This is a genomic window from Rhizobium indigoferae, assembly GCF_034554815.1.
Lineage (GTDB): Bacteria > Pseudomonadota > Alphaproteobacteria > Rhizobiales > Rhizobiaceae > Rhizobium > Rhizobium leguminosarum.
The window spans coordinates 1,401,552-1,513,085 of the sequence record NZ_CP140635.1 but is presented as its reverse complement, the minus strand read 5'-3'; the positions used below and the strand labels follow the sequence as shown (position 1 = coordinate 1,513,085).

112 protein-coding genes, 4 tRNA genes and 1 pseudogene (1 of these 117 cut by a window edge) are annotated in these 111,534 nt (G+C 60.7%); 38 read left to right on the top strand and 79 right to left on the bottom strand.

Going from position 1 to position 111,534, the window contains the following annotated elements; genetic code table 11:
- Positions 1-107: 107 nt before the first annotated feature.
- Positions 108-899: a phenylalanine 4-monooxygenase gene (locus U5G49_RS07745; RefSeq protein ID WP_193444203.1), complete on the top strand. Its 792-nt coding sequence runs from the start codon at positions 108-110 to the stop codon at positions 897-899.
- 65 nt (positions 900-964) lie between these two features.
- Here the strand turns inward: U5G49_RS07745 and U5G49_RS07740 are convergent, their stop codons facing one another.
- The 6 genes from U5G49_RS07740 to U5G49_RS07715 all read right to left on the bottom strand — a co-directional run bounded on the left by U5G49_RS07740 (position 965) and on the right by U5G49_RS07715 (position 4,817).
- The gene (locus U5G49_RS07740) at positions 965-1,966 is read right to left on the bottom strand and encodes a L,D-transpeptidase family protein (protein WP_193444201.1); all 1,002 of its coding nucleotides are present in this window, start codon (positions 1,964-1,966) and stop codon (positions 965-967) included.
- 164 nt (positions 1,967-2,130) lie between these two features.
- A complete protein-coding gene (locus U5G49_RS07735; RefSeq protein ID WP_193444199.1) occupies positions 2,131-3,015 on the bottom strand; it encodes a hypothetical protein in 885 nt (294 codons plus the stop codon).
- Between the two features lie 61 nt (positions 3,016-3,076).
- Complete coding sequence (locus U5G49_RS07730) at positions 3,077-3,391, bottom strand: hypothetical protein (RefSeq protein ID WP_018241698.1); 315 nt, start codon at positions 3,389-3,391, stop codon at positions 3,077-3,079.
- A 120-nt stretch (positions 3,392-3,511) separates the two neighbouring features.
- Complete coding sequence (locus tag U5G49_RS07725; RefSeq protein ID WP_193444196.1) at positions 3,512-4,093, bottom strand: BA14K family protein; 582 nt, start codon at positions 4,091-4,093, stop codon at positions 3,512-3,514.
- Entirely contained in the window at positions 4,090-4,257 is a 168-nt protein-coding gene (locus U5G49_RS07720) for a hypothetical protein (RefSeq protein WP_018241696.1), read from the bottom strand. The genes U5G49_RS07725 and U5G49_RS07720 overlap by 4 nt, the downstream gene beginning before the upstream one ends.
- A 161-nt stretch (positions 4,258-4,418) precedes the next feature.
- Positions 4,419-4,817, bottom strand: coding sequence for a DUF1236 domain-containing protein (locus U5G49_RS07715; RefSeq protein WP_026230571.1), 399 nt, complete (start codon positions 4,815-4,817; stop codon positions 4,419-4,421).
- A gap of 199 nt (positions 4,818-5,016) precedes the next feature.
- Here U5G49_RS07715 and U5G49_RS07710 point away from each other — a divergent pair, with 199 nt between their 5' ends.
- Entirely contained in the window at positions 5,017-5,310 is a 294-nt protein-coding gene (locus U5G49_RS07710; protein WP_193444194.1) for a hypothetical protein, read from the top strand.
- A gap of 52 nt (positions 5,311-5,362) precedes the next feature.
- On the opposite strand, the pseudogene U5G49_RS07705 reads toward U5G49_RS07710, so the two are convergent.
- Positions 5,363-6,213, bottom strand: a pseudogene (locus U5G49_RS07705) (class I SAM-dependent methyltransferase).
- A gap of 166 nt (positions 6,214-6,379) precedes the next feature.
- Between U5G49_RS07705 and U5G49_RS07700 the strand changes: the two are divergent.
- The 3 genes from U5G49_RS07700 to U5G49_RS07690 all read left to right on the top strand — a co-directional run bounded on the left by U5G49_RS07700 (position 6,380) and on the right by U5G49_RS07690 (position 8,633).
- Complete coding sequence (locus U5G49_RS07700; RefSeq protein ID WP_018241692.1) at positions 6,380-6,556, top strand: hypothetical protein; 177 nt, start codon at positions 6,380-6,382, stop codon at positions 6,554-6,556.
- A gap of 62 nt (positions 6,557-6,618) precedes the next feature.
- Entirely contained in the window at positions 6,619-8,007 is a 1,389-nt protein-coding gene (locus U5G49_RS07695; RefSeq protein WP_018241691.1) for a sensor histidine kinase, read from the top strand.
- Between the two features lie 2 nt (positions 8,008-8,009).
- The gene (locus U5G49_RS07690; protein ID WP_047622355.1) at positions 8,010-8,633 is read left to right on the top strand and encodes a response regulator; all 624 of its coding nucleotides are present in this window, start codon (positions 8,010-8,012) and stop codon (positions 8,631-8,633) included.
- 27 nt (positions 8,634-8,660) lie between these two features.
- Here the strand turns inward: U5G49_RS07690 and U5G49_RS07685 are convergent, their stop codons facing one another.
- Positions 8,661-9,182: a hypothetical protein gene (locus U5G49_RS07685; protein WP_028732259.1), complete on the bottom strand. Its 522-nt coding sequence runs from the start codon at positions 9,180-9,182 to the stop codon at positions 8,661-8,663.
- Between the two features lie 291 nt (positions 9,183-9,473).
- Between U5G49_RS07685 and U5G49_RS07680 the strand changes: the two genes are divergently transcribed.
- The 3 genes from U5G49_RS07680 (at position 9,474) to U5G49_RS07670 (ending at position 11,208) form a co-directional block, all read left to right on the top strand.
- Positions 9,474-9,962: a hypothetical protein gene (locus tag U5G49_RS07680; RefSeq protein ID WP_193444192.1), complete on the top strand. Its 489-nt coding sequence runs from the start codon at positions 9,474-9,476 to the stop codon at positions 9,960-9,962.
- A gap of 170 nt (positions 9,963-10,132) precedes the next feature.
- Positions 10,133-10,927, top strand: coding sequence for an exodeoxyribonuclease III (gene xth, locus U5G49_RS07675; protein ID WP_193444189.1), 795 nt, complete (start codon positions 10,133-10,135; stop codon positions 10,925-10,927).
- Between the two features lie 98 nt (positions 10,928-11,025).
- Complete coding sequence (locus U5G49_RS07670; protein ID WP_026230575.1) at positions 11,026-11,208, top strand: hypothetical protein; 183 nt, start codon at positions 11,026-11,028, stop codon at positions 11,206-11,208.
- A 47-nt stretch (positions 11,209-11,255) separates the two neighbouring features.
- Here the strand turns inward: U5G49_RS07670 and U5G49_RS07665 are convergent, their stop codons facing one another.
- From U5G49_RS07665 to U5G49_RS07610, 12 genes are all read right to left on the bottom strand, one after another.
- Positions 11,256-13,340: an FAD-dependent oxidoreductase gene (locus U5G49_RS07665; RefSeq protein ID WP_193444187.1), complete on the bottom strand. Its 2,085-nt coding sequence runs from the start codon at positions 13,338-13,340 to the stop codon at positions 11,256-11,258.
- Positions 13,337-14,515, bottom strand: a complete 1,179-nt coding sequence (locus U5G49_RS07660; RefSeq protein WP_193444185.1) for a Gfo/Idh/MocA family protein — start codon at positions 14,513-14,515, stop codon at positions 13,337-13,339. The genes U5G49_RS07665 and U5G49_RS07660 overlap by 4 nt, the downstream gene beginning before the upstream one ends.
- 24 nt (positions 14,516-14,539) lie before the next feature.
- The gene (locus tag U5G49_RS07655) at positions 14,540-16,195 is read right to left on the bottom strand and encodes a GMC family oxidoreductase (RefSeq protein WP_193444183.1); all 1,656 of its coding nucleotides are present in this window, start codon (positions 16,193-16,195) and stop codon (positions 14,540-14,542) included.
- 1 nt (position 16,196) lies between these two features.
- Entirely contained in the window at positions 16,197-17,747 is a 1,551-nt protein-coding gene (locus U5G49_RS07650; RefSeq protein WP_193444180.1) for a GMC oxidoreductase, read from the bottom strand.
- Positions 17,748-17,762: 15 nt separating this feature from the next.
- Complete coding sequence (locus tag U5G49_RS07645) at positions 17,763-18,878, bottom strand: ABC transporter ATP-binding protein (RefSeq protein WP_130716178.1); 1,116 nt, start codon at positions 18,876-18,878, stop codon at positions 17,763-17,765.
- 3 nt (positions 18,879-18,881) lie between these two features.
- Positions 18,882-19,868 carry a carbohydrate ABC transporter permease gene (locus tag U5G49_RS07640; RefSeq protein WP_193446915.1) on the bottom strand — a complete coding sequence of 329 codons (987 nt, stop codon included), beginning with the start codon at positions 19,866-19,868 and terminating at the stop codon, positions 18,882-18,884.
- Positions 19,865-20,818, bottom strand: a complete 954-nt coding sequence (locus U5G49_RS07635; protein ID WP_105005730.1) for a carbohydrate ABC transporter permease — start codon at positions 20,816-20,818, stop codon at positions 19,865-19,867. The genes U5G49_RS07640 and U5G49_RS07635 overlap by 4 nt, the downstream gene beginning before the upstream one ends.
- Positions 20,819-20,932: 114 nt before the next feature.
- A complete protein-coding gene (locus U5G49_RS07630) occupies positions 20,933-22,195 on the bottom strand; it encodes an ABC transporter substrate-binding protein (protein WP_047622624.1) in 1,263 nt (420 codons plus the stop codon).
- Between the two features lie 88 nt (positions 22,196-22,283).
- The gene (locus tag U5G49_RS07625; RefSeq protein WP_193445467.1) at positions 22,284-23,804 is read right to left on the bottom strand and encodes an aldehyde dehydrogenase family protein; all 1,521 of its coding nucleotides are present in this window, start codon (positions 23,802-23,804) and stop codon (positions 22,284-22,286) included.
- Positions 23,804-24,583 (bottom strand): enoyl-CoA hydratase/isomerase family protein, encoded by a 780-nt coding sequence (locus U5G49_RS07620; protein ID WP_047622622.1) that lies wholly within the window; start codon positions 24,581-24,583, stop codon positions 23,804-23,806. Before U5G49_RS07620 ends, U5G49_RS07625 begins: the two co-directional genes overlap by 1 nt.
- Positions 24,576-26,189: an acyl CoA:acetate/3-ketoacid CoA transferase gene (locus tag U5G49_RS07615; RefSeq protein WP_193445466.1), complete on the bottom strand. Its 1,614-nt coding sequence runs from the start codon at positions 26,187-26,189 to the stop codon at positions 24,576-24,578. Before U5G49_RS07615 ends, U5G49_RS07620 begins: the two co-directional genes overlap by 8 nt.
- A 9-nt stretch (positions 26,190-26,198) precedes the next feature.
- Positions 26,199-27,245: a LacI family DNA-binding transcriptional regulator gene (locus tag U5G49_RS07610; protein ID WP_047622620.1), complete on the bottom strand. Its 1,047-nt coding sequence runs from the start codon at positions 27,243-27,245 to the stop codon at positions 26,199-26,201.
- 393 nt (positions 27,246-27,638) lie between these two features.
- Between U5G49_RS07610 and U5G49_RS07605 the strand changes: the two genes are divergently transcribed.
- Positions 27,639-28,043, top strand: a complete 405-nt coding sequence (locus U5G49_RS07605) for an Imm6 family immunity protein (protein ID WP_193445465.1) — start codon at positions 27,639-27,641, stop codon at positions 28,041-28,043.
- Positions 28,044-28,107: 64 nt separating this feature from the next.
- On the opposite strand, the gene U5G49_RS07600 is transcribed toward U5G49_RS07605, so the two are convergent.
- Together U5G49_RS07600 and U5G49_RS07595 are read right to left on the bottom strand one after the other, a co-directional pair.
- Entirely contained in the window at positions 28,108-29,496 is a 1,389-nt protein-coding gene (locus U5G49_RS07600; RefSeq protein ID WP_193445464.1) for an amidohydrolase, read from the bottom strand.
- Entirely contained in the window at positions 29,429-30,019 is a 591-nt protein-coding gene (locus U5G49_RS07595) for an MFS transporter (RefSeq protein ID WP_246289253.1), read from the bottom strand. The genes U5G49_RS07600 and U5G49_RS07595 overlap by 68 nt, the downstream gene beginning before the upstream one ends.
- Positions 30,020-30,103: 84 nt before the next feature.
- On the opposite strand from U5G49_RS07595, the gene U5G49_RS07590 reads away from it, so the two are divergent.
- From U5G49_RS07590 to U5G49_RS07580, 3 genes are all read left to right on the top strand, one after another.
- Positions 30,104-32,071 carry a helix-turn-helix domain-containing protein gene (locus U5G49_RS07590; protein WP_193445463.1) on the top strand — a complete coding sequence of 656 codons (1,968 nt, stop codon included), beginning with the start codon at positions 30,104-30,106 and terminating at the stop codon, positions 32,069-32,071.
- Positions 32,072-32,229: 158 nt separating this feature from the next.
- Positions 32,230-33,765, top strand: coding sequence for a sensor histidine kinase (locus U5G49_RS07585; RefSeq protein ID WP_168300207.1), 1,536 nt, complete (start codon positions 32,230-32,232; stop codon positions 33,763-33,765).
- Between the two features lie 63 nt (positions 33,766-33,828).
- The gene (locus tag U5G49_RS07580) at positions 33,829-34,452 is read left to right on the top strand and encodes a carboxymuconolactone decarboxylase family protein (RefSeq protein ID WP_018241667.1); all 624 of its coding nucleotides are present in this window, start codon (positions 33,829-33,831) and stop codon (positions 34,450-34,452) included.
- Positions 34,453-34,522: 70 nt separating this feature from the next.
- Here U5G49_RS07580 and U5G49_RS07575 read toward each other — a convergent pair whose 3' ends face one another.
- Entirely contained in the window at positions 34,523-35,497 is a 975-nt protein-coding gene (locus U5G49_RS07575; RefSeq protein WP_018241666.1) for an alpha/beta hydrolase, read from the bottom strand.
- Between the two features lie 169 nt (positions 35,498-35,666).
- Positions 35,667-36,554 (bottom strand): LysR family transcriptional regulator, encoded by an 888-nt coding sequence (locus U5G49_RS07570; protein ID WP_193445462.1) that lies wholly within the window; start codon positions 36,552-36,554, stop codon positions 35,667-35,669.
- A gap of 125 nt (positions 36,555-36,679) precedes the next feature.
- Between U5G49_RS07570 and U5G49_RS07565 the strand changes: the two genes are divergently transcribed.
- A complete protein-coding gene (locus U5G49_RS07565) occupies positions 36,680-37,531 on the top strand; it encodes an oxidoreductase (RefSeq protein ID WP_168332187.1) in 852 nt (283 codons plus the stop codon).
- A 149-nt stretch (positions 37,532-37,680) separates the two neighbouring features.
- On the top strand, positions 37,681-38,685 hold the full coding sequence (locus tag U5G49_RS07560; RefSeq protein ID WP_168300203.1) for a ketopantoate reductase family protein: 1,005 nt from the start codon (positions 37,681-37,683) through the stop codon (positions 38,683-38,685).
- Between the two features lie 41 nt (positions 38,686-38,726).
- Here U5G49_RS07560 and U5G49_RS07555 read toward each other — a convergent pair whose 3' ends face one another.
- The gene (locus tag U5G49_RS07555) at positions 38,727-39,722 is read right to left on the bottom strand and encodes an alpha/beta fold hydrolase (RefSeq protein ID WP_193445461.1); all 996 of its coding nucleotides are present in this window, start codon (positions 39,720-39,722) and stop codon (positions 38,727-38,729) included.
- A 146-nt stretch (positions 39,723-39,868) separates the two neighbouring features.
- On the opposite strand from U5G49_RS07555, the gene U5G49_RS07550 reads away from it, so the two are divergent.
- From U5G49_RS07550 to U5G49_RS07525, 6 genes are all read left to right on the top strand, one after another.
- Positions 39,869-40,018 (top strand): hypothetical protein, encoded by a 150-nt coding sequence (locus U5G49_RS07550; RefSeq protein WP_155256902.1) that lies wholly within the window; start codon positions 39,869-39,871, stop codon positions 40,016-40,018.
- 9 nt (positions 40,019-40,027) lie between these two features.
- Positions 40,028-40,948: a 4-hydroxy-tetrahydrodipicolinate synthase gene (dapA, locus tag U5G49_RS07545; RefSeq protein ID WP_193445460.1), complete on the top strand. Its 921-nt coding sequence runs from the start codon at positions 40,028-40,030 to the stop codon at positions 40,946-40,948.
- 122 nt (positions 40,949-41,070) lie between these two features.
- On the top strand, positions 41,071-41,253 hold the full coding sequence (locus U5G49_RS07540; protein ID WP_210262324.1) for a hypothetical protein: 183 nt from the start codon (positions 41,071-41,073) through the stop codon (positions 41,251-41,253).
- 26 nt (positions 41,254-41,279) lie between these two features.
- Positions 41,280-41,543, top strand: coding sequence for a hypothetical protein (locus U5G49_RS07535; protein ID WP_193445458.1), 264 nt, complete (start codon positions 41,280-41,282; stop codon positions 41,541-41,543).
- Between the two features lie 131 nt (positions 41,544-41,674).
- Positions 41,675-41,986 carry a DUF1883 domain-containing protein gene (locus tag U5G49_RS07530; RefSeq protein ID WP_018447014.1) on the top strand — a complete coding sequence of 104 codons (312 nt, stop codon included), beginning with the start codon at positions 41,675-41,677 and terminating at the stop codon, positions 41,984-41,986.
- Between the two features lie 280 nt (positions 41,987-42,266).
- Positions 42,267-42,941, top strand: a complete 675-nt coding sequence (locus U5G49_RS07525; protein ID WP_193445457.1) for a VIT1/CCC1 transporter family protein — start codon at positions 42,267-42,269, stop codon at positions 42,939-42,941.
- A 31-nt stretch (positions 42,942-42,972) separates the two neighbouring features.
- Here U5G49_RS07525 and U5G49_RS07520 read toward each other — a convergent pair whose 3' ends face one another.
- Positions 42,973-44,289, bottom strand: a complete 1,317-nt coding sequence (locus U5G49_RS07520) for a replication-associated recombination protein A (RefSeq protein WP_193445456.1) — start codon at positions 44,287-44,289, stop codon at positions 42,973-42,975.
- Positions 44,286-45,689: a DegQ family serine endoprotease gene (locus U5G49_RS07515; RefSeq protein WP_018447016.1), complete on the bottom strand. Its 1,404-nt coding sequence runs from the start codon at positions 45,687-45,689 to the stop codon at positions 44,286-44,288. Before U5G49_RS07515 ends, U5G49_RS07520 begins: the two co-directional genes overlap by 4 nt.
- 256 nt (positions 45,690-45,945) lie before the next feature.
- Between U5G49_RS07515 and U5G49_RS07510 the strand changes: the two genes are divergently transcribed.
- Together U5G49_RS07510 and U5G49_RS07505 are read left to right on the top strand one after the other, a co-directional pair.
- Positions 45,946-46,326, top strand: coding sequence for a YkvA family protein (locus U5G49_RS07510; RefSeq protein WP_193445455.1), 381 nt, complete (start codon positions 45,946-45,948; stop codon positions 46,324-46,326).
- A 23-nt stretch (positions 46,327-46,349) separates the two neighbouring features.
- Positions 46,350-46,703: a lysozyme inhibitor LprI family protein gene (locus tag U5G49_RS07505; RefSeq protein WP_193445454.1), complete on the top strand. Its 354-nt coding sequence runs from the start codon at positions 46,350-46,352 to the stop codon at positions 46,701-46,703.
- Positions 46,704-46,815: 112 nt separating this feature from the next.
- On the opposite strand, the gene ilvD is transcribed toward U5G49_RS07505, so the two are convergent.
- Positions 46,816-48,654 carry a dihydroxy-acid dehydratase gene (ilvD, locus tag U5G49_RS07500; protein ID WP_193445453.1) on the bottom strand — a complete coding sequence of 613 codons (1,839 nt, stop codon included), beginning with the start codon at positions 48,652-48,654 and terminating at the stop codon, positions 46,816-46,818.
- A gap of 336 nt (positions 48,655-48,990) precedes the next feature.
- On the opposite strand from ilvD, the gene msrP reads away from it, so the two are divergent.
- Both msrP and msrQ read left to right on the top strand, forming a co-directional pair.
- Positions 48,991-49,938, top strand: a complete 948-nt coding sequence (msrP, locus tag U5G49_RS07495; RefSeq protein ID WP_018447019.1) for a protein-methionine-sulfoxide reductase catalytic subunit MsrP — start codon at positions 48,991-48,993, stop codon at positions 49,936-49,938.
- The gene (gene msrQ / locus U5G49_RS07490; RefSeq protein ID WP_193445452.1) at positions 49,938-50,594 is read left to right on the top strand and encodes a protein-methionine-sulfoxide reductase heme-binding subunit MsrQ; all 657 of its coding nucleotides are present in this window, start codon (positions 49,938-49,940) and stop codon (positions 50,592-50,594) included. The genes msrP and msrQ overlap by 1 nt, the downstream gene beginning before the upstream one ends.
- A 10-nt stretch (positions 50,595-50,604) precedes the next feature.
- Here the strand turns inward: msrQ and U5G49_RS07485 are convergent, their stop codons facing one another.
- The 32 genes from U5G49_RS07485 to rpsL form a co-directional block, all read right to left on the bottom strand.
- On the bottom strand, positions 50,605-51,024 hold the full coding sequence (locus tag U5G49_RS07485) for a ribosomal maturation YjgA family protein (RefSeq protein ID WP_193445451.1): 420 nt from the start codon (positions 51,022-51,024) through the stop codon (positions 50,605-50,607).
- Between the two features lie 83 nt (positions 51,025-51,107).
- Positions 51,108-51,530: a 50S ribosomal protein L17 gene (gene rplQ / locus U5G49_RS07480; RefSeq protein WP_003558556.1), complete on the bottom strand. Its 423-nt coding sequence runs from the start codon at positions 51,528-51,530 to the stop codon at positions 51,108-51,110.
- A gap of 123 nt (positions 51,531-51,653) precedes the next feature.
- Positions 51,654-52,664, bottom strand: coding sequence for a DNA-directed RNA polymerase subunit alpha (locus U5G49_RS07475; protein WP_003547579.1), 1,011 nt, complete (start codon positions 52,662-52,664; stop codon positions 51,654-51,656).
- A gap of 97 nt (positions 52,665-52,761) precedes the next feature.
- Positions 52,762-53,151, bottom strand: a complete 390-nt coding sequence (gene rpsK, locus U5G49_RS07470) for a 30S ribosomal protein S11 (protein WP_003547577.1) — start codon at positions 53,149-53,151, stop codon at positions 52,762-52,764.
- A gap of 133 nt (positions 53,152-53,284) precedes the next feature.
- On the bottom strand, positions 53,285-53,653 hold the full coding sequence (gene rpsM / locus U5G49_RS07465) for a 30S ribosomal protein S13 (RefSeq protein WP_003573772.1): 369 nt from the start codon (positions 53,651-53,653) through the stop codon (positions 53,285-53,287).
- A gap of 222 nt (positions 53,654-53,875) precedes the next feature.
- Positions 53,876-54,526: an adenylate kinase gene (locus U5G49_RS07460; RefSeq protein ID WP_193445450.1), complete on the bottom strand. Its 651-nt coding sequence runs from the start codon at positions 54,524-54,526 to the stop codon at positions 53,876-53,878.
- A complete protein-coding gene (secY, locus tag U5G49_RS07455; protein ID WP_018241644.1) occupies positions 54,523-55,863 on the bottom strand; it encodes a preprotein translocase subunit SecY in 1,341 nt (446 codons plus the stop codon). The genes U5G49_RS07460 and secY overlap by 4 nt, the downstream gene beginning before the upstream one ends.
- 235 nt (positions 55,864-56,098) lie before the next feature.
- Positions 56,099-56,575 (bottom strand): 50S ribosomal protein L15, encoded by a 477-nt coding sequence (rplO, locus tag U5G49_RS07450; protein WP_193445449.1) that lies wholly within the window; start codon positions 56,573-56,575, stop codon positions 56,099-56,101.
- Between the two features lie 16 nt (positions 56,576-56,591).
- Positions 56,592-56,801: a 50S ribosomal protein L30 gene (rpmD, locus tag U5G49_RS07445; RefSeq protein ID WP_003547566.1), complete on the bottom strand. Its 210-nt coding sequence runs from the start codon at positions 56,799-56,801 to the stop codon at positions 56,592-56,594.
- 14 nt (positions 56,802-56,815) lie between these two features.
- Positions 56,816-57,385 carry a 30S ribosomal protein S5 gene (rpsE, locus tag U5G49_RS07440; RefSeq protein ID WP_017963908.1) on the bottom strand — a complete coding sequence of 190 codons (570 nt, stop codon included), beginning with the start codon at positions 57,383-57,385 and terminating at the stop codon, positions 56,816-56,818.
- A gap of 130 nt (positions 57,386-57,515) precedes the next feature.
- Entirely contained in the window at positions 57,516-57,878 is a 363-nt protein-coding gene (rplR, locus tag U5G49_RS07435) for a 50S ribosomal protein L18 (RefSeq protein WP_018241643.1), read from the bottom strand.
- Between the two features lie 12 nt (positions 57,879-57,890).
- Positions 57,891-58,424: a 50S ribosomal protein L6 gene (gene rplF / locus U5G49_RS07430; protein ID WP_017963907.1), complete on the bottom strand. Its 534-nt coding sequence runs from the start codon at positions 58,422-58,424 to the stop codon at positions 57,891-57,893.
- A 42-nt stretch (positions 58,425-58,466) separates the two neighbouring features.
- On the bottom strand, positions 58,467-58,865 hold the full coding sequence (rpsH, locus tag U5G49_RS07425) for a 30S ribosomal protein S8 (RefSeq protein ID WP_003547562.1): 399 nt from the start codon (positions 58,863-58,865) through the stop codon (positions 58,467-58,469).
- A gap of 12 nt (positions 58,866-58,877) precedes the next feature.
- Positions 58,878-59,183, bottom strand: coding sequence for a 30S ribosomal protein S14 (rpsN, locus tag U5G49_RS07420; protein ID WP_003547561.1), 306 nt, complete (start codon positions 59,181-59,183; stop codon positions 58,878-58,880).
- Positions 59,184-59,215: 32 nt separating this feature from the next.
- Entirely contained in the window at positions 59,216-59,773 is a 558-nt protein-coding gene (gene rplE / locus U5G49_RS07415; RefSeq protein WP_003573788.1) for a 50S ribosomal protein L5, read from the bottom strand.
- Positions 59,766-60,074: a 50S ribosomal protein L24 gene (gene rplX / locus U5G49_RS07410; protein ID WP_003547559.1), complete on the bottom strand. Its 309-nt coding sequence runs from the start codon at positions 60,072-60,074 to the stop codon at positions 59,766-59,768. The genes rplE and rplX overlap by 8 nt, the downstream gene beginning before the upstream one ends.
- Before the next feature lie 11 nt (positions 60,075-60,085).
- Positions 60,086-60,454 carry a 50S ribosomal protein L14 gene (gene rplN, locus U5G49_RS07405; protein ID WP_003573790.1) on the bottom strand — a complete coding sequence of 123 codons (369 nt, stop codon included), beginning with the start codon at positions 60,452-60,454 and terminating at the stop codon, positions 60,086-60,088.
- Between the two features lie 258 nt (positions 60,455-60,712).
- Positions 60,713-60,952, bottom strand: coding sequence for a 30S ribosomal protein S17 (rpsQ, locus tag U5G49_RS07400; protein ID WP_003547557.1), 240 nt, complete (start codon positions 60,950-60,952; stop codon positions 60,713-60,715).
- A gap of 12 nt (positions 60,953-60,964) precedes the next feature.
- A complete protein-coding gene (gene rpmC / locus U5G49_RS07395; RefSeq protein WP_018241642.1) occupies positions 60,965-61,165 on the bottom strand; it encodes a 50S ribosomal protein L29 in 201 nt (66 codons plus the stop codon).
- Between the two features lie 12 nt (positions 61,166-61,177).
- On the bottom strand, positions 61,178-61,591 hold the full coding sequence (rplP, locus tag U5G49_RS07390; RefSeq protein ID WP_003573792.1) for a 50S ribosomal protein L16: 414 nt from the start codon (positions 61,589-61,591) through the stop codon (positions 61,178-61,180).
- 36 nt (positions 61,592-61,627) lie between these two features.
- Positions 61,628-62,359, bottom strand: a complete 732-nt coding sequence (gene rpsC / locus U5G49_RS07385) for a 30S ribosomal protein S3 (protein WP_003547554.1) — start codon at positions 62,357-62,359, stop codon at positions 61,628-61,630.
- Positions 62,359-62,748 carry a 50S ribosomal protein L22 gene (gene rplV / locus U5G49_RS07380; protein ID WP_003547553.1) on the bottom strand — a complete coding sequence of 130 codons (390 nt, stop codon included), beginning with the start codon at positions 62,746-62,748 and terminating at the stop codon, positions 62,359-62,361. Before rplV ends, rpsC begins: the two co-directional genes overlap by 1 nt.
- Positions 62,749-62,750: 2 nt before the next feature.
- Positions 62,751-63,029, bottom strand: coding sequence for a 30S ribosomal protein S19 (gene rpsS, locus U5G49_RS07375; protein ID WP_003547552.1), 279 nt, complete (start codon positions 63,027-63,029; stop codon positions 62,751-62,753).
- 15 nt (positions 63,030-63,044) lie between these two features.
- Positions 63,045-63,881 (bottom strand): 50S ribosomal protein L2, encoded by an 837-nt coding sequence (rplB, locus tag U5G49_RS07370; RefSeq protein ID WP_018241641.1) that lies wholly within the window; start codon positions 63,879-63,881, stop codon positions 63,045-63,047.
- A gap of 11 nt (positions 63,882-63,892) precedes the next feature.
- The gene (locus U5G49_RS07365; protein WP_003547550.1) at positions 63,893-64,186 is read right to left on the bottom strand and encodes a 50S ribosomal protein L23; all 294 of its coding nucleotides are present in this window, start codon (positions 64,184-64,186) and stop codon (positions 63,893-63,895) included.
- On the bottom strand, positions 64,183-64,803 hold the full coding sequence (rplD, locus tag U5G49_RS07360; RefSeq protein ID WP_003573800.1) for a 50S ribosomal protein L4: 621 nt from the start codon (positions 64,801-64,803) through the stop codon (positions 64,183-64,185). The genes U5G49_RS07365 and rplD overlap by 4 nt, the downstream gene beginning before the upstream one ends.
- 13 nt (positions 64,804-64,816) lie before the next feature.
- The gene (rplC, locus tag U5G49_RS07355) at positions 64,817-65,458 is read right to left on the bottom strand and encodes a 50S ribosomal protein L3 (RefSeq protein ID WP_018067989.1); all 642 of its coding nucleotides are present in this window, start codon (positions 65,456-65,458) and stop codon (positions 64,817-64,819) included.
- Between the two features lie 39 nt (positions 65,459-65,497).
- Complete coding sequence (gene rpsJ, locus U5G49_RS07350) at positions 65,498-65,806, bottom strand: 30S ribosomal protein S10 (protein ID WP_003547547.1); 309 nt, start codon at positions 65,804-65,806, stop codon at positions 65,498-65,500.
- 154 nt (positions 65,807-65,960) lie between these two features.
- Positions 65,961-67,136, bottom strand: coding sequence for an elongation factor Tu (tuf, locus tag U5G49_RS07345; protein ID WP_018241634.1), 1,176 nt, complete (start codon positions 67,134-67,136; stop codon positions 65,961-65,963).
- 68 nt (positions 67,137-67,204) lie between these two features.
- Positions 67,205-69,304: an elongation factor G gene (fusA, locus tag U5G49_RS07340; RefSeq protein ID WP_018241640.1), complete on the bottom strand. Its 2,100-nt coding sequence runs from the start codon at positions 69,302-69,304 to the stop codon at positions 67,205-67,207.
- Between the two features lie 29 nt (positions 69,305-69,333).
- The gene (gene rpsG, locus U5G49_RS07335; protein WP_003547538.1) at positions 69,334-69,804 is read right to left on the bottom strand and encodes a 30S ribosomal protein S7; all 471 of its coding nucleotides are present in this window, start codon (positions 69,802-69,804) and stop codon (positions 69,334-69,336) included.
- Positions 69,805-69,881: 77 nt separating this feature from the next.
- The gene (gene rpsL, locus U5G49_RS07330; RefSeq protein ID WP_003547537.1) at positions 69,882-70,253 is read right to left on the bottom strand and encodes a 30S ribosomal protein S12; all 372 of its coding nucleotides are present in this window, start codon (positions 70,251-70,253) and stop codon (positions 69,882-69,884) included.
- A gap of 495 nt (positions 70,254-70,748) precedes the next feature.
- Between rpsL and U5G49_RS07325 the strand changes: the two genes are divergently transcribed.
- Positions 70,749-71,042, top strand: coding sequence for a hypothetical protein (locus U5G49_RS07325; protein ID WP_003547528.1), 294 nt, complete (start codon positions 70,749-70,751; stop codon positions 71,040-71,042).
- A 139-nt stretch (positions 71,043-71,181) separates the two neighbouring features.
- On the opposite strand, the gene rpoC is transcribed toward U5G49_RS07325, so the two are convergent.
- From rpoC to U5G49_RS07260, 13 genes are all read right to left on the bottom strand, one after another.
- Entirely contained in the window at positions 71,182-75,390 is a 4,209-nt protein-coding gene (gene rpoC, locus U5G49_RS07320; protein WP_018241638.1) for a DNA-directed RNA polymerase subunit beta', read from the bottom strand.
- 190 nt (positions 75,391-75,580) lie between these two features.
- On the bottom strand, positions 75,581-79,720 hold the full coding sequence (gene rpoB / locus U5G49_RS07315; protein ID WP_018241637.1) for a DNA-directed RNA polymerase subunit beta: 4,140 nt from the start codon (positions 79,718-79,720) through the stop codon (positions 75,581-75,583).
- Positions 79,721-79,982: 262 nt separating this feature from the next.
- The gene (gene rplL, locus U5G49_RS07310; RefSeq protein ID WP_018241636.1) at positions 79,983-80,363 is read right to left on the bottom strand and encodes a 50S ribosomal protein L7/L12; all 381 of its coding nucleotides are present in this window, start codon (positions 80,361-80,363) and stop codon (positions 79,983-79,985) included.
- Positions 80,364-80,421: 58 nt separating this feature from the next.
- A complete protein-coding gene (gene rplJ, locus U5G49_RS07305) occupies positions 80,422-80,940 on the bottom strand; it encodes a 50S ribosomal protein L10 (protein WP_003547522.1) in 519 nt (172 codons plus the stop codon).
- A 329-nt stretch (positions 80,941-81,269) separates the two neighbouring features.
- Positions 81,270-81,971, bottom strand: a complete 702-nt coding sequence (gene rplA, locus U5G49_RS07300) for a 50S ribosomal protein L1 (RefSeq protein WP_012757015.1) — start codon at positions 81,969-81,971, stop codon at positions 81,270-81,272.
- Positions 81,972-81,975: 4 nt separating this feature from the next.
- The gene (rplK, locus tag U5G49_RS07295) at positions 81,976-82,407 is read right to left on the bottom strand and encodes a 50S ribosomal protein L11 (protein WP_003547518.1); all 432 of its coding nucleotides are present in this window, start codon (positions 82,405-82,407) and stop codon (positions 81,976-81,978) included.
- Between the two features lie 177 nt (positions 82,408-82,584).
- On the bottom strand, positions 82,585-83,115 hold the full coding sequence (nusG, locus tag U5G49_RS07290; protein WP_003547516.1) for a transcription termination/antitermination protein NusG: 531 nt from the start codon (positions 83,113-83,115) through the stop codon (positions 82,585-82,587).
- Between the two features lie 17 nt (positions 83,116-83,132).
- The gene (secE, locus tag U5G49_RS07285) at positions 83,133-83,333 is read right to left on the bottom strand and encodes a preprotein translocase subunit SecE (RefSeq protein WP_003547514.1); all 201 of its coding nucleotides are present in this window, start codon (positions 83,331-83,333) and stop codon (positions 83,133-83,135) included.
- 195 nt (positions 83,334-83,528) lie between these two features.
- Positions 83,529-83,604: transfer RNA gene (locus tag U5G49_RS07280), tRNA-Trp, on the bottom strand.
- Between the two features lie 167 nt (positions 83,605-83,771).
- Positions 83,772-84,665, bottom strand: coding sequence for an NAD-dependent epimerase/dehydratase family protein (locus U5G49_RS07275; RefSeq protein ID WP_018241635.1), 894 nt, complete (start codon positions 84,663-84,665; stop codon positions 83,772-83,774).
- A 508-nt stretch (positions 84,666-85,173) separates the two neighbouring features.
- Positions 85,174-86,349, bottom strand: a complete 1,176-nt coding sequence (tuf, locus tag U5G49_RS07270; protein ID WP_018241634.1) for an elongation factor Tu — start codon at positions 86,347-86,349, stop codon at positions 85,174-85,176.
- Between the two features lie 348 nt (positions 86,350-86,697).
- Positions 86,698-86,771, bottom strand: a tRNA-Gly gene (locus U5G49_RS07265).
- Positions 86,772-86,795: 24 nt separating this feature from the next.
- Positions 86,796-86,880 (bottom strand) — tRNA-Tyr (locus tag U5G49_RS07260).
- A gap of 202 nt (positions 86,881-87,082) precedes the next feature.
- Here U5G49_RS07260 and rlmB point away from each other — a divergent pair.
- From rlmB to U5G49_RS07245, 3 genes are all read left to right on the top strand, one after another.
- Entirely contained in the window at positions 87,083-87,973 is an 891-nt protein-coding gene (rlmB, locus tag U5G49_RS07255; protein WP_193444416.1) for a 23S rRNA (guanosine(2251)-2'-O)-methyltransferase RlmB, read from the top strand.
- Positions 87,974-88,300: 327 nt separating this feature from the next.
- Positions 88,301-88,459: a hypothetical protein gene (locus tag U5G49_RS07250; protein WP_003558513.1), complete on the top strand. Its 159-nt coding sequence runs from the start codon at positions 88,301-88,303 to the stop codon at positions 88,457-88,459.
- A 64-nt stretch (positions 88,460-88,523) separates the two neighbouring features.
- Positions 88,524-88,661, top strand: a complete 138-nt coding sequence (locus U5G49_RS07245) for a hypothetical protein (RefSeq protein ID WP_003547501.1) — start codon at positions 88,524-88,526, stop codon at positions 88,659-88,661.
- A gap of 32 nt (positions 88,662-88,693) precedes the next feature.
- On the opposite strand, the gene U5G49_RS07240 is transcribed toward U5G49_RS07245, so the two are convergent.
- Both U5G49_RS07240 and U5G49_RS07235 read right to left on the bottom strand, forming a co-directional pair.
- On the bottom strand, positions 88,694-89,113 hold the full coding sequence (locus U5G49_RS07240) for a hypothetical protein (protein ID WP_172643992.1): 420 nt from the start codon (positions 89,111-89,113) through the stop codon (positions 88,694-88,696).
- A gap of 195 nt (positions 89,114-89,308) precedes the next feature.
- Positions 89,309-89,384, bottom strand: a tRNA-Thr gene (locus U5G49_RS07235).
- A 158-nt stretch (positions 89,385-89,542) separates the two neighbouring features.
- On the opposite strand from U5G49_RS07235, the gene U5G49_RS07230 reads away from it, so the two are divergent.
- Genes U5G49_RS07230 through U5G49_RS07220 form a run of 3 tightly spaced genes read left to right on the top strand, consistent with a single transcriptional unit; the run spans position 89,543 to position 91,886 of the window.
- Complete coding sequence (locus tag U5G49_RS07230) at positions 89,543-90,316, top strand: NAD kinase (RefSeq protein WP_168298171.1); 774 nt, start codon at positions 89,543-89,545, stop codon at positions 90,314-90,316.
- A 4-nt stretch (positions 90,317-90,320) separates the two neighbouring features.
- Positions 90,321-90,836 carry a hypothetical protein gene (locus tag U5G49_RS07225; RefSeq protein WP_047622607.1) on the top strand — a complete coding sequence of 172 codons (516 nt, stop codon included), beginning with the start codon at positions 90,321-90,323 and terminating at the stop codon, positions 90,834-90,836.
- Between the two features lie 33 nt (positions 90,837-90,869).
- A complete protein-coding gene (locus U5G49_RS07220; protein ID WP_193444415.1) occupies positions 90,870-91,886 on the top strand; it encodes an alpha/beta hydrolase family protein in 1,017 nt (338 codons plus the stop codon).
- Between the two features lie 57 nt (positions 91,887-91,943).
- Here U5G49_RS07220 and prfB read toward each other — a convergent pair.
- From prfB to U5G49_RS07205, 3 genes are all read right to left on the bottom strand, one after another.
- Positions 91,944-93,075, bottom strand: a protein-coding gene (prfB, locus tag U5G49_RS07215; protein ID WP_112902571.1) for a peptide chain release factor 2 whose coding sequence is annotated in 2 segments (ribosomal slippage) — positions 91,944-93,005 and positions 93,007-93,075 — 1,131 coding nt in all. Because the reading frame shifts where the segments join, the coding sequence is not laid out codon by codon here.
- A 100-nt stretch (positions 93,076-93,175) separates the two neighbouring features.
- Positions 93,176-95,635 (bottom strand): penicillin-binding protein 1A, encoded by a 2,460-nt coding sequence (locus U5G49_RS07210; RefSeq protein WP_018241626.1) that lies wholly within the window; start codon positions 95,633-95,635, stop codon positions 93,176-93,178.
- Between the two features lie 376 nt (positions 95,636-96,011).
- Complete coding sequence (locus U5G49_RS07205) at positions 96,012-97,268, bottom strand: N-acetylmuramoyl-L-alanine amidase (RefSeq protein ID WP_193444414.1); 1,257 nt, start codon at positions 97,266-97,268, stop codon at positions 96,012-96,014.
- Positions 97,269-97,892: 624 nt separating this feature from the next.
- Here U5G49_RS07205 and U5G49_RS07200 point away from each other — a divergent pair.
- Positions 97,893-100,766 (top strand): Rne/Rng family ribonuclease, encoded by a 2,874-nt coding sequence (locus U5G49_RS07200; protein WP_193444413.1) that lies wholly within the window; start codon positions 97,893-97,895, stop codon positions 100,764-100,766.
- 409 nt (positions 100,767-101,175) lie between these two features.
- On the opposite strand, the gene U5G49_RS07195 is transcribed toward U5G49_RS07200, so the two are convergent.
- On the bottom strand, positions 101,176-102,834 hold the full coding sequence (locus U5G49_RS07195) for an acyl-CoA dehydrogenase family protein (RefSeq protein WP_028733677.1): 1,659 nt from the start codon (positions 102,832-102,834) through the stop codon (positions 101,176-101,178).
- A 179-nt stretch (positions 102,835-103,013) separates the two neighbouring features.
- Between U5G49_RS07195 and U5G49_RS07190 the strand changes: the two genes are divergently transcribed.
- From U5G49_RS07190 to rnr, 6 genes are all read left to right on the top strand, one after another.
- On the top strand, positions 103,014-103,970 hold the full coding sequence (locus U5G49_RS07190; RefSeq protein WP_129418771.1) for an aspartate carbamoyltransferase catalytic subunit: 957 nt from the start codon (positions 103,014-103,016) through the stop codon (positions 103,968-103,970).
- Positions 103,967-105,256 carry a dihydroorotase gene (locus U5G49_RS07185; RefSeq protein WP_193444412.1) on the top strand — a complete coding sequence of 430 codons (1,290 nt, stop codon included), beginning with the start codon at positions 103,967-103,969 and terminating at the stop codon, positions 105,254-105,256. The genes U5G49_RS07190 and U5G49_RS07185 overlap by 4 nt, the downstream gene beginning before the upstream one ends.
- A 293-nt stretch (positions 105,257-105,549) precedes the next feature.
- Positions 105,550-106,170, top strand: a complete 621-nt coding sequence (gene plsY, locus U5G49_RS07180) for a glycerol-3-phosphate 1-O-acyltransferase PlsY (RefSeq protein WP_193444411.1) — start codon at positions 105,550-105,552, stop codon at positions 106,168-106,170.
- Entirely contained in the window at positions 106,170-107,312 is a 1,143-nt protein-coding gene (dprA, locus tag U5G49_RS07175) for a DNA-processing protein DprA (RefSeq protein ID WP_193444410.1), read from the top strand. Before plsY ends, dprA begins: the two co-directional genes overlap by 1 nt.
- 249 nt (positions 107,313-107,561) lie before the next feature.
- Complete coding sequence (gene topA, locus U5G49_RS07170; RefSeq protein WP_047622599.1) at positions 107,562-110,216, top strand: type I DNA topoisomerase; 2,655 nt, start codon at positions 107,562-107,564, stop codon at positions 110,214-110,216.
- A 1-nt stretch (position 110,217) separates the two neighbouring features.
- Positions 110,218-111,534, top strand: the 5' portion of a protein-coding gene (gene rnr / locus U5G49_RS07165) for a ribonuclease R (RefSeq protein WP_193444409.1). It continues 1,056 nt past the right edge of the window; only the first 1,317 of its 2,373 coding nucleotides appear in the window; its start codon is at positions 110,218-110,220; its stop codon lies off the right edge, out of view.

The following is a 111,534-nucleotide window of genomic DNA, read 5'->3' as shown; positions in this document are numbered from 1 at the left end:
GGAAGATTTGCCATCACTATGGCAATAGCCAGCATGAAAGAAAAGAAAATCCTCCAAACCCGGATCATAATGGCAGGAATAGAGCCGTTGCCTGGGAGGATCAGCCTATGACCAAGGAAAGCAGCTACACCGCCAAACTGCCCGGCCCGGACGGTTTGTATGACTACACCCCGGATGAAGATGCGATATGGGGCGAACTCTACCGGCGTCAGATGAAGTTGCTGGCCGATACGGCCTCCCGCGAATATCTGGACGGCGTCAAAATGCTGGGGCTGAAGCCAGACAAGGTGCCTCAGCTTCTCGACGTCAACAGACGCCTGAACGAGACCACCGGCTTCGGCGTGGAAGGCGTGCCGGCGCTCATTCCGCCGTCGCGCTTTTATGAGCTTCTGTCGCAAGGCAAATTCCCGCTCGCAACCTTCCTGCGCCGTCGCGAGCATATCGACTATATCGAGGAACCGGACCTGTTCCACGAGGTTTTCGGCCACTGCCCCATGCTCACCAACCAGAGCTACGCCAATTTCGTCCGGCATTTCGGCGAGACGGCCGTCCGCCTCGGCAAGGGCTATTCATGGCATCTGTTCCGCATCTTCTGGTTCACCGTCGAATTCGGCCTGATCAACACCCCGCAGGGCCGGCGCTGCTTCGGCGCGGGCATAGTCTCATCGCCAAGCGAAGCGAAGGCGGCAATGGAAGGCAAGGCGTGCGAGTTCCGGCCGTTCGATCTGCTCAGCGTGCTGAGGACGCCCTACCGGATCGATATCCTCCAGCCGATCTACTATGTCATCGACAGCTTCGCCGATCTTGAAGCGATCGTGGAGCAGGATATCGAGGCCACGATCCTGAAGGCAAAATCACTGGGTGATTTCGCCCCCGCTTTCGAAGCCAAAGCTTCGTGAATCGCCGCAGGCAATACCTCGCGAGCGACAAGCCGGAGAAGAGTGGGATCGCGACGGATTCCCCCTCACTTCGGCGTGTCTGAACTTCGATTGACGAAATCCACCAGCACACCGGGCTTGACCATGCCGGCTAGCTCTTCGGCGTCCCAGTTCGTCAGCCGCACGCAACCGTGCGATCCCACCTTGTCGATGAGCTTCGGCTCCGGCGTCCCATGTATTCCATAGGTCGGCTCGGTCAGATCGATCCAGACCGTGCCGACCGGACCGTTCGGCCCTTTCGGGATCGTCAGGACATTGTCGTTCTTGCCCTGCTTGAAGTTTCGCTTCGGGTCGTATCGGTAGACCGGCATCCTGGCGACGCCCTTGACCTTATGCTTGCCCGACGGCGCCGGATTGTCTTCGCTTCCGATCGTCGCGGGATAGACGGCAAGCAGTGATCCGTCCCCGGCAAAGGCCAGCACCTGTCCCGTTTTCTTGTTGGCTTCGATCCTCTTGACCTTTCCTTCCGTCGGCGGGCCGGGGGTCACGACCCACACCGTATCGCCGGGCGCAAACTGCGAAGCGGGATTGAGCGCGTTTACCAGATCGATCCCCATGTGAAACCGCTCGGATAGCTTCTCGGCAACGCTCGTATATCCCAGGCTCTGCATCTTTGCCTTCTCGCCATAGTCTTCGGGGATCTTGTCAACGAGACCCTTGGCATCGTCGGCCGAGACGACGTAGCTCTCGACGATGGGGGCATTGCCTTCCAGCCGGGAGACGACTTCCGCATCCAGCCTGCCGTCGACGGGAAGATCGTTCATAGCCTCGAAACCGGCCACGGCCTTGTTGACGTTCTCGCCGGAGAGGCCATCGATCACGCCGGGAGACGCGCCCGCTCGGTCGAGCAAAACTTGAAGGCGGACGATCGCCGGGTCTGGATCTGCTGGAGCCGGCTTCTCCGCGCCAATGGAAGCAATCGAAGCGGTATTGATGGCTTCGGGTCGAAGTTCCCGCGCGGCGGCGCCGCCAACGGAAATGGCCAGGGCGAGCAGCGAGATCGGCAGGGCTGTTTTCATGGACGACAAATGGCTGGAGCCGGAACTTGTTCCACTGCGCGAGAGCGGCCGGAGAATTTTGGCGACAGCTACGTCTTCAGCGGAAGACGCCGGCTTCTGTTCACGATGATTTCAACGTCCAGCCTCAGTAAATTCAGCACAACCATCAGTTGATCCGAAGGAGCAAGCAGCGGTCACGGCGTCTTCCCTTGTTTCCTGGCTTCACGCGACCTTGCCGTGCGACGGGTCGGCCTCAGTTCCTCGATCGTCGGCAGCCACCACGCGGCGTTCTGAACCGGAAGCATTTTCGCGGGCCAGGTGCGGATGAGTTCTTCGAGTGTGGGCACCCGCCAATATCCCCAGACGTGATCCTCGGTCACGCCGGGATAAAAGTCCGCAACGACACTCGGGTCGACCAGTTCGCCTGAGATTTCGCTAAAGACGACGATTCCATAGGCGGTGACCACAGGACGTCCTATTGGCGGCAGGTCGTCGCTCTGAAGCGGGTAACGGTGGCGCTTTCGTTCCGCAGAGCGGAGTTTGCTGCGCATCTCCTGTTCGGTCCCCTTCCGCTCCTCGGCTCGACGTCGTCTCTCTTCCGGCTCGTTTCTGCGAGCCGCCGCCTCGATCTCGGGCCATCTGCGCCGGAGTTCCTCATAGGACCGGAAGGGAACGTGCCAAATCCTGAGATCGCCGTCCCACCGTGAGAATGGCACCTCGCGCAATTCGTCGACGACGGTCTTCGAATACGGCGTGCGGATTCGGAAGCCTGCCTTGCCGAGTTCGAGATATGGACTGTCGATGGGATCGAAGACGAAGGCGTCGCGTCCCTTTGCGTCCGCATAGGCGTCGGCTTCGGACTCGATCTCGGCAAGCCATCGTCCGATGCGGCGGGACGCCGTCCGCCCGGGAACGAACCAGGCCTGGCGGGCATCGCTCCAGCGGGCACGGGGGAAGCGTCTTCGGAATTGCTCGACGGTCATCCTGTCGTAAGGGAAAGAAATGTCCGCGCCGGGCTTCGCACCGTCTTCGCCGGACGGAGCCTTGTCGTGATCAGCGGCGGATTTGGATTCGGTCATGGAAGGAGAACGCTAACGCGCAGCGATCGGTTTCCGATAAGGCGCTCGCTTGGCTGCCCTCTCAGTGAATTGTCTTCGACCGTTTCTCGGTATGCGAGATGTCATCGAGCGTCGCGATAAGCTTTTCGAACTCGCTCAAGACACGATTGAACTCGGCGTCCAGCATGTTGACGATTTCCGGTATCGTCGAGGACACGGACGCAATCAGCCTGTCGATCCATACGCAGCGCTCGGCTGGCACATTTGCGAGAACCTCCCGCCGATGCGTCTTCAGCTCGCGGAGGATGCGAACGATAAGGGCTGCTCGATCCGCTCGGCTCAAGAGCGGAAGCCTTGTCTGCGCCTGCTGGATTTCTGTTATCAGCGCCGTTGCCATCCCCTGATCTCCAACACTCCAATACAACCGGGTATCACAACCGTAGCGTTTGCAACACGGACTTTAGTCCGATTCCAGCTTGGTGCAGCGTGATCCGCACCGCGCGACCACCGCCGATAATCAATTGCTCGTCGCAAAGAGATCCGACATGTCGCAACTGCGCCGCGGTCCTTCCCATGGTTGATACGTATTGTCTTCCGGTCGATACGACTTGTAGCGAGCGGCGCACCGCGCTGCCGCCTGTGCATTCACTTTCGTGTCGACGCCTTCATCGGCCTCGGCGACAGTCCGCTGGAACGGCGAAGCGCATTCGCGGGTCTCACCGCTATAAGATCGATAGCTGTTGGTCGTGGGATCGAAAGAGCGATAACGTTCCCCACACCAGGCAAGATGCGCGGCCGAAAGTCTGGGCTGCGGTGTCTGAAGTTCGGCTGGCGGGCGAGCCGAATCGGGCCTTGCCGCTGACGCCATGCTCGCCGACGCCTCGGTCACATAGCTGGAATAGAGAGGCGGAATTCGTTCATAGGGCTGCTGCCGAGGATCGACTTTTACCGGCGTCGTCGTCCATAGATCGCGCGCTGCGAGCTCCTTGAAGGCGTGAGGTTCGGAATCCGCCACGACATAGGATGCGACAGATGCGGCAGCGACGCAGGCCCCGACCGAGCTTAAGATGCCAAAGGCAACGGATGCGATGGCTTTCATTGTCCCGACCCCTGCTGTTGAACCTGTGGAACCCAGACACGGCCGGCGGCACTGCTATGTCGCCCGCCGGTGGCGACAAGCACGGCGAGAATGCCGGCGATTGCCAGCAGGATGGCGATCAGCGGCACGGCCAGACCACCGGATTTCTCTTCGGAATAGATCATGTTCCTCTCCTCGCTGGCGCTCCGGCGGCGGGGGTCGCCGCCGGGGGCATCGGCTGTTTTTGGCCGCACGACGACGCTGCCGTCGGTCGTGCGGCGGTTCCCGGACTTTGAGCGATGATTTCCGGATGGAGGACGCGGCAGAGGCCGCGTGTAGGATCAGATCACTTGATGACCTGGATCACCTTGCGGGACGACGGTTCGACGATGACACGTTCATCATTGACCACCGCATAAGCATAGGTCGGGTCATCCGGAATAGGCGTTACGACAACCGTCTCCGGCAGGGGCTGACCGACGACAACCTTCTCCTTCACGACCACGCGCGCCGATGGTGCCGGAGCCTCGCGGACATAGGTGACGACCTTTTGCGGCGGCGGATCGATCACGGTTCCAACGACTGCGCCGGCAACGCCGCCGACGGCGGCGCCAACGGGGCCGCCGACGATCGCCCCAGTAACCGCGCCACCGGCGGCACCGTTGACGGTCGAGGACTGGGCGAATGCGACGCCCGACATGAGGGTCGCGGCAGTTGCCGCACCGACGATAAGCTTGGAGATCATTTTCTCCTCCTTCTGTTTTCGAGGCGGCCTTCGCGACCGCTGCCAACCAACTAGCTGGACGCAGGGTCGTTCCACGCCTCAGACCTCAGTCTGATCGACCCCGGCCTTTGGTCCCAAACCCATTCCAAGGCCCGTTGCCGACGCTACTTCAAGATCGAGAACCCGCATAATCGCGGGCATAAGCAGGAGATCGAAGGAGATGGCGCGATCCAACCGCCGGGAAGCCGGACGCAGGCGCCTGGCGATGCGTCTGCCGCATATGCGGAAGTTGATCATGGAAGCGCGCGACCCGTGGCAGCTGGAGCTCTTCGAAGCCTATCAGATGGCAGTCGAAGCCCGCGACTCCGTTCGAAGGCGACGGTTCAATCCGAACATGGTGCTAGAGTACGACGAAACCTGTTTGGTGATCGAGCGGCACGTCATCTGCGCGATAGAGGAAGCCTCCTACGCGCAGCAGTTGAAGTCCGACGAGCCGTCATACCCGGGCGGATAGATCTCTTGCGACGGTATCGCCTGATTGAGACGACGGCCTGCGCCAGGGAATCTTATGGTGCGCGGCAGGCGACGATGAGCGCGCTCATGCCGCCGCAAGGACGGGCTCCGTAGCGCGATTCCACGCGCTCGGCCACTTGAGCGACGATTTCCGGCATACGCTCCTCCGGCACCCGCCGTTCGACCTCTCCCCTGAGCGGAGTGCCTTGGCAGAACGCCGCAGCCACGTCGCGCGCGGTGGCCGCGACTGACGTCAATTCGACCCGATCGCAGGATACCGCGTCAACCCCGCCGAAGTCAGCTGCGCCTTGATCGGATCGGGGTCGAAGTAGGAATATTGCAAGCGCCTGAAAAAATCCGGCGGATCCGACGGGAAGAGGCTTTCCAGGCATTCGTCCACACATCTTGCGAAGTCGTTGGCCTCGATTGAATCCCACGTCGAGAACAGGAAACCACCTCCGTTCCGCAACACTCTTTTGGCCTCGCCATAAGCCTTCAGCTTATCCGGAAAGAACATTACGCCGAACTGGCAGACGACGAGATCGAACATCGAAGACGCGAACGGGAGATCTTGCGCATCGGCGTGCATCCAGTGGGTCCGCGACATCGTCAGCGATGGTGCGCCAACGTCGATCATCGCCTGGCTGAGATCGGTGGCAACGATCTCCGTTGCCGGATCAAGCGTCGCCCGCAGAGCACGAGTCAAGGCGCCTGTCCCTGCAGCGACTTCGAGAACGCTGCCCGGCTTCAATCGCTCGGCGACGATCGCCATCTCCGAGGCATAGGGCTCGAAGAGAATCGGCACGAGATGGCTGTCGTAAAATTCGGCGACGCCTTCCTCGTACGGCTGGAGAGAAGCGATAGATGCGGCGCGGGCGCTGCCTTCGAAGTCCATGGAAATCATCACTCACAAGCCTCCAAACCCAAGTCGGTCGGCCAGGAAGTATGCCTGAATCTGCTGATGTCTACGGGGGTCAGACCTTGGTCCCAACCTCCTCCGACCGAAGTCCCGGAGGTGGAACGCGCATCGGACTCGCGCCGTTTCGAACGATACTGAAGGAGATCCGAACATGAACCAGAGTCATAGATCCAGAGTGAATGACGCCTGTAACGCGTCCGTCTTCGCCCTTGTTATCGTTCTGGCCGCCCTTCTCTACGTGTTCGGCGCAGCCATGTCGGGCGATACCGTCGGGTTGACCCAGAGCATAAGAGGCGCCGAGGTCTTCGACACCAGGAATGTGCCCTGACGCTGTTTGGAAAACTCTAAAGACGCGGTAGGTTAATAGGGCAGTCTCTTACCGGTATCAAAATGAATTGGCTTCGTCGCTGGAATGCCCGCTCACTCGCCTCCCAGTTCTTTATCGCGGGTGGGCTCATATCGATCGCCGCCATGTTCGTGGTGGGCTTTTTTGTAAGCCACCTGATAGAGGAGGCCGTCATCCACAATTCAGGCGCGGCGACGGCGCTTTATGTGGACAGCGTGATCGCGCCACTACTTCCCGATATGCAAACAGAGTCATTGCTTGATGAAGCGAGTGCTCAGGCTCTGGACGAGACACTCGGTCAAGGTGCGCTCGGCAAGCGCCTTGTTTCGTTCAAGCTGTGGCGAAGCGACGGCACCATCCTCTATTCGAACGAAAAGGAGCTGGTGGGCAGGAAGTTTGCGGTAAGCGACAAGCTGCAGAGGGCATTCGCAGGATCTCTCGTCGCGCGCTACGAAATCGCCAGCGATCCGGAAAGCGACAAGGAGCGCGCGCTCGGCAAACCGCTCATGGAGATCTATAACCCTGTGCTACAGCCGTGGTCCGGACAAGCGGTCGCCGTCCTTGAGTTCTACGAGACAGCACAAGGACTGGGCGATAGTCTGGCGCATGCCAGGCTCCGGAGCTGGGGCGCCGTCACCGCTCTCACGGCGACCTTTTTCCTTGTTCTCTCCGTTCTGGTGTTCCGGGGTAGCCGCACGATCGAGACGCAACGCAAGGATCTCAAAGAACGGGTCGATGAACTGTCTGCACTGCTGGCGGAAAACCGCGGACTCCAACGACGACTGCAGCGCGCCTCCCAGCGGGCGGCAGCGCTGAACGAAACTTATTTGCGCAGCATCGGTGCAGATCTGCACGACGGTCCAGCCCAGCACATTGCCTATGCCTCACTGCGCCTCGACAGCGACATGTTGATCAATGCGTCCACCCAGCCCGAAGCGCGTGAAAAAGAGCTTGCCTGGATACGCTCGAGCCTTGCCGAGGCGATGACGGAGATCCGCAATATCTGCAGCGGACTGGTGCTTCCGCAGATCGAGAAGTCCTCAATCACCGAGATCGTCACGCGGGTCGTCGAGGCGCATCAACACAAGACCGAGACCCATGTCGAAACGATTATCAACGAAGATGGACCGGACCTTCCTCCTGCCGTGAAGATCTGTATCTATCGCTTCATTCAGGAGGCCCTGAACAATGCCTATCGCCACGGTGGCGGCGTTCAGCAGGCTGTCAGGGCTGTCTCGCGCAAGGGTCATGTTCGTGTCGAAGTCAGCGATCACGGCGACGGCTTCAATCCGAGCGAGGTGAGACCAACGAGCCTCGGCCTCGTGGGGTTGCGGGAGCGCGTCGACAGCCTGGGGGGATCCTTCGACATCAAGACAGGCGAAGAAGGAACGACCGTGACCATGATCTTCGAGCCAATGGAAGTGGGAGAGTAGCGATGACATCAATCACCATCGGCGTCGTGGACGATCATCCGCTTTTTCGAGAGGGTGTAACGCGTAGCCTGTCGGAGATCAGCGGCTTTGTCGTCGTTGGTGAGGGAGCCAGCAGCGACGACGCGGCGATGATCGCCTCAGACAACCACCCCGACATCATGCTTCTCGACGTCTCGATGCCCGGCGGCGGGCTGTCTGCGGTCAGTGACGTCCTGGCGCGGAGTCCGACAACGAAAGTGCTGATGTTGACGGTATCCGAGGAGGTGGACACCTTACTGGGAGCTCTGCAACGGGGTGCGATGGGTTATGTTCTGAAAGGTGTCGGTTCGCGAGGCCTCGCCGAAGCAATCCAAACCGTCCTGCGTGGCTCGCGATATATCTCGCCGACGATGTCGGCAAAGGTCATGGAGAATTCGCTGAATGGCGGAACCTCCGACAAGAGCAGTCTGACGCCACGGGAACGCGAGGTGATGGATCTTGTCGCCCAAGGCATGTCAAACAAGCATATCGGCTTGCGTCTCAGCCTGCAGGAAAAGACTGTAAAGCACCATATGACCCAGATTCTGAGCAAGCTTGGTGCCTCGAACAGGACGGAAGCGGCTCTGCAATGGCGCGAACGGCGCTGAAAGAAGTTATTGCCCCGCTATCACGCTTCAGCGAAGAAAGCGGCTCAGCCGGCGGGCATCGCTGGCCGTCGCCTGTCGATTTATGATCGTCCGGCCCTTCGAGTCCTTCATAATGTAGCGACCGCGCTGCAGGACTTCAGTGATACCGTTCGAATGACGGACGTCGATCGAGCCATCGGACGCTGCCGTCGCTCTCGTTCCTGATCCTACTGACGCCCCTGAAGAAGAGGAAGAGGATCCCGTGCTGCCGGTGGAACTCCCACCATTGCTATTGCCATTCCCTGAGCCATTGCTGTTGCCACCACCACTGCTATTGCCATTCCCTCCCCCGTTGCCGTTACCGCCGCTGTTGCCATTCCCTCCCCCATTACCGTTGCCGTTCCCACCGCCGTTGCCATTCCCATTGTTGCCGTCTTTTGCCTGCGCGCGTTCCACCGCCAGAACAGGAAGGAAACCGCCGAGATTCAATGTGGCTGGTGATGCGGCAGCGACGAGAGCAACGGCCGCGCTGCCGCCCAATCGCAGAAAATCGCGTTTCCGGATACTCATGCCATAGCCTCGTTCGTCCGTTCTTCGCCGTTTTCCCATGCAAAATATGACGCGTAAGATTTCTCGCTGTTCCGCAGTCAAATTGCAACCGACCTAGGTAGTAGGCGCCGGCAAGACTTTGGTCCGGCTCAATTGATTGCCATACTCGGCGTCCAGAAAAGTCCGAGCGATCGCAAGCCCAGAGTCACTCGCTTCTCCATCTCTGTTATTCTGTGAGGTCAGGAAGCATTTCTATGGAACTTCTCCCCTCGTCGTCGCTTTGTTTGTCGAAGTGCAACAGAGGAAACCCCGATGGCAAACCCGAACGAATCCCCCGCAGTCCAGTCCATGCGAAAAGAGCAGGCAGAGCAGCGGAAGCAGACCCGAAAAGGCGAACTCGACAAAGCAATCGAGGACACCTTTCCGGCGTCCGATCCGGTGTCAGCCACCCACACCTCAATTCCCGCCGGCCGCAGCGACGTCGAGGCGGCCGAGCGTGTGAAGCGGGAGCCCGATCCCACCAAGCTGGAGGACGAGTTTCCGCTCGTGGATCAAGCCCTGCACTCGACCGGTGAAGCTGCCCGCTCCTCCGATATCGATCGCGAAAAAATGCGCGCTCTTCAGAAAGAAGCCGGTCGGATGGCCGAATCCGCTTCAAATCTGGCTTCTGGAACAGCCCGACTGGCAAAGGCGGAGGCTCGCACATTCGTCCACGACCTCGAGGATCGCATACGCCGGCAGCCGCTGACAGCGGTCGCAATCGTCGCCGGCATCGCCTTCGTCTTTGGTGCGACGCGTTGAGGAGCCAAGTGGCAGTCGGCTCGCTCGATCACCCCGAGAGGGTTCGGCCGGCGGAACATTACCGTGTGGAGAGCCGCCTCCATTGGGACGATTGCGGGCGGGGATTTCCTGAGGCGAAAACTCAGGAGCGTTTCTAGCGCCTGTCCGTGCTTCGACTTCCGGGGGGCATCGTGAAAATTGCAACCTATAACGTCAACGGCATCAATGGACGGCTGCAGATCCTACTGCGCTGGCTCAAGGAGGACGCCCCTGATGTGGTCTGCCTCCAGGAATTGAAGACAGACGACACCGGGTTTCCACGAAAGGAGATCGAACGGGCCGGCTACGGCGCCGTCTGGCATGGACAGAGATCCTGGAACGGGGTGGCCATCCTGGCGAAGGGCAAGACCCCTATCCTGACGCGGCGCGGTCTTCCCGGCGATCCGGACGATACCCACAGCCGGTATATCGAAGCTGTCGTCGACGGTATCCTGATTGGATGCCTCTATCTTCCGAACGGAAATCCGTTCCCAGGAGCAAAATTCGATTACAAGCTTCGCTGGTTCCGTCGCCTACACGACTATGCCATCGAACTCCTCGATATCGGGCTGCCTTCGATCCTGGCCGGCGACTTCAACGTCATGCCGACGGAGATCGACGTATACAAGCCGGAACGCTGGCTGGACGATGCCCTTTTCAGGCCGGAAGTGCGCAGGGCCTATGCTCATCTCGTCGCCCAGGGCTGGACCGATGCCGTCAGACATTTGCATCCAGAAGAGCGGATCTACACCTTCTGGAAATACTGGCGGAACAGCTTCGAACGTGACGCTGGGCTTCGGATCGACCACTTCCTGCTCAGTCCGGCCGTCGCACCGTGGCTGCGATCGGCGACCGTCCGGCGAAAGCCGCGCGGCTGGGAGCACACGAGCGACCACGCGCCCGTCATGATCGAGCTCGACGTTTCCGAGGCGGAAGCCGATCTGTGAGCCGCGAGCGAGGGAACCTGTCACGTCGCCGCGAGTTAGCTTTTAAAGCGCCGATGCAAAGGACCTGCCCCGCAATTCTCCAACCTGATGTGACCGATATGAACGAAAGCAAGAACTACCTGAACACCGACGAGATCCAGGCCGACGATCAGCTGTCGCCGAAGCCGGTCGAAGGCAAGGATCCGCCAAGGCGGGTGCGCAGAAGCGAGGAAGCCATCGCCGAAGGCTCTGACGATACCGAGCGCGTCCGGGTTCAGCCTCCCGTTGCAAATCCTGATTGATCAACCCATGGGCCCTTCTCGAAGTGATTCAGGTTCCTGGCATCACCTCAGTTGCCAGCGTCCAGATCGTAGATGCGGCCCGTCAACCAGGCTGGCCAGTCTCGCTCGAAAAAGGATCTGGCGCTTTCATCGAAAGTGCGGTTCGCACGCGTTGAAAGCCTAATCTCATCACCATCAAGCCGAACGACGATCTGCTCCTTCCGATGCACTTCGCGTTCCTTCCGGAAACGATAATCCTGCAACGGCCCTGCGCTCGCAAGCGGAAGGGATTCGCCCGTAGCATCGCATATGGCGCGCGCGCCGCGGCTGCCGCCTCCATTGCGAATGAAGAAATCAAGTGCGCTGAGCACGGCTTCCGAGGTGAGCGCCATATGCCGCCATTGCACACCTCGAACCGCCTCCGCTGCGCGACCATAGGCAATGCCGTCGGCGCGAATTTCAGCGTTCAGTTTCCGCGCTTCGACCAAGGCTCTGCCTACGCTCTCCTGATCGCAGATGATGCCAGCCTTCTCGCTCATTCGTGCCTGCACTTGCGAACGGATAGATTTGACGGTGAGCGAGCTCTCGGTCCGAAGGACGGCAAGGAGGTCGGCGATGCCTGCTTCTGCGTTGCCGGTTATATCCCCCGTGGCGGCCAGCTTCGCCCTGCCGCTGGCGCTGGCGTGCTCGGCCGCGCGGGTGCCGAAGACTTGCCCGGCATTGAGCGCCGCTCCGCCCGGCCTCGTCACGCCGTGTGTGCCCGCCGCTTCTCCAACCGCATAACAGCCGCCGACATTGCTGCGGCCCCAGGTGTCGACCATGATGCCGCCGTTCATGTGCTGGTTGTTGACCGCAAATTCCAGCGGCTCTTCGGCAATATCGATCTTGTAGCGGCGGTAGAGCTCGATCGCGAGCGGGTTCATATGCTTCAAGCGATCGATCGGCATGTCCTGATCGGCGCCGGCCTTGCCTAGATATTCGCAGACGTCTTCATCCAGTCTTTCCAGGCTGAACGGCAGATCGCCCGGCACGGATAGGGGATTGCGATTGAAATCCATAAAGACGCGCCGCCCTGCGGCTGTTTCGCTAGCGATGGCAAGGTCGACCAGGCTTGAACCGAAATCGAGCATGCGCGTCGCGTGAAATGGCCACTGATAGCCCTTGCGGAAGATGTTCGACGCCAGCTCCTGCGTGCTGCGATAATACTCTGCCAGAAAGTGGTGCTCGGCGCCTTTGGTATCGAGCGAGTAGATATGCGGGATGGCCTGGACGTAGGTGCCGGACAGATTCCACGGGAACCCTTCCCTGCGTGTTCCGATCCCGAACTGGCTTTCGGTCAGGTTGACGAGCTCGACGCCTGCCTCAAGCGCCAATCCGAGAGAACCGAAGCAGCCGTTGGGATAAACGCTGTCGCGATAAAGTTCGCCAGGCCCGCCGGCCGCAAGCACGATCACCCCACTGACGAACAGCGCGATGCCCAGCGGGTTCTCCTCCGTGCGGTCGCTGGCACGCATGGCGAGTATGCCGACGACGTGGCGGTCAGCTTCACCACCCTCGGTGAGGATCTTGACCGCCGTGGTCTGATTGAAGAACGGCACTCCAAGCCGGATCGCCTCCTCGGCCAGCACCTTGACCATCAGGCGCGACGTGCGCGGGCCGCAACTGGTAGCGCGGCCGACTTCGTCATGGTCGGTCTGATATCTGAGCGTTCCACCCAGCGGATCCTGCGGCAGCGGCAGACCTAAGAACTGAAGCGACGCCATCATCCGGGACGAACCCACAGCCTCGACATAGGCCGTGTCCTCGTCCATTGCGCCACCGCTGCGGATGGCTCGGGCCATCGCCTTGTAATTGTCGCCCTGATCCGCCGTATTTGCAGTGTGAAGGGTCTGCTTGTCGGATCCCGAACAGGCCGAGGTTCCACCCCACGCGCTTTGGCTGACGATGACGACGTCATCGCCGCGCCGCCTCATTTCCACCGCGGCTCGCAGACCTGCCGCGCCGGATCCGACAATGACGCAACCGGTCCGATAGATCGGCACCTCGACGCCGGCGAGCCGGATCACTTCCGAAGGAGCGGGCTCGGTTGGAAGCCGCGGCATGTCGACATCGGTCAGTGCGTCAAGAATTTCCTGCGGAACGTCTATGGTCATCGGCGTTCAGCCAGCGGGATGTCGACCCAGCGCCTCTCGCGAGAAGACTCCATGCATGCGTCGACGATCTGGCAGATGTGATGGCCGGTATCGAATGTCGGCCACATCGGCCGGTTTGCAACGATCGAGCGGATCACCTCGGCCACCTCGATGATCTTGCTTTCATTGTAGCCTAGGCCGAAATTCGGCAGGGGAAGGAAAGCCCTGAAGGTGGGGTTTTCAGGCCCAACGTCGATCTCCCGGAAGCCGCGCCGCCCCGTTCGGTCATCGTTGGAGTAGAAGCGCAGCCGGTTTATCTCGTCATAGGTATAGGCGATGCTGCCCTTCGTTCCATAGATTTCGTAGGTCTGCATGAACTTGCGGCCGGTCGCGACACGGCTGAAATCGACGATCCCGCCAGCGCCGTTCTCGAACCGGCACAGCAGGTTCGTCGCATCGGGATTGGTGATATCGGCCCAGGTCTCATTGCCTGACAGTTTCACCTGCTCGCCATAGGCAAGGCCCTCGACGACAGGCCGACGCGGCGTCACAATGAGATTGTCGGCGATCAGCGAACTGACGCGGCCGACCAGGAAATCCATGAAGCTGAAGATGTGCGAACCGGTATCACCGACGATCCCGGTCGGCGCAAGCTTTCCATCGGCGCGCCACATGAAGGGCGCGTAGGGATCGCCATACATGTCGACGTGCTGGCAGCCGCGAAACAGCTTGATCTCGCCGATTTCGCCAGATTGAATGATGTCTTTCGCCAGATCATGGACAGGATTGCGAGGAAAGGCGTGTCCAACGCGGGTAATGACACCCTTCGCCCGGGCGATGTCGGCCAGTTCCCGCGCTTCAGCGGCGGTGTTTGCCAACGGCTTCTCGCAATAGACATGTTTGTCGGCCAGCAAGGCCGCCTTCGCCACTTGGTAATGAAGGTGGTCGGGCAGGCAGATATCGATCAGATCGACATCAGGATCGGCGACCGCGAGATTCCAATCCTGAAGAATTCTTGCACCCGGCGCCCTGTGGGAAAGATCCCCGGCTGCCTTCGAGGGACCTTCGACGAGAGCCACGATCCGTGCCGTTCCGTCCGACACTCCGAAGAAATGCGGAAAGGTCTGATAGGCCATCGTGTGGACCTTTCCCATCCAGCCCGAGGCGCCCAGCACTGCAACTCTGACTTCAGACATTGTCGTCTCTCCTCTTAAGATGGCTTACCGGATTTCGGCGCGGGCCCGAGGCCTCGCATCGTTGCGTTCGTAGGCGAAGATGGTGGGGGCAAGTGCCGGCAAGCCTCGGATGAGGTCAGATCCCTTTTCGCCAACCATGATCGTCGGAGCATTGGTATTGCATGACGGCACGCGCGGCATGACGGATGAATCGCAGACCCTGAGGCCTTCCAGGCCATGGACCTTGAGATCGAGCCCGACAACCGCGTCAGGCCCTGTCCCCATCTTGCAGGTACCGACCGGATGATGATCGGTCTTTGCGTTGGCGCAGCCGTAGTCGAAAAGCTCTTCGTCGGTCATGACCTTCGGTCCTGGAAGCCTTTCGGCCATGACATAGGGCTTCAGCGCCGCCTGTTGCATGATCTCGCGCGCGATCTTGAGCCCTTCCAACGACATCGTCCTGTCGTGCGGATCGGACCAGTAGTTGGGATCGATCAATGGAGAGGCGGCCGGGTCAGAGGATGACAGACGGACTGTCCCCCGCGAGCGCGGATGCAGATAGGCGGAATTAAGTGTCACGCCCGCATTCTTGAGGCGCTCGACACCCGCTTCGATGCCCGAACCCAGGCCGAGATGGAACTGGATATCAGGAGAACGGGCTTGCGGATCGGCGTACCAGAAGCCGCCGGTCTCGAAGAGCGACGAGGCGACAGGACCGGTGCGGAACAGGGCGTATTGAATCCCGGCCCAAAGTGTCCGGTGGAGTTTTGCAACGCCATCATAGGTGTGATCGCCGGTGCATTCAGCGATGACGAAAAGATCCAGGTGATCCTGCAGGTTTTCGCCGACACCCGGCAGATCGTGGAGCACCTTGACGCCCACCGACCGCAGATGGTCGGCCGGTCCTATGCCGGACTGCAAAAGCAGCTTCGGCGATCCGATCGCGCCCGATGACACCAGCACTTCGCGTTCGGCGCGCACGATCTCCAAGCCGCGCGAGGTCACGATTTCGACGCCTGTCGCACGGGCTCCCTCCACGATAATACGGGCGACGCGCGCGCCCGTCCGGACCGTCAGGTTCTTCCGGTCCTTGATCGGGGAGAGATAGGCGAGCGAAGCCGACGACCGGCGGCGGTTGCGCTGCGTGAGCTGATAAAATCCCACTCCCGCCTGCTGGCGTCCGTTGAAGTCGTGATTATAGGGAATGCCGAGCTCCTGCCCTGCACGGATATAGGCGTCGCAGATCGGCAACGGCGCAGCCGGCATCGAGACGCCCAGCGGACCGCCATAGGAGTGATAGTCGTCAGCGAAGCGCTGATTGTCCTCCGCGCGTTTGAAATAGGGAAGGATCGAGCGGTAGTCCCAGCCCTCGCAACCGTCTTCACGAGCCCAGAGATCATAATCCGCCGCGTTTCCGCGTGTATAGAGCTGGGCGTTGATGGACGAGCCACCGCCGATGACTTTCGCCTGCGTATAGCGAAGCACCCGACCTTTCATGTGCTTCTGGGGAACAGTTTCCCATCCCCAGCTGGCAACGCCTTTGGTCATCTTGGCGAAGCCGGCCGGCATGTGAAAGAGCGGATTCCAGTCGCCTCCGCCCGCTTCGAGCAGGAGCACGCTGACATCGGGATCTTCGCTCAGCCGGTTCGCAAGAACGCATCCTGCCGGACCGGCGCCAGTGATGATGTAATCGAATCCCATTTTACTGTCCTGTTGCATCCGGCCTGGCGACCGCCAGCGCCTGTGTCATGCCTGCAAAGTCCTTCGACGCGATATGATCTGCCACTCTCAGCGCTTGGGCGGCGATGGTGAGCGCAGGATTCACCGCGGCCGAGGTGGGGAGGAAACTGGCGTCGACGACGAAGAGATTTTCGTGATCATACGAACGGCAGTACGCGTTCAGCGGCGCAGTCGCGGGATCGTTTCCAATGCGGATCGTTCCGCACTGATGCGAGGGCGTGCGCTTGTCGAATGGTCTCGACAGCACGATCGGAAATCCGATCGACTTCAGAATCCGCTTCAACTTGGCGACAAGTGCGAGGTGGGCGTCCCAGTTGGTTCGTTGCCATTGGAGAACAATCCGATCTCCATCCACCATGACACGGCTTTCGGGATTGGGAACGTCCTCGCTCATCGCATAGAAGTCGATGGCATGGCCCGTGATGAAGCGCAGAAGCCACTCCGGAGCCTGCGGCAGAGAGCCCTTGAGGACCTTTTCAGAGATGCGACCGAGGAGCTGCACGTTGCCGAGGGGCGGTCCGCCCTCCCCGTCGGAGAGATAGAAGTCGTTGAAGGCAAACGTCTTCTGGTAGATGGAGGTGTTCCTGAACCGCGGCGAGACCCCGATGACGGCGGACGCATTGTGATTCATGAAGTTGCGGCCCACCTGGTCGGAAGAGTTCGCCAGACCCTTTGGGAAGCGGTCGTTTTTCGAACGCAGCAAAAGCACGGATGATTGGACTGCCCCGGCGGAGAGGATCACGATCTTAGGCGAAACAGTCACCGTCTGCCCGTTCTTGATGTAGGTCACCTGGTCGATCCGGCTCCCCGCTCCAACGTCGAGCCTCGTAACACGCGCAGTGGTTTCGAGCCGCACATTCTCGTGTCTCAGCGCCACTGCGAGGGCTGCAGTCTCGGCATCCATCTTGCCGTCCCGTGCGTTTGGATGCGCATCCCATGGCGTGCGTGCTTTGGAGAGCCAGGCGTCAAGATCCAGGCCGAGCGGTAGGGAAAACGGATGCAGGCCTTTCTGCTTGAGGCGCGCCCTGACATCGGCAATCGGCGCCTCGTCGGGGACTGGCGGGTATTCGTAGGCAGCCGTGTGGTGCGGCTCGGTGGGATCTTCGCCCAGACTGCCACGGACCTGATACATGCGCTCCGCCTGGCAGTACCATGGCTCCAGGGCTTCGTAGGGAAACGGCCAGGCTGGAGATACACCCTCGCGGTGTTCGATGACTGCGAAATCCTCTTTGCGATAGCGCGACAGCACGGCGCCGTAGAACTTCGAATTCCCGCCGACATTGTAATAGTTTCCGGGATTGAATCCCTTGCCGTTCGCCTCGTACCAGGTTTCCTTCGGTCGAAAATGTCCCCGCTGGAAGATCGCGCGTTGGTCGCGGTTGACCGGAAGGTCGGCGATATGATCGCCGGCTTCGAGGATCAATATCTGCGCGCCGGTCGCGGCCAGGCCGGCCGCGACCGTGGCGCCGCCGATGCCTGAACCGATGATGACGATGTCAGGTGAACTGCTCATGTTAGCACCTGGCCATCACACGATCCGCGCCTGGCTCTCGGGATCGAAGAAGACGGCCTTGTCGAGATTGAATGCGAGGCGGGTGTTTTGTCCTGGAGCGATGCCGGTATCGGCGCGCAGGCGGGCGACGACGGATTTGCCGCCGAGCTTGGTGACGGCGAAGGTGTCGGAGCCGGCCGGTTCGACCACCTCGATCAGGCAGTCGCCCTCGGTCAGCGAGCGCGCCTTGCGGTCGGCGCCATCGGGATCGGTCAAGGCCTCCGGCCGGATGCCGAAGATCACCTGTCTGCCGGTATAGGCGGTCAGGCCATTGTTGCCTGCGATGACGGGGAGCCTCAGCGGGGCGGCATTCGGCCGCTCCAGCGAGACTTCGAGCCCGCCGGCGCCGTTTTCGACGGTGGCGGTGAGCAGGTTCATCGCCGGCGAGCCCATGAAGTCGGCGACGAAGATGTTGGACGGGCTGTTATAGATCTCGGCCGGCGTGCCGAACTGCTGCAGCACGCCATCCTTCAGCACGGCGATCTTGGTCGCCAGCGTCATCGCCTCGATCTGGTCGTGGGTGACATAGACGAAGGTGGTGCCCATGCGCTGATGCAGCCGCTTGATCTCGGTGCGCATGTCGACGCGCAGCTTGGCATCGAGATTGGAGAGCGGCTCGTCGAACAGGAAGACCTGCGGATTGCGCACCAGCGCTCTCCCCATGGCGACACGCTGGCGCTGGCCGCCGGAGAGCTGGCTCGGCTTGCGGTCGAGCAGATGACCGATCTGCAGCATGTCGGAGACTTGCCCGATCGCCTTGACACGCTCCTCCTTCGGCACGCCGCGGATCTCCATGCCGAAGGCGATATTGCCGGCCACCGTCATGTTCGGATAGAGCGCATAGGACTGGAACACCATGGCGATGTCGCGCTTGGAGGGATGCAGCCCGCTGATGTCGCGCCCGTCGATCTTGATATCGCCGGAGGTGATCGTCTCCAGCCCGGCAATGGTGTTGAGCAGCGTCGACTTGCCGCAGCCGGACGGGCCGACCAGCACGAGAAAGCCGCCCTTTTCGAGTTCGAGGTCGATCCCCTTGAGAATGTCGACGGCGCCGAAGCGCTTTCTGAGACCGGAGATTTCGAGGAAGGCCATGGATTACCCTTTGACAGCGCCCGCCATCAGACCGCGCACGAAGTAGCGGCCGGCGAGGATATAGACGATGAGCGTCGGCACGGCTGCGATCATCGCAGCCGCCATGTTGACATTGTATTCGACCACCCCGGTCGAGGTGTTGACGACGTTGTTCAGCGCCACCGTCATCGGCATGGATTCACCGGTGCCGGCATAGGCAGACGCAAACAGGAAGTCGTTCCAGATATTGGTGAACTGGTAGATCACCGTGACGACGATGATCGGCAGCGAGTTCGGCAGCATGATGCGGCGGAAGATCTGGAAGAAGCTGGCGCCATCGACCTGGGCGGCCCTGACCAGTTCGGTCGGAAAGGCCTCGTAGAAATTGCGGAAGAACAGCGTCGTGAAGCCGAGGCCATAGACGACGTGCACGAAGACCAGATTGACGGTCGGATTGCCGAAGCCGAAGTTCCAGCCCGTGGCGTTCTGCAGCGTCATGCCGAAGCGGCCGAGCGAGCCGAGGATCGTTGCCATCGGCAACAGCACCGACTGGAACGGGATGAAGCAGGCAAACAGCATCAGCCCGAACACCAGCGTGTGGCCGGGGAAGCGCCATTTGGTCAGGACATAGCCGTTCAGCGCCCCCATGATGGTGGAGATCGCGACAGCCGGCACGACCATCTTGATCGAGTTCCAGAAGTAACCCTTGATGCCGGCGCAGGTCAGCCCCACGCAGGTCTCGCCCCAGGCCTTGATCCAGGGATCGAAGGTCGGCGATTGCGGCAGCGCCAGCATGTTGCCGTTCTGGATCTCGTCCATGGTCTTGAACGAGGTGGTCAGCATGACGAAGAGCGGCATCAGATAGAGGACGGCAAAGACCAGCAGCAGGCCATAGATGACGGTGCGGCCGATCCAGCGGGTGTTGTTGCTGTTCTTGCTGTCGTTCCTGTGATCGCTGCCCTGCCGCAGCGTTGCGGTCGAGGTTGCTATTGGAGAGGTCACGCTGCTCATCGCGCCTTCTCCTTCAGTTCGGAATAGAGATAGGGAACGATGATTGCCGAGATCGTCATCAGCATGATGATGGCGCTGGCCGAACCGACGGCCATCTCGTTGCGCTTGAAGGTGTATTCGTACATGAAGTTCGACGGCAGCCAGGCCGAGCCGCCAGGCCCGCCCGAGGTCAGCGCCACCACCAGGTCATAGGACTTGATCGCCATATGGGCGAGCACGATGAAGGCGGAGAGAAAGATCGGCCGCAACAGCGGGATGACGATGCGCCGATAGAGCTGGAAGGGCGAAGCGCCGTCGATCTGGGCGGCCTTCATGATCTCGCCGTCGATGCCGCGCAGGCCCGCCAGGAACATCGCCATGACGAAGCCCGACGCCTGCCAGACGCCGGCGATGACGACGGTGTAGATGACGAAGTCCTTGTTCTTGATCCAGTCGAAGTGGAAGCTCGTCCAGCCAAAATGGTGCAGCGTCTGTTCCAGCCCGAGGCCGGGATCGAGGAACCATTTCCAGGCGACACCGGTGACGATGAAGGACAGCGCCATCGGATAGAGGAAGATCGGCCGGAGCAGCCCCTCGCCGCGGATCTTCTGGTCGAGCAGGATGGCGAGGAACAGACCGAGTGCTAAGCAGATGCCGATATAGAGGAAGCCGAAGATCGCCATGTTGGTGATCGAGGTGTACCAGGAAGATGGCGGATCGCTCTCGAAGGTCCAGCGCCACAGCCGCTGATAGGCGCGCGCCCCGGTCAGCGCATAGGAGGGAAAGGTCTTGGAATTGGTGAACGACAGATAGGCCGTCCAGACGATGAAGCCGTAGACGAAGATGATGGTGATGACGAAGCTCGGCGCCAAGACGATCTTCGGCAGCGCATCCTGCAGCCGGCCCCTCAACGAGATCCCCGTCGATTGCCTCGGTGTCAGAACCGGATCGGTGGTCGCAACGGTGCTCATGGAATGTCATCTCCTCCCCAAAATCGGCCCCGCATGATCATCCCTGCATGATCGGCGCGGAGCCTGAAGCTTCCCCGCGAGCAGGCGGGGAAGCATTTTTAGTCGACAGTGGTCTCAGCGGGCGTCGTCGATCGCCTGGACGAGCTGCTTGACGGCTTCGTCGGAGGTCTTGATCTGGCCGTGGACGAACTTCGAGACGACATCCTTATAGGCATTGGCGATCGCCGGAGGAGCGCCGTAGCCTTGCGCCAGCGAGCCGAACAGCGTGCCGCCTTCGTTGGCTGCCTTCAGGTCGGCGATGCCCTTCTTGCCGCAAGCGTCGAAGTCGGTGTCGGGAACGTCGGTACGGGCCGGCACCGAACCCTTGACGACGTTGAAGGCCGACTGGAAGCTCTTCGACAGCGTTGCCGTTGCCAGCGCCACCTGGGCCGCCTTGCGGTCATCAGGGACGTTGAACATGCCGAACATGTCGGAGTTGTAGACCACGCTGCCGTCGGTGCCGGGGAAGCGGTAGCAGAGGAAGTCGGTGTCCGGCGTCTTCTTGGCGGCGACGAATTCGCCCTTGGCCCAGTCACCCATCACCTGCACCAGCGCGTCACCCTTGATGACCATGGCGGTCGCCAGGTTCCAGTCGCGGCCCGAGAAGTTCGGGTCGACATATTTGATGATCGTCGCCAGATTGTCGAAGGACTTCTTCATCGTGTCGGACTTCAGCGATTCCTCGTCGAGGTCGTTGAAGGCCTTCTTGTAGAATTCCGGCCCACCGGTCGACAGCACGATGGAATCGAACATCGTCGCTTCCTGCCAGTTCTGACCACCAAGAGCGAGCGGGATGACGCCGGCGGCCTTGGCCTTGTCGAGCAGCGCGATCAGCTCGTCGAAGGTCTTCGGCTGGGTGCCGCCGATCTTGTCCATCACAGCCTTGTTGATCCACAGCCAGTTGACCGAGTGCACGTTGACGGGAGCAGCAACCCACTTGCCGTCATAGACCGAGAACTTCTGCAGTGCTGCCGGAACCGACTTGTCCCAGCCTTCCTTCTTCGCCGTCTCGGTCAGATCACCCATGACGCCGGCCTGGGCATAATCGAGCACGGTATAACCCAGCATCTGCGAGGCTGTCGGATAGGTGCCGGCTGCCACCATTGCCTTCAGCGCCGTCATCGCCGCATCGCCGCCACCGCCGGCAACCGGCACGTCCTTCCAGGCAAAACCTTCCTTCGAAAGATCCTGCTTCAATACGTTCAGCGCCGCTGCCTCGCCGCCAGACGTCCACCAATGCAGCATCTGCACTTCCTTCACGTCGGCGGCGCGTACGGACACGCTGGCGCTAGCCAGAGCCAATGCGATCATTGCGGTCGTGGTCAAAAACCTGTTCATCGAAGAACCTCCCAGTTCAAGTTTGGAAGATGCGGGACCCATTCCCGCACCAATCACCCGCCCTCCTCGAGCGTAGTTCGGCCACCGGCTAAGCCAGCTTTTCCGTCTGCGGCATCCACCAGCTGGTGCGTTTGCCGATATGCATGTTGAGTGTCTTGGTCTCGGTGTAATCTTCGACCGCATGGCGGCCGAGCTCGCGGCCAAGGCCGCTTTGCTTGTAACCGCCGAAGGGAAGTTCCGAGGCGCCGTCCATGAAGGTGTTCATCCAGACCGTGCCTGCCCGCACCGACCGGCCGATCGTCAGGCACGTGTCGAAATCGCGGCTCCAGACACCGGCCGACAGGCCGTAGTCGATGGAATTCGCAATCCTGATCGCTTCGGCTGATGTCTCGAATGTCAGGACCGAAAGCACCGGACCAAAGACTTCCTCGCGCGCCACGGCCATATCAGGGGTGACCTCTTCGAGGATCGTCGGCGACATGAACTGCCCCATGCCAAGATCGAGCGTCTCGCCGCCATGGGCAAGCCGGGCACCGCCGCTCCTCGCCCCGGCGACGTATCCGGATATCTTCTCCAGGTGCTGCGGCGTGATGATAGCGCCCACCTGCGTCGAAGGATCAAGAGGGTCGCCGACCTTCACTGCCTTCGACAATTCGGCAATCCGCTTGACGACATCGGAAGCGATTGATTTGTGAAGGATCAGCCGCGAGCCGGCATTGCAGCACTCGCCGGCATTGAAGTATGCGCCGAAGACCGCGGCATCGACAAACGCATCGAGATCGGCATCCGGGAACACGATCTGCGGGTTCTTCCCACCCAGTTCCAGCGAGACCTTCTTCAGCGTCTGTGCAGCATTCGACATCGTCAGCTTTCCGACACCGGTCGAGCCGGTGAACGACACCATGTCGACGTCGGGATGAGAGGTCATGACCGCGCCGACCTCTGGTCCCGTGCCGGTGACAATGTTGACGACACCATCCGGAATGCCGGCCTGCTGCAGGATCTCGCCCAGCATGAGCGTCGATCCTGAGGTCAGCTCCGAGGGCTTGACGACGGTCGTGCAACCTGCGGCCAGAGCGAACGGCAGCTTCTGGCCGACGATCAGGAAGGGAAAGTTCCAGGGCGTGATGATCGACACTACGCCGATCGCTTCGCGCAAGACGACGCCCAATGTGCCATCGCCGAGCGTGTTATAGCTTTCACCATGGAGGTCGCGGGCAAGAGCCGCCGCGTAGCGCCATATGTCAACGGAGCCGGCAATTTCTCCCCGCACCTGCGTGATCGGCTTTCCTGCCTCGATAGCATCGAGAAATGCAAGCTCCTCTGCGCGCGCCGCGATCAGGTCGGCAGCCTTGAGCAGGATGGCGGAACGTTCGGAAGCGGTCATCCGGGGCCACGGCCCGAGGTCGAACGCCTTGCGTGCCGCAGCGATCGCACGTTCGGCGTCGTTCTTGCTACCGGTCGGAAACCGGCTGACCACGACGCCATGGCTCGGCGCGACACGCTCGATCAGATCGGAGGCACCAGCCTGCCATCTGCCATCGATGAGCATCTTGAAATCACGCGCTTTGTGGTCGCTGAGCGCGGTGGGGTTGACGAGAACCGTCATTACCATTCTCCCTTGAACGTTGCCGGGCGCTTCTCGCTGAATGATGCGACGCCCTCCTTCAGATCGCCGGTCTTCGCAGCGAGGATCGAGCCAAGGGCTTCGACCGCGGTTCCATTGTCTTCGCCGTTCGCCGATGCGATCATCAACTTCGCGATCTCGGTCGCAGCCGGCCCCCTTGCGGCGATCCGCTGCGCATATTCCCGGGCAGCGGTCACCGCGTTTCCGGTGGGAACGACCGCGTCCACAATACCGAGCAGGCGTGCTTCTTCGGCGGTGAATATCTCGCCGCCGAGCGCCATGCGTCGGACGGCCTGCGCCCCGAACCGGCGCACAAGACGCTGAGTCCCGGACCAGCCCGGGACCATCCCAAGGCCGGTTTCCGGCAGACCAATCTTGATCTGCTCCTCTGCAAGGCGAATGTCGGCAACCCCTGCAAGTTCAAGCCCTCCTCCGAGGGCGTGGCCGTTGAGAGCCGCAATGAGCGGCACCCGGAGGGTCGCCAGTCTTTCGAAGATACGGTGACCGTGCCGAACCCAGAGATGACCGAACTCCTGAGGCAACATTCCGCCCCAGGCCTTGATATCGCCTCCAGCGGAAAAGCCCTTTCCTTCGCCCGTGAGAATGGCAGCGCGCACATTGGCGTTGGCCTCCACCTCGTCGGCAGCGTCCACCAATGCCTTGAGCATGTCGAGGTCGAGCGCGTTCAGCTTCTCCGGACGAGAAATCGTCAGTGTCGCAACATGTCCATCGACATCAATTCTGACTGTTCCGCTAGCCATGGAAGCTGCCCTCCAGCGTCCGTGCCCCTTTGACCGGAAGCGACAGGCCGATGGTTGCCTCCGCGAAGAGCGCTGCGTCCATGACCTTCAGGTCGGGCGCAACGATCAACGGAAACTCCGACTGATCGAGGATATGGGACTGGAGATCGACACCGGGGGCAATCTCGGTGAGGACGATACCATCAGGCGTCAGCTTCATCACGCACCGCTCGGTGACATAGGTTATATCCTGCCCCTGCTCGATCGCACGCCTACCGCTGAAAGTGACGTGTTCGACCTCGTTCACGAGCTTCTTCAACTTGCCTTCCTTCTCGATCAGAAGAGCCCCATCGGCGATCGAAAGCTTCGCTCCGGCATTGAACATGCCGGAGAAGACGATCTTCTTTGCCCGCGCCGTGATGTCGACGAAGCCTCCGGCACCAGCCGTCACATGCGGCCGGAACGAGAGCTTCGAGACGTTGACCGAACCGTCTTTGCCGATCTCGAGGAAGGACAGCAGCGAGGCATCGAAGCCTGCGCCCTGGAAATAGGTGAACTGATAGGGAGACGGCATGTAGGCGTCGGCATTGGAGGCGCAGCCAAAGGCGAAGTCGAGCAACGGCACCCCACCGACCGCACCTTGCTCGATGACCCAGGTGACGGCGCCGTGGAGCCCTTCCTCCAGCAGGATGCGCGGCACGTTGGCCGAGATGCCGAAGCCGAGATTGACGCAGCTCCCCGCCTGAAGTTCTTGCGCGACGCGACGCGCGATGACCTTCTGAACATTGAACTCCGGAACGCTGAAGCTATCGAGCGGGCGGAAGATCTCCCCGGAAATTGCCGGATCGTATTGCGTCTGCGTCGTCTGCTTCTGTTCCGGATCGACGACCACATAGTCGACCAGCATCCCGGGCACCCGAACGTCATGGGGTTTCAGCGAGCCTTCCTTGGTGATCCGCTTGACCTGGGCGATAACGATGCCGCCGTTGTTGCGTGCGGCCAGCGCCTGATCGAGGCCGCCGAGGTAGGCGCCTTCATGTTCGTATGTCAGGTTGCCGCGCTCGTCGGCGGTGGTGGCGCGGATGATGGCAACCTCAGGGACGATCGAGGGAAAGAACAGCCAGTCGTCGCCCTCGAAGCTGACGCGCTTGACCACCGCATGCTCCGAAGCCAGGCCGTTCATCGCGCAACCCTGCCGCTCGGGATCGACGAATGTATCGATGCCGATCTTGGTCAGGACGCCCGGCCGCTTCGCGGCGGCTTCGCGATGGATGTCGAAGAGGATACCTGAGGGGATGTTGTAGGCCGGGATTTCGTTGTTGGTGATCATTTGCCAGATCAGCGGCGGCTCTGATGACGACGGGCCGGACGGATAGGAACCACCGATGATGCGCTTGAGCAGCCCCTTCTTGGCGATATAGTCGACGCCCTTGATGCCACTCATATCACCGGCAGCGATCGGATGAAGGGTCGTGATATCACGGGGATGGCCGGTCGCATCGAAACGTTCACCAATCGCCTTCAGCATGAGATCCGGGCAACCGAGACCGCTCGAGGAAGACACCGTTACAACAGCGCCATCCGGGATCAGCGCGGCCGCTTCGGTCGGGGTGAGATGCTTGTTCATTGGCGTTACTCAGAGTCCTGTTTCGATTTTTACGCTCTTGCGGGCTCCGCAGCTCTCGCGAACAACCAGCCGAACCGCTGTTGTCACAGTCTCCGCCTCCGCCTTGCCCGCATTGATCTGCTTGAGAAGCAGTTGCGCGCCGCGGCGCCCAATGCCCTGCGGATCGACCGAAACCGTTGTGAGTGCGGGAACCGCCGCCTGAGCCTCGATGACGTCATCGAAACCCACGACCGCGAAGTCGGAGCCGGGCTCCAGACGGCGCGCACGCAATCCGTCGCAAACACCGAAGGCTACGGCATCGTTGAAGCAGACGGCTGCCGTGGGTTTGTCGGCAAGAACGATCGCTTTTCCGATCGCCTCCACCCCTCCGGCTCGCGAAGGCGCCGACGAGATGACAAGTTCTTGGTGATAGTCGAGCCCGGCTGCCTCTATGCCGCTTCGGTAACCGGCAAGGCGGTCGTCGAAGACAGCGGTGTCGGGAAAGCCGCCGAGAAAAGCGATGCGCTTGTGACCAAGCTCCGCCAAGTGCTTGACCGCAGACACCATGCCAGCCCGGTTGTCGGAGACGACGGACGAGACTTTGGCGCCAGGCAGGCTTCGAACGACCACCACCACCGGAATCCCTGCCGCGACGAGTGGCTTGAAGTCTGCGGCATCGGTGGCGCGCGCCGGCGACACGATGAGCCCCGAAATACCATGCTCCCGCATCGATGCGACAACCTCGCGCTGCCTGTCGATGCTCTCGCTGGTGTTCGACAGGAATTGAACGAATCCGGCCGACTGAACGACCATGTCGACGCCGACTGCCAGCTCCGCAAAGAAGCTGTTCGTCAGGTCGTTCACGACGACCCCGATGATCCTCGATTTGGCACTGGCCTGTCGAAGATTGGCTGCGCCGCGATTATAGACGTAGCCCAGCTCGCGCATCACGGCATTGACCTTGGAACGCGTCCCCTCATTGACCAGGGAGGAACCCTGAAGCACCAGCGAAACCGTCGATTTCGAGACGCCTGCGGCTTTCGCAATGTCGATGACGGTTACCCGCGCCTTTGTCACGTCTTCCTCCCGAGCCACCGTCGAATGATTACCTAAATATTTGGAACGTTCCAATTCTGTCAAGCGAAATTTATGCGAACCGTTACCCATTAGAAGCATCTGCGGCAAATTTCTGCCTCCCCGACTGCCGGAATCTCATCCCGAAAATTGGAACGGTCTAAAAAATGATCATGACTGAGAGGCATATGTCGATATTTTTCGACCTGCAGAACCGTGCGTGGCGCACGACCGACCGATGCGTTGGCAGCAATAAAGTAGAGGATTCAGGCTCGCCCGGTATTTCCGTCGAAGCGATCAATGCGGCGTAATCGGCGGACCTTCTGGCAAAAGCAGGAAGGGCCTCTATTCTGTGTTGATAGACGTTGTGACAAGCCCAGTGGAGACCATGGAGACATGAAATTGCGCGCCGAGCTGACCGTTCTGCCGCCACGCGGACAGGCGCGGCGCTTGGCAGCGATCGCCGCGGTTTTGGTCGCACAGATCGAGCGCACCGAACCCGACGCGCCCGAAACCAAGGCCGCCTTGGCGGCAATCCGTACCTGGGGTGATGGCGGACGCCTGACAGGCCGGTACTTCTTCGACCTCCTCTACAGCGACGATGAGCACGGGACGCTCCGCCGGCTCTCCGAGGCAGTGGGAAAGCCCAGCGAAGACGGCTGGAACGCGCTGACGACAGCAGCCATGTACGTCGCCTGGCTTGTTTATCAGGAGACAGGTGAACCCATGCCGAGTGATGTCAACGAAGTGGGAGAGGACAGCCTTGACCTTCTGGACGAGCAACTGGCCAAACTCGGCTGAAGTCCCCTCGCCGCTCGCTATTGCTCGCAGCTATTCCATGGCTCACATAACCGTCCGCATTTGCCTAGCGGACCTTCATCGGCTTCGTCTCGAGCGGGATGAGAGGCTTGTAGGAAGCGCCTCCGAGCTCCCTGAGATGTTCCTGCTTCGCCTGGCCGATCAACTCGCTGTCCTGGAGACATCTGGCGGCGGCGGCGGCCATGACCTTGCCGGCCTGAAGCATTCCTTTATGCGCGTAGGAAGTCTTGCCCTGCGCAACCATCTGCCAGCTATGCGGAGGCGTTCCGTAGGCTGATGTCGCCATATAGACCTGTCCGGTGGGAACGATCCAGCTGACGTCGCCGACATCGGTCGAGCCATGGAGAAATGTCGGCTTTTCCTGAAACTCGTTGACATGTCCGGAGAGGATCGTCCCGCGCTCCTCGATGCGCGCTTGAACATCCCTCGGAAAAGTCCTCTGGATCTCCGCCGCGAACTCCTTCTCGCTGTTCGAGAAGGACGCTCCGCCGATCTTGTCGAGCTCCTGGTGAATCACACCTGCCAGCGTGGCGTTCGGTATGAGGTCAGCAGAGGCTGCATCGAAGGTGATTTCGACCTCCGTTCCGGTCATCAGTGCCGCTCCACGAGCCACGTCCTTGACCCGCTCGGTGATGTCCCGCACCTGATCCATCAGCGGCGCGCGGACCTTGTAGAGTACTTCGGCCTGCGACTGGACGACATTGGGCGCCTTTCCGCCGGTATCCGTTATTGCATAGTGAATTCTGCCGTCCTGGACGATGTGCTCGCGCAGGAAATTTGCCCCGACATTCATCAGCTCGACTGCATCGAGCGCGCTTCGCCCGAGATGGGGCTCGAAGCCCGCATGTGCGCTCACACCACGGAAAGTGAAATAGACCTGGTTCGTCGCCAGCATTCTTGCATGGTAGGCGAGGTTCTCATCCCACGGGTGCCATGTGAAGGCGACGTCGACGCCATCGAACAATCCCTCTCGGGCCATGAAGGCCTTTCCGCCGCCGCCTTCTTCGGCAGGGCAGCCGTAGAAGCGGATCGTACCGGCAAGCCCGAGTTCGTCCTTGCAGGCCTTGAGAGCGATGGCGGCGGCCAGCGAACCGACGCCCAGCAGATTATGTCCGCATCCATGGCCGTTGCCGCCGGGGACAACGGGCTTGTATCCCGCGACGTCGCCCTCCTGGCTGAGATTGGGCAGCGCATCGAACTCGCCCAGGATCGCCACAACGGGCTGTCCCCTACCGTAGCTCGCGACGAAAGCCGTCTCGATTCCCCCGGCCTGGCGCTCGACTGAGAATCCCTCCGCTTCGAGAATGTCGGCCAGAAGTGCAGCCGACTTGTACTCTTCATATCGGATTTCGGCGAAGGACCAGATTTCATTCGCTGCCGATTGCAGCCCCTCCGCTGGCCAGTCCGACCAGGCCGAGGGTGATGAACATGACACGCCAGTTGAAGTAGGCGATCAGCGCGGTGGTGACGAGCGAGCCCACGGCAAAGCCCACGGACGCTCCCGACTGAATGACCGATTTCGGCCTGGCCATGCTCTCCTTTTTGAAGTTCTCGGTTATGGCGACCGAACTGCCCGCCGGGAACACAGCCTCGCCCATTCCGACCAGAGCGCGCGACACGGCCAGCCCCATCGCGGAGCCGACCGCACCGCACGCGATCGTGCCGATCGACCAGATGCCGACTGCCGAGGTCAGGACCGAGCGGGTTCCCAGCCGATCAACAAGGTAGCCCCCGATGAGCTGCGTCAGAGAATAGGCGAGAAAGAATGCGCTAATGATCATCCCGGACTGTTCGGAGGTCAGGTGGAACTCGTCAACGATCGGAATGATGGCGATGTTGATCGCGGTCTTGTCGAGGAACCCGACGACCCAGCAGATGAACAGCATCGCGACGATGATGTGCCTGCGCTTGATTTGACTAAGCATGGAATGCTCCCCTTTTGAGCGTTTATAAAACATGCTTAATATGTGAGCAGCCGTTTTTGGATGTTGAAACACACACCACACTCACTTTATTTATGTGAAAAGACACATGGATGCCACATGACGATCATAGACGAAATCGAGAGTTCGCTTTTGCTTTTGTCGAGCCGACCGCTCGTAAGCTGGCGGCGAGCTTCGGGTCGACCGACGATTCCGGACACCGACGCGTCGGAACCTACGATCACCTTCAGCCACCGCCGCGACGAGGACGATGCCATATTGACCGCCGATATTTCCTATTTTGCAGGGGCCGTCTGCGAGGTGCGGATTCCCGGCGCCCACTATGAAACCGTCTTCGCCCGCCTACAGAAGATAGTGCTTAGCGCGGTCATCCGCTTTCAGAACCGCGCGGTCCAGGCCATGAATGCCATCAATCGCAATGTCCTCGATTCTCTCGATCCGAACGAGATCAACATGAACGCGATCGAGCAGACGCTGAGTGTGATAGCCGCGAGCGATGCTGGCGTACTGAGACTTTACGACGAGGCGTCGGGTCTCCTCATTCCGGTGTCGCAGGTCGGCTTCGACGACGATTATTACAATTACCGCACCACGCCTCAAGAATCGATCTCCGGCAGCGTGTTCTCAACCGGAACGCCCGTCCTGCTGAACTCCCCGGAAGATATCAGGGATGCTCATGCGAACCTGCGTGCGCCCAACGTTCGTTTTCTGTCCGAACAGCGCCTCTCTCACAGCCTTATCTGCGTTCCCATCAGGACGGACACGACGACGCTGGGAACGCTGACAGTCATGTCGTTTCGGGAGGGGTCCGCCTATGGTGAATTCAGCGTAAGCCTGCTTGCAGCCGTCGCGACGCAGCTTGCCATCGCCTACAAGAAGTCGCAGGCCTACGAGTTGGCCGTCCGATCGAATGAAAGCATCAACCGGATGCGGCTGGAGATCGAAAAGCGCAATGCGGAGCTGGCGCGCTCGCTCTCGGCCCATGACGACATCCTCTCCATCTTCACGCACCACCGGCCACTCAGCGAACATCTCGAGGAAATAGCGACTCATTACGGCATCGATTTCCACTACGCCGATATTTTTGGAACGACGTTCGGGTCCAAGGAATGGAAGGAGCCGAAGACCACGGAGGCCGTCCTCGTGCATCCCGTCCGTGTCGCCGACGACGTCGTCGGAGCCTTTCGTTTCGAGCGCGGCGACAATGCAAGCTATGCCGCGGCGATCTTGGGCGTGGTGTCCGCTTTCGTAGCGCTCGAAATTGTTCGCAGCGCGTCGCAGGACGAAATCCTCAACAGCAAGAGACGGAAGCACTTCGAGGCTTTGGGAAGGGATGATCTCGTCACGTCTGGCGGAGCCGTCCGGTTCGGCTTCCAGATCAGGAAGTACTGCCAGATCATCTTTGTCAGGCACGAGCAGGAGAGCGCCCAGAACCAGAGCCTGTTCCTGCAGAGAACGCTGCAGCAGGCATTGAAGGCGGCGACGATCCGCAACCAGCTGTCGTTCTATACGGACGAAGGCGTCTTCCTGCTGTTCTGCGCCGCCACCGAGGAAACCCTGAGGACGAACCTGGAATCCATCGGAGACCAGGCGGCTGCGGAGGGATGGTGTTGCGGGGCGAGCCTGATTCAAAGCGCGCCCCATCGTTATCCCGAAGCCGCCGCCGAGGCTGTCGAGGCCGCGCATCTCATGGGCATGCGGCATCGGCCGGGCATCCTCATGCACAGCGAGACCGGCATCGACAGACTGCTGCGCAAACAATCCGCTGCTGATATCCTCGAATTCGCTGATCAGATACTCGCTCCCTTCGAGAATGAAGCAAACGGCGACGCCCTTCTAAGGACCTTGGAAATCTACATCGAGAGCGGAAAATCAGCGTCCAAGGCAGCGGCCTCCCTCGGCATACACATCAACACCCTCTATCAAAGGCTGCAGCGGGCGCAGCTATTGATGGGCAAGGACATCGACAATAAGGACGATTATCTGCTGCTCAGCCTGGCGTTCCACCTGAAGTCGACATACGGTTCGCCGCAGCCTGCCGGCAGAACCAAAGCAGCTTCCGCTTGAACGCTGGTTCGCCTATCGCAAACGACAGAAGAATTCCGGATCAGGTGTGCTCCAGGTTTCCGTCGAGGAGTTCCCGCCGGTAGACATTAGCGAAACTTTATCGTTTCTGACGAATGCTACGGATACGTGCAAACGCGCCAGATCTGAAGCAGGGCCGGATGATGTCACACTCGTTTGAATCCATTCTGGAGAGCCTGCCTCAGGGCATTGTTCTGCTTGATCCTGCCGGTACGGTGACGGCTTTCAATTCACGCACGCTTGATATTCTCGGCCTTCCGCAAGGAGCCATTCGCAAAGGCATGAATATCGACGGATTGCCGGGCACTGCAGACTGCCGTGCGGTGGCGTCCCGGCGATCGATGGTCGGTGGACCGCCCACGTCTCAGTTTGCCCTTTCGGACGGAGGAATGGTCTCATTGACCTGCGCCCCATCGAGGGATGGAGGCTGGATCCTCAGTTACGAAGACATCTCGACTCTCATTCGGGTCGAAGACAGCCTGACCGAACAACATCGCCGGTTCGACGCAGCCCTCAGCAACATGCCGCATGGGCTATGCATGTTCGATTCGACCAAGAACCTGATATTGTGCAACGCCTCCTACGCGCGGATGTACAATCTGCCGGACCTTCTGACGCAACCGGGAACGCCGCTTGTGGATATCCTGGCCTATCGCAGCCGGGAGGGAAATGGCCCGGCCGATACCACGACCTATTTTGACGTGGTCTTCGAAGCGACAGCCCGCGGTGCGCCGGCCAGCCAGAACATCGTCCTGGCCGATGGGCGCGTTATCAAGATCACCCACAATCCGATGCAAAACGGTGGATACGTGGCCACCCATGAGGACGTCACCAAGACCGTTCGACTTGCCGAAGAGCTGCGCCGACATCATGATCAGCTCGAAGCGACGGTTAAGAGCCGCACGGCGGAAGTCGAGCGACAGGCGCGGGAACTCGAGCGCATGCTGGCGCAGGAGCGGAACATCAACGAATTGCAGCGGCAATTCGTGGCGATGGCATCCCATGAATTCAGGACCCCGCTTGCAATCATCGACGCTGCTGCCCAGCGGCTGCTGCGAAAAAGGGGGGCGGTCGAGCCCGAATTTCTCAGCGACAAGGTCGATCAAATCCGCGCATCGGTGAACCGGATTGTCGATCTCATGGAGAGCATCCTGTCAGCGGGACGCCTTGATACCGGCAAGATCGATATCAATTACGACGCCTGCGCATTGAGATCATTGATAAAAACCTGTTGCGAGCGGCAGTCGACGATCGCAAAGTCGCACAGTTTTGTGTTGGATATCGATGGGCTGCCGGAGTTCATCGATGCCGATCCCCGCACTTTGGCACAGGTCTTTACCAACCTGCTTTCCAATGCCGTCAAATACGCGCCTGGAACATCGGAAATTCGCGTCACGGCATGGGCGGAGACAGGAAACGTTAAAGTTTCCATCAGCGATGACGGGGTGGGGATCGATCCAGAAGACGTGCCACGGCTGTTCCAGCGCTATTTTCGTGCCCGGACGTCGACCGGGATTGCCGGAACGGGTATCGGCCTCAACCTGGTGAAGCAGATCGTTGAACTGCATAGCGGCTCGATAGAGGTTCGAAGCGAAAGAGGATGCGGATCGACATTTACCGTAACCCTTCCCATCAGAAGAATTGGTAACGCTTCCGCGACCAGTGACGCTGCCTGATGTTTCAGGATTGCTGTCCTGCATATCTACCCTATCCTTCTCACAATAGAGGAGGATCATGCCATGGCTTTCATTCACACCCCCAATGCATCCGCCAGCGAGAAGACGACGTCGATGTATGCGTCGGCCGAGGCGAACTACGGATATCTGCCGAACATGTACCGGGCCTTCGGCCACCGGCCGGAGGTGATGGAGAGCTGGGCAGCGCTGCTTTCGAGCATTCGCGGCCATATGAGCCTGCGGCGCTATGAACTGGTGACGCTGGCGGCGGCAAAAGAGCTGAAATCCTCGTATTGCATGCTGGCGCACGGCTCGGTGCTGCTGCGCGAGGGTTTCACCAGCGACGGGCTGACAGCTGTTGTCAACGAGACGGAGAAGGCGCCGATCGATGCCGGCGAACGCGCGATCATGGCCTTTGCCGCCAAGGTGGCACGCGATGCGACGTCGGTGACACAGCAGGATATAGATGGCCTGAAAAAACACGGGCTGAGCGATGCCGATGTGTTCGACGTCACCGCTGCGGCAGCGGCCCGGTGTTTCTTCTCGAAAATGCTGGATGCGCTGGGCGCTGCACCCGACCACGCCTATATCGAGCGGCTGGAGCCGAATGTGCGAAAGACGCTCAGCGTCGGCCGGGAAGTCGAGCGGCCTCTGGCGCCCTCACCGTCCCGCGGCACATCGCAATGATGCGATGACGGAGAGCGTCCGGCGTGTGCTCTTGCGGCTCCAACTCCTCAGGCCGTCACTCCTGCGGCCTCTACTCCTGCGGTTTGTCCGCAAAATGCTGGATCGCGAACTCGGCGATATTCTGGCTCGACCGATCGGCATCGTCGAGCAAAGAGGGAAACAGCTGCCACTGATGCGGCATGCCCGGCCAGACCTCGGTGGTGACATCCACTCCCGCCTGGTGCGCCTTGTCGGCGAGCCGTAGCGTATCATCCAGCAGGACTTCGCCGGAGCCGACCTGCAGCAGCAGCGGCGGAAAGCCGGCCATGTCGGCATAGAGCGGCGATGCCTGGGGATCGGTCGGAGACCGGCTGCGGAGATAGGTCTTGCGCAGCGTCTCGATCTCAGCCTTGCCGAGCAGTGGGTCGTTTCCGGCATTTGATGTCATCGAGCCGCCCGTCGCGGCAAGATCGGTGATGGGGCTGAGGGCAATCACGGCAGCCGGCAGCGGTTTCGCCGCCTGCATCTGCCGCAGCACCGTCTCGATCGCGATATTGCCGCCAGCGCCATCTCCGGCGACGATGATGTTCTCGTTGCGATAGCCGTTGTCGAGAAGCCAACGATAGGCTGTCAGCGCATCGTTGATCTGCGCGGGATAAGCATATTCGGGCATCAGCCGATAATCGATGAGAAGAACGTCGCTGGACGCGGCCTTGGCGAGAGATCCCGCGAGCAGGCTGTGCGTGCGGATCGAGCCGCTGGAAAAGCCGCCGCCATGAACATAGAGGATCACCCTTTGGCCAATTGGATGATGAAGACGAGCGGGCCACATCAACTCGGCATCGACGCCGTCGGCATCGACTTGCCGAACCTGGATGCGCGTCGGCCCCGGCGTCGTCTCCATCAGCGTCCTGAAGGCTGTCCGCCGCTGCTGCAGGCTATCGGCGCCGGCAAAGTGATCTTTCCAGAGGCCGATGAATTTTTCGACCTGCTCGCGCGAGATTTGGCTTTGCGGTCCGATGTCTCGCCCGGCCGCCGCCGAGGCGAGCAGCATCAGCGCAGCCAACGCAGGAAACAGACCGCTGATCCGCTTTAGTCCTCTTCGATTGGCAGTTGGCAAAATCCGACGGTTCATCAACCTCTCCCGATGATGCGGGCCATGACGGCCATGGCAGTATCTTTGGCCAGTTCACGCGGCGAAGTCAAAAGGGTGAGCGATGCGAATCCCGACCTTTTTACTCGGCTCTCATCGCGTCGATGACTGCTCTGAAGCCCGCCGACATGTGGCGGCGGCTCGGATAGTAGAGATAGAGCGGTTCCTCCGGTTGGCACCAGTCGTCCAGCACCTGGATCAGCTCTCCGCTAACGATCGCCTTCTCCACGCGCGGCTCCCAGATATAGGCAAGGCCGACACCGCCAAGTGCCGCCTGCATCATCAGTTCGTGGTCATCGAGCGACAGCGGTCCGGTTGGCTGAAAGCTGACGGTCTGGCCATCCTTCTCGAATTCCCAGGCATAGCGCGCACCTGACGGAAACATGTTCTGAATGCAGAGATGGCGCTTGAGTTCGTGGGGTGTCGTCGGCTTCGGCCGGGTCTCGAAATAGGCGGGCGAACCGACGACGACCAAGCGGATGCGCGGCTTGATGCGCAGCGCGATCATGCCTTCCGTGACGCGCTCGCCGAAGCGGATGCCGGCATCGAAGCCCTCCTCGACGATATCGACCAGCCTGTCGGTCGCGTTGATCTCCAGCTGCAAATGGGGATTGCTTTTGAGCAAGGGGCCGATGATGCGGCCGATGACGAAGGGGCCGATCGAGTTCGGCACATTAATCCTCACCTTGCCGAACGGCGTGTCGCGGTAGCGGTTCAGAGCATCGAGCGCTTCTGCCATCTCGCCGAAGGCCGGATCGAGATGCGAGACTAGGAGTTCGCCGGCCTCGGTCAGCGAGACGCTGCGCGTCGTGCGGTTGAGCAGGCGAACGCCGATCCGGTCTTCGAGATTGAGCACGGCATGACTGATTGCGGAAGCGGTGACGCCCCGCTCCTCACTCGCCTTGCGGAAGCTCTTATGCCGCGCGACAGCCGCGAAGGCCGCAAGTTCGGACAGTTCGGTGGCTCTCATTACTGAAATACACTCATCATAGTTTCAAGAATAACAAATCTTATACAGCAACGGATTTTCGGTCAAATTCAAACGTCAGCACAGAGATGCGACGCCAACCGAACAGTTATCGAGAGGAATTCGTCATGAAAGTCTGGTTCATCACTGGTGCATCCCGCGGCTTCGGCGCGCTGATGACCAAGGAAGCCCTCGCATCAGGCGATGCCGTCATCGCCACCGCCCGCAACCCGAAGACCGTGACCGAGCAGTTCGGTGATCATCCGAACCTGCTTGCTGTCGCCCTCGACGTCACCAACGAGGCACAGGCGAAAGAGGCCGCGGCTGCCGGCATCACCCGCTTCGGCCGCATCGATGTTCTCGCCAATAATGCCGGCTACGGCCTGCTCGGCGCTGTCGAGGAAGCCACTGCCGAAGAGATCGAAAGGCTCTATGCCACGAACGTCTTCGGGCTCCTGAAGGTGACGCGCGCCGTGCTGCCCTATATGCGCCGCCAGCGCTCCGGCCACATCCTGAACTTTTCCTCGATCGGCGGTTACTTCGGCTATCCCGGCTGGGGCGTCTACGGCTCGACGAAGTTCGCCGTCGAAGGTTTGTCCGAGTCGATGGCCGCCGAACTCGAACCTTTCGGCATCAAGGTGACGATCGTCGAGCCCGGCTTCTTCCGCACCGATTTCCTCGCCGACACGTCGCTGGCGGTGAGCCCGGCCTCCATCGCCGACTACGAAGGCACGCCGGCCGGCAACATGCGCAATTTCGCCGCCGACGCCAACCATACCCAGCCCGGCAATCCCGCCAGGCTCGCAACCGGCATCATGACGATGGTCAACTCGGCCAATCCGCCGCTGCGGATGCCGTTCGGCAGCGACACGGTGGCCGTCATCGAGCAGCAGCATGCCAGCGTCGAAAGGGAACTTGCCGCCTGGCGCCAGCTCGCGCTGTCCACGGATTTTCCGAGCGATGTAACGGCCTTGGCCTGAAGGGCACTGCCCGCCGCATCCCAGATCTCGGGAATGCGGCGGCAGCGCCGCTGTGACCGAAGGAAAACCCATGATGCGGCAAATTAGCATTCGCCTCACGTCTGGAATGACCTAGATCTAGGTTCGACCACCACCATGAAGAGGCGAGCATGTCCATCAAGTCCATCTGCATCTATGGCGCTGGCGCACTCGGCGGCGCTATCGCCGTCAAGCTTGCAAGCCAAGCCGGAAACGACGCCACCATCTCAGTCGTCGCGCGCGGAGCCCATCTCGACGCCATCCGCGACAACGGTCTCAGCCTGCGCGAAGCCGATGCGGAAAGGCCGCTCAATGTCCGCCTCACCGCGACCGACGATCCCAAGACATTGCCGCCGCAGGATCTCGTCATCACCGGCCTCAAGGGGCATCAGCTGGCACCCGCTGCCGAAGGCATTGCAAGCCTCCTCAAGGAAGGTACCCGCGTCGTCATGATCCTTAACGGCATTCCGTGGTGGTATTTTCACCGCGATACGCTGAGCAGGCATGCCGAGCTGCAATTCGACGAACTCGATCCCGGCGGCAGGCTTTGGCGGCTGATCGGGCCGGAACGGGTCATCGGCGGTGTCGCTTATCAAGGCGCAGAGGTGATCAACGCCGGTGAGATCCAGCTTGCCAACAACGGCCGCTTCGTGCTCGGCGAGCCCTCGGGCGAGATCTCGCCCGATCTCGAGGCGATCGCCGCGGTGCTGACCGACGCCGGCCTCAACATCACGACGACGCCTTTTATCCGCGACGAGATCTGGAGCAAGCTGATGGGCAATACTGCCTTCAACCCGATCAGCGCGCTGACCAGGGCGCTGATGACCGACATCATGGCAGATCCGGCACTTTCGACCACGGTCGGCAAGGTGATGAACGAGGTCCGCGCCGTCGGCGAGGCCTTGGGCGCGCGTTTCAGCATGACCGTCGAGCAGCGGCTCGAACAATCGCGCCACATCGGCGCCGTGCGCACATCGATGCTGCAGGACCTGATCGGCGGCAAGGCGCTCGAAATCACGCCGCTGGTCGGCATGGTAGTGACGCTCGGACGCCTGAGTGCCGTGCCGACGCCAGTCTCGGAAACGATCCTGGCGCTGGTAACGCAATTGGATAGGGAAAACCAGCGCGGCAGCTGATCGCAGAGGGAAAGGCGACCGGAAAGCCCGGCCGTCTTCACTTACTTTCCGACCTGCTCGGCCCAGTTCGGCGCCTTGCCGCCGCCATCGAGGAAGGTCATTGCCATATTCGCCATAAGGGGCGAGGCGAAAGTCTCGTAATGGGTGAGATCAGGCAGGATCGCCAGCCGGTTCCTCGACATGTTTTCCCGCATCCAGCCTGCATCGCGCAGACCGCCGCCGAGCTTGTGGTAGAAGTCGATCATATGCTCGGGCCGGATCATGTCGGCATCGCCATAGATCAGCATGACCGGCATGGTAAGCTTGGCGACGGCATCGCTATAGTCGATAGGTTCGCGCATCAGTGCGCCCATGGCGTCGAGCAGCTTCGGAAATTCGGAAACGTCAGGCGCCACCGCCTTGTAGGAGAGGAACATCGGCGTGTCCTTCATCATGTCGGCCATACCAGCGCCGACGGCCGCCTGTTGCGGCAGCATCTCCGGGAAGAAGCCGTTCTGCGCATAGGGCGCCGAGAGTATCACCAGCCGGCGCACCCGGTCGGGCGCGGTCGCCGCCATGTTCAGCGCCACCCCGCCGCCGAAGGAATAACCGAAGACATCGAGCTTGTCGTAGCCGAGTTGCTTCACCAGGATCGCGAGATCGGCGCCGATGGCCGGAAGCTCGATCGGCCGCTTGCCGAGGGGCGTGCGGCCATGGCCCTGCAGATCGACGGCAATCACCTGCCGGTGGTCGGTGAAAACAGGCATGACCGGCGCGAACATCTCGATCTGCCCCAGGCCGCCGTGAAGGAGCAGCAGCGGTTCGCCCTCTCCACGGATCTCGTAATAATAATCGATGCCGTTGACCGGCAAACTTCCCTTCCTGACGATCGGCGCTACGGCCTTTCTGTCCTCGCTCGCCGGCGTGCCACCGTCAGCACCTGATATATCGGGCGCGGCGAGGAATGCGGCAGCCGTTGCGATCATCGAAATCAGCGTCATTTTCGACATGTCCTTGCTCCGTGTTTGCGTCGATACCGCAAGGACGGCGGCGATCATGCTTTTCCGACACCGCGCTTCGAAATTTCTGCCATCACCTTTATGCCATTCCTATATTTTCGCCCCGTGCCCCGAATGGATTTCCTATCGCGCGCAGCAGTAGGCTTTCGCCATCACTGCAAAGGTCAAATGCCATGCGATATGTCATGTCCTCCGATTCTAAACCCCTTCACCCCTACAGGATCACGCGCGGCAGCCGGCGGATGCGCGAGAAGCGCACTGCCCGAGCGCTGATCGTCTTCGGCGTAGTGCTCGCCTGCGTCGAGCTCTACGTCGTCGTTTTCGGCTGGCTCTGAGGCCGGCCCGTGGAAACGGCGAGAATGCCGCGCCTTGGCGGCGCGATCACCACTCTCATCACGCCGTTTCGTCATGGCTGTCTCGACAGGCCGGCGCTCCGGGCGCTTGCGGAATGGCAGATCCTTAGCGGCGTCGACGGGCTCACCGTCTGCTCGACAACGGGGGAAGGCCCGACGCTTTCGCAGCAGGAGCGCGCCGAGGCAATCGATCTCGTCATCCGCTCTGCGGCCGGCCGCGTGCCGGTCATCGCCGCCACCGGCACCACTTCCACCGACAGCACGATCGCGCTCACCCGCGAGGCGGAAGTGCTCGGCGCCGCAGCAGCGCTCGTCACAGTGCCCTATTATTCCAAGCCTGGGCAGCAGGGCATCGTCCACCACTTCGAGCAGCTGGCGGCGGCAAGCGGACTGCCCGTCATCATCGACCATGCGCCGGCGCAGACGGCGAGCGATCTTTCGACGGAGACGCTTGGCAGACTGGCAACCATCCCGGGAATCTTTGGCATCCGCGACGCCACGGGCGACATCGCTCGCTTCGTCGGCCTTTCGGCTATCCTGCGGCAGCGCTACCGCTTCTTTTCCGGGCACGACCCTTCCGCGCTCGCCTTCACCATCGCCGGCGGCGACGGCATGATCTCGTCGGGCGCCAATGTGGTGCCGCGGCTCTTCATCTCGATGCAGCAGGCGGCCCGGGCCGGGAACCTTTCGGCCGCGCGTTCGCTGCAGGACCGGCTGATGCCGCTGATATCAGTGCTCGGACCGGAGGGCGATCCGGCGAGGATCAAGCATGCGCTGCGGCTGGTGCGCGGGCTGAAGGCCGAGCTTCGCCTTCCGCTTGTCGCCGCCGAGCCGGAGGTGTGTTTGGCCATCGGCGAGGCGCTTGCGCCTTTCCTTGACGAAAGCAGCACGAGGATGGCGCTATCCCTATGAGATTTTTATATTTTCTTCTCTGGCGCCAAATGGAAACCCTATCCGCAGACGCCCGTCTTCCAAGGCGTGACACCGCCGCACTATCAAGCGGCGGTTGAGTGAGACTTCGAAAGGACAAACCGATGTCACGCCTGACTGAACCGAGTGCCGACAGCGACCCGCTGCAACGCAGCCACCTCAGCACACTCGCCGCCGATCCCTCCCATACGATGCTCTCCGGCCTTGCCGCGATTGCGCCCCGCCTTGGGGCAGCGATGGCCTTTGCCGGGCTGGTGCAGATGACCTTCAACCTCATCTCCCGCTGAACCATCAGGACCGAAGAATCATTACAATGGCAAACACACAGCAACGCCGCAGCCTGCCTTCCGCAGCGCCCTCGCCTTCTGCCCGCTTCACCGTCGGCCGCGACAGAAGCGGCCGCTGGATTGTCCACGATCGCGATGGCCTCGTTGGCGGGCTCTTCATCGATGAGGCGGCCGCCCTCCATTTCGCTGCAGGGGAATGCAACTGCCCCTCGGCTGATATCCATAGGGCGGCCGCAGGCATGGTGCTCGAATTCGCGCCCTTTGCGCGTAGCACCGCGAATATCCACTAAATCTTATCGGTCTCCCGCCGTTTTCAGCCGGCGGGAGACCGAAGACATGGGTTGGGGGCCAATATCCAACTTTTCCTTAACCGGCATGCTGGTAAAATCCTGGCGCAGAGACTTCAGACGCCGCGAGACCGATGCCGAAACCGAATTTCCGCTTCACCCATTATGATCTCAAGGAACAACGCGCCGGAACGATCATCGAGGTGTCGTTGAATGCGGTGAACAATGTCCGCCTGATGACGGCGCCGAATTTCCAGCGGTTCACCGAGGTTCTCGATTTCAAATATATCGGCGGCGTGGCGCGCAAATCGCCGATCAAGATCGCCGTTCCGGAAAGCGGTCACTGGCATGTCGTCGTCGACATGGAAGGTCATCACGGGCTTGCGGAATCGTCCGTCAAGGTAATCGCCGCACCACCAAATCAGAAGACACCGCGCGTTTCCTGAGCTTGGCAGCACCACGCATCTTCTCGGCTCGTCTCTCCTGCCAACCAGCCGGCGCCCCCGATTAGGGCGTTCGTGCAGCCATCAAGCGCTCGGAAAACGCGTAGATCCTCCCCGATCCTTGATCAGGATCATTGAATCAGACTGCCACGTCGATCACAGTTCTCCTGTCGCGAGGCTTGCCCGCGCCGCAGCGCCACCAGATGCAGCTCGGCTCGCCATTTGATGCGCCGAGGGTAAGTGGGGTAGCAGACGAAGATCTTCACAACGTGGGGAGTAGGCCATGACTTCGAGCCCAATGGGTCGTATCACCAATATCATCGATCCTGGCGATGCGCTCGGCGAAGTACTTTTCGGATTGATTATGGCGCTCACGTGGACGATTGGTTCGAGACTTGTTCTTGAAAAAGAGGGGTTAAATGTTCAGGAGCTTTTAGTTGCAACAATCGGATGCAATGTCGCTTGGGGGATCATTGACGCCGTATTGTTCATCCTGGGCACGACATTCTACAGGAGCAGACGGCTGCGCCTTTTTCGGCAAATCAAAGCCGCCAAAAGTGAATCTGCGGCGCTCAAGGTGCTCGCGAACGAATTCCCGATTGAAGAAGCACCATTTTCTGGAAAGGCCGCCGATGCGGAGGCACTCTATCGGTCACTCCTGACGCTCGCATCTCGGGCCGATCCTGTGAAGGTGTCCCTATCGAAAGGCGATCTGTTTGCCGCAATTGCGATCTTCTTTTTGGTTTCTGCCACCTCCATTCCGGCAGTTATCCCTTTCCTTCTCATCGACAATGCGCAGCTTGCTCTGAGAGCCAGCAACCTGTTTCCTATTATGCTGCTATTTGTGACGGGCTATGCGTGGGCGACGTTTTCAGGAGGCAGGCCCTTTTATGCAGGGATGACGATGACTTGTCTCGGATTGCTTCTGGTTGCAATAGCGATCGTTCTTGGCGGCTGAGCCCCTTCACCAACCGAACAGGCACCGCGCCTCAGCGCGGATTGCGCTCCTTGCGAAGCTTTGCCCACCATTCCAGCCGCTTGCGGATATCGCGTTCGAAACCGCGCTCCGGCGGATCGTAGAAGATCTGGCGACCCATCTTCTCCGGGAAATAGTCCTGGCCGGAAAAGGCGTCCGGCTCGTCGTGGTCGTAGCGATAACCTTCGCCGTAACCCTCGCCCTTCATCCGCTTGGTCGGCGCATTGAGGATATGCTTCGGCGGCAGCAGCGAGCCATTCTGCTTCGCGGCCTGGCTTGCCGCCTTGAAGGCAGTGTAGACCGCATTCGATTTCGGCGCGGTGGCGAGATAAACGCAGGCCTGGGCCAGCGCCAGTTCACCTTCCGGCGAGCCGAGATACTCATAGGCATCCTTGGCGGCATTGCAGATCACCAGCGCCTGCGGATCGGCAAGACCGATATCCTCCACCGCCATGCGCACCAGCCGCCGGCCGAGATAGAGCGGATCCTCGCCGGCATCGAACATACGGGCGAGATAGTAGAGCGCGGCATCGGGATCCGAGCCGCGTACGGATTTATGCAGCGCCGAGATCAGATTGTAGTGACCATCCTGCGCCTTGTCGTAGACCGGGGCACGGCGCTGGACGATGCGCGTCAGGCCTTCTGTGTCGAAGCTCTCGCCTTCGCGCGCCGCGCGCCAGACTTCTTCGGCGAGCGTCAGCACCGCGCGGCCATCGCCGTCGGCCATGCGGATCAGGCTGACGCGAGCATCCTCCGTCAGCGGCAGCGGCTTCTGCTCGATCGCCTCGGCACGCTTCAGCAGTTCCTCGAGGCTCTCCTCGTCATGCGACTTAAAGGTGAGCACACGGGCACGCGACAGCAGAGCGGCGTTGAGCTCAAAGGATGGGTTCTCGGTGGTGGCGCCGACGAGGATGACGGTGCCATCCTCCATGACGGGCAGGAAACTGTCCTGCTGGGCGCGGTTGAAACGATGGATCTCATCGACGAAGAGCAGCGTCTGACGGCCGTCCATACGCCGCAAACGGGCTGTCTCGAACACCTTTTTCAGATCGGCGACGCCGGAGAAGATCGCCGATATCTGCTCGAAGGCCAGGCCCGCCTCGCCCGAAAGCAACCGTGCCACCGTCGTCTTGCCGGTGCCGGGCGGACCCCAGAAGATCATCGAGCCGAGCGAGCCGCTTTCGATCATCCTTTTCAGCACGCCATCCTCACCGGTCAGGTGTTCCTGACCGGTGACATCGGCAAGCGTCTTCGGCCGCAGCCGGTCGGCAAGCGGCCGCCTGGCAGCGACCTCCTCCGGAACACGCGGCGCGAAGAGATCGTTGCTCATCGGAAAAATTGCCGGATGCGCTGGCCGTCGCGCTCTATCTCGACCCGCCAGAGGCCGGGGTCGCTATCGGCGATCTGGGATAGTTCGCTGGTCGACTTCACATCCGTGCCGTTGATCGAGACGATGATATCCTTCGGTTCGAAACCGAGACGGGCAGCAGGCGAATCGTCCTTCACCTCGGATACGACGACGCCTGCCGATTCCGGCGGCATGCGCAGCTCGTCGGCGACCCGGGGCGAAAGGTTCTCGACGACGGCGCCGGTAAACGGCGTATGCCCGCCGATCGTGCGCTGGTCGCGCGGCGAGGTTTCCGGGGCACGGGCGAGCGTCAGCGGCAGCTGCTCCTCGCGGCCGTTCTCGACGACGGTGAGGTTGACCGATTTGCCGAGGCCCGCCGTCGTCAGCCGGTAGAGCAGCGCATCCGGATGTTCGACAGAAATCCCGTCGACGGCAGTGACGATTTCTCCGGCCTTCAGCCCGGCCTTGGCCGCCGGCCCGCCTTCCGAGACCTTGACGACGAGCGCGCCGCGGGCCTTGTTCAACCCCAGCGCCTCAGCCACTTCCGAGGTCACCGCATCGAAGCTCGCGCCGACATAGGGCCGTTCGAAGGATTTGACGCCGGCGTCGGCAGAAGAGAGGAAGACCTTGACCAGATTGGCAGGGATGGCGAAGCCGATGCCGTTCGAGCCGCCGCCGCGCGAGAAGATCGCCGTGTTGATGCCGATCAGTTCGCCCTTCATGTTCATCAGGGCGCCGCCCGAATTGCCGGGATTGATCGAGGCATCTGTCTGGATGAAGAAGCCGAATTCGTTCCTGACCACCTGATTGCGGGCAAGTGCTGAGACGATACCGCTCGTCACCGTCTGGCCGACGCCGAAGGGGTTGCCGATCGCCAGCACGAGATCGCCGACCTCGACCGTATCGGAATTGCCGATCGGCAATGTCGGGAAGCTTTCCTTGGTGTCGATCTTCAGCACGGCGAGATCGACACGGTCATCACGCAGCACCACCTTGCAGGGGAATTCGCGGCCATCCGACAGTGCGATCTTGATGTCGTCGGCGCCTTCGACGACATGATTGTTGGTCACGACAGTGCCGTTCGCCTCGACGATGACGCCGGAACCGAGCGATGACTGCTTCTCCGAACGGTTTGGCATCTGCTGGCCGAAAAACTGCTCGAAGAAAGGGTCGCCGGCAAAGGGCGACTGCCGCTTGACGGTCTTTTCCGCATAGACGTTGACGACGGCGCCCGACGTCTGTTTGACGAGCGGGGCGAAGGAGAGCTGCATCTGCATCTGGCTCTCGGGTACGGTCTTTGCCGTCTGCGCATCGGCCGCAGCCGGCAGAACGAGCATGAGAGCGAATAGCGAGACGGAGGCGCGCTTGAACAGGCCTTGCATGGGTATCCCTTTTGAATCCTCTTGAGGAACGTTTTAGAGCATGATGCCGAAAAGTGTGAGCGGTTTTCGGACGACATCATGCTCTAACTATCTAATTGCGAACAGGATTCAGATTTTAGGCCGACCGGCCTAAAATCATCCTGTTCTGCGGCCCGACGCTAGAAAGGAAAGAGGGCGGAAGCATGGAAGAATAAGGCAAGGGGACGTCTTGGAAACCGGTTGAAGTCATTATGAATTTGATTCAGGAAGATTGGCCATGCAACTGATATCAAAAGCCAAAAACTTGGCGAAGTCACTGAAGCGTGACATCGTGACCCTATGGCTTGCCGCCCGCGATCCCCGCGTGCCGTGGCATGCTAAAGCGGTGGCCGGCGCCGTTGCCGCCTACGCGCTGTCGCCCATCGATCTCATCCCCGATTTCATCCCCATCCTCGGCTATCTCGACGATCTCCTCATCGTGCCGCTCGGCATCATGCTGGCGATCCGGCTCGTTCCGGCAGAGGTGATGAACGAGCTTCGCACGGAGGCGGCAAGGCGCATCGAACGTCCCTCCAGCCGGGTCGGACTGATCTTCATCCTTGCCGTCTGGCTCATCTGCATCATCTTCCTGGCTCTGGCACTGCGGAAGCTGGCCTGACCGGCGGCAATAGGAACATATGAATGATCACGACAAGAACGACGACAGCGGCTCTCGGCTTTGCGATGCTGCTCATTGCATCGAACCTGGTGCAGGCAGCAAGCTTCGATTGCGATGCGAAGGAATTGAAGCCGGATGAGAAAGCGATCTGCGACAACCGCGCACTCAACGATGCCGACGTGAAGATGGCAACCACGTTCGAGCTGCTCTCCGGCCTGCTGGCGATGGGCTCGCGTGGAACATTGCAGGACGAACAGACCGCCTGGCTGAAGAAACGGCAGGAATGCGGGGCGGATGCGGCCTGCATCAAGGCTGCCTATGACGAGCGGCTGAAGCAGCTCGGCGAGACCTATAAAAACATCAACCGGCCGCTCTAGAACAGGATGATTTTAGGCCGGATCGGCCTAAAAACTGAATCCTGTTCTCAATTAAAGAGTGAGAGCATGATGTCGTCCGAAAACCGCTCAGCGGGTCGTAGGCTGAAGCTGCTCAGCGGGCGTTCAGATCGCGCACCGCGCCGCGATCGGCGCTCGTTGCAAAGGCCGCGTAGGCCTTCAGGGCGGTCGTGACGTTGCGCTTGCGGACTTCTGTGGGATACCAGCCCTTTCCATCCTGCTCGGAGCGGCGGGCGGCGAGCTCGGTCTCGCTGACACGCAGGCTGATCGTGCGGTTGGGGATGTCGATGTCGATCATGTCACCTTCGCGAACCAGGCCGATCGTGCCGCCATTTGCCGCCTCCGGCGAGACATGGCCGATCGAGAGGCCGGAGGTGCCGCCGGAGAAGCGGCCGTCGGTGATGAGCGCGCAGGCCTTGCCGAGGCCCTTCGACTTCAGATAGCTGGTCGGATAGAGCATTTCCTGCATGCCAGGGCCGCCCTTCGGGCCTTCGTAGCGGATAACGACGACGTCGCCGGCCTTCACCTCGTTGGCAAGGATCGCCTTGACGGAGGCATCCTGGCTTTCGAAGACGCGGGCGGGGCCGGAGAACTTCAGGATCGATTCATCGACGCCGGCGGTCTTGACGATGCAGCCGTCGATCGCAAGGTTGCCCTTGAGCACGGCAAGACCACCATCCTTGGAGAAGGGATGTTCGACCGAACGGATGACGCCGTTCTCGCGGTCGGTGTCGAGTTCGTCCCAGCGGGCCTCCTGGCTGAAGGCGACCTGGGTAGGGATGCCGCCGGGAGCGGCACGATAAAAGTTGCGAACGGTCTCGCTGTTGGTGCGGGTGATATCCCAGCGATCGATCGCATCGCCCAGCGTCTCGGCATGGACGGTCGGGCAATCGCGGTTCAAGAGACCGCCCTTGTCGAGTTCGCCGAGGATCGACATGATGCCGCCGGCGCGGTGGACGTCTTCCATATGGACATCGCTCTTGGCGGGGGCGACCTTCGACAGACACGGCACCCGGCGCGACAGCGCATCGATATCGGTCATGGTGAAATCGATCTCGCCTTCATGGGCGGCAGCAAGGATGTGCAAGACCGTATTGGTCGAACCGCCCATGGCGATGTCCAGCGCCATGGCATTCTCGAAGGCCTGCTTGGAGGCGATGGTGCGCGGCAGCGCCTTGACGTCATCCTGCTCGTAATAACGGCGAGCGAGATCGACAATCAGATGGCCGGCCTCGACGAAGAGCCGCTTGCGGTCAGCGTGGGTGGCAAGTGTCGAGCCGTTGCCGGGCAGCGACAGGCCGAGCGCTTCCGTCAGGCAGTTCATCGAATTGGCGGTGAACATGCCGGAGCAGGAGCCGCAGGTCGGACAGGCAGAGCGTTCGATGGTCTGGACGTCCTCGTCACTGATCTTGTCATCGGCGGCAGCGACCATGGCATCGACGAGGTCGAGCGCGTGCGTCTTGCCGTGCAGCACGACCTTGCCGGCTTCCATCGGACCGCCCGAGACGAAGACGGTCGGGATATTGAGGCGCAGCGACGCCATCAGCATGCCGGGGGTGATCTTGTCGCAGTTGGAGATGCAGACCATGGCGTCGGCGCAATGGGCATTGACCATGTATTCAACGCTGTCGGCGATGAGCTCACGCGAGGGCAGCGAATACAGCATGCCGTCATGGCCCATGGCGATGCCGTCATCGACGGCGATCGTGTTGAATTCCTTGGCAACACCGCCGGCCGCCTCGATCTCGCGGGCGACGAGCTGGCCAAGGTCCTTCAGGTGCACGTGGCCGGGCACGAACTGGGTGAAGGAATTCACCACCGCGATGATCGGCTTGCCGAAATCCGAATCCTTCATGCCCGTGGCGCGCCAAAGGCCGCGGGCGCCCGCCATGTTGCGGCCATGGGTCGTGGTTCTGGAACGGTAAGCTGGCATCGGTGTCTTCCTCAACGTGTCGGAATTATCAGGCGAAGCGGGGCGGCATGGAACCTGCAGGCCGGGCAAACGCTGCTTTTTCGAATTGTCCTAATCCAATCGACGGGGGCTGTCACTACCGTGAAGGCCAAATCCGGTACGCCATGGCCTGAGCGCCATGAGGCCCATCGATCATATACGGTAAGGCGCGACGTTTCGTTACAGCCTATTCCATCACGGCCGAACACAAAAAATTGGCTTCACGTCTGTAATATTCAAGGCTTAGACACTCATCCGAACATGCGGGCGGTTCGTTTAAAGACTATATTGCAGAAATCCGCCCAGGAGAGTTTCGACATGCCAACCTATCGCCCACCGAAGATCGCGTCATCGGAGATCACGCCACGCCAGATCTATGTCCGCCGTCGTGAATTCCTCGGCGCGGCAGCACTTGGCGCCATGGCGCTCTACAGCGCCGGCAAGGCGAGCGCTGCGGCCATCTCCGCCGTTGAGAGCAAGTACAAGGTCGACGAGAAGGCGACGCCGCTCAAGGACGTCACGACCTACAATAATTTCTATGAGTTCGGCCTCGACAAGGGTGATCCCGCAGCACTTTCCAGCGATTTCAAGCCGCTGCCCTGGACGATCAAGGTCGACGGCATGGTCAACAAGCCAGGTACCTTCGACCTCGAGGCGCTGATGAAGGAATTCCCGATCGAGGAGCGCACCTACCGGATGCGCTGCGTCGAGGCCTGGTCCATGGTCATCCCCTGGGACGGCTTTCCGCTGGCATCGCTGCTCGACAAGGTGGAGCCGCTCGGCAGCGCCAAATACGTCTCATTCGAAACCGTCGTGCGGCCGGACGAGATGCCTGGGCAGAAGGGCTTCTTCCAGTCGCTCGACTGGCCCTATGTCGAAGGTCTGCGCCTGGACGAGGCGCGCCATCCGCTGACGCTGCTTGCCGTCGGGCTCTATGGCGAAACGCTGCCAAACCAGAACGGCGCGCCGATCCGGCTCGTCGTGCCGTGGAAATACGGCTTCAAGGGCATCAAGTCGATCGTCAGGATCACACTCACCGACCAGCAGCCCAAGAATACCTGGCAGGTCACCAATCCGCAGGAATACGGCTTCTACGCCAACGTCAATCCAGCGGTCGACCATCCCCGCTGGAGCCAGGCGAGCGAACGGCGCATCGGCGAAAGCGGCTTCTTCGGCGCGAGCCGCCATCCCACCCTGCCCTTCAACGGTTATGCCGACGAGGTGGCGAGCCTTTATGCCGGCATGGACCTGAAGGCGAATTTCTGATGGCGGAACTGTCGCTCGCCATCCCGAAGCGCTGGCATCCCGCCTCCGTCTGGCTGCTTTATGTCGTCGGGCTCGTGCCTGCGGCCTGGACTTTCTATCTCGGCGCGACCGACCAGCTCGGCGCCGATCCGGTCAAGACCTTCGAGCTCTTCCTCGGCATCTGGACGATCCGTTTTCTGATCCTGACCCTTGCCGTTTCCCCTGCCCGTGAGCTCTTCGGCTGGAACTATCTACGCTATCGCCGCGCCCTCGGTCTGCTGACCTTCTACTACGCGCTGATGCATTTCACCGTCTACATGGTGCTGGACCAGGCGATGGATATTTCCGCCGTGATCAACGACGTGCTGAAGCGCCCCTTCATCATGTTCGGCATGGCCGGGCTTGCGATGCTCATTCCGCTGGCGTTGACATCCAACAATCTCTCGATCCGCCGCCTCGGCAAGAACTGGATCTGGCTGCATCGCCTCGTCTATATCATCGCCGCCTGCGGGGCGTTGCACTTCGCGCTCTCGACCAAGATCCTCGACCTCGAGCAATATATCTATGTCGGGCTGATCATCGCACTGATCCTCTACCGCTCCTATCGGCCCATCGCACGCAACAGGCAGAAGGGCAAAGGGCGGACGCGCAATCGCGCAGTAGCGTCTGTTTCGTAGGATTGCAAACTTACCCGCGAGGGTGCGTCGCAGCCCGACGTGCGGGATCGAAGGCGCAGGCCGCGGCTATGCCGATGGCATAGGCCAGCATGTTCCAAAGCGAAAATACCCGGCCAAGCAACAGCGCGCCTGCCATGGTCAGCCGAAACGCGTCGAGCCAGGGCGTGTGATAAAGCCGGAACAATTCCACTGAGATCGCTATGAACAGCGCTGTGACAGAAATTGCTGCCGGCCGTGAACTTGTGACAAATAGCGCCACGAGCAGATAGACCATCGCTCCCCAGAGTGCCGATCCGCCATATTTGACGACGAGAAAAGGCAGATCGACCGCATAGCCAAACCTGCGGAGCACCAGCCCGAGAACGATGACAAGAAACAGGGCGGCCAGACGAAGGAACTGCGGAGAGCGAATCTGAATGATTTTGCGCAATGGAGCCGGTCTCGTCACTATATCAGAAACAAAAACAGCCGGGCTTTCCAGCCCGGCTGTTTTGTTTCCGCCGGAGCGGAAGATTAAGCGGCAACAGCCTGCTCTTCGGCAGCGACGCGGGCCTTGTCGGCTGCGCCCTTGGCATAGGCATCGCGATCCACGAATTCGATCACAGCCATGGCGGCATTGTCGCCCTGGCGGAAGCCGGCCTTCATAATGCGCAGGTAGCCGCCGTTGCGGGTGGCGTAGCGCGTTGCGATCGTGTCGAACAACTTCGAGACGACAGCGGCATCGCGGATCTGCGAGATCGCCTGACGGCGAGCGTGCAGGTCGCCGCGCTTGCCGAGCGTGACGAGCTTCTCGACGATCGGGCGGATTTCCTTGGCCTTCGGCAGGGTCGTGACGATCTGCTCGTGGGTAATCAGCGAAGCCGCCATGTTGGCGAACATCGCCTTGCGGTGGCTTGCAGTTCTATTCAGCTTGCGGCCGGCTTTACCATGGCGCATTGCTATTCTCCTTTAATGCAGGTGCCCTTACGCTAAGTGGGCCTGCCGTTTCCTGGCACATGCAGGCGATCGGCCTGCTGTTTGACGGGGAAAGGCAGCCGAAAGAGCCTGCCTTTTGTTTTCTCAGTATTGGTCTTCGTAACGCTTGGCGAGATCTTCGATGTTCTCGGGCGGCCATGCCGGCACTTCCATGCCGAGGTGCAGGCCCATGGAAGCGAGAACTTCCTTGATTTCGTTCAGCGACTTGCGACCAAAATTCGGTGTGCGGAGCATTTCTGCTTCGGTCTTCTGAATGAGGTCGCCGATGTAGACGATGTTGTCGTTCTTCAGGCAGTTTGCCGAACGGACCGACAGTTCGAGTTCGTCCACCTTCTTCAGGAGAGCCGGGTTGAAAGCGAGTTCGGTGACTGCTTCCTCTTCGGTTTCCTTCTGCGGCTCGTCGAAGTTGACGAAGACGCCAAGCTGATCCTGGAGGATGCGCGCCGCAAAAGCGACGGCGTCTTCGCCGGTGATCGAGCCATCGGTTTCGATGGTCATGTTCAGCTTGTCGTAGTCGAGAACCTGTCCTTCACGGGTATTTTCAACCTTGTAGGACACCTTCTTGACCGGCGAATAGAGGCTGTCGACCGGGATGAGACCGATCGGAGCATCTTCCGCACGATTGCGTTCGGCCGGAACGTAGCCCTTGCCGTTGTTGACGGTGAACTCCATGCGGATCTCGGCGCCCTCGTCGAGCGTGCAGATGACATGCTCGGGGTTGAGGATTTCGATATCGCCGACCGTCTGAATGTCGCCAGCCGTGACAACGCCCGGGCCCTGCTTGCGCACGACCATGCGCTTTGCATCATCGCCATCCATCTTGATGGCGATTTCCTTGATGTTGAGCACGATGTCCGTCACGTCTTCGCGGACGCCCGGGATCGAGGAGAATTCATGCAGCACGCCATCGATCTGCACCGCCGTGACGGCAGCACCGCGCAGCGAGGAGAGCAGAACGCGGCGAAGCGCGTTGCCGAGCGTGAGGCCGAAGCCGCGCTCCAGCGGTTCGGCAACAAGCGTCGCCCTGGTGCGCGAGCTCGAAGAGAACTCCACCTTGTTCGGCTTGATCAGTTCCTGCCAGTTCTTCTGAATCATGAGTTTGCCTTCCGTTCGTTGCCACCATCCAATCGTGGCAACCGAGCTTGAAAACCACCGGGAGCGCGAAGGCGCTCACCGGTGACGAGAGCGATGATCAGACGCGGCGCTTCTTGCGCGGACGGCAGCCATTGTGCGGGATCGGGGTCACGTCGCGGATGGACGTGATCATGAAACCTGCAGCCTGGAGCGCGCGCAGAGCCGATTCACGACCCGAACCCGGACCGCAAACTTCGACTTCCAGCGACTTCATGCCGTGCTCCTGGGCCTTCTTGGCGCAGTCTTCGGCAGCGATCTGGGCGGCGAACGGGGTCGACTTGCGCGAGCCCTTGAAGCCCTTGGCGCCAGCCGACGACCAGGCGATCGCATTGCCCTGCGCGTCGGTGATGGTGATCATCGTGTTGTTGAAGGTCGAGTTGACGTGAGCGACACCCGACGAGATGTTCTTGCGCTCGCGACGGCGAACGCGGACGGCTTCCTTAGCCATGGTATTCCTTTCGTTGATCTCTTCACCGCCGTAATGCCAGCGGCTACACCGGAACGGCGCCTATATGGTCCCGCTCCAAACTCAAAAGAGGCCGGCGCAGACCGCCAGCCTCCCCACCCCGGTTTCCCGGAAATTACTTCTTCTTGCCAGCGATTGCCTTTGCCGGACCCTTGCGGGTGCGGGCATTGGTGTGCGTGCGCTGACCGCGAACCGGAAGGCCGCGACGATGACGCAGGCCGCGGTAGCAGCCGAGGTCCATCAGACGCTTGATGTTCATCGCGGTATCACGACGAAGATCGCCTTCAACCTGATAGTCGCGGTCGATGGCTTCGCGGATCTGAAGGACTTCTGCGTCCGTCAGCTGATGCACACGACGTTCGGCCGGGATACCGACCTTTTCGACGATTTCCTGTGCGAATTTCGGACCGATCCCGTGAATGTAGGTCAGCGCGATAACAACGCGCTTCGCAGTCGGGATGTTGACGCCAGCGATACGTGCCACGCCTGTTCTCCTTGCATTCCAGTTGCCATCCGGCAAGTGGGCTTCGTTATGCGGCTCTTGAGAACCGCCCGTTCAGATTTACGTCCGTAACATGTCAAAACGACCGCACCCGGACTTCCCTGGGAAATCCGCGCCGATCGCATGGAATGTCGCGAGTTGGCGCGGTGTTTAGCGGAATCACTGCTGAAAAGCAACCGTTCCGCCAAGTTTATTTTCAAAGCCTTAAAGCTTGGAAAGAATGCTTTCGACCTCGGCCGTCACCTGATCGATCTCTGCCATGCCGTCCACCGACTTGAGCTTGCCCTTGGCATGGTAATAGCCGATCAGCGGCGAGGTTTCCTTGTAGTAGACCTGCAGCCGAGCCGTCATGGTCTCCGGGGTGTCATCGGGACGGCGCTTGAAGTGCGTCGAACCGCACTTGTCGCACACGCCCTCAGCAGCCGGAACCTTATCGGTATCGTGATAGACGCTGCCACACTGTGCACAGGAGTAGCGACCGGCAACACGTCGGATCAATTCCTCATCATCGACACGGAATTCAATGACAACGGAGAGGCCGAGACCCTTTGCCTTCAGCATCGCCTCGGTGGCATCAGCCTGGACGAGCGTCCTGGGGAAGCCGTCGAGAATGAAGCCATTGGCGCAATCGGGTTGATCGATGCGCTCGGAAACGATGGCAATGACGATCTCATCCGAGACGAGCTTGCCGGCGTCCATGACCGCCTTCGCGCGCTTGCCGACATCCGTGCCGGCGTTAACCGCTGCACGCAGCATGTCCCCCGTGGAAAGCTGCGGAATGCCGTGCTTTTCCACGATCCGCTGGGCCTGGGTTCCCTTACCCGCGCCCGGCGGCCCCAAAAGGATAAGTCTCATCGCCCCCTCTTTCCTCCACGCAACTTCGATTTCTTGATCAGGCCTTCGTATTGCTGCGCGATCAGGTGACCCTGGATCTGTGCAACCGTATCAAGAGTTACGCTAACCACGATCAAAAGCGAAGTCCCACCAAGGGCTAATGGAATGCCGGTTTGCGACACCAGAATCTCTGGGAGAATGCAGACGAAGACGAGATAGATCGCGCCGATCACCGTGATGCGGGTCAGCACGTAGTCGATATATTCGGCAGTGCGCTCGCCCGGGCGGATGCCGGGAATGAAGCCGCCATGCTTCTTCAAATTGTCGGCCGTGTCCTTCGGATTGAAGACGATAGCCGTATAGAAGAAGGCGAAGAAGGCGATCAGCGCGCCGTACAGCACCATGTAGAGCGGCTGGCCATGACCGAGGGCCGCGACGATCGATGTCGCCCAGGAAGGCATTGCCGTGGTATTGGCGAAACCCGCGACCGTTGCCGGCAGCAGCAGCAGAGACGACGCGAAGATCGCCGGAATGACACCTGAAGTGTTGAGCTTCAGCGGCAGGTGCGAGGTATCGCCCTGGAACATCCGATTGCCAACCTGACGCTTCGGATACTGAATCAGCAGCCGGCGCTGGGCGCGTTCGACGAAGACGATGATGCCGATGACGGCGATCGCGACGATGATGACGAGCAGGATGAGGAAGGTCGACAGCGCACCGGTGCGGCCGAGTTCGAGCGTCCCGGCAAGTGCTGTCGGAAGGCCGGCGGCGATGCCGGCGAAAATGATCAGCGAGATGCCGTTGCCGATGCCGCGCGAGGTAATCTGCTCGCCGAGCCACATCAGGAACATCGTGCCGCCGAGCAGCGTCAGAACGGTGGAAACACGGAAGAACCAACCTGGCTCGACGACGAGGCCCTGGCCGCTTTCAAGGCCGGCGGCAATGCCATAGGCCTGGAGCGCACCGAGGATGACGGTGCCATAGCGGGTATACTGGTTAATGATCTTACGGCCCTGCTCGCCTTCCTTCTTGAGGTTTTCGAGCGCCGGCACGACCGAGGTCATGAGCTGCACGATGATCGAAGCGGAGATATAGGGCATGATGCCGAGCGCGAAGATCGCCATGCGCTGAACAGCGCCGCCCGAGAACATGTTGAAAAGGCCGAGAATGCCGCCTGACTGGCCGCGGAAAGCCTGGGCATAGGCTTCGGGATTGAGACCCGGAAGTGGAATATGCGTGCCGAGTCGGTAGACGAGGAGAGCTGCCAGTGTGAACCACAGACGCTTCTTCAAATCCTCGGCTTTGGCGAAGGTCGAAAAATTGAGGTTGGATGCCAATTGTTCCGCTGCAGAAGCCATGCGTTTCTCCGCGCTACCAATTCCGGCTTCTCTGGGGGACAGACCGGACCCGGAATCAGTATGAAATTATTCAAAACCGGGTTCAGGACGGATTGCGGCGCAACCCCTTGCCTCACCCTTGTTTTCGAGTCTTACCGGCATGACGCGGGCGCGCCAGCCAAGTTTTTGTGAGGCCCACATATGGGAGCAAAATCGCCCGGTGTGAAGCACCCCGGGCGATATATCATCAGATTATTTATTCGGCTGCAGCCGGAGCCGAAAGCAGCGTCACGGTGCCGCCGGCCTTTTCGATCTTCTCGACGGCAGGCTTGGAGGCGCCTGCAACGACGATGGTGATCTTGGCCTTGATCTCGCCGTCGGCGAGAACGCGAACGCCATCCTTGACGCGGCGGATGACACCAGCAGCCTTGAGGGCAGCTGCGTCAACGGTCGTCTTGGCATCGAGCTTGCCGGAGTCGATCGCCGTCTGAATACGGGCCAGCGACACGACAACAAAATCGGAAGCGAAAATGTTGTTGAAGCCGCGCTTCGGCAGGCGACGATAGATCGGCATCTGGCCGCCTTCGAAGCCATTGATGGCGACGCCCGAACGGGACTTCTGACCCTTTACGCCGCGACCACCTGTCTTGCCCGAGCCCGAACCGATACCGCGGCCGAGGCGCTTGCGGCTGTGGGTCGAGCCTTCGTTGTCCTTGATTTCATTGAGTTTCATGAGCGTTTCCTCCGTCTCACTTCTCGTCGACGACGCGAACGAGATGCTGGACAGCACGGATCATGCCACGAACCGAAGGAGTATCCTCCAGCGTGCGGCGACGGTGCATCTTGTTCAGTCCGAGACCGATCAGCGTGCGCTGCTGGACGTCCGGACGGCGGATCGGGCTGCCGATCTGTTCGATCGTGACAGTCTTCGCTTCAGCCTTCTTGGTAGCCTTGGCCATCTGTCAAACTCCTCTTATTCTTCAGAGGCGTTGCCGGAGGCGCCACGACGAGCCTGCAGCGTTGCATACTTGATGCCGCGCTGAGCTGCGATGTCCTTCGGGTGAACCTGGTGCTTCAGAGCGTCGAAGGTGGCGCGAACCATGTTGTAGGGGTTCGACGAACCGGTCGACTTGGCGACGACGTCGTGCATGCCGAGCGTCTCGAATACGGCGCGCATCGGACCGCCGGCGATGATGCCGGTACCGACCTTGGCCGAGCGCAGCAGAACCTTGCCGGCGCCGTGGCGGCCATGAACATCGTGATGCAGCGTACGGCCGTCACGCAGCGGTACGAAGATCAGCTCGCGCTTGGCGGCTTCGGTTGCCTTGCGGATGGCTTCCGGCACTTCACGTGCCTTGCCATGGCCGAAGCCGACGCGGCCCTTCTGGTCGCCAACGACGACGAGTGCTGCGAAACCGAAACGACGGCCGCCCTTGACGACCTTGGCGACGCGGTTGATCGCGACAAGCTTGTCGACGAACTCGCTATCGCGCTCTTCACGGCTCTGGCGGTCGTCCCGCTGCGGCCTTCTTTCCTGTGCCATTGTCCTCTTCCTTTTTCTTTTCCGGGTGCAATCGGCAAACAAATGTGGACCGCATCAGCCTCCCCTTTCGGAGAGTGCCTGCGGTCCGGCGAAAATCCGGCCGGCGCTTGAGCGTCCGGCCGGAAACTGATCAGAAGGTGAGACCGCCTTCGCGGGCCGCTTCGGCGAGAGCCTTGATGCGGCCGTGATAGATGAAGGCGCCACGGTCGAACACGACTTCCGTAACACCGGCCTTGGAGGCGCGCTCTGCGAGGAGCTTGCCCACAACGGCAGCGGCGGCGGTATCGGCACCGGTCTTCAGAGAACCGCGCAGATCCTTCTCGAGAGTGGAGGCAGACGCAAGCGTCTTGCCGGCCACATCATCGATGACCTGGGCGTAGATGTTCTTCGAGGAGCGATGAACCGACAGGCGCGGACGGCCATTGGCCACCGACTTGAGATGACGGCGCACGCGGTTGGCACGACGTGCAAGTGCTTCTTTCCTGCTAGCCATTTCGCGTGATCCTTACTTCTTCTTGCCTTCTTTGCGGACGATCCGCTCGTCAGCGTACTTGACCCCCTTGCCCTTGTAAGGCTCGGGACCGCGGTATTCGCGGATTTCGGCGGCAACCTGACCGACCTGCTGCTTGTTGATGCCGCTGACGACGATTTCCGTCGGCTTCGGAACAACGATCGAGATACCGACCGGCGGCTCGTAGATCACGTCGTGGCTGAAACCGAGAGCCAGCTGCAGGTTCTTGCCCTGCATGGCGGCGCGGTAACCGACACCGTTGATTTCAAGCTTGCGCTCGAAACCGTCCTTGACGCCCTTGAAGATGCCTTCGATCATCGTGCGGGACATGCCCCACTTTGCGCGCGCATCCTTGGTCTGGTTCACCGGCGTCACGACGACGGCGTTATTTTCAAGCTTGAGGCTGATTTCGTCGTTAGCAACGAAAAACAGCTCGCCCTTCGGGCCCTTTGCAGTCACCTTCTGGCCATCGACCGTAGCCGTGATCCCAGCAGGCACCTGAACGGGCTTTTTACCGATACGAGACATGTTTCAATCCTGTCTGTTCGCTATGGAGATCCCTGCCCGATCTTAGAAGACCGAGCAAAGAACCTCGCCACCAACGTTCTGTTCGCGAGCCTGGTGATCAGCCATCACACCCTTCGGAGTCGAAAGGATGGTGATGCCGAGACCGTTCGCGACCTGCGGAATGGACTTGACCGAGACATAAACCCGGCGGCCCGGCTTGGACACACGGCCGATCTCACGGATCACCGATGCGCCTTCGTAATATTTCAGCTCGATGCTGAGTTCCGACTTGCCATTGCCGAAATCGACAACGGAATAGCCACGGATGTAGCCTTCGGACTGCAGAACATCGAGAACACGTGCACGGAGCTTCGAAGCAGGCGTCGAGACCGACGACTTGCGGCGGGAAGCGCCGTTACGGATGCGAGTGAGCATATCGCCCAACGGATCAGTCATTGTCATGTAACCTGCTCCTTACCAGCTCGACTTGACGATACCCGGCACCTTGCCGAGATTGCCGAGTTCACGCAGCGCAATACGCGACATGCGCAGTTTGCGGTAATATGCGCGCGGACGCCCCGAAACTTCGCAACGGTTGCGAATACGGGTCTTCGATCCATCACGCGGCAGGGATGCCAGCTTGATCGAGGCCTTGAACCGCTCTTCGATCGGAAGAGCCTGGTTCATGATGATCGCCTTCAAACCAGCCCGCTTAGCGGCCTGGTTGGCGACCGTAGTACGGCGGCGCTTGTTCTTTTCAACTGCGCTTGTCTTCGCCATGTCAGGTTCCTTTTCTACGCTCGTCGTTACGGTTATTGACGGAACGGGAAGCTGAACTCTTTCAGAAGAGCCCGAGCTTCGTCGTCGGTCGTCGCCGTCGTGCAAACGATGATGTCCATGCCCCACATCTGATCAACCTTGTCGTAGTTGATCTCAGGGAACACAATGTGCTCCTTGATGCCCATGGCGAAGTTGCCACGGCCGTCAAAGCTCTTCGGGTTCAGGCCGCGGAAGTCGCGAACGCGCGGGAGCGCGATGTTCACGAGGCGGTCCAAGAACTCGTACATGCGGGCGCCGCGCAGGGTAACCTTCGCGCCGATCGGCATCTGTTCGCGGACCTTGAAGCCTGCGATAGAGTTACGTGCGCGGGTGATGACCGGCTTCTGGCCGGCGATCGCAGCGAGGTCGGCGGCAGCTACCGTCGGCTTCTTCGAGTCAGCGGTCGCTTCGCCGACACCCATGTTGATCACGATCTTGTCGAGCTTCGGGATCATCATCTCGTTGGCGTAGGAGAACTGCTCCTGCATCGCCTTGCGGATGCGCTCGACATATTCCTTCTTGAGCCGCGGCTCATATTTTGCCTCAGCCATCGATCACTTCTCCAGAACGCTTGGCCACACGGACCTTCTTGCCGTCAACAACCTTGAAACCGACGCGGGTCGGCTTGCCGTCCTTGTCGATGATTGCAACGTTGGACAGGTGAACCGGGGCTTCCTTGTTGATGATGCCGGCTTCCTGGGTCTGCGTCTGGCGCTGGTGGCGCTTGACGACGTTGACGCCACGAACAACGGCACGATCTTCCTTCGGCATGACCTGAACAACTTCGCCGGTACGGCCCTTGTCCTTGCCAGCGAGCATGACGACCTTGTCGCCTTTACGAATCTTCTGCATCGCTTCGCTCCTTACAGTACTTCGGGAGCCAGCGAGATGATCTTCATGTGGTTCTTGGCGCGAAGTTCACGCGGAACCGGTCCGAAGATACGGGTGCCGATCGGCTCTTTCTTGTTGTCGATGAGGACTGCTGCGTTAGTGTCGAAGCGGATGACGGAGCCATCCGGACGACGGATATCCTTGGCGGTGCGAACAACAACCGCCTTCATCACGTCACCCTTCTTCACACGGCCGCGCGGGATCGCTTCCTTGATCGAAACGACGATGACGTCGCCGATCGAGGCATACTTGCGCTTCGAGCCGCCCAGCACCTTGATGCACATGACACGACGTGCGCCGGAATTATCCGCGACGTCGAGGTTTGTTTGCATCTGAATCATATCAGGTCGCCTTCTTGGTTTACCGGAATGGTTGGGCTAGCCCCCTATTCCGGCTTATGAAAATTTTCGCCGACCGAGCTGCCATGAGGCAGCACAGACGCGGCAATAGCTGAATAGCGCGGGATCGATCGTGCCAGGGTGGTTTCCCGAACGGGACCTTCCGTGCGCTCAAAGCAAAAGAACGCCCGGCATTCGAGCGTTCTGACGCTGCTTCATACAGATATTTCGGCGAGACGCAAGGCCTCGCGCAAAATTCTGTTACTTGCCCTGGGCGGAAATCACCGTCCAGCGCTTGTCCTTGGAGATCGGCGCGCATTCCTCGATGGATACGGTATCGCCGATCTTGTACTGGTTGTTCTCGTCGTGGGCCTTGTACTTCTTGGAACGACGAACGGTCTTCTGGAGCAGCGGGTGAGCGAAACGACGCTCGACACGAACCACTACCGTCTTCTCGTTCTTGTCGCCAACGACGACGCCCTGCAGGATGCGCTTCGGCATATTTTTCTTCCTTTAGGCCTTAACTTCTGCCGCCTTCTGGCGGGCAATGGTTTTCACGCGGGCGATATCCTTACGGACTTCGTTGATGCGCGAGGACTTTTCGAGCTGGCCGGTTGCCTTCTGAAAGCGCAGGTTGAACTGCTCCTTCTTCAGCTTGGCAAGCTCGTCCTTGAGTTGGTCAGCGCTGAACGCGCGAACGTCTGAGGCTTTCATGAGCTCAATCCCTTACTCTGCAATGCGCTGAACGAAGCGCGTCTTGACCGAGAGCTTGGCAGAGCCGAGGCGAAGCGCCTCACGGGCGATTTCTTCGCTGACACCGTCGATCTCGAACATCATACGGCCGGGCTTGACCTTGCATGCCCAGTATTCAACGGAGCCCTTACCCTTACCCATACGGACTTCGGTCGGCTTTGCGGTTACCGGAACGTCCGGGAACACGCGGATCCATACACGGCCGGCGCGCTTCATATAACGCGTGATCGCGCGGCGGGCCGCTTCGATCTCGCGCGCGTTGACGCGGTTGGGTTCCTGTGCCTTCAGGCCGAATTCGCCGAATGCCAGGTCAGAACCGCCCTTGGCGACGCCCTTGATGCGGCCCTTGAACTGCTTGCGGTACTTGGTACGCTTTGGCTGCAACATTTTCTTATTCTCCGAACTTCTCTGCCACGCGCGCTATCAAGCGTTGTCGCGGCGACGGTCTCTGTCGCGGTCACGATCACGGCTTGCCGGACCCTGGGCGTCACCTTCCATCGCACGGCGCTCGGAAGCCATCGGATCATGCTCAAGGATTTCGCCCTTGAAGATCCAGACCTTGATGCCGCAGATGCCGAATGCGGTTTCTGCTTCAGCCGTGCCGTAGTCGATGTCAGCGCGCAGCGTGTGCAACGGCACACGACCTTCGCGGTACCATTCCGTACGGGCGATTTCAGCACCGCCGAGACGGCCGGCGCAGGTGATCTTGATGCCTTCGGCGCCAAGACGCATCGCCGACTGAACGGCGCGCTTCATGGCGCGGCGGAAAGCCACGCGACGCTCGAGCTGCTGGGCGATCGACTGAGCGACCAGCGTCGCATCGACTTCGGGCTTGCGCACTTCGACGATGTTGAGGTGCGTTTCCGAATTCGTCATCTCCGACAGCTTCTTGCGGAGCTTGTCGATGTCAGCGCCCTTGCGGCCGATGATCAGGCCCGGACGTGCCGAGTGGATCGTGACGCGGCACTTCTTGTGCGGACGCTCGATGACCACCTTGGAGATCCCGGCCTGCTTCAGTTCGCTCATGACGAACTTGCGCATCTTCAGGTCTTCGTGCAGCAGCTGGCCGTACTCGGCATTGTCCGCAAACCAGCGGCTATCCCAGGTACGGTTGATGCCAAGGCGGAAACCGATTGGATTGATTTTCTGACCCATTATGCGGCCTCCTCTGCTGCCTGCACTTCACGAACGACGATCGTCAGGTGCGCGAAGGGCTTTTCAATGCGCGACGCACGACCGCGGCCACGAGCGTGGAAACGCTTCATGACGATCGACTTGCCCACATAGGCCTCGGCGACAACCAGCGAGTCGACGTCGAGATCGTGGTTGTTCTCGGCGTTGGCGATCGCAGATTCGAGCGTCTTCTTGACGGCGCCTGCGATGCGCTTGCGGGAGAACTCCAGCTCAGCGAGTGCGCGCTCGACCTTCTTGCCGCGGATAGCCGCAGCAACCAGGTTGAGCTTCTGGGGGCTGACGCGGAGCGTGCGGGCGACTGCTTGCGCCTCGTTGTCCTTCAGCCGGCGTTCGGCTTTTGCCTTGCCCATTGTTACTTCCTCTTCGCCTTCTTGTCCGCGCCGTGACCGTAGTAGGTGCGGGTCGGAGAGAATTCACCGAATTTGTGGCCGACCATGTCTTCATTGACGCTGACCGGGATATGCTTGCTGCCGTTGTAGACGCCGAAGGTGAGACCGACGAACTGCGGCAGGATCGTGGAGCGACGGCTCCAGATCTTGATCACTTCACTGCGACCGCCTTCACGAACCTTCTCAGCCTTCTTGAGAAGATAGCCGTCAACGAACGGACCTTTCCATACTGAACGAGCCATTGGAGACTTCCTCTCTTACTTCTTACGCTGATGACGCGAGCGCATGATCATCTTGTCGGTCGACTTGTTCGACCGGGTGCGCTTGCCCTTGGTCGGCTTGCCCCACGGTGTCACCGGGTGGCGACCACCAGAGGTGCGGCCTTCACCACCGCCGTGCGGATGGTCGACCGGGTTCATGACAACACCGCGGTTATGCGGACGCTTGCCGCGCCAAACGGTACGACCGGCCTTGCCGTCGTTGATGTTGGCGTGGTCAGGGTTGGAGACGGCGCCGATCGAAGCAAGGCAGGAGCCATGAACGAGACGCTGTTCACCGGAGTTCAGGCGAAGGATCGCCATGCCCTGGTCGCGGCCGACGAGCTGTGCGTAGCCACCGGCGGAGCGAGCGATCTGACCACCCTTGCCCGGCTTCATTTCCACGTTGTGGATGATGGAGCCGACCGGGATGAACTGCAGCGGCATGGTGTTGCCGGGTTTGACGTCGACAGCCTTCTCGGAAGCGATAACCTTGTCACCGGCAGCCAGGCGCTGAGGAGCGAGGATATAAGCCTTTTCGCCGTCAGCATAGTTCACCAGCGCGATGAAAGCCGTGCGGTTCGGATCGTATTCGATACGCTCAACCGTGCCTTCGATGTCGAACTTGCGACGCTTGAAGTCGATCAGACGATAGGTGCGCTTGTGACCGCCGCCGATGAAGCGGGCGGTGATGCGACCGAGGTTGTTACGACCGCCGCTCTTGGTCAGACCTTCCGTCAACGCCTTGACCGGCTTGCCCTTGTAGAGGGCCGAGCGGTCGACGATGACCAGCTGGCGCTGGCTCGGGGTGATCGGATTGAATGTTTTCAATGCCATTTTCTTATACCTCAGAGACCGGTGGAGACGTCGATCGTCTGGCCTTCAGCCAGCGTCACAACTGCCTTCTTCACGTCCTTCTGCTTGCCGACGAAACCGCGGAACCGCTTGGTCTTGCCCTTGCGCAGCAGAGTGTTGACAGCCGTGACCTTGACGCCGAACAGCGCCTCGACCGCAGCCTTGATTTCCGGCTTCGTCGCCTGCTTGGCGACATTGAAAACAACCTGGTTGTTTTCGGATACCAGCGTGGATTTTTCGGTGATCGCCGGAGAGACGATCACATCGTAGTGGCGAAGATCGGTCACTTGAATCGCTCCTCTAGCGCTTCAACCGCAGCCTTGGAAAGCACGAGCTTGCCGCGGCGCACGATGTCGTAAACGTTGATGCCCTGGATCGGCAGAACATCGATGTTCGGGATGTTCTGAGCTGCGAGCTTGAAGTTGCCGTCAAGCTCTGCGCCGCCGATGAAGAGGGCGTTGGTCAGGCCGAGCGTCTCGAAAACGGACGCGAGAGCCTTGGTCTTGGCTTCGGTGGCAACCAGGTTGTCGATGACGATGACGTCATCGGCCTTGATCTTGGCCGAAAGGGCGTGGCGAAGGCCGAGTGCACGAACCTTCTTCGGAAGATCGTGCTCGTGGCTGCGGACGACCGGGCCGTGGGCCTTGCCGCCGCCGCGGAACTGCGGAGCGCGAGCCGAATGGTGGCGGGCGCGGCCCGTACCCTTCTGCTTGTACATCTTGGCGCCGGTGCGCGAAACTTCAGCGCGGCCCTTAGCCTTGTGCGTGCCCTGCTGCTTCTTGGCAAGCTGCCAGCGAATGACGCGGGCGAGAATGTCTTCACGGGGCTCGAGGCCGAAAATCGCGTCCGAAAGGGAAACCTTCCCGGCGTCTTTTCCCTCGAGGGTCTTGACGTTGAATTCCATTGATCTGGCTCCCTTACTTCGCGGCCGACTTGACGGCGTCGCGCACGATGATCCAAGCACCCTTGGAACCAGGAACAGCACCCTTGATCAGGATCAGACCACGATCTTCGTCGGTCGAAACCACTTCCAGGTTCTGCGTCGTGACGCGCGTCTGGCCCATGTGACCAGCCATCTTCTTGTTCTTGAAAACCTTGCCCGGATCCTGGCGCGAGCCGGTCGAACCGTGCGAACGGTGAGACACCGACACACCGTGCGTGGCACGCAGACCGCCGAAACCGTGGCGCTTCATGGCGCCGGCAAAACCCTTACCGATCGTCGTGCCCGTCACGTCGACGAGCTGACCGGCTGCAAAGTGACCCGCCTTGATCTCAGTGCCGATCTCGAGCAGCTGATCTTCCGACACGCGGAATTCAGTGAGCTTGGCCTTCGGCTCGACGTTGGCAATGGCAAAGTTGCCACGCATCGCCTTCGACGTGTTCTTCACCTTCGCCTGGCCGGCACCGAGCTGAACTGCGGTATAGCCATTCTTTTCGACAGTGCGCGTGGCTACGACCTGGCAGCCTTCCATACGCAGTACCGTTACCGGGACATGCTCGCCGGCGTCGTTATAGACGCGGGTCATTCCCACCTTCTGTGCAATCACACCTGAACGCATCGGTTCAATCCTTCTCACTCAGCCCGAAGACCCGAGGTCTCAGAGCTTGATCTCAACATCGACACCGGCGGCGAGATCGAGCTTCATCAGCGCGTCTACCGTCTGCGGGGTCGGGTCAACGATATCGAGAAGGCGCTTATGCGTGCGCATCTCGAACTGTTCGCGGCTCTTCTTGTCGATGTGCGGGGACCGGTTGACCGTAAACTTCTCGATGCGGGTCGGAAGCGGAACGGGGCCCCGGACGCTTGCACCGGTGCGCTTAGCCGTCGATACGATCTCGCGCGTGGAGGCATCGAGAATCCGGTGATCGAACGCCTTCAGGCGGATGCGGATATTCTGGCCGTTCATTCGACTTTATCCTTGTGTCTGTTATCCGCGTGTCACCACTTAGGGACACGACTTACCTTCAGTTACGTTAGCGGGCCACCGGTTTCAAAGATCGAGAGGGACACCGAGATCGGCGTCCCTATCCTTTCCTTGGGCCTGGTGGCCCAGCCGCTAATTACTCGACGATCGACGCGACGATACCGGCGCCGACGGTGCGGCCGCCTTCGCGGATCGCGAAGCGCAGCTTTTCTTCCATCGCGATCGGAACGATCAGCTCGACGGCAACCGTGACGTTGTCGCCTGGCATCACCATCTCCGTGCCTTCCGGCAGCGTCACAATGCCCGTCACGTCGGTCGTGCGGAAGTAGAACTGCGGACGGTAGTTGGTGAAGAACGGCGTATGACGGCCACCCTCTTCCTTCGTCAGGATGTAGGCTTCTGCCATGAACTTCTTATGCGGCTTGACAGAGCCGGGCTTCGCCAGGATCTGGCCACGCTCGACGCCGTCACGGTTCACACCGCGGATCAGCGCACCGATGTTGTCGCCGGCCTGGCCCTGATCGAGCAGCTTGCGGAACATTTCAACGCCGGTCACCGTCGTCTTCGAGGTCGGACGGATGCCGACGATCTCGACTTCTTCGCCAACCTTGACAATGCCACGCTCGACGCGGCCGGTCACAACCGTGCCGCGGCCCGAGATCGAGAACACGTCTTCGATCGGCATCAGGAACGGCTGGTCGATCGGACGCTCAGGCGTCGGGATGTAGGCGTCAACAGCAGCCATCAGTTCGCGGATCGCGTCTTCGCCGATCTTCTTGTCCGAATCTTCAAGAGCAGCAAGTGCCGAACCCTTGACGACCGGGATATCGTCGCCCGGGAAGTCGTAGGACGACAGCAGTTCGCGAACTTCGAGCTCGACCAGTTCGAGAAGCTCGGCGTCGTCAACCTGGTCGACCTTGTTCAGGAACACCACGATTGCCGGAACGCCGACCTGGCGGGCCAGCAGGATGTGTTCGCGCGTCTGCGGCATCGGGCCGTCAGCGGCCGAGCACACCAGGATCGCGCCGTCCATCTGGGCAGCACCGGTGATCATGTTCTTGACGTAGTCGGCGTGGCCGGGGCAGTCGACGTGCGCGTAGTGGCGGGCCGGCGTCTCATACTCGACGTGCGCCGTCGAGATGGTGATGCCACGGGCCTTTTCTTCCGGAGCCGCGTCGATCTGATCGTACGCCTTGTACTCACCGAAGTACTTCGTGATCGCTGCCGTCAGAGACGTCTTACCGTGGTCAACGTGGCCAATCGTGCCAATGTTGACGTGCGGCTTGTTGCGCTCAAACTTACTCTTTCCCATTTTCGGGTCTCCATTTTGCTAGTCCCCGAAGGGATCTAATTCTTGTTATCGGTCAATTGGTATTCCGGTCACTTCTGACCGGAATACTTTGCCTGGATTTCAGTTGCGACGTTCGACGGGACCGGCGAGTAGTGATCGAAGGTCATCGTGTACTGGGCGCGGCCCTGGGACATGGAGCGCAGGTTGTCGACGTACTTGAACATGTTCGCGAGCGGGACGTTCGCGTTGATGACGACGGCGATACCGCGGCTTTCCTGGCCCTGGATCTGACCGCGACGGGAGTTCAGGTCGCCGATAACGTCGCCGACGTAATCTTCCGGGGTGACGACTTCGACCTTCATCATCGGCTCGAGCAGCTGAGCGCCGGCCTTCTTGGCTGCTTCACGGAAGCAGGCACGCGATGCGATTTCGAAGGCGAGAACCGAGGAGTCGACGTCGTGGAAGGCACCATCGATGAGGGTCGCCTTGACGCCGAGCATCGGGAAGCCTGCCAGCGGGCCCGAAGACAGAACGCTTTCGATGCCCTTCTGGACGCCGGGGATGTATTCCTTCGGAACGGAACCACCGACGATCTTCGATTCGAACTTGAATTCGTCGCCGTCCGGGTTCGGTTCGAAGACGATCTTGACGCGCGCGAACTGGCCGGTACCGCCGGACTGCTTCTTGTGCGTGTAGTCTTCTTCATGCGTCCGGGTGATGGTTTCGCGGTAGGCAACCTGCGGCGCGCCGACAGTTGCTTCGACCTTGAATTCACGACGCATGCGGTCGACGATGATGTCGAGATGCAGCTCGCCCATGCCGGCGATGATGGTCTGGCCGGATTCCTGGTCGGTCTTGACGCGGAAGGACGGATCTTCTGCAGCCAGGCGGTTGAGCGCGAGGCCCATCTTTTCCTGGTCGCCCTTGGTCTTCGGCTCGATGGCGATCTGGATGACCGGCTCCGGGAATTCCATGCGCTCGAGGATAACCGGCTTCAGCGGATCGCAGAGCGTGTCGCCCGTCGTGGTTTCCTTGAGGCCGGCGAGAGCGACGATGTCACCTGCGAAGGCTTCTTCGATGTCTTCACGCGAGTTGGAGTGCATCTGCAGCATACGGCCGACGCGCTCGCGCTTGTCCTTGACCGTGTTGATGACCGACGCGCCCTTTTCAAGCTTGCCGGAGTAGATGCGAGCGAAGGTCAGCGAACCGACGAAGGGGTCGTTCATGATCTTGAAGGCGAGCATGGAGAGCGGCTCGCTGTCATCGGCATGACGCTCGATTTCAGCTTCCGTCTTGAAGTCGATGCCCTTGATCGCCGGGATGTCCATTGGCGACGGGAGGTAGTCGACAACGGCGTCGAGCAGCGGCTGCACGCCCTTGTTCTTGAAGGCGGTGCCGCAGAACATCGGGTGGAACTTGACGTCGATCGTGCCGCGGCGAACCAGTGCACGGATCTGCTCGTTGTCGGGCAGAATGCCTTCGAGGTAAGCTTCGGTGGCGGCTTCGTCGATGTCGACGACCGTCTCGATCAGCTTTTCGCGATATTCTTCAGCCTTGGCCTTCATGTCCTCGGGGATCTCGACGACATCCCACTGGGCGCCGAGCGACTCGTCGCGCCAGATGAGTGCGTTCATCTCGACCAGGTCGATGACGCCCTTGAATTCGGTTTCTGCACCGATCGGCAGCTGCATGACGACAGCCGTAGCACCGAGACGGGTCTTGATCATCTCGACGGAGCGGTAGAAGTCCGCGCCGGTCTTGTCCATCTTGTTGCAGAAGATCATCCGCGGGACATTATACTTTTCGGCCTGGCGCCAGACGGTCTCCGTCTGCGGCTCAACACCGGCGTTGGCGTCCAGCAGCGCGATGGCGCCGTCGAGAACGCGCAGCGAACGCTCGACTTCAATGGTGAAGTCGACGTGGCCGGGAGTGTCGATGATGTTGAAGCGGCGCATTTTGCCGTCACGGCCCTTCCAGAAGGTCGTGGTGGCAGCAGAGGTGATCGTGATGCCACGCTCCTGCTCCTGCTCCATCCAGTCCATGGTGGCTGCGCCGTCGTGGACTTCGCCGATCTTGTGCGACTTGCCGGTATAATAAAGAATACGCTCGGTGGTCGTGGTCTTGCCGGCGTCGATATGCGCCATGATACCGAAATTACGGTAGTCTTCGATCTTATATTCGCGAGCCATTGTGGACTGCCTTTCGATACCGTTCGGAATTACCAGCGATAGTGCGAGAACGCGCGGTTGGCGTCAGCCATCTTGTGCGTGTCTTCGCGCTTCTTAACAGCGGAGCCGCGGTTGTTGGACGCATCGAGCAGTTCGCCGGAAAGGCGGTCAACCATAGTCGTTTCATTGCGCTTGCGGGCAGCAGCGATCAGCCAGCGAATAGCAAGAGCCTGGCGGCGCTCCGGACGAACATCGACGGGGACCTGATAGGTCGCACCACCGACACGACGCGAGCGAACTTCAACGTGCGGGGCAATGTTCTCAAGCGCAGAATGGAAAACCGTGAGCGGCTCCTGCTTGGACTTGCCATGAACAACGTCGAACGCACCGTAGACGATGTTTTCAGCAACGGACTTCTTGCCGTCGAGCATGATGGCATTCATGAATTTGGTGACGACGAGATCACCGAACTTCGGGTCCGGATTGATCTCGCGCTTTTCTGCTTTATGACGTCTGGACATAGTTTTGTCTCTTCAACCGTTAAGGCGCTTCATGACGCGGAGGACCTCGCGCAGCGCCGGATTATTCAAAAGCCGAATTACTTCGGACGCTTCGCGCCGTACTTGGAGCGGCGCTGCTTGCGGTTCTTGACACCCTGGGTATCGAGAACGCCGCGGATGATGTGATAACGGACACCCGGAAGGTCCTTAACGCGGCCGCCACGGATCATGACGACGGAGTGTTCCTGAAGGTTGTGACCTTCGCCGGGGATGTAACCAATGACTTCGAAGCCGTTGGTCAGGCGGATCTTTGCGACCTTACGCAGAGCCGAGTTCGGCTTCTTCGGCGTCGTCGTGTAGACGCGCGTGCAAACGCCGCGCTTCTGCGGGTTCTCCTGGAGTGCGGGAACCTTGTTACGCTTTACGTTCGCCTGGCGAGGCTTGCGGATCAGCTGGTTTACGGTAGGCATTCAACCATCCCTTACGTTTTATCTCAGTACCCTTGCGGGCTTGAACTCGCGCCGTCTCCGGCAGTGACGCACTCTCCGTCAATGCGCAAAATATGGCCCGATCCGCTTCCGCAGATGGACCACAAGGAGCAGAGGACGCATAAAACATGCGTCGTGCGTGCAGCATCATGACTTCAACGTGCGTTTAGAACCTTGTTTGAGGTGAACTTCAGGGCGCGTCGCCCCGAACAGCCAAGCCTCACATGGGATCTGATGGCCGGGGTACTACTGGTTTCCACCCGTCTCGTCAAGGCCGGTTAAGAAATAAACTCGCCGTATCGCCTTGATATGGCGGCCCAACGCCCTGTTTCATCCTTCTAGACGAATTCACGGCTATGCACCAAGATAAAAACTTGGGCATTGCAGCAAAAACAGTTAAGGAATCAGCAATTGCGGCGTTCGGCCCTCACAGCAGGATTCGAGCGACCGAATCGTCAAAGAGCCGAAGGACAGGCGATGATCACGACACCTGATAACGACAATAATTTCGACGGCCCGATGATCTTCATCATTATCGGCAAGGGCTACGAGTCCGACGCCAGCGAAGGCATCGACCTGCACATCATGCTGAAGGCGCCTGACGACGACACCGCCGTACGCGAGGCCTTGAACGCCCTTGCCGAGGAAGGCTTCATCGAGGCCGATCTCGACCAGATCGGCATGCTGACCGAGGTCCCGGCCGAAGAGCCGCACGCCTCTGCCTATCAGGGCGCCGTCGAAGGCGAAGTCGCGATCATCCGGTTCAACTGAAAGGAGCCGCCGCTGACGCTGTCAAGGCAGCCTAAGCGAAGCAGCGCCTCCCTCCCCGCCAGACCAGTCAGAGCAAATAAAACAAAAACCGCCCGGATCGCTCCGGGCGGTTTTTCAATTCGTCGACTTCAGCCGCGGATTATTCCGCAGCCGGAGCCTTTTCGGCCATGTCCTGCAGCATCGGCGTGGCAACGGCAGCACCCGTGCCCTTGCGGCGCTCTTCGAGGATCATCTCGTCGCGCGACGTGGCGATGCGGCGGATCTGGGTCATGGTACCGCCGGTACCGGCCGGGATGAGGCGGCCGACGATGACGTTTTCCTTCAGACCCTGCAGACCGTCGGTCTTGCCGGCGATTGCAGCTTCCGTCAGCACCTTGGTCGTTTCCTGGAAGGATGCGGCCGAGATGAAGGACGGGGTCTGCAGCGACGCCTTGGTGATGCCGAGAAGAACCGGATCGCCGTAGGCTGGCTTCTTGCCCTGCTCGATCAGATGATCGTTGACGTCTTCGAGCTCGATCCGGTCGACATTGTCGCCGACGATATAGGTCGAGTCGCCTGCATCGGTGATTTCCACCTTCTGCAGCATCTGACGGACAATCACCTCGATGTGCTTGTCGTTGATGACGACGCCCTGCAGGCGGTAGACTTCCTGGATCTCGTTGACGAGGTAGGAGGCAAGAGCCTCCACGCCCTTGATCGCCAGGATGTCGTGCGGAGCCGGGTTACCGTCGAGGATGTAGTCACCCTTTTCGATATAGTCGCCTTCCTGAAGGTGGAAGGGCTTGCCCTTCGGGATCAGGTATTCGACAGGCTCGACACCGTCTTCCGCCGGCTCGATGATGACGCGACGCTTGTTCTTGTAGTCGCGGCCGAGACGGATCGTACCATCGATCTCTGCGATGATGGCGTGGTCCTTCGGACGACGGGCTTCGAACAGCTCGGCAACACGCGGCAGACCGCCGGTGATGTCCTTGGTCTTGGCGCTTTCGAGCGGCGAACGGGCGAGAACGTCACCCTGGGAGACCTTCGTGCCCGGCTCGACCGACAAGATCGCATCGACCGAGAGCAGGAAGCGGGCATCACCACCACGGGACAGCTTGGCGATATTGCCGCTGGCATCCTTGATGACGATCGCCGGCTTGAGGTCCGAGCCGCGCGGGGTCGAACGCCAGTCGATGACCTGACGCTTGGTGATGCCGGTCGATTCGTCGGTCGCTTCCAGAACGGAGAGACCGTCGACCAGATCTTCAAACTGAACGGTACCGGCCACTTCCGTCATCATTGGACGGGTGTAGGGGTCCCACTCTGCCAGACGCTGGCCGCGCTTGACCTTGTCGCCTTCGTCGACATGCAGCTTCGAACCGTAGGCCACACGCTGCGACGACCGCTCGACACCACGTTCGTCCAGGATCTGGACGGTCATGTTGCGGCCCATGGCAACGAGATTGCCATCGGAGTTGCGCAGGATGTTGCGGTTCTTGATCTGCACCGTACCTTCGTACGAGGCTTCAAGGAACGACTGGTCGACCACGGTTGCCGTACCGCCAAGGTGGAAGGTACGCATGGTGAGCTGGGTGCCCGGCTCGCCGATCGACTGAGCAGCGATGACGCCGACGGCTTCGCCCATATTGACCGGCGTACCGCGCGCAAGGTCGCGGCCGTAGCAGACCGAGCAGACGCCCGTCTGGATTTCGCAGGTCAGTGCCGAGCGGATGCGGATCGACTGGATGCCGGCCTTCTCGATTTCGACGACGTCGGGCTCGAGGATCATCTTGCCGGCATCGACGATGCGCTCACCCGTGACCGGATGATCGATGTCGTCGAGCGCCGTGCGGCCGAGGATACGGGCGCCGATCGAGGCAACCACCTGGCCGGCATCGACGATGGCGGTCATGGTGAGGCCCGTCTGCGTTCCGCAGTCGACATGCGTGACGATGCAATCCTGCGCGACGTCGACGAGACGGCGGGTCAGGTAGCCGGAGTTGGCGGTCTTCAGGGCGGTGTCTGCCAGACCCTTACGGGCGCCGTGCGTCGAGTTGAAGTACTCGTTGACGGTCAGCCCTTCCTTGAAGTTCGAGATGATCGGGGTCTCGATGATTTCGCCCGACGGCTTGGCCATGAGGCCACGCATGCCGCCCAGCTGGCGCATCTGGTTCGGAGAACCGCGGGCACCGGAGTGGCTCATCATGTAGATCGAGTTCATCGGCTTCTGGCGACCGGTCTTCTCATCGAATTCGACCGCCTTGATGCGCGCCATCATCTCTTCGGCGACCTTTTCGGTCGCCTTGCCCCAGGCGTCGACAACCTTGTTGTACTTCTCGCCCTGGGTGATGAGGCCGTCATTGTACTGCTGCTCGTATTCCTTCACCAGATTTTCGGTGTCGGCAACGATCTTGGCCTTGGCATCCGGAATGACCATGTCGTCCTTGCCGAACGAAATGCCGGCGCGGCAGGCATGGGCGAAACCGAGCTGCATGATGCGGTCGCAGAAAATGACCGTGTCCTTCTGGCCGCAATGGCGATAGACCGTGTCGATCATCTTCGAGATGTTCTTCTTGGTCATTTCCTGGTTGCAGATATCGAAGGGCACCTTGCCGTTCTTCGGCAACAGTTCACCGATGAGCAGACGGCCAGGCGTCGTCTCGTAGATCTTCGAGTAAGGCTTGCCATCCTCGTCGACCGACTTGAAGCGGCCGCGGATCTTGGTGTGCAGCGTCACGACCTTGCTTTCGAGAGCGTGATGCAGCTCGCCGAGATCGGAGAAGGCCATGCCTTCGCCCGGCTCGTTCTGGTTGAGGATCGACAGATAGTAGAGGCCGAGAACCATGTCCTGCGAGGGAACGATGATCGGCGCGCCGTTGGCCGGGTGCAGGATGTTGTTGGTCGACATCATCAGCACGCGGGCTTCGAGCTGGGCTTCGAGCGACAGCGGCACGTGAACGGCCATCTGGTCACCGTCGAAGTCGGCGTTGAAGGCCGTGCAGACGAGCGGATGCAGCTGGATCGCCTTGCCTTCGACCAGGGTAGGTTCGAAGGCCTGGATGCCCAGGCGGTGCAGCGTCGGTGCGCGGTTCAAGAGAACCGGATGCTCGCGGATGACCTCGTCGAGGATATCCCAGACTTCCGGCTTTTCCTTTTCGACCAGCTTCTTGGCCTGCTTGACGGTCGAGGAGTAACCCTTGGCGTCGAGGCGGGCATAGATGAACGGCTTGAAGAGCTCGAGCGCCATCTTCTTCGGCAGGCCGCACTGGTGCAGCTTCAGTTCCGGACCGGTGACGATGACCGAACGGCCGGAATAGTCGACGCGCTTGCCGAGCAGGTTCTGGCGGAAGCGGCCCTGCTTGCCCTTCAGCATGTCGGAGAGCGACTTCAGCGGACGCTTGTTGGCGCCGGTGATGACGCGGCCGCGGCGGCCGTTGTCGAACAACGCGTCAACGGATTCCTGCAGCATGCGCTTTTCGTTGCGGATGATGATGCCAGGCGCACGAAGCTCGATCAGGCGCTTCAGACGGTTGTTACGGTTGATGACGCGGCGGTAGAGATCGTTCAGATCCGACGTCGCGAAACGGCCGCCGTCGAGCGGAACCAGCGGACGCAGGTCCGGCGGGATGACCGGAACGACCTTCATGATCATCCATTCCGGACGATTGCCCGACTCCATGAAGTTCTCGACGATCTTCAGGCGCTTCATCAACTTCTTCTGCTTGAGATCCGACGTGGTGTCGGCAAGCTCAGCGCGCAGGTCGCCAGCGATCTTCTCGAGGTTCATCGAGGCCAGCATCTCGTAGATCGCCTCGGCGCCGATCATCGCGGTGAACTGGTCTTCGCCGTATTCGTCAACGGCGAGCATGTACTCTTCTTCCGAGAGGAGCTGGTGCTCCTTCAGGGCGGTCAGGCCCGGCTCGGTGACGATGTAGTTTTCGAAGTAGAGGACGCGCTCGACATCCTTCAGCGTCATGTCGAGCAGCGTCGAAATGCGGCTCGGCAGCGACTTCAGGAACCAGATATGGGCAACGGGAGCGGCGAGCTCGATATGGCCCATGCGTTCACGGCGAACGCGCGACAGCGTGACTTCGACGCCGCACTTTTCGCAGATGATGCCCTTGTACTTCATGCGCTTGTACTTGCCGCACAGGCATTCGTAGTCCTTGATCGGCCCGAAGATGCGCGCGCAGAACAGACCGTCGCGTTCCGGCTTGAACGTACGGTAGTTGATGGTTTCCGGCTTCTTGATCTCACCGTAAGACCAGGAGAGGATCTTCTCCGGAGACGCGATCGAAATCCGAATAGAATCGAAATTCTGTGCAGGCACCTGCGGATTGAAAAGATTCATGACCTCTTGGTTCATGCCTGTCTCCTTCATGGGCTAAAGCGCCCTTAAAATGCGATGGTCGGCGGCAAATTCCCGGGAGCCGCCTCCCTCGCTTAAACGAGAATAACCGCGAGATGCGGCGAAACTTCCCTTCCGGGCCGACACGGATACGGCGCCCGGCGGGACCGGCGTGCGCTGCATTGGCAGCGCACGCCCTATTAAGTGCTTACTCGGCCGCGTCGGGCAGCTGAGCTGCCTGCGCCTCGTCAAGCTTGGTATTCTCGAGCTCGACGCTGAGGCCCAGCGAGCGCATTTCCTTGACGAGAACGTTGAAGCTTTCCGGAATACCGGCTTCGAACGTGTCGTCTCCGCGGACAATGGCTTCGTAGACCTTGGTGCGGCCGGCGACGTCGTCCGACTTCACCGTCAGCATTTCCTGCAGCGTGTAGGCCGCGCCGTATGCTTCGAGCGCCCAGACTTCCATTTCGCCGAAGCGCTGACCGCCGAACTGCGCCTTGCCGCCCAGCGGCTGCTGGGTCACGAGCGAGTAAGGACCGATCGAACGAGCATGGATCTTATCGTCGACCAAGTGGTTGAGCTTCAGCATGTAGATGTAGCCCACGGTCACCTGGCGGTCGAACTGCTCGCCGGTACGGCCGTCATAGAGCGTCGACTGACCCGTATCCTTGAGACCTGCCAGACGCAGCATGTCGTTGACGTCGGCTTCGTTCGCACCATCGAAAACAGGCGTCGCAATCGAAACGCCACGCTTCCACTGGTCGGCGAGACGCAGAACCGAGTCATCGTCGAACTCATGGACCTGTTCGGCCTTCGGGCCGGTACCGACGACATCGCCGATGGTCTTGCGCAGCGGCTCAATGTTGCCATTGGCCTTGTATGCATCGATCAGTTCGCCGATCTGGCGACCCATGCCGGCGCAAGCCCAACCCAGATGCGTTTCGAGGATCTGGCCTACGTTCATGCGCGAAGGCACGCCGAGCGGGTTCAGAACGACGTCGACATGCGTGCCGTCTTCGAGGAACGGCATGTCTTCCACCGGCACAATGCGCGAGACGACGCCCTTGTTCCCGTGACGGCCGGCCATCTTGTCGCCCGGCTGGATCTTGCGCTTTACGGCGACGAAGACCTTGACCATCTTCATGACGCCAGGGGGCATTTCATCGCCGCGCTGGACCTTTTCGACCTTGTCCATGAAGCGCTGTTCGAGGCGCGACTTGGATTCGTCGTACTGACCACGCAGGGCTTCGAGCTCGCTCTGGACCTTTTCATCTTCGACCGCGAACATCCACCACTGCGAGCGGGGATATTCGGAGACGACGGCGTTCGAAAGCTCGCTGCCCTTCTTGAAGCCCTTCGGACCGGCAATGGAAGCCTGGCCGCGCAGCATCTCGATCAGACGGCCGTAGACGTTGCGGTCGAGGATCGCCTGCTCGTCGTCACGGTCCTTTGCCAGACGCTCGATTTCTTCGCGCTCGATCGCCATCGCGCGCTCGTCTTTTTCAACGCCGTGGCGGTTGAAGACGCGAACTTCGACGATCGTGCCGTAAGTGCCGGGCGGCATGCGCATGGAGGTGTCGCGCACGTCGGAGGCCTTTTCGCCGAAGATGGCGCGCAGAAGCTTTTCTTCCGGCGTCATCGGGCTTTCGCCCTTCGGTGTGATCTTGCCGACGAGGATATCGCCCGGCTGAACTTCAGCGCCGATATAGACGATGCCGGCTTCGTCGAGGTTCTTCAGCGCTTCTTCCGAAACGTTCGGAATATCGCGGGTGATTTCCTCAGGACCAAGCTTGGTGTCGCGCGCCATCACTTCGAATTCCTCGATGTGAATGGAGGTGAACACGTCGTCGGCAACGATACGCTCGGAGAGCAGGATCGAGTCTTCGTAGTTGTAGCCGTTCCAAGGCATGAACGCGACGAGCGCGTTGCGGCCGAGCGCCAGGTCGCCGAGATCGGTCGACGGGCCGTCGGCGAGGATGTCGCCGCGGTTGACCTCGTCACCGACGGTGACCAGCGGGCGCTGGTTGACGCAGGTGTTCTGGTTCGAACGCTGGAACTTCTGCAGGCGGTAGATATCGACGCCGGATTTGCCGGCTTCGAGGTCTTCCGTGGCGCGGATAACGATACGCGTCGCGTCGACCTGGTCGACCACGCCGCCGCGGCGGGCGCCGATGGCGGCACCGGAGTCACGGGCGACGACCGGTTCCATGCCGGTACCGACGAACGGAGCTTCGGCACGCAGCAGCGGCACTGCCTGACGCTGCATGTTCGAGCCCATGAGCGCGCGGTTGGCGTCGTCGTTTTCCAGGAACGGGATGAGCGCGGCTGCGACCGAAACGACCTGCTTCGGCGAGACGTCCATCAGGTTCATGCTGTCGCGCGGGGCGAGCATAACTTCACCGGCATGACGGCAGACGACGAATTCATCGACGAAGGAACCGTCAGCGTTCATCTCGGCGTTGGCCTGTGCGACGTAGTACTTCGCCTCTTCCATGGCGGAGAGGTAGAGCACGTCGTTCGTCACCTTGCCGTCGACGATGCGGCGGTACGGGCTTTCGATGAAGCCGTACTTGTTGACGCGGGCAAAGGTCGCAAGCGAGTTGATGAGACCGATGTTCGGGCCTTCCGGCGTTTCAATCGGGCAGATGCGGCCATAGTGGGTCGGATGCACGTCGCGGACTTCGAAGCCGGCACGCTCACGGGTCAGACCGCCCGGGCCAAGAGCCGAAAGACGGCGCTTGTGGGTGATTTCCGAGAGCGGGTTGACCTGGTCCATGAACTGCGAGAGCTGCGAGGAACCGAAGAATTCGCGAACGGCAGCGGCGGCCGGCTTGGCGTTGATCAGGTCCTGCGGCATGACCGTGTCGATCTCGATCGAGGACATGCGTTCCTTGATCGCGCGCTCCATGCGCAGCAGGCCGAGACGGTACTGGTTTTCCATCAGCTCGCCGACCGAACGGACGCGGCGGTTGCCGAGGTTGTCGATGTCGTCGATCTCGCCCTTGCCATCGCGCAGTTCGACCAGCATCCTGACCACGGCCAGGATGTCATCCTTGCGCAGGATGCGGACGGTGTCTTCGACGGTCAGGTCGAGGCGCATGTTCATCTTGACGCGGCCGACGGCGGAGAGGTCGTAACGCTCCGCATCGAAGAACAGCGAGTTGAACATGGCTTCGGCCGATTCCATGGTCGGCGGCTCACCCGGACGCATGACGCGGTAGATGTCGAACAGAGCGTCCTGACGGTTCTCGTTCTTGTCGGCTGTCAGCGTGTTGCGGATATAGGCGCCGACATTGATGTGATCGATGCCGAGAACCGGGATCTCGTCGAAACCATTCGCCAGGATAACGCCAAGCGTCTTCTCGTCGATTTCGTCGCCGGCCTCGAGGTAGATCTCACCCGTGGAGTAGTTGACGATGTCGCCGGCAAGGTAATTGCCGTAAAGATCGTCGTCGGCGGCCTTGAGGGCCTTCAGGCCCTTGTCGGAAAGCTGGCGCAGCAGGCGCGGGGTCAGCTTCTTGCCGGCTTCCACGACGACTTCGCCGGTATCGGCGTCGACCATCTCGGTGATCGCCTTGGCACCCTTCAGCGTTTCCGGCTTGAAGGGAATGCGCCAGCCTTCGCCGTCGCGCTTGTAGAGCGACTTCGTGTAGAAGGTGTCGAGGATTTCCTCGCCGTCCATGCCGAGCGCCATCAGCAGCGACGTCACAGGGATCTTGCGGCGGCGGTCGATACGGGCGTAGACGATGTCCTTGGCGTCGAATTCGATATCGAGCCAGGAACCGCGATAGGGGATTACGCGCGCAGCAAAGAGCAGCTTGCCGGAAGAATGGCTCTTGCCCTTGTCATGGTCGAAGAAGACGCCCGGCGAACGGTGCATCTGGGAAACGATCACGCGCTCGGTGCCGTTGACGATAAACGTGCCGTTGTTGGTCATGAGCGGCATGTCGCCCATGTAGACGGACTGTTCCTTGATGTCCTTGATCGACTTCGCGCCGGTATCCTCGTCGATATCGAACACGATGAGGCGCAGCGTCACCTTCAGCGGCGCGGCATAGGTCAGGTCGCGCTGACGGCATTCGTCAACGTCGAACTTCGGCGGTTCGAACTCGTAGGACACGAATTCCAGCATCGATGCACCGGAGAAATCGGTGATCGGGAAAACCGACTTGAAAACGGCCTGAAGACCTTCGTCGGGTCGGCCGCCCTTCGGCTCTTCAACCATTAGAAACTGGTCGTAGGACGCCTTCTGAACCTCGATGAGGTTCGGCATTTCTGCGACTTCGGGGATCTTACCAAAAAACTTGCGTACGCGCCTGCGACCATTGAACGAAAGGGTCTGAGCCATCGTCGCTCCTTCAAAATCTTGCACCCGGGCCTGCAACGGACGGGAACCGATGGCCAGTCGATCCCGTCAATCAATGAGTAGTTCAATCTCGTCCGACTCCAGAAAACGCTCAGCTCGGATTGCTGTGCTGCCCTCGGTGCGAGACCATCCTTTTGAAGAACCCATTACCCAAAAGCCGTTTCGACGCGGCTTTTGGGTAATTCGTTCAGAAAAACGGCAAATGGGAGGCAGTAGAAATACTGCCTCCCAAAGCAGTTCAAGATTACTTGACGTCGGCCTTGGCGCCAGCGTCTTCAAGCTTCTTCTTGATGTCAGCGGCTTCAGCCTTGTTGACGCCTTCCTTGACAGCCTTCGGAGCGGCTTCGACGAGGTCCTTGGCTTCCTTGAGGCCGAGACCCGTGATGGCGCGGACTTCCTTGATGACGTTGATCTTGTTGGCACCAGCTTCGACGAGGATGACGTCGAATTCGGTCTTTTCTTCTTCAACGACAGCAGCAGCGCCAGCACCGCCGGCAGCGGCAGCAACAGCTACCGGAGCAGCAGCGGAAACGCCCCACTTTTCTTCAAGAAGCTTCGACAGTTCTGCAGCTTCCAGAACGGTCAGCGAGGAGAGGTCGTCAACGATCTTTGCGAGATCAGCCATTTTACTAGTTCCTTTTGTTCGGTTCGAACCGGTTGATTATAAACAGCGAAAAACCGCCTTACGCGGCTTCGTCCTTCTTGGCGTAGGCCGCAAACACGCGGGCAAGCTGGCTTGCCGGTGCTGCAACAACCCCAGCGATGCGGGTAGCCGGTGTCTGGATCATGCCCAGCAGCTTCGCACGCAACTCATCGAGCGAAGGCAGGGTCGCAAGCGACTTGACTGCATCGGCGTTGAGCGTGGTTGTTCCCATGGCGCCGCCCAGAACAATGATCTTGTCATTGGTCTTGGCGAAATCCATGACGACTTTCGGAGCGGTGATCGGATCGGTGCTGTATGCAATCAGCGTCTGACCCTTGAAGAGATTGGACATCCCTTCCGCTTCCGTACCCTGAAGGGCGATCTTGGCCAGGCGGTTCTTCGCGACTTTGACGGTGCCGCCAGCTGCGCGCATCTTCGAACGAAAATCGTTCATCTGCGCGACTGTAGCACCAGCATAGTGGGCCACGACAACTGAGCCCGAAGCCTTGAAGACTTCGTTCAGTTCCGTGACGAATTCGCGTTTTTCCGCTCTTTCCACTGCCTATCTCCAGTTGGCGGGACCAAAAACGGGCCCGCCGGTTGCCTTTTGCCTCCTGGGATCCTGCGAGATCCCAAGCGACGCTTGAGGATCCTGTCCCCCCGCGCTCTCGCGCCGATCAAGGCTAAAGAGGCACAAGGCATCCAAGGCTCGAACCGAGTTCCTAGAAGCGAACTTCATGCAATTCGGGTCTTACCCGTCTCATGCAGGCTAAGTGATTAAGGGAAAACCACCTGCAATCTCGGACAGGATTCCGGATTTCTCCGGAATATTCCGGCCCCTTGCGAGGCCGGAAATTCAGTCGCCGGATTTAAAGCCCGGCAGTAAACTTATGCAGCCGGCGCACCGGTGACCGAGCCGGGCTCGATCTTGACGCCCGGACCCATGGTCGAGGAAATCGCCACGCGCTTGACGTAGTTGCCCTTGGCGCCTGCCGGCTTCGCCTTGATGACGGCGTCAGCAAAGGCGCGGATGTTTTCTTCCAGAGCCTTGGCGTCGAAAGAGGCCTTGCCGATGCCGGCATGGACGATGCCAGCCTTCTCGACGCGGAACTCGACAGCACCGCCCTTGGAAGCCTTGACGGCTCCGGCGACGTCCATGGTGACGGTGCCTACCTTCGGGTTCGGCATCATGCCGCGGGGGCCGAGAACCTTACCGAGACGGCCGACGAGCGGCATCATATCGGGGGTGGCGATGCAGCGATCGAATTCGATCTTGCCGCCCTGGACGATTTCGACAAGCTCTTCGGCGCCGACGATATCGGCACCGGCGGCCTTGGCTTCGTCAGCCTTGGCGCCACGAGCGAAGACGGCAACGCGAACCGTACGGCCCGTGCCGTTCGGAAGGTTGACGACGCCGCGAACCATCTGGTCCGCATGGCGCGGGTCAACGCCGAGGTTCATCGAGACTTCGATGGTTTCGTCGAACTTGGCGACAGCCCGTTCCTTGACCATGCCGATGGCCAGGGTCAGAGCGTAGAGCTTGGTGGGATCAACACCTTCGTTGATCTTCTGCGTGCGCTTACCAGCCATGATCTTAACCCACCACTTCCAGGCCCATGGCGCGGGCAGAGCCCTCGATCATCGCCATTGCACCTTCGATATCCGCTGCGTTCAGATCCTTCATCTTGGCTTCTGCGATCGACTTGATCTGAGCCTTGGTGAGGGAGCCGGCCTTGGCACCCTTGCCGGGCGTCTTGGAACCGGATGTGATCTTCGCTTCCTTCTTCAGCCAGTAACTGACCGGCGGCTGCTTCATCGCGAAGGTGAAGGACTTGTCCTGGTAATAGGTAATGACGACCGGGATCGGCATACCCTTTTCCATTTCCTGCGTGGCGGCATTGAACGCCTTGCAGAATTCCATGATGTTAATGCCACGCTGACCAAGCGCCGGACCAATCGGCGGGGACGGGTTTGCCGATCCTGCCTTGACCTGAAGCTTGAGCTGGCCTGCAACTTTCTTAGCCATATCTCTCTGCCTTTCATGAACGGCCGGTCGCCCGGCCCGTGATGCCGGATCTCTCCGGCGGCTGCGGTTGCGTGGTGCGGATCATCAGGGTCCGGCTAAGACCCCCTCACCTTCCACGCGGGTGCGGACAAGGTCCGCAGGAAACAGGCCGCAAGGGCCAGCTTCCGGTTTCTGCAATCAGACCTTCTCGACCTGAGCGTATTCCAGCTCGACCGGCGTTGCGCGGCCGAAGATCGACACTTCCACCTTCAGGCGCGAACGCTCTTCGTCCACATCCTGAACCGTGCCATTGAACGACGCGAATGGGCCGTCGGAAACGCGGACCTGCTCGCCGATCTCGAAGGTAATGGAAGCCTTCGGCCGCTCGACACCTTCCTGGACCTGACCGAGAATGCGCTCGGCTTCGTAGTCCGGAATCGGAACGGGCTTATTGTCGGAGCCGAGGAAGCCTGTGACCTTCGGCGTATTCTTGATCAGATGGTAGGCTTCGTCCGTCAGATTGGCACGAACCATGACATAGCCCGGGAAGAACTTGCGCTCGGAATCGACCTTGCGGCCGCGACGCACTTCCACCACCTTTTCGGTCGGCACGAGGATCTTCTCGAACAGGTGCTCAAGCCCCTTCTGGCGAGCCTTGTTCTCGATATCTTCAGCCACCTTCTTTTCAAAATTAGAATATGCGTGGACGATGTACCAACGTGCCGCCATTTTCATCTCCACCCGTATCAGTTGCCGGTATTCAGCACGAAGCTCAGAGCCCAGCCGATCAGCTGGTCAGCGGCAAAGAAAAACAGCGCAGCGAAAACCACCATCACCAGCACCATGACCGTCGAGATCATGGTCTCGCGGCGCGATGGCCATGTAACTTTGGACGTCTCGGAGCGAACCTGCTGCAGAAACGCAAACGGATTGGATTTGGATGCCATCGACTGCCCACGCAATTACGGCGCGTAAAGCTGAAACTATCAGCCCCACGCACCGCGTGTCTGTTGAACCCTAAATAAACACCGATTTCCGAATACACAAGAGGGAAACCGAAGTTTAACGAAATTACTTACCACCAATCAATCCTCGGCCGGAAATGCCGCGAGCATATCCGCGCTGTCCCGCATCAAGGAAAATGGCAGGGGCAGTAGGGCTCGAACCTACGACCTGCGGTTTTGGAGACCGCCGCTCTACCAACTGAGCTATACCCCTTCATACCGATCATTCAGCGCCTGAGCCAAGGCCCGCAAATCGCTGCTGAAAAGCATGGTGCTCCCTTTAAGACGACGACACGGGATTGGCAAGCACGATTTTCGATTTTCAAAGCCATTCTCCTGATATGCGAACGATCGGCTTTTCAATCGCGTGACCAGATCCGTTCAGACCTTCACATATTTCCGCCAATCGTGCTCTTCCCTGAAGCCCAGCACCTCGCGGATCTTGCGGTTGGAGAGCAGGCTCTCATATTCGCCGATCTCGCGAGTGAAAGGCACGTTCGGAAAGAATCGCTTCGCAAGCTCCTTCGATGGCGTATTGGCCGAGACGGTGTCATTGGCGGCATTGAAGACCTGATAGCCGAGGCCGTCCTTCTCGATGCAGAGATGGCAGATCTGTCCGAGGTCGCGGGCGTCGATATAGCTCCAGGCGATGCGCTTGCGCATCTCGGGATTGGCGAAATAGGTCGGGAACTTCTCGTAGTCGTCAGGTTCGATGACGTTGCCGATGCGCAGCGCATAGATGTCGAAGCCCGAACGTTCGGCAAAGGCGCGCGCCGTCTTTTCGTTGACCACCTTCGAAAGGCCGTAGGAATCCATCGGATTGACGTCGTAGTCCTCCTCCAGCGGGAACTGGTGGAAATCGCGATGGCCTTCGGCGAAGCAGACGCCGTAGGTCGTCTCGCTCGATGCGACGATGATCTTCCTGATGCCGAGCTTCACCGCCGCCTCGATGACATTATAGGTGCCCATCGTGTTGATCCTGAAGGTTTCGTTATCGGGCTTGATCAGGATGCGCGGGATGGCGGCGAAATGCACGACGGCGTCGAAGGGCTGCACGCCCCTGCCCGCGTCGAGATCGGGAAAATCGCGATGCATCGAGAGCGCGTTGAACACCTGACCGCTATCGGTGATGTCGGCGATGAGATTGGTGACGCCGGGGCTATCCAGCGGCACAAGATCGAGGTTGTGAACCTCGTAACCGGCATTGACGAGCCATGGCACAGCATGGCGACCTGCCTTGCCCGAACCGCCAGTGAACAGAATACGTCTTTTCATGGAATATCCTCCGCGTCATGAAATCGGAGGCATAGATAGACGCTTCCGCGCGAAGAGCAAGCGAGCGTCCTGCAAGGGTTCACCCCCGCGTCGCCAGGAGCATCCTATCCGGGAGCACCTGGCCGATCATTTCCGGTCATCGCAGAACCCTGCGATGCTCGGCAAAGGTCGTCACTTGACGACACTTACCTCGCCAATCTGCACTACGGCAGACTGAACAACTTCTTGCGGAATTGCAGCGATGAAAAACATCGTGAAAACATACATCGCGAATATCGTCGCAGCGAATGTGGCCTTTGGAATCATCCGGGCTCTCCTCTTTGCAAGAAGGAGTCTGGACTACAATGGTCCAATCACAAACCGGTTTCTGAACGTGAGATGAACAAAATACTGTGACAGGCCAACTTAACGATATTTTTACAACACCTGTTAAGCCTACAGGAAGCCATGAAAATGAAAAACCCCGCTGTTTCCAGCGGGGTCTTCATAATTGCGGATAACTCGAAAGTTATTCGACGATCGACGCGACGATACCGGCGCCGACGGTGCGGCCGCCTTCGCGGATCGCGAAGCGCAGCTTTTCTTCCATCGCGATCGGAACGATCAGCTCGACGGCAACCGTGACGTTGTCGCCTGGCATCACCATCTCCGTGCCTTCCGGCAGCGTCACAATGCCCGTCACGTCGGTCGTGCGGAAGTAGAACTGCGGACGGTAGTTGGTGAAGAACGGCGTATGACGGCCACCCTCTTCCTTCGTCAGGATGTAGGCTTCTGCCATGAACTTCTTATGCGGCTTGACAGAGCCGGGCTTCGCCAGGATCTGGCCACGCTCGACGCCGTCACGGTTCACACCGCGGATCAGCGCACCGATGTTGTCGCCGGCCTGGCCCTGATCGAGCAGCTTGCGGAACATTTCAACGCCGGTCACCGTCGTCTTCGAGGTCGGACGGATGCCGACGATCTCGACTTCTTCGCCAACCTTGACAATGCCACGCTCGACGCGGCCGGTCACAACCGTGCCGCGGCCCGAGATCGAGAACACGTCTTCGATCGGCATCAGGAACGGCTGGTCGATCGGACGCTCAGGCGTCGGGATGTAGGCGTCAACAGCAGCCATCAGTTCGCGGATCGCGTCTTCGCCGATCTTCTTGTCCGAATCTTCAAGAGCAGCAAGTGCCGAACCCTTGACGACCGGGATATCGTCGCCCGGGAAGTCGTAGGACGACAGCAGTTCGCGAACTTCGAGCTCGACCAGTTCGAGAAGCTCGGCGTCGTCAACCTGGTCGACCTTGTTCAGGAACACAACGATTGCCGGAACGCCGACCTGGCGAGCCAGCAGGATGTGTTCGCGCGTCTGCGGCATCGGGCCGTCAGCGGCCGAGCACACCAGGATCGCGCCGTCCATCTGGGCAGCACCGGTGATCATGTTCTTGACGTAGTCGGCGTGGCCGGGGCAGTCGACGTGCGCGTAGTGGCGGGCCGGCGTCTCATACTCGACGTGCGCCGTCGAGATCGTGATGCCACGGGCCTTTTCTTCCGGAGCCGCGTCGATCTGATCGTACGCCTTGTACTCACCGAAGTACTTCGTGATCGCTGCCGTCAGAGACGTCTTGCCGTGGTCAACGTGGCCAATCGTGCCAATGTTGACGTGCGGCTTGTTGCGCTCAAACTTACTCTTTCCCATTTGAATGCTTCCTGTGAACGAAAATGGTGGCCCCGGCGAACCGGTTTAGTGCCGCCGTTTAAGGCTTTCGGCGACATTGCGCAAGACTTAATTGCAGACGCCATTCTTGGCCTGAGAGCGCATATGGGAGACAATTCGCCGCCTGCAAGGCGATTCGCCAAAGCCCCCTCGAAAATCGCTGAAATCTTAAAGAAAATCGCATTGACCGCCGGAGACGCGCCATAGCCGTTCCGCGTCGAGCGCCCTTCCCTGCCAGTCGACAATCGCAATCGTCAGCTTCTCCGCCAGCGCCGGAGACATCTCGGGGACTACGGCAGCAGCGGTCGAATAAAGTAGCGTAACGGAAACTGGAGCGGGTAGCGGGAATCGAACCCGCGTATTCAGCTTGGAAGGCTGCTGCTCTACCATTGAGCTATACCCGCGGGGTGGTCCGATCCGATGACGAATGGTGGAGAGAGTTGGATTTGAACCAACGTAGGCTGAGCCAACGGATTTACAGTCCGTCCCCTTTAACCACTCGGGCATCTCTCCAGTTTTTCGTCCGGATCGCAAGACCAAGTTCGTCAGACTTCGAAGCGTTGCCGCCCGTCGTCTGCGCCGCGTATATGACCGGAGCATTTCAGTCTGTCAACACGATGACAACGGAAAAAACACGAAAAATTTCATTCGCCACCGAAAGCCGGCATATGAAAGAAAGCCTATGCGGCAGCGAGCGCCATGGCTATAAAGCTGCATGAGCAAAGACAACAAATCCGGCGGCAAGACCGCGACAGACCCATCCGCCAAGGATACGCATTACGCCACTCTGCGGCGCGCCCACCGTGACGCCAAGCGCGAACGCGGGGAGATTCCGACGCCTCAGCCGCAGAAGCGAAAGCGCGGCGGCGACGACTGGAAGCCGCCGGCGCTTGCGCCCGACCAGGTGCATCTCTATGGCCTGCATACGGTGCGCGCGGCCCTCGACAATCCCGAGCGCAAGAAGATCAAACTGTTCGTGACGCAGAACGCGCTCGCACGTCTCGAAGTCGACGTCGAAACGCTCGGCATGCCCTTCGAGATCGTTTCGCCGCAGGAGATCGACAAGGTGCTCGGCCCCGAGGCGATCCATCAGGGCGTGATGTTGGAAACACGGCCGCTTCCGGTACGCCGACTCGAAGCGTTGAAGGAAAGTCCTCTCCTGCTCGTCCTCGATCAGGTGACCGATCCGCACAATGTCGGCGCGATCATGCGCTCGGCCGTCGCCTTTAATGCCGGCGCGGTCATTACCACGCAGCGACATAGCCCGACCGAATCGGGCGTGCTCGCCAAGTCCGCCTCCGGCGCTCTGGAACTGATACCTTATATACAGGTTACCAATCTCGCCGATGCGCTCGGTGAATTGCACAAGCTCGGCTTCTCCACCATCGGCCTCGATTCGGAAGGACCGGCGCCGCTCGAAGGCACCTTCTCCGGCGAGAAAGTGGCGCTGGTGCTTGGCTCGGAGGGCAAGGGGCTTCGGCAGAAGACGCGGGAAACCGTCAACGCACTTGCCCGCCTCGACATGCCGGGCGCGATCAAATCACTCAACGTCTCCAATGCGGCGGCGATCGCACTTTACGCGGCGCGGCTCCACCTGAAGGCATAGGCCGGCCCAAGCAAGGGCAGCCGGTCGGGCTCCATCCATCGGCCCGCGCCGTATCGCCTACATGGGCCACTTCGACGGGATAGACGATCATCCGTGACATACGGCGCCGCGCGTCTTTTCTGACGCGATATCGATTCGGATTTAAGGAGTTATGCAGGAGCTCGATCCGGCGCGACAAACGGAAACGGACACGCACAACGCTCGTGCAACGCCCGACCGATGCCAGAAAAATCCACTTTTGCCTTGGAATGACGCCCCGGAGCACTATGATCGGCCAATGATCGGTCGTAGCGACCGGCTCAGAAGCAAGAAGGAACGATCCCTATCATGGCCATTCGACCGCTGATTTTCGGTATCCTTTTCATCGCGGTCTTCGTCGTGATTATCATCAGCATCATCTGGGTGGACACGTCGCACCCCATCCACCAGCCCGATCCTCTGTCGCCGACGGCGCCCGGCCCCGCGACGCCGGGACAGGTGCAATAATACTGGCAGGAACGCCGGCGGCGATCATGCGTTAATCCCGGAATCGAACGAGGATTGAACGCTTATGCGCATAATGATCGCCGTCGTCGCCTTCATGGTCGCCTCCGTGCTTAGCATCGCAATGATGTCGCCCTCCGGCGCCGGACAGACCGGCAATGGCGATCGGATCGAGGCGAGCGTCAACGAACCCGTCACTCATTAAAATAAAGGCCCGGGTGATCCGGGCCGTTATTGTCAACCGCGGTAGAGCCAGAACGGCATACCGCGATCGCGATCACGCCACTCGCGGCGCTCCTGCCAACGCTCGGCACGCCACCGCCGCCAGTGACGGCGATCATCGCGCCAGTCGGACCGGCGCCAATCGCGCTCATCGCGCCAGCCACGGTCGTCACGGTCGCGATCACCTCGCCAGCCACGGTCGTCGCGGTCGCGATCACCTCGCCAGCCATCACGAATTTGAACGATATCGCCCTGCGCCGTCACCGCCGGCCGCTCGGCCGGCATGGCGGCAGCCGGTGCGACGGACGCGAAAGCCGCACCGACGGAAATGGTTGCGGCGAGAAAGAGATGTGCGAGCTTCATGGCTGTTTCCTCATTGCTGATGAGGCGAAGATAAGCGGTCGCGGCTGAATTGGCGGTGAAGCAGCCCTTCAGACGCGGTTCATCAAGCGATACGTGCCATCTGAAAAGCCGGTGCGATTGAGCGAGGCAGCCGTGAACCCAGGCTCTGTTTAGAAAGACGGTATCGTGGGGAAAGATGGTGCAGCTAACCGGAGCATTCTCGAACCAGTCCGCCTTCGCTTAGTTGCTCTCTTCGGCTCGCCGAGCCGAAGCTCACAGAGCGTAGGCTGGTGCCCCCGCCAGGGTTCGAACCCGGGACCCCCTGATTACAAATCAGGTGCTCTACCAACTGAGCTACAAGGGCAATAGTTGCCCAACTAGCAGATTCTGTGATTCTGTAAAGGGAAAATCCGTGCCTGCGCGGACAGTTCGGCTGCAGCTCAAAACGCTTCGCGATAGAAAACGTCCTTGTCGCGCAAGGTCTTTATCCTTTAGCTAGGGCAGCATCATAAAGGGCATTGCATGGGCCGTTCATTTCAGACGCTTTCCTTTCTCGCCTCACCAACGACGGAGGCGCTTGCCGCGCGCGAGGAGTTGATTCGCATCTATGGCGACGTCCCGGCCGACGAAGCCGACGTCATTGTCGCACTCGGCGGCGACGGATTCATGCTGCAGACGCTGCACAACACCATGAACTCCGGCAAGCTGGTTTACGGCATGAATCGCGGCTCGGTCGGCTTCCTGATGAACGACTATCGCACCGACCAGCTTCAGGAGCGCATCTGCGTCGCCGTCGAAAACGTCTTCCGGCCATTGCAGATGACGACGGCCAACGCCGACGGCACCAACTCGACGGCGCTCGCCATCAACGAGGTCTATCTTTTTCGCCAGTCCTATCAGGCTGCGAATCTAAGGGTTATGGTGGATGGGCGCGTCCGTCTGGAAGAACTGATCTGCGACGGGCTGATGGTGGCGACACCTGCCGGATCGACGGCGTATAATCTTTCCGCCCATGGCCCGATCCTGCCGCTCGAGGCGCCGCTGCTCGCTATGACGCCGGTCAGCGCTTTCAGGCCTCGGCGCTGGAGGGGCGCTCTGCTTCCGAACAAGGTGACCGTCGATATCGACATTCTCGAGCCGGAGAAGCGACCGGTGAACGCAGTGGCCGACAATACCGAGGTCAAGTCGGTGCTGCATATTCGCATCGCCCAGTCGGAGCATGTGACGGCGCGCATCCTTTCTGATCCCGACCGCTCCTGGTCCGACCGGATTCTAGCCGAGCAGTTCAAGGATTGAGACGATGGCAATGCGACGGATATTGATGACCAGCCTCCTGCTTGCGGGATGGAGCATTGCAGCGGAGGCCGGCCCGGCGCAGGATGCCCTCCTGCCGGCATCGGTGATTTTCGCGACCAGTACCGGCTACTGGGAGGACGATGGCAACGCACCGGCGGTCGAGCGGGTGCCGACGAGCGCCGAGAGCGTCGCCAATCCCGAGGGAAAGGCCGCGCAGCGCCACGGCTACTACAAGCTCTTTGCCGTCCGCCAGCCGGACAGGACCTCGAAGATCTATCTGCAGCAGATTGCCCAGACCGAGACCGGCCCGGCGATCGCCTCGACCATCGAGCTGCAGGAGTTCAGCGACCTGAAGCCTTACGTTACCGATATACGCCCCGAGAATTCGAACGGCATCATCAAGGAACCGGGGCTCTTCGCCACGGTCTATCTGAAGACCGACCCTGCCGCGGAGCCGGATGGCTGGACCGTGCTGATCGACGAATTCGGCGACATCACCGTGGAGAAGGCGACGAATTGAACGGCTGGGACGTGTTCAAAGGGCATTCAAGAGATGAAACTGGGCTTTCGCGACGGCATCCTCTACGACGAGAAAAGGTCGAACTGGGACGCCGCCGGCCCTAGACCGATCCGTTGGTCCCTCTGGTACCCCGCCGCCGATGACGCACAAAGCGACGTCCCGGAAAGAAGCTGGTTCCAGAGGGCGGCCGTCGCCCGCGATGCCCCCATCCGGCCGGAGGCCGGGCCCTATCCCCTCGTGCTGTTGTCGCATGGCACCGGCGGATCCGCGGCCGGACTGGAGTGGCTGGCGCGACGCCTGGTCGATCGCGGGTTTGCAGCGCTCGGCGTCAGCCACCACGGCAATACCGGCATCGAGCCCTATCGCGCTGAAGGCTTTGCCTGCCTTTGGGAGCGGGCGCCTGACCTAAGCTACATGCTCGACCACCGCGATGCATGGCTCAGCGATCTCTCTGGCGATATCGATACGAACAGTGTCTTCGCAGCCGGATTTTCGGCCGGGGCCTATAGCGTGATGCTGCTTCTTGGGGCTGTCGCACAGTTCTCGCAGTTCGAACCATCGAGGATGAAGCCTGGTGGCGCGCGCGGACCAAGGGAATTTCCCGACCTTGCAGACCATATCCCGGCATTGCTGCGCACCAGCGATGTGTTTCGCGATTCATGGTCCCGGATGTCGAACTCCTACCGAGACGACAGAATCAAGGCCGCACTCATCTGCGCGCCAGGCCGGTCGGTTCTCGGTTTCAGCGAGGAAAGCCTGAAAGCTGTCGATGCGCCTGCCCTTATCCTGGTCGGTGACGCCGACAGGGCGGCACCGGCCGAAGAATGTTCGTCGTGGCTGCATGCGCGGCTCCGGCGCAGCGCCCTTAAAATCTTCAGCGGCGGCCTTGGACATTATGTCTTCGTGCCAGAGGGCACGGCGCTCGGCCTTGCCTTTGCGGCAGAACTCTTTACCGATCCCCCAGGCATCGAGCGCGCAGTCATTCATGAGGAGATTGCCAATCTGTCGGCAGCGCTGTTTCAAGTCAGCGGTATAAGCGCGATGGCTTGAGCAAAACAAAAGCCCCGTCTCCGGGGCTTTTGTTATCTCAATGCATCGATAATCCGATCAGTCGACATCCTCGACGACCGCGTCGGCGGCGCCGCTGATGCGGTGGGCAAGTGCTGCTTCCATAAACTCGTTCAGGTCGCCGTCGAGAACGTCGTCCGGCGCGCTGCTGGCGACACCAGTGCGAAGGTCCTTGACCAGCTGGTAGGGCTGCAGCACGTAGGAGCGGATCTGGTGACCCCAGCCGATCTCCGTCTTCGAAGCGGCTTCGGCGCTGGCAGCGTCCTCGCGCTTCTTCAGTTCCGCTTCGTACATGCGGGCGCGCAACATGTCCCAGGCCTTGGCACGGTTCTTGTGCTGCGAACGCTCCTGCTGGCACTGCACGACGATGCCCGTCGGGATATGCGTGATGCGCACGGCCGAGTCGGTGGTGTTGACGTGCTGGCCGCCGGCGCCCGACGAACGGTAGGTATCGATGCGGCAGTCGCTTTCGTTGATCTCGATCTGGATCGAGTCGTCGACAACCGGATAGACCCAAATCGACGAAAAGGAGGTGTGGCGACGCGCATTGCTGTCGTAGGGCGAGATCCGCACCAGGCGGTGCACGCCCGATTCCGTTTTCAGCCAGCCATAGGCATTGTGGCCCTTGACGAGCAGGGTCGCGGACTTGATGCCAGCCTCTTCGCCGTCATGAACTTCGAGAAGCTCGACCTTGAAACGCTGGCGTTCAGCCCAGCGGGTGTACATGCGCAGAAGCATGTTCGCCCAGTCCTGGCTTTCGGTGCCGCCGGCGCCGGAATGGACTTCGAGATAAGTGTCGTTGCCATCGGCTTCGCCGGAGAGCATGGCTTCCACCTGGCGGCGTGCAGCCTCGGCCTTCAAGGCCTTCAGCGTGTCCTCGGCTTCCTTGACGACGCTCTGGTCTCCCTCTTCCTCGCCAAGCTCGATCAGCTCGATATTGTCGTTCAGCTGCTGTTCGAGCTGCTTGACACCGTTAATGCCGTCATCCAGCTGCTGGCGCTCGCGCATCAGCTTCTGCGCTTCGGAAGCGTCGTTCCAGAGGTTCGGATCCTCTGCCTTGTTGTTCAACCAGTCCAGCCGTCTTATCGCCTGGTCCCAGTCAAAGATGCCTCCTCAGCAGGGTGATAGCCTGCTTGGTTTCATCGACCACGTTTTCGATTTCCGCTCGCATTTTCCTGCTTCTCTGTCGGTCTTATTCAGGTGCTGGTGACATAGAGACGCCCGCCGCGGATGTAAAGGGCCGCGGCGGGCGTGCAAAATTTAGGCCTCGGTCAGAATAGGCCGGGCGTGCCGGTCTGGACGGCCTGGTTCGCCTGCGGCGAGGTCTTCAGGATCTCTTCCGGCGCCATGGTGCTGTCCATGCCGATCACGGAGAAGCTGTCGGCCGGGCCGGTGCCGGGCTTGAAGGCCTCGACGATGGTGTTCGGATCGCCGTCGCCAGCCGCCATGCCGGTTTTGCGGTCGATCGAAATCAGGTTCATGCCTGATGGAATGACGAACTTCGATTCCGGCGTGTCCTTGACGGCAGCCTGCATGAATTCGTTGAAGATCGGGGCGGACAAGACGCCACCGGTGCCGCCGCGGCCGAGCGGGGCCGGCGTATCGAAGCCCATATAGAGGCCTGCAACCAGATCCGGCGTGAAGCCGACGAACCAGGCATCCTTCTCGTCGTTGGTGGTGCCGGTCTTTCCGGCGACGTCGCGACCGCCGAGATCAATCTTGCCGGCAGCGGTGCCGCGCTGGATGACGCCCTGCATCATCGAGGTGATCTGGTAGGCGGTCATCGGGTCGAGAACGGTTTCCCGATTGTCGACCACATTCGGCTCTTCCTGGTTCTGCCAGTCGCCGGCATTGCAGCCCTCGCACACACGCTCCTCATGTTTGAAGATCGTCTTGCCGTAGCGGTCCTGGATGCGGTCGATCAATGTCGGCTTGATCTGCTTGCCGCCATTGGCGATGACCGAATAGGCCGAGACCATGCGCAGCACAGTCGTGTCGCCGGCGCCGAGCGACATGGAAAGAACTGGCAGCATGTGATCGTAGATGCCGAAGCGCTCGGCATATTCGGCGACGATGTTCATGCCGAGATCGTTGGCGAGGCGCACCGTCATCAGATTGCGCGAATGCTCGATGCCCGAACGCAGCGTCGACGGGCCGCCGGATTCGCCGCCGTAGTTTTCCGGCCTCCAGACCTGGCCGCCCGAGACGATTTCGATCGGCGCATCCATGATGACGGAGGCCGGCGTATAACCGTTGTCCATTGCCGCGGCGTAGACGAAGGGCTTGAACGAGGAGCCTGGCTGGCGCATCGCCTGGGTGGCGCGGTTGAATTCGGACTGGGCGTAGGAGAAACCGCCGACCATGGCGAGCACGCGGCCGGTCTTTGGGTCCATCGCGACCAGTCCACCCTGGACCTTCGGCGGCTGCTGCAGGCGGTAGGAAGTCGACGCGTCGTCGCCGAGCTTTGCGACATAAACGACGTCACCAGGCGCTACGGCGCCGACCGGCGACTTCGTGGTCTTGCGGGCGCCGTCGGCCGAACGGAAGGCCCATTGCATATTCTTGGCGTCGATGGTGCCGCGTTGACGGTCGGCCGCAACCTTGCCACTTCCATCCTTGGCCGGCTGCAGGCCGATGTCGACGGTCGAGTCGGACACGGCGAGCACGACGGCAAGCCGCCATTCCGGAACGTCGGACAGGGTGGGAATATCGGCTAGCGCCTTGCCCCAATCACCGCTTGCATCGATCTGCTTGATCGGGCCGTGGAAACCGCGGCGCTCATCATAGGTGACCAGACCGTCCTGCAGCGCCTTGCGGGCAGCCAGCTGCATCTGCGGATCGAGCGACGTGCGCACCGAAAGTCCGCCCTCATAAAGGACCTTTTCGCCGTACTGGTCGATCAGCTGGCGGCGCACGGCTTCGGCGAAATAATCCGAAGCAAAGAGCGATGGGCCAGTGGTGCGGGCGGTGACGCCGAGCGGCTGCTTCTTGGCCTCTTCGCCGTCGCTCTGGCTGACATAACCGTTCTCGACCATGCGATCGATCACCCAGTTGCGGCGCTCGAGTGCCGCCTCGGGATGACGGAACGGATGATAATTGGCAGGCCCCTTCGGCAGCGATGCCAGATAGGCGGCTTCGGCGACGGTCAGTTCGGTGACGGATTTGTTGAAATAGGTGAGTGCTGCGCCGGCAATGCCATAGGAATTCAGACCGAAGAAGATCTCGTTCAGGTAGAGTTCGAGGATCTTGTCCTTGCTGTAGGCCTGCTCGATACGGAAGGAAAGGATCGCTTCCTTGATCTTGCGGTCGATGGTCTGGTCCGAGCTCAGAAGGAAATTCTTGGCCACCTGCTGGGTGATTGTGGAGGCACCGACCGGGCGGCGGCCGGAACCGAAATTCTGCAGGTTGACGAGGATGGCGCGGCCGAGGCCGGTGAGATCGACGCCCGGGTGATTGTAGAAATTCTTGTCTTCGGCCGACAGGAAAGCGGCCTTCACGCGGTCCGGAATGGCCTGGATCGGCAGGAAGAGACGCTTTTCCTTGGCGTATTCGGCCATCAAAGCGCCGTTGCCGGCATGGACGCGGGTCGTCACCGGCGGCGCATAGCTGTTCAGAACGGCATAGTCGGGGAGATCCTTCGCGACATTGGCGAGATAGATGGCAATACCCGCCGCCGCGACCAGAAACAGGACGCAGGCCATTCCGAAGAAATATCCAAAAAGTCTAACCATATTTCAGCTACCGGTCTTTTCGATCTTCAATCGGCGCAGCCGCAACGATTGTACAGATCAAGGCAATTTGCACGTTGCGCGGCTTACTCCATGAGCGTTACCGCCACAAGCCGATTCCGCGCTCAAGGCTTACGAAACATAAGCCGGAGTAACGGCGCGAATGTGAGCAAAATAGGGCTGTCTGCGCCGCATTCACCACTGCCGCCGCGTTTCATTAGAACTGTCACATCCAAGCAACGCCTGCCCCCGCCGCCAATCTGAGGTATCTTCCTCAGAATTTGATTCATGCCGCGCACTTAAATCTTTGTTTTTATGAATCTTTGTTTTTATGCGGGCCGCCGTGCCGCAACCGCTACAGATTTTTAAGCGGTGACCGTCAGCCGCCATTCGCCATGACGGCGGCGCGGTATCGCTTGACCGCGTCGGTCAAGAGACCGGCAATCTTGCCACGCCAGGCCTCGTCGAGCAGCAGTTTCTCGTCCTCGGCATTCGAGAGGAACCCGATCTCGAGAAGGATCGAGGGCACGTCAGGGGCCTGCAGCACACGGAAGCCGGCATGACGATGCGGATTGTTGATGGTGCCGACCTGATCCTTGAAAGAATTCAGAACGCTCTCGGCCAGTGAGATCGAGAAGGCCTGCGTCTCGCGCCGCGTCAGATCGAGCAGGATGTCGGCGACCTCGGGCGGCTCGGCAACCGTCTCCTTGCCGGCGATCTGGTCGGAAAGGTTTTCTCGTTCGGCAAGGTCGGCGGCGAGCTTGTCGGATGCCTTGTCGGAGATCGTGTAGACGGTGGCGCCGCGGATATCCTTCTGCTTCAGCGTGTCGGCATGCAGCGAAATGAAAAGGCCGGCATGATTCTGGCGGGCGATCAGCACACGCTGCGAAAGCGAAAGGAACTCGTCATCCTCACGCGTCAGGAAAGCCTTGATGCCCGGCTCCTTGTTCAGCCGGTCGGTCAAAGCCTTGGCGAAGGCAAGCGTCACCTGCTTTTCCTCGGTCTTGGTGTCGACGCCGATCGCGCCGGTATCGATGCCGCCATGGCCTGCATCGACGGCGATGACGAAATCGCCGGGAGCAGCTTTTTCCGGTGCCGGAATGGCGCTGGTCGTCTGAGCCGCATCACCTCGATCGCTCCAGGATTGCGTCTTCACCAGTTCGGCAAAGGCCCGCTTGTCGATCATCTCGGCATCGAGCACGAGGCGATGACCCTTGCCAGCCTCGTCGGCCTGCACTTTGGCAAGCGCCAGCTTGACCGGCCCTGCCGTCGTCAGCACGATACGGGCGCTCTCCTCGTCCATCTTGCCGTAGCGAATATCCTTGAATAGGCCGCGGGCGGCAAGATCCTTCGCCGGAAAACCGAAGGCAGTCGCCGGAAGGTCGACAACGATGCGTTCCGGATTGGCGATATAGTGGACCGAGAAACGCGGCTCGCGATCGAAATCGATGACGATGCGCGTCCTTGCATCGTCGCCGACGATGCGCGCGCCATAGGCAAGCAGCGGATCCCCGGCCTCGACGGAGCTGGCAGCGACCGGCAGGAGACTAGCGGCCAAAAGCGCCGCCAGAACCCGCCTTGCGAATGTCGATCGCCGCGCTGCGGATTTCGCCGCGATCCGAGCCCTCTTAAACAATAAACCGCCACACCCTATTTGTATTGCGATGGACCCGACGCAGCTGCGGCCAGCGTCCCTGTGACGAAACACCCGCTGCGGCCTGCCGAATCGCGATCACTTTATCCCCAGTTTCTATGCGTTGCGAAATCCATCAATATTATGGCACATTTGGCTTTTCCCTTGCTATTGTGACACAGAAAACATACAACGAATTTCAGGGTAAAGTGTTGACGGGATAGAGTCGCCGCAAAGGCTGCCAGCCAGATCAGGACCTGGCGCCACACCGGTCATCGTCCGCCGTCTCATGCGCTTAATCCCTAGAACTGGATCCTGATTTTCCGGCTCATTGTCGGAATTCATTGGTGGATCAGCCACCACGCTCTCAGGGAGCAAACTCATCGGACCCGAACGGGTCTTCGTATTTGTCGATCACGCTTGGTTGTTGATGGTTTCGCAGCAGGTTTTATCTGAAGTGTACAGGCCCCGGACCGAAATGGTTCCGGTTGCGGTCTGGCTGCTGCCCTCCCCCTCGCATCAGGCGCGACTTTCATTATCCGGCGCGGCCACTGCGGACCGCATTCTTTCTGTCTCAACAGCAGTCGGGAATGCGCTCTCGCGGCCACGCCGAGGAGCACAGCTTACATGGCAGACAAAATGCTTATCGATGCGTCTCACGAGGAAGAGACGCGCGTCGTTGTCGTTCGCGGGAACCGCATAGAAGAATTTGACTTCGAGTCCCAGCACAAGAAGCAGATCCGCGGCAACATCTATCTTGCAAAGGTAACGAGGGTCGAGCCCTCGCTGCAAGCCGCCTTCGTCGACTACGGCGGCAACCGGCACGGCTTCCTGGCCTTCGCCGAAATCCATCCCGACTATTATCAGATACCGCTTGCCGACCGTCAGGCATTGCTTCGGGCCGAAGCCGAGGAGCATCGCCGCGACGAGGACGTCGAGCATGTCGAAACCGCACCGATGGTCGATCTTTCCAAGCAGGATCAGCCGGATGTCGGCATCGTGCCGGCAGAGGCGCCGGAAACGGCTGCCGTAACGGACGAGACGGCAGCGTTAGAAGCCGCACCATCTCCCGCGGCCGCCGAGGAAGCGCCAGCGAAGAAGGCAAGGCCGCGTCGCAGCCGCAAGAAGGCCGTAGAACCGGCCGCCGAAACGACTGCGACCGAAGACGCTGCTCCCACAGACGTTGAAGCCGAAGGCGCGTCGAGCGTCGACAACGAGGATGACGGCTCGACCGGTGGCGCGATGGCCGCCATGGTGGAAACCGACTCGATCTCCGAGGACGTCGATACCAGCAAGCGTCGCCACGATGATGACGACGATGATGACGATCACGGCGAAGAGGAAGTCATCGAATCCGTCGGCGCCGAAGACGCCATGGAAGAAGTGCCGGACCGCGTGCAGCGCAAGCCGCGCAAGCAATACCGCATCCAGGAAGTCATCAAGCGCCGCCAGATCCTGCTCGTGCAGGTCGCCAAGGAAGAGCGCGGCAACAAAGGTGCAGCCCTTACCACCTATCTCTCGCTCGCCGGCCGCTATTCCGTCCTGATGCCGAACACGGCGCGCGGCGGCGGCATTTCCCGGAAGATCACCAATCCTGCCGACCGCAAGCGCCTGAAGGAAATCGCGCGCCTGCTCGAGGTGCCGCAGGGCATGGGCGTCATCCTTCGCACCGCCGGTGCCAACCGCACCAAGGTCGAGGTCAAGCGTGACTTCGAATATCTGATGCGCCTGTGGGAAAATGTGCGCACGCTGACGCTGGCGTCCACCGCTCCCTGCCTCGTCTATGAGGAAGGCTCGCTGATCAAGCGCTCGATCCGCGACCTCTACAATAAGGATATCAGCGAAGTCATCGTTTCCGGTGAAGAAGGCTATCGTGAAGCGAAAGACTTCATGAAGATGCTGATGCCGAGCCATGCCAAGGTGGTTCAGCCTTACCGCGACATCCACCCGATCTTCTCGCGCTCCGGCATCGAAGCTCAGCTCGATCGCATGTTGCAGCCGCAGGTGACGCTGAAGTCCGGCGGCTACCTGATCATGAACCAGACCGAAGCGCTGGTCTCGATCGACGTCAACTCCGGCCGCTCGACCCGCGAACATTCGATCGAAGACACCGCGCTGCAGACGAATCTCGAGGCTGCAGACGAAGTCGCCCGCCAGCTTCGCCTTCGCGACCTTGCCGGCCTGATCGTCATCGACTTCATCGACATGGAAGAGAAGCGCAACAACCGCGCTGTCGAGAAGAAGCTGAAGGAATGCCTGAAGAACGACCGCGCCCGCATCCAGGTCGGCCGGATCTCGCATTTCGGCCTGCTCGAAATGTCGCGACAGCGCATTCGCGCGTCGGTTCTCGAATCGACCACGCAGGTCTGCTCGCATTGCGGCGGCACCGGGCATGTGCGCTCGCAGTCCTCCGTCGCGCTGCATGTCCTGCGCGGTATCGAGGAATATCTGCTCAAGAACACCACGCACAACATCACCGTGCGCACCACGCCTGACATCGCGCTCTACCTGCTCAACCACAAGCGCCAAACGATCATCGATTACGAAAGCCGTTTCGGCGTCGCTATCGTCATCGATGCGGACGGTTCGGTCGGCGCACAGCATTTCGCGATCGATCGCGGCGAGCCGGTGGAAAACCCGGTCAAGATCGAAACGCTCTTCAACTTCGCAGCCATTCCTGAGGATGACGACGACGACATCGTCATCGAAGTGGATGAGGACGAAGACGAGGAACTCGAGGAAAAGCCGGCCGTTTCCGAACGGCCCGTCGCAGCACGCTCGGAAGGCGAAGCTGACGGCAACCGCAAGCGCAAGCGCCGCAGGCGCCGCCGTGGCCGCAACGGCAATGCCGAGCAGCCTGCATCGGCAGCAGGCGAAGCCGGCGACGAGGATGAGGACGGTGACGACGAGGGAAGCGAAGGTGATGAAACCACCGAAGCTACGCCCGAGACACGCGCTGAAAGCGAAGAATCGCAGCGCCGCAAGCGGCGCCGTCGCGGCAAGCGTGGCGGCCGTCGCAATCGCGCCGAAGATGGCTCCGAACTGACGGCTGGCGAAGCCGGTGAAGACAATGGTGGCGACGAGGACGAAGGCGACGACGTTTCGAACGACGGCGCTCCGAGCGAAGCCGTAGCGGTCGAGGCGATTGGCGAGCCGGCCGACGAAGGCCAGGCCGCGATGGCAGCCGTCGAGAGCGCAACCGTCATAACCGAAGATGTGAAGCCCGCCCGCAGCCGCGGCCGCCGCAAACCGGCCGCAGCGCCGGTCGAGGAACCGGTTGCCGAGACTGCACCTGTGGCCGAGGCCGAACCGGAATTGGTTGAAGCCTCCGCCGATCTCGAAACATCCGTTCAGGAAGAGGCAAAGCCGGTTCGCGCCAACCGCGAATCCAACATCTCCTCCTCCGAGCCGACGGTGAAATCCACCCGCGTCGAGAATGGCGAAGGCGATGACGGCAAGCCGAAGAAAGCCGGCTGGTGGCAGCGCCGTGGCTTCTTCTGAACGCTGATTTTCGGACGTAACCACTGAAATCCGGCCGCGGCGACGCGGCCGGATTTTCGTTTATGGCGATGACATCGTCGCCGAGCTTGAACCGCCGTGACGTGGATGTGTATCTCTTATGATGATTGCACTTGGAGCGCGATCATGCAGACGAATATCGATGATGCCTTGCTCGACGCGGCAATGACCGCCACGGGGATTGGCGACAAAAAAGGCCACCGTCGACTGGGCCTTGCGAAGTCTCGTTGAGAGGCACCGCCGGAAAATGCGATCGCAGATCTCGCAGGGAAAGATTGGGAAAGCGACCTCGGCGCGATACGTCGCGACCGGCCGGACGATCTGTGATCGTCGTCGACAGGGCCCGATGGTCGAGCGTCGCGGCCTCGGGACCGCCTCAGCGCACTTGCGATCAGGCCGCCGGCGGATAGAGCAGGTCGACGATGTAGCTGGCGTCGAAGCGGGAATCGAGCATGCCGTAGGTGGAGCGCCAGCCGCCGGCAAGACGCGTCTCGATGAAGGCATCGGCAATGCGCCCAGCGCCCAGCCGATAGAGTTCGGCGGCACCGGCGGCGAGCGCCAGCTGCTCGACGAGCAGGCGGGCGGCGCCCTCATCCTGTTCACAGAGCGCGATTGCGGCGCGCAGTACGTCGATCGTCTTCTTGCCCGCAGGGCCGAGATCGCGGGCTAGGCCGGCGAAGACCGTTTCGAACAGATCCTTGCCGCGGTTAAGCACGCGCAGCACGTCGAGCGCCATGACGTTGCCGGAGCCTTCCCAGATGGCGTTGACGGGAGCCTCGCGGTAATGGCGGGCGATCGGGCGTTCTTCGATGTAGCCGTTGCCGCCAATACACTCCATCGCCTCGTAGATCAGCGCAGGCGCGATCTTGCAGCACCAGTATTTGGCGACCGGCGTCATGACACGGGCATAGGCCGCTTCCTCGGCATTGCCGCGCGCCTTGTCGAAGGCGTCGGCAAGACGGAAGGACAGTGCCGTCGCGGCGGCGACGTCGAGCGCCATGTCGGCGAGCACCCTCGTCATGATCGGCTGGTTGACGAGCATCTTGCCGAAGACGCTGCGGCCGCGGGTGTGGTGGACGGCTTCGGCGAGCGAGGCGCGCATGATGCCTGACGAGGCCAGCGCGCAGTCGAGCCGGGTGAGCGTCACCATATCGAGGATCGTGCGGATGCCGGCATCCGGACCACCGAGCAGGAAACCGAAGGTGTCAGTAAACTCGACCTCGGAAGAGGCATTGGAGCGGTTGCCGACCTTGTCCTTCAGCCGCTGAAACTGCAGCCCGTTGGCGGAACCATCCTCCAGAAGGCGCGGCACGAGAAAGCAGCCCATGCCCTCCTTCGTCTGCGCCAGCATGATGAAGGCATCGCTCATCGGCGCGGACATGAACCACTTGTGCCCGGACAGCCGGTAGATGCCCTCGCTGACCTTTTCGGCAGCGCTCCTGTTGGCGCGCACATCCGTGCCGCCCTGCTTTTCCGTCATGCCCATGCCGATGGTCACGGCGGATTTCTGCATGGCGGGCTTGTTCGACGAATCATATTTGCGCGAGAGAATTTTGGGCGCCCAGTCCTTCTGGACCGCGGGCGAGGCCGAGAGTGCCGCAACGGAGGCGCTCGTCATCGTCAGCGGGCAGAGATGGCCGGATTCCAGCTGCGACGTCAGATAAAAGCGCGCAGCGCGAACCTTATGGGCCTCGTCCTTGGCCTCGGTATCGGCCTGGGGGTCCCAGACGGAGGAATGCAGGCCAACCGACATGGAGCGGCGCATCAGCGCATGCCAGGCGGGGTGAAACTCGACGACGTCGACGCGTTCACCGCGCGGACCGTGGGTGCGCAGCTGCGGCGCGCCCTGGTTCGCCATGCGCGCCATCTCCTGCGCCTCCGGCGAGGTGACGTAGCGGCCCATGTTTTCCAGGTCTTCGCGGATGCCGCGTGGCAGGGCCGCCGTCAGGTCGACGATCAGCGGATCGGACCGATAGGCGTTGATGCCGGACCACAGGCTCGGCTGGTTGAGTTCTGCGAGTTTGTCGTCAGTCCGGTTGGCGGAGGTCATAATTCGCTTCTAGTGTAAGAACCTGGCAAAGGGAAACCGGAAGTTATGATTCGGTTCATTCTGCTCTATCGGAATTCGGGCGAAAATGCATGGGGACATAAGCCTTTGCCCACAGCACATGCTTGCCCCGGCGGGCAGCACTCTTTATAGACCCGCCAGAGACAGCAAGAGGCAGGGTCATGGTCTTTTTCCCCCACCGCCACCTCATCGGCATCAAGGGCCTCACCGAGCAGGATATCACCTATCTTCTCGACAAGGCCGATGAGGCCGTCAAGATCAGCCGCCAGAGAGAAAAGAAAACGTCGACGCTACGCGGGCTGACGCAGATCAACCTCTTCTTCGAGGCATCGACCCGCACGCAGGCCTCCTTCGAGCTTGCCGGCAAACGGCTCGGCGCCGACGTCATGAACATGTCGGTCGGCAATTCCTCGGTGAAGAAAGGCGAAACGCTGATCGACACGGCGATGACGTTGAATGCGATGCGCCCAGATGTGCTGGTGATCCGCCATTCAAGCGCCGGTGCGGCCGCCCTTCTCGCCCAGAAGGTCTCCTGCTCGGTCGTCAATGCCGGTGATGGGCAGCATGAACATCCGACCCAGGCGCTGCTCGACGCGCTGACGATCCGCCGCGCCAAGGGCAAGCTGTCGCGCATCATCGTGGCGATCTGCGGCGACGTGCTGCATTCGCGGGTGGCGCGCTCCAATATCCTGCTGCTCAACGCGATGGGCGCCCGCGTGCGTGTCGTCGCGCCTGCGACCCTCCTGCCCGCCGGCATCGCCGAGATGGGCGTCGAGGTCTTCCATTCGATGAAGGAAGGGCTGAAGGACGCCGACGTCGTGATGATGCTGCGGCTGCAGCGCGAGCGCATGTCCGGCGCCTTCGTGCCTTCGGTGCGCGAATACTATCACTTCTACGGGCTCGACGCCGAAACGCTGAAAGCGGCGAAGGACGACGCGCTGGTCATGCATCCCGGCCCGATGAACCGCGGCGTCGAAATCGCTTCGGAAGTGGCGGACGGGCCGCAAAGCGTGATCGCCGAACAGGTGGAGATGGGGGTCGCGGTGCGCATGGCCGTCATGGAGACGCTGCTCGTCTCGCAGAACCAGGGTCCCCGAAGCGATGGAATGATGGCATGAGCAACCCGATCGTCCTCAAGAACGTCCGCATCATCGATCCGTCGCGCAATCTCGACGAAGTCGGGACGATCATTGCCGAAAACGGCGTGATCATTGCCGCCGGTGGCAAGGCGCAGAACCAGGGTGCACCGGAAGGCGCCGTCATCCGCGACTGCACGGGCCTTGTCGCCACGCCCGGGCTCGTCGACGCGCGCGTCCATGTCGGCGAACCCGGCGGCGAGCACCGCGAAACGATCGCCTCGGCGAGCCGGGCGGCGGCGGCCGGCGGGATCACCTCGATCATCATGATGCCGGACACCGATCCTGTTATCGACGACATTGCGCTTGTCGAATTCGTCAAGAAGACGGCGCGGGATACGGCCGCCGTCAACGTCTATCCGGCGGCCGCCATCACCAAGGGCCTTGCCGGCGAAGAGATGACGGAGATCGGCCTCTTGATGCAGGCAGGCGCCGTCGCCTTTACCGATGCACATTCCAGCGTCCACGACACGCAGGTGCTGCGCCGGATCATGACCTATGCGCGCGAATTCGGCGCCGTCATCTCCTGCGAAACGCGCGACAAATATCTCGGCGCCAACGGCGTCATGCATGAGGGGCTTTTCGCCAGTTGGCTCGGGCTCTCCGGCATTCCAAGGGAAGCCGAGCTCATCCCGCTCGAACGCGATCTCAGGATCGCGCAGCTGACGCGTGGCCGTTATCACGCCGCGATGATCTCGGTGCCAGAATCGGTCGAGGCGATCAACCGCGCCCGCAGTCGTGGCGCCAAGGTGACCTGCGGCATCTCGATCAACAATCTGGCGCTCAACGAAAACGACATCGGCGAATACCGCACCTTCTTCAAGCTCTATCCGCCGCTGCGCCCGGAAGATGACCGGGTGGCGATGGCCGACGCCCTTGCGAGCGGCGCGATCGATATCATCGTCTCCTCGCACGACCCGCAGGATGTCGATACGAAGCGCCTGCCCTTCGGCGAGGCAGAGGACGGCGCAATCGGCCTCGAAACCATGCTGGCGGCAGCCCTCAGACTTCACCATGGTGGCCAGGTGAGCCTGATGCGCCTGATCGATGCCATGTCCACCCGCCCCGCGCAAATCTTCGGCCTCGCCGCCGGCACGTTGAAGCCGGGCGCTGCGGCCGATATCGCGCTGATCGATCTCGATGAGCCTTGGCTTGTCGCCAAAGACATGCTTCTCTCCCGCTCAAAGAATACGCCGTTCGAGGATGCGCGTTTCAGCGGGCGGGCGGTCGCGACTTACGTCTCGGGAAAGCTTGTCCACGCACTCTAGAGCAATTCCTGATTTCTCTGAGTGACGGAAATGCTCTATCTTTTTGTTTTTACGCAATTCGGCACGCAAAACCGCTGCGCAGTTTTGCTGGAATTGTTCTAGAATTGGATGATTTTAGGCCGGGTCGGCCTAAAATCTGAATCCTCTTCTAAATTATATAGTTAGAGCATGAGGTCGTCCGAAAACCGCTCACAGTTTTCGGCATCATGCTCTAGGATCGACACCATCGCCGTCCATCCCGCAGCGGGAGAAGGCTGACTCGAGGATAGGCCACGGAGGGGCTGAGGGGGCATATGTTATCCAATCTCATGTCATGGCAGATCACGCTGCCGATTGCGCTTGCCGCCGCCGTTATCGGTTATCTCTTCGGCTCGATCCCTTTCGGCCTGATCCTTACGCGCGCCGCCGGCCTCGGCGACGTGCGCAGCATCGGCTCCGGCAATATCGGCGCAACCAATGTGCTCAGAACAGGAAACCGGACGCTCGCCGCAGCGACGCTGCTGCTCGATGCGCTGAAGGCATCGGCCGCGGCCTGGATCGTCGGCTATTTCCTCGGTGAGGAGGCCGCGATCATCGCCGGCTTTTTCGCCTTCATCGGCCATCTCTTCCCGGTCTGGATCGGCTTCAAGGGCGGCAAGGGTGTCGCCACCTATATCGGCACCCTGCTCGGCGTCGCGCCGATCATGGTCGTGCTCTTCGCCGCCGTCTGGCTGGCGGTCGCTTTCACCACCCGCTACTCCTCGCTGTCGGCGTTGGTTGCCATGCTTGTGATTCCGGTTGCACTGTGGATACTGGGCAACGAAAAGGTTGCGGCAGTGATGGCGATCATGACCCTCATCTCCTACTGGAAGCACAAGGCGAATATTTCGCGCCTGATGAGCGGGGCGGAAAGCAAGATCGGGGCAAAGGGATAATGGATGCGCTGAGCGCCGGACCAAAAGGCGTTGTTCTGACCGAACGGCAAAGAATTGCCTGGTTGCGCCTCATCCGTTCCGACAATATTGGCCCTGCCACCTTTCGCGACCTCATCAATCATTTCGGTTCGGCCGAGGCAGCACTTGCCGCACTGCCGGAGCTTTCGGCGCGTGGCGGCGCCACGCGGGCAATCCGCATCGCCAGCGAGGCCGAGGCACATCGGGAACTCGAGGCGGCGCGTCGCTTCGGCGCCCGCTTCGTCGGCATCGGCGAGCCGGACTACCCGCAAGCTCTGAAGCAGATCGACGGCGCGCCGCCGCTTCTGGCCGTCAAGGGCGCGCTTGCCGCCGCCAAGCGACCGGCCGTCGGCATCGTCGGCTCGCGCAACGCCTCGATCGCCGGTGCGAAATTCGCGGCGATGGTGGCACGCGACTGCGGCCGGGCTGGATATACCGTGGTCTCCGGCCTGGCGCGCGGCATCGATACATCAGCCCACCGGGCAAGCCTCGACACAGGCACGATCGCGGCGCTCGCCGGTGGCCTCGACCAGCCCTACCCGCCGGAGAATGTCGGCCTACTCGAAGAGATAACCGACGGCAACGGCCTGGCGGTGAGCGAGATGCCCTTCGGCTGGGAGCCCCGCGCCCGCGACTTTCCGCGCCGCAACCGGCTCATCGCCGGCATCGGGCTCGGCCTCGTCGTCATCGAAGCGGCATCGCGTTCGGGCTCGCTGATCACGGCACGGCTTGCCGGCGAGTTCGGCCGTCTGGTGTTTGCCGTGCCCGGCTCACCGCTCGATCCGCGTTGCCATGGCACCAACGGCCTGCTGAAGGACGGTGCTTCGATCGTCACCGCACCCGCCGATGTCATTGAGGCCCTGGCGCCGCTTGCGCAATTCGACCTGTTCCCGTCATCGATGGCGGAAGAGCCTGCGCGTGACAGCAAGTCGATATCGGTGCCACCCGGCGATTCCGATCGGAATCGCATCATCGATGCGCTCGGGCCGACGCCGGTCGAGATCGACGACGTCATCCGCCATACGGGCCTGTCGGCATCCGCGGTCTATCTGATCCTTCTGGAGCTTGATATTGCCGGCAGGCTGCACCGGCAGCAGGGCGGCCTCGTCTCGCTTTCCGATTGAACCTTGCGCGACATCAGGCGGCGGCTACGCGAATTGCCGAACCCTGTATCGAAAAACCTTTGATAACCTATCTAAAATTGTATTTTCCCGATAATCTCCCCTCGGCTGCAACAGATGCAAGAGGTAAAATTGTAGCAAACCCCTTGACCGCGGCGATTTCCCTGTCCATGTCGGAGGGCCGATATCCAAGTTGCGGTATGTGTTGCGCTGGTTTCAACGCTGGCGTCGCTTCCTTTTTAGAGAATCATCATGAATGTTGTAGTGGTGGAATCGCCTGCCAAGGCCAAGACGATCAATAAGTATCTGGGTCCGGGATACAAAGTGCTCGCCTCCTTCGGTCATGTGCGCGATCTGCCTGCCAAGGATGGCTCTGTCCTCCCCGATCAGGATTTCGAAATGCTTTGGGAGGTCGATAGCGCCTCCGCCAAGCGGATGAAGGACATTGCCGACGCGGTGAAATCCGCCGATGGCCTGTTTCTTGCAACCGACCCGGATCGCGAAGGCGAAGCGATTTCCTGGCACGTTCTCGACATGCTGAACAAGAAGCGCGTGCTGAACGGCAAGCCGGTCAAGCGCGTCGTCTTCAATGCGATCACCAAGAAGGCGGTGCTCGACGCGATGGCCGATCCGCGCGACATCGACGTGCCGCTGGTCGACGCCTATCTCGCGCGCCGCGCGCTCGATTATCTCGTCGGCTTCAATCTTTCGCCAGTGCTCTGGCGCAAGCTGCCCGGTGCGCGGTCGGCCGGCCGCGTTCAGTCTGTGGCGCTTCGCCTGGTCTGCGACCGCGAATCCGAGATCGAGCGCTTCATTTCCGAAGAGTACTGGAACATCTCGGCGCTTCTGAAGACGCCGCGCGGCGACGAGTTCGAGGCAAGGCTGGTTTCGGCGAACGGCAAACGTCTGCAGCCACGCGCGATCGGCAACGGTGAGGATGCCGGCCGGCTGAAGGCATTGCTCGAAGGTGCGAGCTATGTCGTCGATACGGTCGAGGCGAAGCCGGTCAAGCGTAACCCGGGACCGCCGTTTACGACCTCGACGCTGCAGCAGGCCGCCTCCTCCAATCTCGGCTTCTCCGCCTCGCGCACCATGCAGATCGCCCAGAGGCTCTATGAGGGTGTCGATATTGGCGGCGAGACGGTCGGTCTCATCACCTACATGCGAACCGACGGCGTTCAGATGGCCCCCGAGGCGATCGATGCGGCGCGCAGCGCCATCGTCGACCAGTTCGGCGAACGCTACATGCCGGAAAAGCCGCGCTTCTACTCGACGAAGGCGAAAAACGCCCAGGAGGCGCACGAGGCGATCCGTCCGACCGATTTCTATCGTTCGCCCGACCGTGTGCGCAAATTCCTCGATGCCGACCAGATCCGGCTCTACGAGCTGATCTGGAAGCGCGGTATCGCCAGCCAGATGGCGTCTGCCGAGATCGAGCGCACGACGGCTGAAATCACCGCCGACAACAAGGGTGAGAAGGCCGGGCTTCGCGCCGTCGGCTCCGTGATCCGCTTCGACGGGTTCATCGCCGCCTATACCGACCAGAAGGAGGATGGCGAGCAGAGCGACGACGGCGACGAGGATGGCCGCCTGCCGGAGATCATTGCGCGCGAAACGCTCGCCAAGCAGAAGATCAATTCGACCCAGCATTTCACCGAGCCGCCGCCGCGTTATTCGGAAGCCTCGCTCATCAAGAAGATGGAAGAGCTCGGCATCGGCCGCCCCTCCACCTATGCCGCGACCCTCGCGACGCTGCGCGACCGCGACTATGTGACGATCGACAAACGCAAGCTGATCCCGCAGGCCAAGGGCCGGCTGGTGACGGCTTTCCTCGAAAGCTTCTTCACCAAATATGTCGAATACGACTTCACCGCCGACCTCGAGGAAAAGCTCGACCGGATTTCCGCCGGCGAGCTGAACTGGAAGCAGGTGCTGCGCGATTTCTGGAAGGATTTCTTCGCCCAGATCGAGGACACCAAGGAACTGCGCGTCACCAACGTGCTCGATTCTCTGAACGAGGCGCTGGCACCACTCGTCTTCCCGAAACGGGAGGACGGCAGCGATCCCAGAATCTGTCAGGTCTGCGGCACCGGCAACCTGTCGCTGAAACTCGGCAAATACGGCGCCTTCGTCGGCTGCTCCAACTATCCGGAATGCAACTACACCCGCCAGCTCTCTTCTGAAAACGGCGGAGAAGCAGACGGCGCAGCACTTAACGAGCCGAAGAACCTCGGCACCGATCCGACCACCGGCGAGGAGCTGACGCTGCGTTCCGGCCGCTTCGGCCCCTATATCCAGCGCGGCGACGGCAAGGAAGCCAAACGCGCTTCGCTGCCGAAGGGTTGGAAGCCCGAGGACATCGACTATGAAAAGGCGATGGCGCTGATCTCGCTGCCGCGCGATATCGGCAAACATCCAGAATCCGGCAAGATGATCTCGTCCGGCATCGGCCGCTATGGGCCGTTCCTCCTCCATGACGGTTCCTACGCCAATCTGGAAACCGTCGAGGACGTGTTCTCGGTCGGCCTCAACCGCGCCGTGACTGTTATCGCCGAAAAGGCAAAACAGGCCCCGGGCCGGGGCGCGCGCGGCACGCCGGCGGCGCTGAAAACACTCGGCGATCATCCTGATGGCGGCGCCATCACCGTTCGCGACGGCAAGTACGGCCCCTATGTCAACTGGGGCAAGGTCAACGCCACACTGCCGAAGGGCAAGGATCCGCAGGCGATCACCGTCGAGGAGGCGCTTGCGCTGATCGCCGAAAAGGCCGGCAAGGCACCTGTGGGCAAGGCGGCCAAGGCGAAAGCCAAGCCGAAGGCGGCAGCCGCGGAAGCCAAGGCCACCAAGACGGCCGCCAAGCCGAAGGCAACGAAGGCGAAAGCGCCCGCGAAATCGAAAAAGAGCTGACGTGAGCAGGATACCGCGCGACAGAACGAACCCTGCGGGCAAGCGTCCGGGCAAGATCGGCCGCGCCGGCAAGGATGCCCCCGCCGTCGAGCCGCTGAACATTGTCCACGGCGCGCTGCCTTCGCGCGAGGTGATCTTGCGCTTCATCGCCGATCACCCGCAGAAAGCGTCTAAACGCGAACTCGCCAAGGCTTTCGGCCTGAAGGGCGACAACCGCGTCGAGCTCAAGCACATGCTGCAGGAGCTCGAGCAAGAAGGCATGCTGCAGAAGAACCGCAAGTCGCTGATCCGTCCCGGTGCGCTGCCGCCCGTCACGGTTCTCGATATCACCACGCGCGACAAGGATGGCGATCTGATTGGCCGGCCGGCGGAATGGCCGGAAGACCAAGGCGTAGCACCCGCCGTCGCCATCCGCCAGCAATCGCCCGCAGGCCGCCAGGGCAAGGGCAAGGCGCCCGTCGCCGGGCTCGGCGACCGCATCCTGGCGAAGATCTTCCCGGCTGTCGATCGTGGCGGGCCGGCCTATACGGCGCGGATCATCAAGGTGATCGACAGGCGCCGCGGCGCATCGATGGGCGTTTTCCGCACTGCACCGGGCGGCGGCGGCCGTCTGCTGCCGATCGAACGGCGCGGCGAGGAGATGGTGATCGATCCCGACTTCACCGGCGGCGCCACGGACGGCGATCTGGTCGAAGTCGAAATCGCCCGTCTCGGCCGTTTCGGCCTGCCGCGCGCCAAGGTTCTTTCCGTCGTCGGCTCGGTCGGTTCGGAAAAGGCGATCTCGATGATCGCGATCCATGCACACGGCATCCCGCATGTCTTCCCGCCGGCCGTCATCGCTGAGGCGGACGCCGCAAAACCGGCCAGCATGTCGCATCGCGAGGATTGGCGCGACGTGCCGCTGATCACCATCGACCCGGCCGATGCCAAGGACCATGACGACGCCGTCTATGCCGAGCTCGACCCCTCGCCCGACAATCCCGGCGGCGTCATCGTCACTGTCGCGATTGCCGACGTCTCCTGGTATGTCCGCCCCAATTCACCGCTCGACCGCGAGGCGCTGAAGCGCGGCAACTCGGTCTATTTCCCGGATCGCGTCGTGCCGATGCTGCCGGAGCGCATCTCCAACGATCTCTGCTCGCTGAAGGAAGGCGTCGACCGTCCGGCGCTCGCCGTGCGCATGAGCTTTTCCGGCGAAGGCCGCAAGATCGGCCACACTTTCCATCGCATCATGATGAAGAGCGCGGCCAAGCTGTCCTACCAGCAGGCCCAGGCAGCGATCGACGGCAAATCGGACGATCAGACCGGACCGATGCTC

What these genes read in the sequence shown, in the direction of transcription:
- U5G49_RS07745 (WP_193444203.1), top strand. Translation starts at nt 108, where the DNA reads ATGACCAAGGAAAGCAGCTACACCGCCAAACTGCCCGGCCCGGACGGT.
- U5G49_RS07735 (WP_193444199.1), bottom strand. Translation starts at nt 3,015, where the DNA reads ATGACCGAATCCAAATCCGCCGCTGATCACGACAAGGCTCCGTCCGGC.
- U5G49_RS07730 (WP_018241698.1), bottom strand. Translation starts at nt 3,391, where the DNA reads ATGGCAACGGCGCTGATAACAGAAATCCAGCAGGCGCAGACAAGGCTT.
- U5G49_RS07725 (WP_193444196.1), bottom strand. Translation starts at nt 4,093, where the DNA reads ATGAAAGCCATCGCATCCGTTGCCTTTGGCATCTTAAGCTCGGTCGGG.
- U5G49_RS07720 (WP_018241696.1), bottom strand. Translation starts at nt 4,257, where the DNA reads ATGATCTATTCCGAAGAGAAATCCGGTGGTCTGGCCGTGCCGCTGATC.
- U5G49_RS07715 (WP_026230571.1), bottom strand. Translation starts at nt 4,817, where the DNA reads ATGATCTCCAAGCTTATCGTCGGTGCGGCAACTGCCGCGACCCTCATG.
- U5G49_RS07710 (WP_193444194.1), top strand. Translation starts at nt 5,017, where the DNA reads ATGGCGCGATCCAACCGCCGGGAAGCCGGACGCAGGCGCCTGGCGATG.
- U5G49_RS07700 (WP_018241692.1), top strand. Translation starts at nt 6,380, where the DNA reads ATGAACCAGAGTCATAGATCCAGAGTGAATGACGCCTGTAACGCGTCC.
- U5G49_RS07695 (WP_018241691.1), top strand. Translation starts at nt 6,619, where the DNA reads ATGAATTGGCTTCGTCGCTGGAATGCCCGCTCACTCGCCTCCCAGTTC.
- U5G49_RS07690 (WP_047622355.1), top strand. Translation starts at nt 8,010, where the DNA reads ATGACATCAATCACCATCGGCGTCGTGGACGATCATCCGCTTTTTCGA.
- U5G49_RS07685 (WP_028732259.1), bottom strand. Translation starts at nt 9,182, where the DNA reads ATGAGTATCCGGAAACGCGATTTTCTGCGATTGGGCGGCAGCGCGGCC.
- U5G49_RS07680 (WP_193444192.1), top strand. Translation starts at nt 9,474, where the DNA reads ATGGCAAACCCGAACGAATCCCCCGCAGTCCAGTCCATGCGAAAAGAG.
- U5G49_RS07670 (WP_026230575.1), top strand. Translation starts at nt 11,026, where the DNA reads ATGAACGAAAGCAAGAACTACCTGAACACCGACGAGATCCAGGCCGAC.
- U5G49_RS07665 (WP_193444187.1), bottom strand. Translation starts at nt 13,340, where the DNA reads ATGACCATAGACGTTCCGCAGGAAATTCTTGACGCACTGACCGATGTC.
- U5G49_RS07660 (WP_193444185.1), bottom strand. Translation starts at nt 14,515, where the DNA reads ATGTCTGAAGTCAGAGTTGCAGTGCTGGGCGCCTCGGGCTGGATGGGA.
- U5G49_RS07655 (WP_193444183.1), bottom strand. Translation starts at nt 16,195, where the DNA reads ATGGGATTCGATTACATCATCACTGGCGCCGGTCCGGCAGGATGCGTT.
- U5G49_RS07650 (WP_193444180.1), bottom strand. Translation starts at nt 17,747, where the DNA reads ATGAGCAGTTCACCTGACATCGTCATCATCGGTTCAGGCATCGGCGGC.
- U5G49_RS07645 (WP_130716178.1), bottom strand. Translation starts at nt 18,878, where the DNA reads ATGGCCTTCCTCGAAATCTCCGGTCTCAGAAAGCGCTTCGGCGCCGTC.
- U5G49_RS07640 (WP_193446915.1), bottom strand. Translation starts at nt 19,868, where the DNA reads ATGAGCAGCGTGACCTCTCCAATAGCAACCTCGACCGCAACGCTGCGG.
- U5G49_RS07635 (WP_105005730.1), bottom strand. Translation starts at nt 20,818, where the DNA reads ATGAGCACCGTTGCGACCACCGATCCGGTTCTGACACCGAGGCAATCG.
- U5G49_RS07630 (WP_047622624.1), bottom strand. Translation starts at nt 22,195, where the DNA reads ATGAACAGGTTTTTGACCACGACCGCAATGATCGCATTGGCTCTGGCT.
- U5G49_RS07625 (WP_193445467.1), bottom strand. Translation starts at nt 23,804, where the DNA reads ATGACGGTTCTCGTCAACCCCACCGCGCTCAGCGACCACAAAGCGCGT.
- U5G49_RS07620 (WP_047622622.1), bottom strand. Translation starts at nt 24,583, where the DNA reads ATGGCTAGCGGAACAGTCAGAATTGATGTCGATGGACATGTTGCGACA.
- U5G49_RS07615 (WP_193445466.1), bottom strand. Translation starts at nt 26,189, where the DNA reads ATGAACAAGCATCTCACCCCGACCGAAGCGGCCGCGCTGATCCCGGAT.
- U5G49_RS07605 (WP_193445465.1), top strand. Translation starts at nt 27,639, where the DNA reads ATGAAATTGCGCGCCGAGCTGACCGTTCTGCCGCCACGCGGACAGGCG.
- U5G49_RS07595 (WP_246289253.1), bottom strand. Translation starts at nt 30,019, where the DNA reads ATGTTTTATAAACGCTCAAAAGGGGAGCATTCCATGCTTAGTCAAATC.
- U5G49_RS07590 (WP_193445463.1), top strand. Translation starts at nt 30,104, where the DNA reads ATGACGATCATAGACGAAATCGAGAGTTCGCTTTTGCTTTTGTCGAGC.
- U5G49_RS07585 (WP_168300207.1), top strand. Translation starts at nt 32,230, where the DNA reads ATGATGTCACACTCGTTTGAATCCATTCTGGAGAGCCTGCCTCAGGGC.
- U5G49_RS07580 (WP_018241667.1), top strand. Translation starts at nt 33,829, where the DNA reads ATGGCTTTCATTCACACCCCCAATGCATCCGCCAGCGAGAAGACGACG.
- U5G49_RS07570 (WP_193445462.1), bottom strand. Translation starts at nt 36,554, where the DNA reads ATGAGAGCCACCGAACTGTCCGAACTTGCGGCCTTCGCGGCTGTCGCG.
- U5G49_RS07565 (WP_168332187.1), top strand. Translation starts at nt 36,680, where the DNA reads ATGAAAGTCTGGTTCATCACTGGTGCATCCCGCGGCTTCGGCGCGCTG.
- U5G49_RS07560 (WP_168300203.1), top strand. Translation starts at nt 37,681, where the DNA reads ATGTCCATCAAGTCCATCTGCATCTATGGCGCTGGCGCACTCGGCGGC.
- U5G49_RS07555 (WP_193445461.1), bottom strand. Translation starts at nt 39,722, where the DNA reads ATGATCGCCGCCGTCCTTGCGGTATCGACGCAAACACGGAGCAAGGAC.
- U5G49_RS07550 (WP_155256902.1), top strand. Translation starts at nt 39,869, where the DNA reads ATGTCCTCCGATTCTAAACCCCTTCACCCCTACAGGATCACGCGCGGC.
- U5G49_RS07540 (WP_210262324.1), top strand. Translation starts at nt 41,071, where the DNA reads ATGTCACGCCTGACTGAACCGAGTGCCGACAGCGACCCGCTGCAACGC.
- U5G49_RS07535 (WP_193445458.1), top strand. Translation starts at nt 41,280, where the DNA reads ATGGCAAACACACAGCAACGCCGCAGCCTGCCTTCCGCAGCGCCCTCG.
- U5G49_RS07530 (WP_018447014.1), top strand. Translation starts at nt 41,675, where the DNA reads ATGCCGAAACCGAATTTCCGCTTCACCCATTATGATCTCAAGGAACAA.
- U5G49_RS07525 (WP_193445457.1), top strand. Translation starts at nt 42,267, where the DNA reads ATGACTTCGAGCCCAATGGGTCGTATCACCAATATCATCGATCCTGGC.
- U5G49_RS07520 (WP_193445456.1), bottom strand. Translation starts at nt 44,289, where the DNA reads ATGAGCAACGATCTCTTCGCGCCGCGTGTTCCGGAGGAGGTCGCTGCC.
- U5G49_RS07515 (WP_018447016.1), bottom strand. Translation starts at nt 45,689, where the DNA reads ATGCAAGGCCTGTTCAAGCGCGCCTCCGTCTCGCTATTCGCTCTCATG.
- U5G49_RS07510 (WP_193445455.1), top strand. Translation starts at nt 45,946, where the DNA reads ATGCAACTGATATCAAAAGCCAAAAACTTGGCGAAGTCACTGAAGCGT.
- U5G49_RS07505 (WP_193445454.1), top strand. Translation starts at nt 46,350, where the DNA reads ATGATCACGACAAGAACGACGACAGCGGCTCTCGGCTTTGCGATGCTG.
- ilvD (WP_193445453.1), bottom strand. Translation starts at nt 48,654, where the DNA reads ATGCCAGCTTACCGTTCCAGAACCACGACCCATGGCCGCAACATGGCG.
- msrP (WP_018447019.1), top strand. Translation starts at nt 48,991, where the DNA reads ATGCCAACCTATCGCCCACCGAAGATCGCGTCATCGGAGATCACGCCA.
- msrQ (WP_193445452.1), top strand. Translation starts at nt 49,938, where the DNA reads ATGGCGGAACTGTCGCTCGCCATCCCGAAGCGCTGGCATCCCGCCTCC.
- rplQ (WP_003558556.1), bottom strand. Translation starts at nt 51,530, where the DNA reads ATGCGCCATGGTAAAGCCGGCCGCAAGCTGAATAGAACTGCAAGCCAC.
- U5G49_RS07475 (WP_003547579.1), bottom strand. Translation starts at nt 52,664, where the DNA reads ATGATTCAGAAGAACTGGCAGGAACTGATCAAGCCGAACAAGGTGGAG.
- rpsK (WP_003547577.1), bottom strand. Translation starts at nt 53,151, where the DNA reads ATGGCTAAGGAAGCCGTCCGCGTTCGCCGTCGCGAGCGCAAGAACATC.
- U5G49_RS07460 (WP_193445450.1), bottom strand. Translation starts at nt 54,526, where the DNA reads ATGAGACTTATCCTTTTGGGGCCGCCGGGCGCGGGTAAGGGAACCCAG.
- secY (WP_018241644.1), bottom strand. Translation starts at nt 55,863, where the DNA reads ATGGCTTCTGCAGCGGAACAATTGGCATCCAACCTCAATTTTTCGACC.
- rplO (WP_193445449.1), bottom strand. Translation starts at nt 56,575, where the DNA reads ATGAAACTCAATGAAATCAAGGACAACGAAGGCTCGACCCACAGCCGC.
- rpmD (WP_003547566.1), bottom strand. Translation starts at nt 56,801, where the DNA reads ATGGCCAAGGCTACCAAGAAGGCTGAAGCGAAGACTGTCACGATCGAA.
- rpsE (WP_017963908.1), bottom strand. Translation starts at nt 57,385, where the DNA reads ATGGCACAGGAAAGAAGGCCGCAGCGGGACGACCGCCAGAGCCGTGAA.
- rplR (WP_018241643.1), bottom strand. Translation starts at nt 57,878, where the DNA reads ATGGCTAGCAGGAAAGAAGCACTTGCACGTCGTGCCAACCGCGTGCGC.
- rplF (WP_017963907.1), bottom strand. Translation starts at nt 58,424, where the DNA reads ATGTCTCGTATCGGTAAAAAGCCCGTTCAGGTGCCTGCTGGGATCACG.
- rpsH (WP_003547562.1), bottom strand. Translation starts at nt 58,865, where the DNA reads ATGACAATGACTGATCCGTTGGGCGATATGCTCACTCGCATCCGTAAC.
- rpsN (WP_003547561.1), bottom strand. Translation starts at nt 59,183, where the DNA reads ATGGCGAAGACAAGCGCAGTTGAAAAGAACAAGCGCCGCCGTACTACG.
- rplE (WP_003573788.1), bottom strand. Translation starts at nt 59,773, where the DNA reads ATGGCTGAGGCAAAATATGAGCCGCGGCTCAAGAAGGAATATGTCGAG.
- rplX (WP_003547559.1), bottom strand. Translation starts at nt 60,074, where the DNA reads ATGCAGAAGATTCGTAAAGGCGACAAGGTCGTCATGCTCGCTGGCAAG.
- rplN (WP_003573790.1), bottom strand. Translation starts at nt 60,454, where the DNA reads ATGATTCAGATGCAAACAAACCTCGACGTCGCGGATAATTCCGGCGCA.
- rpsQ (WP_003547557.1), bottom strand. Translation starts at nt 60,952, where the DNA reads ATGCCGAAGCGCATCCTGCAGGGCGTCGTCGTTGGCGACAAGAACGAG.
- rpmC (WP_018241642.1), bottom strand. Translation starts at nt 61,165, where the DNA reads ATGAAAGCCTCAGACGTTCGCGCGTTCAGCGCTGACCAACTCAAGGAC.
- rplP (WP_003573792.1), bottom strand. Translation starts at nt 61,591, where the DNA reads ATGTTGCAGCCAAAGCGTACCAAGTACCGCAAGCAGTTCAAGGGCCGC.
- rpsC (WP_003547554.1), bottom strand. Translation starts at nt 62,359, where the DNA reads ATGGGTCAGAAAATCAATCCAATCGGTTTCCGCCTTGGCATCAACCGT.
- rplV (WP_003547553.1), bottom strand. Translation starts at nt 62,748, where the DNA reads ATGGGCAAGGCAAAAGCCGAACGCCGGCTGAAGGACAACGAGGCGCAA.
- rpsS (WP_003547552.1), bottom strand. Translation starts at nt 63,029, where the DNA reads ATGGCTCGTTCAGTATGGAAAGGTCCGTTCGTTGACGGCTATCTTCTC.
- rplB (WP_018241641.1), bottom strand. Translation starts at nt 63,881, where the DNA reads ATGGCATTGAAAACATTCAATCCGATCACCCCGAGCCAGCGCCAGCTG.
- rplD (WP_003573800.1), bottom strand. Translation starts at nt 64,803, where the DNA reads ATGGAATTCAACGTCAAGACCCTCGAGGGAAAAGACGCCGGGAAGGTT.
- rplC (WP_018067989.1), bottom strand. Translation starts at nt 65,458, where the DNA reads ATGCGTTCAGGTGTGATTGCACAGAAGGTGGGAATGACCCGCGTCTAT.
- rpsJ (WP_003547547.1), bottom strand. Translation starts at nt 65,806, where the DNA reads ATGAACGGCCAGAATATCCGCATCCGCCTGAAGGCGTTCGATCACCGG.
- tuf (WP_018241634.1), bottom strand. Translation starts at nt 67,136, where the DNA reads ATGGGAAAGAGTAAGTTTGAGCGCAACAAGCCGCACGTCAACATTGGC.
- fusA (WP_018241640.1), bottom strand. Translation starts at nt 69,304, where the DNA reads ATGGCTCGCGAATATAAGATCGAAGACTACCGTAATTTCGGTATCATG.
- rpsG (WP_003547538.1), bottom strand. Translation starts at nt 69,804, where the DNA reads ATGTCCAGACGTCATAAAGCAGAAAAGCGCGAGATCAATCCGGACCCG.
- rpsL (WP_003547537.1), bottom strand. Translation starts at nt 70,253, where the DNA reads ATGCCTACCGTAAACCAGCTGATCCGCAAGCCTCGCCAGGCGAACGTA.
- U5G49_RS07325 (WP_003547528.1), top strand. Translation starts at nt 70,749, where the DNA reads ATGATCACGACACCTGATAACGACAATAATTTCGACGGCCCGATGATC.
- rpoC (WP_018241638.1), bottom strand. Translation starts at nt 75,390, where the DNA reads ATGAACCAAGAGGTCATGAATCTTTTCAATCCGCAGGTGCCTGCACAG.
- rpoB (WP_018241637.1), bottom strand. Translation starts at nt 79,720, where the DNA reads ATGGCTCAGACCCTTTCGTTCAATGGTCGCAGGCGCGTACGCAAGTTT.
- rplL (WP_018241636.1), bottom strand. Translation starts at nt 80,363, where the DNA reads ATGGCTGATCTCGCAAAGATCGTTGACGACCTCTCCTCGCTGACCGTT.
- rplA (WP_012757015.1), bottom strand. Translation starts at nt 81,971, where the DNA reads ATGGCTGGTAAGCGCACGCAGAAGATCAACGAAGGTGTTGATCCCACC.
- rplK (WP_003547518.1), bottom strand. Translation starts at nt 82,407, where the DNA reads ATGGCTAAGAAAGTTGCAGGCCAGCTCAAGCTTCAGGTCAAGGCAGGA.
- nusG (WP_003547516.1), bottom strand. Translation starts at nt 83,115, where the DNA reads ATGGCGGCACGTTGGTACATCGTCCACGCATATTCTAATTTTGAAAAG.
- secE (WP_003547514.1), bottom strand. Translation starts at nt 83,333, where the DNA reads ATGGCATCCAAATCCAATCCGTTTGCGTTTCTGCAGCAGGTTCGCTCC.
- U5G49_RS07275 (WP_018241635.1), bottom strand. Translation starts at nt 84,665, where the DNA reads ATGAAAAGACGTATTCTGTTCACTGGCGGTTCGGGCAAGGCAGGTCGC.
- tuf (WP_018241634.1), bottom strand. Translation starts at nt 86,349, where the DNA reads ATGGGAAAGAGTAAGTTTGAGCGCAACAAGCCGCACGTCAACATTGGC.
- rlmB (WP_193444416.1), top strand. Translation starts at nt 87,083, where the DNA reads ATGAGCAAAGACAACAAATCCGGCGGCAAGACCGCGACAGACCCATCC.
- U5G49_RS07250 (WP_003558513.1), top strand. Translation starts at nt 88,301, where the DNA reads ATGGCCATTCGACCGCTGATTTTCGGTATCCTTTTCATCGCGGTCTTC.
- U5G49_RS07245 (WP_003547501.1), top strand. Translation starts at nt 88,524, where the DNA reads ATGCGCATAATGATCGCCGTCGTCGCCTTCATGGTCGCCTCCGTGCTT.
- U5G49_RS07230 (WP_168298171.1), top strand. Translation starts at nt 89,543, where the DNA reads ATGGGCCGTTCATTTCAGACGCTTTCCTTTCTCGCCTCACCAACGACG.
- U5G49_RS07225 (WP_047622607.1), top strand. Translation starts at nt 90,321, where the DNA reads ATGGCAATGCGACGGATATTGATGACCAGCCTCCTGCTTGCGGGATGG.
- U5G49_RS07220 (WP_193444415.1), top strand. Translation starts at nt 90,870, where the DNA reads ATGAAACTGGGCTTTCGCGACGGCATCCTCTACGACGAGAAAAGGTCG.
- U5G49_RS07210 (WP_018241626.1), bottom strand. Translation starts at nt 95,635, where the DNA reads ATGGTTAGACTTTTTGGATATTTCTTCGGAATGGCCTGCGTCCTGTTT.
- U5G49_RS07200 (WP_193444413.1), top strand. Translation starts at nt 97,893, where the DNA reads ATGGCAGACAAAATGCTTATCGATGCGTCTCACGAGGAAGAGACGCGC.
- U5G49_RS07195 (WP_028733677.1), bottom strand. Translation starts at nt 102,834, where the DNA reads ATGACCTCCGCCAACCGGACTGACGACAAACTCGCAGAACTCAACCAG.
- U5G49_RS07190 (WP_129418771.1), top strand. Translation starts at nt 103,014, where the DNA reads ATGGTCTTTTTCCCCCACCGCCACCTCATCGGCATCAAGGGCCTCACC.
- U5G49_RS07185 (WP_193444412.1), top strand. Translation starts at nt 103,967, where the DNA reads ATGAGCAACCCGATCGTCCTCAAGAACGTCCGCATCATCGATCCGTCG.
- plsY (WP_193444411.1), top strand. Translation starts at nt 105,550, where the DNA reads ATGTTATCCAATCTCATGTCATGGCAGATCACGCTGCCGATTGCGCTT.
- dprA (WP_193444410.1), top strand. Translation starts at nt 106,170, where the DNA reads ATGGATGCGCTGAGCGCCGGACCAAAAGGCGTTGTTCTGACCGAACGG.
- topA (WP_047622599.1), top strand. Translation starts at nt 107,562, where the DNA reads ATGAATGTTGTAGTGGTGGAATCGCCTGCCAAGGCCAAGACGATCAAT.